104 protein-coding genes, 1 other RNA gene and 3 pseudogenes (2 of these 108 only partly in view) are annotated in these 113,070 nt (G+C 62.0%); 72 read left to right on the forward strand and 36 right to left on the reverse strand.

Annotated features, from left to right (window positions below; genetic code table 11):
- Positions 1-130, reverse strand: partial view of an ABC-F family ATP-binding cassette domain-containing protein gene (locus tag C1M53_RS22100; RefSeq protein WP_129416311.1) — the beginning only. Its footprint begins 1,460 nt before the window's first position; 130 of the gene's 1,590 nt are visible here — the first part of the coding sequence; the start codon lies at positions 128-130; its stop codon lies off the left edge, out of view.
- A 229-nt stretch (positions 131-359) separates the two neighbouring features.
- On the opposite strand from C1M53_RS22100, the gene C1M53_RS22105 reads away from it, so the two are divergent.
- A complete protein-coding gene (locus C1M53_RS22105) occupies positions 360-1,289 on the forward strand; it encodes a LysR family transcriptional regulator (protein WP_245488243.1) in 930 nt (309 codons plus the stop codon).
- Between the two features lie 16 nt (positions 1,290-1,305).
- Here the strand turns inward: C1M53_RS22105 and C1M53_RS22110 are convergent, their stop codons facing one another.
- The 5 genes from C1M53_RS22110 to C1M53_RS22130 all read right to left on the reverse strand — a co-directional run bounded on the left by C1M53_RS22110 (position 1,306) and on the right by C1M53_RS22130 (position 6,974).
- The gene (locus C1M53_RS22110; protein ID WP_129414190.1) at positions 1,306-2,295 is read right to left on the reverse strand and encodes an MBL fold metallo-hydrolase; all 990 of its coding nucleotides are present in this window, start codon (positions 2,293-2,295) and stop codon (positions 1,306-1,308) included.
- A 116-nt stretch (positions 2,296-2,411) separates the two neighbouring features.
- The gene (locus C1M53_RS22115; protein ID WP_129414191.1) at positions 2,412-3,371 is read right to left on the reverse strand and encodes a spore coat protein U domain-containing protein; all 960 of its coding nucleotides are present in this window, start codon (positions 3,369-3,371) and stop codon (positions 2,412-2,414) included.
- On the reverse strand, positions 3,362-5,710 hold the full coding sequence (locus tag C1M53_RS22120) for a fimbria/pilus outer membrane usher protein (RefSeq protein ID WP_245488244.1): 2,349 nt from the start codon (positions 5,708-5,710) through the stop codon (positions 3,362-3,364). The genes C1M53_RS22115 and C1M53_RS22120 overlap by 10 nt, the downstream gene beginning before the upstream one ends.
- Positions 5,671-6,456, reverse strand: coding sequence for a molecular chaperone (locus C1M53_RS22125; protein ID WP_348630004.1), 786 nt, complete (start codon positions 6,454-6,456; stop codon positions 5,671-5,673). Before C1M53_RS22125 ends, C1M53_RS22120 begins: the two co-directional genes overlap by 40 nt.
- 20 nt (positions 6,457-6,476) lie before the next feature.
- A complete protein-coding gene (locus tag C1M53_RS22130; protein ID WP_129414193.1) occupies positions 6,477-6,974 on the reverse strand; it encodes a spore coat U domain-containing protein in 498 nt (165 codons plus the stop codon).
- A gap of 229 nt (positions 6,975-7,203) precedes the next feature.
- On the opposite strand from C1M53_RS22130, the gene ettA reads away from it, so the two are divergent.
- The 4 genes from ettA (at position 7,204) to C1M53_RS22150 (ending at position 11,733) form a co-directional block, all read left to right on the forward strand.
- On the forward strand, positions 7,204-8,853 hold the full coding sequence (gene ettA / locus C1M53_RS22135) for an energy-dependent translational throttle protein EttA (RefSeq protein ID WP_129414194.1): 1,650 nt from the start codon (positions 7,204-7,206) through the stop codon (positions 8,851-8,853).
- A 67-nt stretch (positions 8,854-8,920) separates the two neighbouring features.
- The gene (gene tam, locus C1M53_RS22140) at positions 8,921-9,685 is read left to right on the forward strand and encodes a trans-aconitate 2-methyltransferase (protein WP_129414195.1); all 765 of its coding nucleotides are present in this window, start codon (positions 8,921-8,923) and stop codon (positions 9,683-9,685) included.
- A gap of 214 nt (positions 9,686-9,899) precedes the next feature.
- Positions 9,900-11,021 (forward strand): beta-ketoacyl-ACP synthase III, encoded by a 1,122-nt coding sequence (locus tag C1M53_RS22145; RefSeq protein ID WP_129416312.1) that lies wholly within the window; start codon positions 9,900-9,902, stop codon positions 11,019-11,021.
- Positions 11,022-11,133: 112 nt separating this feature from the next.
- On the forward strand, positions 11,134-11,733 hold the full coding sequence (locus C1M53_RS22150; protein ID WP_129414196.1) for an MOSC domain-containing protein: 600 nt from the start codon (positions 11,134-11,136) through the stop codon (positions 11,731-11,733).
- Positions 11,734-11,823: 90 nt separating this feature from the next.
- Here C1M53_RS22150 and C1M53_RS22155 read toward each other — a convergent pair whose 3' ends face one another.
- Positions 11,824-12,837, reverse strand: a complete 1,014-nt coding sequence (locus C1M53_RS22155; RefSeq protein WP_129414197.1) for a hypothetical protein — start codon at positions 12,835-12,837, stop codon at positions 11,824-11,826.
- Positions 12,838-12,920: 83 nt separating this feature from the next.
- Between C1M53_RS22155 and C1M53_RS22160 the strand changes: the two genes are divergently transcribed.
- Positions 12,921-13,547, forward strand: coding sequence for a TetR/AcrR family transcriptional regulator (locus C1M53_RS22160; protein WP_129414198.1), 627 nt, complete (start codon positions 12,921-12,923; stop codon positions 13,545-13,547).
- Here C1M53_RS22160 and C1M53_RS22165 read toward each other — a convergent pair.
- Positions 13,535-14,485 carry an aminotransferase class IV gene (locus C1M53_RS22165; RefSeq protein WP_129414199.1) on the reverse strand — a complete coding sequence of 317 codons (951 nt, stop codon included), beginning with the start codon at positions 14,483-14,485 and terminating at the stop codon, positions 13,535-13,537. The two genes, C1M53_RS22160 and C1M53_RS22165, sit on opposite strands and share 13 nt — an antisense overlap.
- 9 nt (positions 14,486-14,494) lie before the next feature.
- The gene (locus tag C1M53_RS22170) at positions 14,495-14,728 is read right to left on the reverse strand and encodes a hypothetical protein (protein WP_129414200.1); all 234 of its coding nucleotides are present in this window, start codon (positions 14,726-14,728) and stop codon (positions 14,495-14,497) included.
- Between C1M53_RS22170 and C1M53_RS22175 the strand changes: the two genes are divergently transcribed.
- The 3 genes from C1M53_RS22175 (at position 14,727) to C1M53_RS22185 (ending at position 18,705) form a co-directional block, all read left to right on the forward strand.
- On the forward strand, positions 14,727-15,236 hold the full coding sequence (locus tag C1M53_RS22175) for a peptide deformylase (RefSeq protein ID WP_129414201.1): 510 nt from the start codon (positions 14,727-14,729) through the stop codon (positions 15,234-15,236). The two genes, C1M53_RS22170 and C1M53_RS22175, sit on opposite strands and share 2 nt — an antisense overlap.
- A gap of 132 nt (positions 15,237-15,368) precedes the next feature.
- Positions 15,369-16,142, forward strand: coding sequence for a siderophore-interacting protein (locus tag C1M53_RS22180; RefSeq protein ID WP_129414202.1), 774 nt, complete (start codon positions 15,369-15,371; stop codon positions 16,140-16,142).
- Positions 16,143-16,317: 175 nt separating this feature from the next.
- Complete coding sequence (locus C1M53_RS22185) at positions 16,318-18,705, forward strand: hypothetical protein (RefSeq protein ID WP_207213032.1); 2,388 nt, start codon at positions 16,318-16,320, stop codon at positions 18,703-18,705.
- Positions 18,706-18,761: 56 nt separating this feature from the next.
- On the opposite strand, the gene C1M53_RS22190 is transcribed toward C1M53_RS22185, so the two are convergent.
- Together C1M53_RS22190 and C1M53_RS22195 are read right to left on the reverse strand one after the other, a co-directional pair.
- Positions 18,762-19,241, reverse strand: coding sequence for an Lrp/AsnC family transcriptional regulator (locus tag C1M53_RS22190; protein ID WP_245488245.1), 480 nt, complete (start codon positions 19,239-19,241; stop codon positions 18,762-18,764).
- Between the two features lie 25 nt (positions 19,242-19,266).
- Entirely contained in the window at positions 19,267-20,091 is an 825-nt protein-coding gene (locus C1M53_RS22195; RefSeq protein WP_207213033.1) for a helix-turn-helix transcriptional regulator, read from the reverse strand.
- A gap of 273 nt (positions 20,092-20,364) precedes the next feature.
- On the opposite strand from C1M53_RS22195, the gene C1M53_RS22200 reads away from it, so the two are divergent.
- Together C1M53_RS22200 and C1M53_RS22205 are read left to right on the forward strand one after the other, a co-directional pair.
- On the forward strand, positions 20,365-21,870 hold the full coding sequence (locus tag C1M53_RS22200) for an amino acid permease (protein WP_129414204.1): 1,506 nt from the start codon (positions 20,365-20,367) through the stop codon (positions 21,868-21,870).
- A gap of 44 nt (positions 21,871-21,914) precedes the next feature.
- Positions 21,915-22,682 (forward strand): SDR family oxidoreductase, encoded by a 768-nt coding sequence (locus C1M53_RS22205; RefSeq protein WP_129414205.1) that lies wholly within the window; start codon positions 21,915-21,917, stop codon positions 22,680-22,682.
- A gap of 100 nt (positions 22,683-22,782) precedes the next feature.
- Here C1M53_RS22205 and C1M53_RS22210 read toward each other — a convergent pair whose 3' ends face one another.
- A complete protein-coding gene (locus C1M53_RS22210; RefSeq protein ID WP_129414206.1) occupies positions 22,783-23,097 on the reverse strand; it encodes a DUF2293 domain-containing protein in 315 nt (104 codons plus the stop codon).
- A pseudogene (tsaA, locus tag C1M53_RS22215) lies at positions 23,094-23,599 on the reverse strand (tRNA (N6-threonylcarbamoyladenosine(37)-N6)-methyltransferase TrmO). The gene C1M53_RS22210 and the pseudogene tsaA overlap by 4 nt, the downstream one beginning before the upstream one ends.
- Positions 23,600-23,718: 119 nt before the next feature.
- Between tsaA and C1M53_RS22220 the strand changes: the two are divergent.
- Both C1M53_RS22220 and metF read left to right on the forward strand, forming a co-directional pair.
- Positions 23,719-24,726, forward strand: coding sequence for a metalloregulator ArsR/SmtB family transcription factor (locus C1M53_RS22220; protein ID WP_129414207.1), 1,008 nt, complete (start codon positions 23,719-23,721; stop codon positions 24,724-24,726).
- Positions 24,726-25,667 carry a methylenetetrahydrofolate reductase [NAD(P)H] gene (gene metF, locus C1M53_RS22225; RefSeq protein ID WP_129414208.1) on the forward strand — a complete coding sequence of 314 codons (942 nt, stop codon included), beginning with the start codon at positions 24,726-24,728 and terminating at the stop codon, positions 25,665-25,667. The genes C1M53_RS22220 and metF overlap by 1 nt, the downstream gene beginning before the upstream one ends.
- A 12-nt stretch (positions 25,668-25,679) precedes the next feature.
- Here the strand turns inward: metF and C1M53_RS22230 are convergent, their stop codons facing one another.
- A complete protein-coding gene (locus C1M53_RS22230) occupies positions 25,680-26,288 on the reverse strand; it encodes a YdeI/OmpD-associated family protein (RefSeq protein WP_129414209.1) in 609 nt (202 codons plus the stop codon).
- Between the two features lie 529 nt (positions 26,289-26,817).
- Complete coding sequence (locus C1M53_RS22235; protein ID WP_129414210.1) at positions 26,818-27,738, reverse strand: DMT family transporter; 921 nt, start codon at positions 27,736-27,738, stop codon at positions 26,818-26,820.
- 199 nt (positions 27,739-27,937) lie between these two features.
- Here C1M53_RS22235 and C1M53_RS22240 point away from each other — a divergent pair, with 199 nt between their 5' ends.
- On the forward strand, positions 27,938-29,158 hold the full coding sequence (locus C1M53_RS22240) for an alanine racemase (protein WP_129414211.1): 1,221 nt from the start codon (positions 27,938-27,940) through the stop codon (positions 29,156-29,158).
- Positions 29,159-29,169: 11 nt separating this feature from the next.
- Complete coding sequence (locus C1M53_RS22245) at positions 29,170-29,517, forward strand: MliC family protein (protein WP_245488246.1); 348 nt, start codon at positions 29,170-29,172, stop codon at positions 29,515-29,517.
- A gap of 100 nt (positions 29,518-29,617) precedes the next feature.
- Here C1M53_RS22245 and C1M53_RS22250 read toward each other — a convergent pair whose 3' ends face one another.
- Together C1M53_RS22250 and C1M53_RS22255 are read right to left on the reverse strand one after the other, a co-directional pair.
- Positions 29,618-30,868 carry a lytic murein transglycosylase gene (locus tag C1M53_RS22250; protein ID WP_129414212.1) on the reverse strand — a complete coding sequence of 417 codons (1,251 nt, stop codon included), beginning with the start codon at positions 30,866-30,868 and terminating at the stop codon, positions 29,618-29,620.
- Between the two features lie 83 nt (positions 30,869-30,951).
- Positions 30,952-31,749 (reverse strand): GH25 family lysozyme, encoded by a 798-nt coding sequence (locus C1M53_RS22255; protein WP_129414213.1) that lies wholly within the window; start codon positions 31,747-31,749, stop codon positions 30,952-30,954.
- 311 nt (positions 31,750-32,060) lie between these two features.
- Here C1M53_RS22255 and C1M53_RS22260 point away from each other — a divergent pair, with 311 nt between their 5' ends.
- Positions 32,061-33,443, forward strand: a complete 1,383-nt coding sequence (locus C1M53_RS22260) for a serine hydrolase (protein WP_129414214.1) — start codon at positions 32,061-32,063, stop codon at positions 33,441-33,443.
- 62 nt (positions 33,444-33,505) lie between these two features.
- On the opposite strand, the gene C1M53_RS22265 is transcribed toward C1M53_RS22260, so the two are convergent.
- The 3 genes from C1M53_RS22265 to C1M53_RS22275 form a co-directional block, all read right to left on the reverse strand.
- Positions 33,506-34,165 carry a class I SAM-dependent methyltransferase gene (locus tag C1M53_RS22265; RefSeq protein ID WP_129414215.1) on the reverse strand — a complete coding sequence of 220 codons (660 nt, stop codon included), beginning with the start codon at positions 34,163-34,165 and terminating at the stop codon, positions 33,506-33,508.
- Complete coding sequence (locus C1M53_RS22270; RefSeq protein ID WP_129414216.1) at positions 34,165-35,409, reverse strand: DUF3419 family protein; 1,245 nt, start codon at positions 35,407-35,409, stop codon at positions 34,165-34,167. The genes C1M53_RS22265 and C1M53_RS22270 overlap by 1 nt, the downstream gene beginning before the upstream one ends.
- Positions 35,410-35,494: 85 nt before the next feature.
- Positions 35,495-39,148, reverse strand: coding sequence for a hydantoinase B/oxoprolinase family protein (locus C1M53_RS22275; RefSeq protein ID WP_129414217.1), 3,654 nt, complete (start codon positions 39,146-39,148; stop codon positions 35,495-35,497).
- 180 nt (positions 39,149-39,328) lie between these two features.
- On the opposite strand from C1M53_RS22275, the gene C1M53_RS22280 reads away from it, so the two are divergent.
- On the forward strand, positions 39,329-39,550 hold the full coding sequence (locus C1M53_RS22280; protein WP_129414218.1) for a hypothetical protein: 222 nt from the start codon (positions 39,329-39,331) through the stop codon (positions 39,548-39,550).
- A gap of 163 nt (positions 39,551-39,713) precedes the next feature.
- Here the strand turns inward: C1M53_RS22280 and C1M53_RS22285 are convergent, their stop codons facing one another.
- From C1M53_RS22285 to C1M53_RS22295, 3 genes are all read right to left on the reverse strand, one after another.
- Positions 39,714-40,934: an MFS transporter gene (locus C1M53_RS22285; protein ID WP_129416315.1), complete on the reverse strand. Its 1,221-nt coding sequence runs from the start codon at positions 40,932-40,934 to the stop codon at positions 39,714-39,716.
- A 186-nt stretch (positions 40,935-41,120) separates the two neighbouring features.
- Positions 41,121-41,567 carry an SRPBCC domain-containing protein gene (locus C1M53_RS22290; protein ID WP_129414219.1) on the reverse strand — a complete coding sequence of 149 codons (447 nt, stop codon included), beginning with the start codon at positions 41,565-41,567 and terminating at the stop codon, positions 41,121-41,123.
- Between the two features lie 140 nt (positions 41,568-41,707).
- Positions 41,708-42,463: a hypothetical protein gene (locus tag C1M53_RS22295; protein WP_129414220.1), complete on the reverse strand. Its 756-nt coding sequence runs from the start codon at positions 42,461-42,463 to the stop codon at positions 41,708-41,710.
- 98 nt (positions 42,464-42,561) lie between these two features.
- Between C1M53_RS22295 and C1M53_RS22300 the strand changes: the two genes are divergently transcribed.
- From C1M53_RS22300 to rnpB, 6 genes are all read left to right on the forward strand, one after another.
- Positions 42,562-43,782 (forward strand): helix-turn-helix domain-containing protein, encoded by a 1,221-nt coding sequence (locus C1M53_RS22300; protein WP_129414221.1) that lies wholly within the window; start codon positions 42,562-42,564, stop codon positions 43,780-43,782.
- Between the two features lie 60 nt (positions 43,783-43,842).
- On the forward strand, positions 43,843-44,493 hold the full coding sequence (locus C1M53_RS22305; protein ID WP_129414222.1) for a PQQ-binding-like beta-propeller repeat protein: 651 nt from the start codon (positions 43,843-43,845) through the stop codon (positions 44,491-44,493).
- Positions 44,494-44,620: 127 nt separating this feature from the next.
- Complete coding sequence (locus tag C1M53_RS22310; RefSeq protein WP_129414223.1) at positions 44,621-45,340, forward strand: DnaJ family molecular chaperone; 720 nt, start codon at positions 44,621-44,623, stop codon at positions 45,338-45,340.
- Positions 45,337-46,101, forward strand: coding sequence for an N-acetylmuramoyl-L-alanine amidase (locus tag C1M53_RS22315; protein ID WP_129414224.1), 765 nt, complete (start codon positions 45,337-45,339; stop codon positions 46,099-46,101). Before C1M53_RS22310 ends, C1M53_RS22315 begins: the two co-directional genes overlap by 4 nt.
- A 184-nt stretch (positions 46,102-46,285) precedes the next feature.
- Positions 46,286-47,095, forward strand: coding sequence for a transglycosylase SLT domain-containing protein (locus tag C1M53_RS22320; protein ID WP_129414225.1), 810 nt, complete (start codon positions 46,286-46,288; stop codon positions 47,093-47,095).
- Positions 47,096-47,228: 133 nt separating this feature from the next.
- Positions 47,229-47,625: RNase P RNA component class A (rnpB, locus tag C1M53_RS22325), an RNA gene on the forward strand.
- Positions 47,626-47,752: 127 nt separating this feature from the next.
- Here rnpB and C1M53_RS22330 read toward each other — a convergent pair.
- Positions 47,753-48,868 carry a cystathionine gamma-lyase gene (locus C1M53_RS22330; protein WP_129414226.1) on the reverse strand — a complete coding sequence of 372 codons (1,116 nt, stop codon included), beginning with the start codon at positions 48,866-48,868 and terminating at the stop codon, positions 47,753-47,755.
- 411 nt (positions 48,869-49,279) lie between these two features.
- On the opposite strand from C1M53_RS22330, the gene mraZ reads away from it, so the two are divergent.
- From mraZ to C1M53_RS22400, 14 genes and pseudogenes are all read left to right on the forward strand, one after another.
- A complete protein-coding gene (gene mraZ / locus C1M53_RS22335) occupies positions 49,280-49,738 on the forward strand; it encodes a division/cell wall cluster transcriptional repressor MraZ (protein ID WP_129414227.1) in 459 nt (152 codons plus the stop codon).
- Positions 49,735-50,751 carry a 16S rRNA (cytosine(1402)-N(4))-methyltransferase RsmH gene (gene rsmH / locus C1M53_RS22340; protein WP_129414228.1) on the forward strand — a complete coding sequence of 339 codons (1,017 nt, stop codon included), beginning with the start codon at positions 49,735-49,737 and terminating at the stop codon, positions 50,749-50,751. Before mraZ ends, rsmH begins: the two co-directional genes overlap by 4 nt.
- 4 nt (positions 50,752-50,755) lie before the next feature.
- Positions 50,756-51,061, forward strand: a pseudogene (locus C1M53_RS22345) (hypothetical protein); the annotation flags it as partial.
- Between the two features lie 233 nt (positions 51,062-51,294).
- Entirely contained in the window at positions 51,295-53,007 is a 1,713-nt protein-coding gene (locus tag C1M53_RS22350) for a penicillin-binding protein 2 (RefSeq protein WP_129414229.1), read from the forward strand.
- Positions 53,008-53,063: 56 nt separating this feature from the next.
- The gene (locus tag C1M53_RS22355) at positions 53,064-54,512 is read left to right on the forward strand and encodes a UDP-N-acetylmuramoyl-L-alanyl-D-glutamate--2,6-diaminopimelate ligase (RefSeq protein ID WP_129414230.1); all 1,449 of its coding nucleotides are present in this window, start codon (positions 53,064-53,066) and stop codon (positions 54,510-54,512) included.
- Positions 54,509-55,939 carry a UDP-N-acetylmuramoylalanyl-D-glutamyl-2,6-diaminopimelate--D-alanyl-D-alanine ligase gene (locus tag C1M53_RS22360; protein ID WP_129414231.1) on the forward strand — a complete coding sequence of 477 codons (1,431 nt, stop codon included), beginning with the start codon at positions 54,509-54,511 and terminating at the stop codon, positions 55,937-55,939. The genes C1M53_RS22355 and C1M53_RS22360 overlap by 4 nt, the downstream gene beginning before the upstream one ends.
- A 22-nt stretch (positions 55,940-55,961) precedes the next feature.
- A pseudogene (gene mraY / locus C1M53_RS22365) lies at positions 55,962-57,043 on the forward strand (phospho-N-acetylmuramoyl-pentapeptide-transferase).
- Positions 57,044-57,050: 7 nt separating this feature from the next.
- Positions 57,051-58,451, forward strand: a complete 1,401-nt coding sequence (murD, locus tag C1M53_RS22370; RefSeq protein ID WP_129414233.1) for a UDP-N-acetylmuramoyl-L-alanine--D-glutamate ligase — start codon at positions 57,051-57,053, stop codon at positions 58,449-58,451.
- On the forward strand, positions 58,451-59,608 hold the full coding sequence (ftsW, locus tag C1M53_RS22375) for a putative lipid II flippase FtsW (protein WP_129414234.1): 1,158 nt from the start codon (positions 58,451-58,453) through the stop codon (positions 59,606-59,608). Before murD ends, ftsW begins: the two co-directional genes overlap by 1 nt.
- Positions 59,609-59,621: 13 nt before the next feature.
- Positions 59,622-60,749, forward strand: a complete 1,128-nt coding sequence (murG, locus tag C1M53_RS22380; RefSeq protein ID WP_129414235.1) for an undecaprenyldiphospho-muramoylpentapeptide beta-N-acetylglucosaminyltransferase — start codon at positions 59,622-59,624, stop codon at positions 60,747-60,749.
- Positions 60,746-62,152 (forward strand): UDP-N-acetylmuramate--L-alanine ligase, encoded by a 1,407-nt coding sequence (gene murC / locus C1M53_RS22385; RefSeq protein WP_129414236.1) that lies wholly within the window; start codon positions 60,746-60,748, stop codon positions 62,150-62,152. The genes murG and murC overlap by 4 nt, the downstream gene beginning before the upstream one ends.
- Positions 62,149-63,114 carry a UDP-N-acetylmuramate dehydrogenase gene (murB, locus tag C1M53_RS22390; protein ID WP_129414237.1) on the forward strand — a complete coding sequence of 322 codons (966 nt, stop codon included), beginning with the start codon at positions 62,149-62,151 and terminating at the stop codon, positions 63,112-63,114. Before murC ends, murB begins: the two co-directional genes overlap by 4 nt.
- Positions 63,115-63,403: 289 nt before the next feature.
- Complete coding sequence (locus C1M53_RS22395) at positions 63,404-64,246, forward strand: transporter substrate-binding domain-containing protein (protein ID WP_129414238.1); 843 nt, start codon at positions 63,404-63,406, stop codon at positions 64,244-64,246.
- A gap of 18 nt (positions 64,247-64,264) precedes the next feature.
- Entirely contained in the window at positions 64,265-65,080 is an 816-nt protein-coding gene (locus tag C1M53_RS22400; RefSeq protein ID WP_129414239.1) for an amino acid ABC transporter permease, read from the forward strand.
- 13 nt (positions 65,081-65,093) lie between these two features.
- Here the strand turns inward: C1M53_RS22400 and C1M53_RS22405 are convergent, their stop codons facing one another.
- Positions 65,094-66,530 (reverse strand): MFS transporter, encoded by a 1,437-nt coding sequence (locus C1M53_RS22405; protein ID WP_129414240.1) that lies wholly within the window; start codon positions 66,528-66,530, stop codon positions 65,094-65,096.
- 105 nt (positions 66,531-66,635) lie between these two features.
- On the opposite strand from C1M53_RS22405, the gene C1M53_RS22410 reads away from it, so the two are divergent.
- The 12 genes from C1M53_RS22410 (at position 66,636) to C1M53_RS22465 (ending at position 80,711) form a co-directional block, all read left to right on the forward strand.
- The gene (locus tag C1M53_RS22410; RefSeq protein ID WP_129414241.1) at positions 66,636-67,241 is read left to right on the forward strand and encodes a TetR/AcrR family transcriptional regulator; all 606 of its coding nucleotides are present in this window, start codon (positions 66,636-66,638) and stop codon (positions 67,239-67,241) included.
- 305 nt (positions 67,242-67,546) lie between these two features.
- Complete coding sequence (locus tag C1M53_RS22415; RefSeq protein ID WP_129414242.1) at positions 67,547-68,473, forward strand: D-alanine--D-alanine ligase; 927 nt, start codon at positions 67,547-67,549, stop codon at positions 68,471-68,473.
- Positions 68,461-69,402 carry a cell division protein FtsQ/DivIB gene (locus C1M53_RS22420; RefSeq protein ID WP_129414243.1) on the forward strand — a complete coding sequence of 314 codons (942 nt, stop codon included), beginning with the start codon at positions 68,461-68,463 and terminating at the stop codon, positions 69,400-69,402. Before C1M53_RS22415 ends, C1M53_RS22420 begins: the two co-directional genes overlap by 13 nt.
- Positions 69,399-70,706 carry a cell division protein FtsA gene (gene ftsA / locus C1M53_RS22425; RefSeq protein ID WP_129414244.1) on the forward strand — a complete coding sequence of 436 codons (1,308 nt, stop codon included), beginning with the start codon at positions 69,399-69,401 and terminating at the stop codon, positions 70,704-70,706. The genes C1M53_RS22420 and ftsA overlap by 4 nt, the downstream gene beginning before the upstream one ends.
- 72 nt (positions 70,707-70,778) lie before the next feature.
- A complete protein-coding gene (gene ftsZ, locus C1M53_RS22430; protein WP_129414245.1) occupies positions 70,779-72,464 on the forward strand; it encodes a cell division protein FtsZ in 1,686 nt (561 codons plus the stop codon).
- Between the two features lie 269 nt (positions 72,465-72,733).
- Complete coding sequence (gene lpxC, locus C1M53_RS22435) at positions 72,734-73,678, forward strand: UDP-3-O-acyl-N-acetylglucosamine deacetylase (RefSeq protein WP_129414246.1); 945 nt, start codon at positions 72,734-72,736, stop codon at positions 73,676-73,678.
- A gap of 199 nt (positions 73,679-73,877) precedes the next feature.
- A complete protein-coding gene (locus C1M53_RS22440; protein ID WP_129414247.1) occupies positions 73,878-74,750 on the forward strand; it encodes an outer membrane protein assembly factor BamD in 873 nt (290 codons plus the stop codon).
- Between the two features lie 60 nt (positions 74,751-74,810).
- Positions 74,811-76,481 (forward strand): DNA repair protein RecN, encoded by a 1,671-nt coding sequence (recN, locus tag C1M53_RS22445; protein ID WP_129414248.1) that lies wholly within the window; start codon positions 74,811-74,813, stop codon positions 76,479-76,481.
- Between the two features lie 98 nt (positions 76,482-76,579).
- Complete coding sequence (ligA, locus tag C1M53_RS22450; protein ID WP_129414249.1) at positions 76,580-78,793, forward strand: NAD-dependent DNA ligase LigA; 2,214 nt, start codon at positions 76,580-76,582, stop codon at positions 78,791-78,793.
- On the forward strand, positions 78,793-79,494 hold the full coding sequence (locus tag C1M53_RS22455) for a TIGR02453 family protein (RefSeq protein ID WP_129414250.1): 702 nt from the start codon (positions 78,793-78,795) through the stop codon (positions 79,492-79,494). The genes ligA and C1M53_RS22455 overlap by 1 nt, the downstream gene beginning before the upstream one ends.
- 171 nt (positions 79,495-79,665) lie before the next feature.
- Entirely contained in the window at positions 79,666-80,418 is a 753-nt protein-coding gene (locus C1M53_RS22460) for an AzlC family ABC transporter permease (RefSeq protein ID WP_129414251.1), read from the forward strand.
- Positions 80,415-80,711, forward strand: a complete 297-nt coding sequence (locus C1M53_RS22465) for an AzlD family protein (RefSeq protein ID WP_129414252.1) — start codon at positions 80,415-80,417, stop codon at positions 80,709-80,711. Before C1M53_RS22460 ends, C1M53_RS22465 begins: the two co-directional genes overlap by 4 nt.
- A 25-nt stretch (positions 80,712-80,736) precedes the next feature.
- Here C1M53_RS22465 and C1M53_RS22470 read toward each other — a convergent pair whose 3' ends face one another.
- The 3 genes from C1M53_RS22470 to C1M53_RS22480 all read right to left on the reverse strand — a co-directional run bounded on the left by C1M53_RS22470 (position 80,737) and on the right by C1M53_RS22480 (position 84,338).
- Entirely contained in the window at positions 80,737-82,563 is a 1,827-nt protein-coding gene (locus tag C1M53_RS22470) for an aminopeptidase P family protein (RefSeq protein WP_129414253.1), read from the reverse strand.
- Positions 82,564-82,848: 285 nt separating this feature from the next.
- Positions 82,849-83,721 (reverse strand): 50S ribosomal protein L11 methyltransferase, encoded by an 873-nt coding sequence (locus C1M53_RS22475; protein ID WP_129414254.1) that lies wholly within the window; start codon positions 83,719-83,721, stop codon positions 82,849-82,851.
- Between the two features lie 38 nt (positions 83,722-83,759).
- Positions 83,760-84,338, reverse strand: coding sequence for an SCO family protein (locus tag C1M53_RS22480; RefSeq protein ID WP_129414255.1), 579 nt, complete (start codon positions 84,336-84,338; stop codon positions 83,760-83,762).
- Here C1M53_RS22480 and C1M53_RS22485 point away from each other — a divergent pair.
- The 4 genes from C1M53_RS22485 (at position 84,325) to C1M53_RS22500 (ending at position 86,307) form a co-directional block, all read left to right on the forward strand.
- Positions 84,325-84,516 carry a hypothetical protein gene (locus tag C1M53_RS22485; RefSeq protein WP_129414256.1) on the forward strand — a complete coding sequence of 64 codons (192 nt, stop codon included), beginning with the start codon at positions 84,325-84,327 and terminating at the stop codon, positions 84,514-84,516. The two genes, C1M53_RS22480 and C1M53_RS22485, sit on opposite strands and share 14 nt — an antisense overlap.
- 56 nt (positions 84,517-84,572) lie before the next feature.
- Positions 84,573-85,052 carry a CreA family protein gene (locus tag C1M53_RS22490; protein WP_245488639.1) on the forward strand — a complete coding sequence of 160 codons (480 nt, stop codon included), beginning with the start codon at positions 84,573-84,575 and terminating at the stop codon, positions 85,050-85,052.
- Positions 85,053-85,093: 41 nt separating this feature from the next.
- Positions 85,094-85,732: a DapH/DapD/GlmU-related protein gene (locus C1M53_RS22495; protein ID WP_129414258.1), complete on the forward strand. Its 639-nt coding sequence runs from the start codon at positions 85,094-85,096 to the stop codon at positions 85,730-85,732.
- Between the two features lie 266 nt (positions 85,733-85,998).
- Positions 85,999-86,307 carry a hypothetical protein gene (locus C1M53_RS22500; RefSeq protein WP_129414259.1) on the forward strand — a complete coding sequence of 103 codons (309 nt, stop codon included), beginning with the start codon at positions 85,999-86,001 and terminating at the stop codon, positions 86,305-86,307.
- A gap of 93 nt (positions 86,308-86,400) precedes the next feature.
- On the opposite strand, the gene C1M53_RS22505 is transcribed toward C1M53_RS22500, so the two are convergent.
- A complete protein-coding gene (locus C1M53_RS22505; protein WP_129414260.1) occupies positions 86,401-87,582 on the reverse strand; it encodes a hypothetical protein in 1,182 nt (393 codons plus the stop codon).
- A 383-nt stretch (positions 87,583-87,965) separates the two neighbouring features.
- Here C1M53_RS22505 and C1M53_RS22510 point away from each other — a divergent pair, with 383 nt between their 5' ends.
- Positions 87,966-88,247: a hypothetical protein gene (locus tag C1M53_RS22510; RefSeq protein ID WP_129414261.1), complete on the forward strand. Its 282-nt coding sequence runs from the start codon at positions 87,966-87,968 to the stop codon at positions 88,245-88,247.
- A 67-nt stretch (positions 88,248-88,314) separates the two neighbouring features.
- Here C1M53_RS22510 and C1M53_RS32210 read toward each other — a convergent pair whose 3' ends face one another.
- A complete protein-coding gene (locus C1M53_RS32210) occupies positions 88,315-88,656 on the reverse strand; it encodes a DUF2778 domain-containing protein (protein WP_245488247.1) in 342 nt (113 codons plus the stop codon).
- Entirely contained in the window at positions 88,632-89,651 is a 1,020-nt protein-coding gene (locus C1M53_RS22515; protein WP_245488248.1) for a hypothetical protein, read from the reverse strand. The genes C1M53_RS32210 and C1M53_RS22515 overlap by 25 nt, the downstream gene beginning before the upstream one ends.
- Positions 89,652-90,025: 374 nt before the next feature.
- Here C1M53_RS22515 and C1M53_RS22520 point away from each other — a divergent pair, with 374 nt between their 5' ends.
- From C1M53_RS22520 to C1M53_RS22530, 3 genes are read left to right on the forward strand one after another with little or no spacing between them, the layout of a single operon-like run.
- The gene (locus tag C1M53_RS22520; RefSeq protein ID WP_129414262.1) at positions 90,026-90,664 is read left to right on the forward strand and encodes a TetR/AcrR family transcriptional regulator; all 639 of its coding nucleotides are present in this window, start codon (positions 90,026-90,028) and stop codon (positions 90,662-90,664) included.
- Complete coding sequence (locus C1M53_RS22525) at positions 90,661-91,191, forward strand: DUF6151 family protein (RefSeq protein WP_129414263.1); 531 nt, start codon at positions 90,661-90,663, stop codon at positions 91,189-91,191. The genes C1M53_RS22520 and C1M53_RS22525 overlap by 4 nt, the downstream gene beginning before the upstream one ends.
- Positions 91,184-91,498 carry a hypothetical protein gene (locus tag C1M53_RS22530; protein ID WP_129414264.1) on the forward strand — a complete coding sequence of 105 codons (315 nt, stop codon included), beginning with the start codon at positions 91,184-91,186 and terminating at the stop codon, positions 91,496-91,498. The genes C1M53_RS22525 and C1M53_RS22530 overlap by 8 nt, the downstream gene beginning before the upstream one ends.
- Positions 91,499-91,534: 36 nt before the next feature.
- Here C1M53_RS22530 and C1M53_RS22535 read toward each other — a convergent pair whose 3' ends face one another.
- A complete protein-coding gene (locus C1M53_RS22535) occupies positions 91,535-94,240 on the reverse strand; it encodes a UvrD-helicase domain-containing protein (protein WP_129414265.1) in 2,706 nt (901 codons plus the stop codon).
- Between the two features lie 266 nt (positions 94,241-94,506).
- Here C1M53_RS22535 and C1M53_RS22540 point away from each other — a divergent pair, with 266 nt between their 5' ends.
- Positions 94,507-95,070 carry a glyoxalase superfamily protein gene (locus tag C1M53_RS22540; protein ID WP_129414266.1) on the forward strand — a complete coding sequence of 188 codons (564 nt, stop codon included), beginning with the start codon at positions 94,507-94,509 and terminating at the stop codon, positions 95,068-95,070.
- Between the two features lie 166 nt (positions 95,071-95,236).
- Complete coding sequence (locus C1M53_RS22545) at positions 95,237-95,518, forward strand: hypothetical protein (RefSeq protein ID WP_054308215.1); 282 nt, start codon at positions 95,237-95,239, stop codon at positions 95,516-95,518.
- A gap of 80 nt (positions 95,519-95,598) precedes the next feature.
- Here C1M53_RS22545 and C1M53_RS22550 read toward each other — a convergent pair whose 3' ends face one another.
- Both C1M53_RS22550 and C1M53_RS22555 read right to left on the reverse strand, forming a co-directional pair.
- Complete coding sequence (locus C1M53_RS22550; protein WP_129414267.1) at positions 95,599-95,796, reverse strand: hypothetical protein; 198 nt, start codon at positions 95,794-95,796, stop codon at positions 95,599-95,601.
- Between the two features lie 243 nt (positions 95,797-96,039).
- Positions 96,040-96,525, reverse strand: coding sequence for a thioesterase family protein (locus C1M53_RS22555; RefSeq protein ID WP_129414268.1), 486 nt, complete (start codon positions 96,523-96,525; stop codon positions 96,040-96,042).
- Positions 96,526-96,734: 209 nt separating this feature from the next.
- Here C1M53_RS22555 and C1M53_RS22560 point away from each other — a divergent pair, with 209 nt between their 5' ends.
- The 3 genes from C1M53_RS22560 to C1M53_RS22570 all read left to right on the forward strand — a co-directional run bounded on the left by C1M53_RS22560 (position 96,735) and on the right by C1M53_RS22570 (position 100,090).
- Complete coding sequence (locus C1M53_RS22560) at positions 96,735-98,144, forward strand: FAD-linked oxidase C-terminal domain-containing protein (RefSeq protein WP_129414269.1); 1,410 nt, start codon at positions 96,735-96,737, stop codon at positions 98,142-98,144.
- 152 nt (positions 98,145-98,296) lie between these two features.
- Positions 98,297-99,001: a GntR family transcriptional regulator gene (locus C1M53_RS22565; RefSeq protein ID WP_129414270.1), complete on the forward strand. Its 705-nt coding sequence runs from the start codon at positions 98,297-98,299 to the stop codon at positions 98,999-99,001.
- A 126-nt stretch (positions 99,002-99,127) separates the two neighbouring features.
- A complete protein-coding gene (locus C1M53_RS22570) occupies positions 99,128-100,090 on the forward strand; it encodes a dihydrodipicolinate synthase family protein (RefSeq protein ID WP_129414271.1) in 963 nt (320 codons plus the stop codon).
- 91 nt (positions 100,091-100,181) lie between these two features.
- Here the strand turns inward: C1M53_RS22570 and C1M53_RS22575 are convergent, their stop codons facing one another.
- Positions 100,182-101,219 carry an Ldh family oxidoreductase gene (locus C1M53_RS22575; protein ID WP_129414272.1) on the reverse strand — a complete coding sequence of 346 codons (1,038 nt, stop codon included), beginning with the start codon at positions 101,217-101,219 and terminating at the stop codon, positions 100,182-100,184.
- Between the two features lie 120 nt (positions 101,220-101,339).
- On the opposite strand from C1M53_RS22575, the gene C1M53_RS22580 reads away from it, so the two are divergent.
- From C1M53_RS22580 to C1M53_RS22625, 10 genes are all read left to right on the forward strand, one after another.
- On the forward strand, positions 101,340-102,857 hold the full coding sequence (locus C1M53_RS22580; RefSeq protein WP_129414273.1) for an aldehyde dehydrogenase (NADP(+)): 1,518 nt from the start codon (positions 101,340-101,342) through the stop codon (positions 102,855-102,857).
- Between the two features lie 149 nt (positions 102,858-103,006).
- Complete coding sequence (locus tag C1M53_RS22585; RefSeq protein ID WP_129414274.1) at positions 103,007-103,813, forward strand: transporter substrate-binding domain-containing protein; 807 nt, start codon at positions 103,007-103,009, stop codon at positions 103,811-103,813.
- 68 nt (positions 103,814-103,881) lie between these two features.
- Positions 103,882-104,547: an amino acid ABC transporter permease gene (locus C1M53_RS22590; RefSeq protein ID WP_129414275.1), complete on the forward strand. Its 666-nt coding sequence runs from the start codon at positions 103,882-103,884 to the stop codon at positions 104,545-104,547.
- 12 nt (positions 104,548-104,559) lie between these two features.
- Positions 104,560-105,213, forward strand: coding sequence for an amino acid ABC transporter permease (locus C1M53_RS22595; protein WP_129414276.1), 654 nt, complete (start codon positions 104,560-104,562; stop codon positions 105,211-105,213).
- The gene (locus C1M53_RS22600; protein ID WP_129414277.1) at positions 105,206-105,928 is read left to right on the forward strand and encodes an amino acid ABC transporter ATP-binding protein; all 723 of its coding nucleotides are present in this window, start codon (positions 105,206-105,208) and stop codon (positions 105,926-105,928) included. Before C1M53_RS22595 ends, C1M53_RS22600 begins: the two co-directional genes overlap by 8 nt.
- A 7-nt stretch (positions 105,929-105,935) precedes the next feature.
- Positions 105,936-107,180: an FAD-binding oxidoreductase gene (locus C1M53_RS22605; RefSeq protein WP_129414278.1), complete on the forward strand. Its 1,245-nt coding sequence runs from the start codon at positions 105,936-105,938 to the stop codon at positions 107,178-107,180.
- A gap of 13 nt (positions 107,181-107,193) precedes the next feature.
- Entirely contained in the window at positions 107,194-108,195 is a 1,002-nt protein-coding gene (locus C1M53_RS22610) for a 4-hydroxyproline epimerase (RefSeq protein ID WP_129414279.1), read from the forward strand.
- A complete protein-coding gene (locus C1M53_RS22615) occupies positions 108,192-109,883 on the forward strand; it encodes an aconitase X (protein WP_129414280.1) in 1,692 nt (563 codons plus the stop codon). The genes C1M53_RS22610 and C1M53_RS22615 overlap by 4 nt, the downstream gene beginning before the upstream one ends.
- Positions 109,884-109,893: 10 nt before the next feature.
- Positions 109,894-110,925 carry a proline racemase family protein gene (locus C1M53_RS22620; protein WP_129414281.1) on the forward strand — a complete coding sequence of 344 codons (1,032 nt, stop codon included), beginning with the start codon at positions 109,894-109,896 and terminating at the stop codon, positions 110,923-110,925.
- 62 nt (positions 110,926-110,987) lie between these two features.
- Positions 110,988-112,130: a Xaa-Pro peptidase family protein gene (locus C1M53_RS22625; RefSeq protein WP_129414282.1), complete on the forward strand. Its 1,143-nt coding sequence runs from the start codon at positions 110,988-110,990 to the stop codon at positions 112,128-112,130.
- A gap of 133 nt (positions 112,131-112,263) precedes the next feature.
- Here C1M53_RS22625 and dgoD read toward each other — a convergent pair whose 3' ends face one another.
- Positions 112,264-113,070: the 3' portion of a galactonate dehydratase gene (gene dgoD, locus C1M53_RS22630; protein WP_129414283.1), read on the reverse strand. The gene runs 342 nt beyond the window's last position; only the last 807 of its 1,149 coding nucleotides appear in the window; its start codon lies beyond the right edge, outside the window; it ends in the stop codon at positions 112,264-112,266.

A 113,070-nucleotide genomic window follows, 5' to 3' on the forward strand; every position in this document is an offset into this window, starting at 1 on the left:
TCTTGCCGGTGCCGTTGCGCCCGACAAGTCCCGCGCGCTCAGGCCCGAAACTCAGGTTGATATCCGAAAAAAGAGAGGTGCCGTCGGGCGTGGACCAGCCGAGGCCGGCAAGCGTAATGGAAGCAGACATGGGACACTCGTTGCGTAACCGAATTGGTGAAGGCAGCGAGGGGCTGTCACATGTCAGCGAAACTCCAATGGTGTCCTCCCAATCTAGGGGAGGTCTTCGAAAGAACAAGGCCTTCAGGCATCCTTTCGAAGATTTGGCGGTATCCAGACTTAAATCGGTGCTCGCCGGTGCTTATGTGACCGACACCGCTGATCGCGAGTCCATCCGGTCATTTGAAAGGCGCACCTGCTTGCACGAACGTCTGCTCGAAATCGACGGCAGCCTGCTTCTGACGCTCGACGCGTTGCTGCGCGATCGCAATGTCACCCACGCTGCTGCGCGGCTCGGCATCACCCAGCCGGCGCTTTCCGCGCGGCTGATGCGGCTCCGGCGCGTGTTTGGCGATCCACTGCTGACGCCAGCAGCCTCCGGTCGCGGCATGACGCCGACACCTCATGCGGCAGCGCTGCAGCCGGAACTGACCAAACTGATTGAACGGCTGCGCGACTTCACGAACGCCGCGCAGGTGTTCGACCCAGCGACAAGCGAGCGCGTTTTTCGCATCGCGGCGACAGACAATCCCGCGGCGATCCTTGCCCCGGACCTCATACCGCACCTCCACGCGGTGGCGCCGAACATTCGTGTCGCGCTCGTCCTGCCGGACAAGCCGCGCATCGCGGCATCGTTGGAGGAAGGGGAGGTCGATCTCTATCTTGGCCTCGCCGAATGCGTCGCCAACGGCCTGATCGGCCGTGCCCTGTTCGACGAAGAGTTCGTAACGGCACAGCGTCGTGGTCATCCCAGGGGCAAGCGGCCGTTCGATCTCGACGAGTTCTGCTCACTCGACCATCTCCTGATTTCCGCGGATGGTGGCAACTTCACCGGCATGGTTGACGAGGCCCTTGCCGGTTTGGGGCGCGAGCGCCGGGTGACCGTCTCGGTGCAGAGCTACGCGCTGGCCACGCTGGTCCTGATGAACAGCGATTGCATCTGCACCTTGCCACGCCGCTTCCTGCAGCGTTTCACGTCGTCGCTCGATCTTTTCGAGCCGCCGCTGGAACTGACCAGGTTCCAGCTGTCGGCATTCTGGCACCAGCGTGTGAGTGGAGATCCTGCCCACGGCTGGTTGCGCGAACAGGTCTTCCTGACCGCGAAGGCGCAAGGCCGATCGATGAACTGAGCGACGCGGACCTGGCTTACTGTCGGGCTGCTCCCGCCCGGTTTCGATATTCCACCGGATGCCAGCTGTAGGAGCCATTTCCCTCGGCACGGATATGACCAACCCCCGGGAACTGCAGATGCGGCGCGGCTATGAGCTGGCGCGTCTTGGCGAAGTCGGGAAACACCTTTTCGCGCACGGCCGCTGCCTGATCCGGTTTCACATCGTAGACGATGGTGATCGTCGGTTTGGGAAACTGCACCGATTCCACATGGACGATGTCGCCGACGAAGACGATCGACTGTCCTTTGTCCGATACGGTGAAGAAGGCCGTGCCCGGTGTGTGTCCCGGGTGGAGGTTCGCCACGATGCCGGGCAGGACGGTTTCGTTGTCGGCGAAGGTTTTGACCTTGCCGGCCTTTGCAAGAACGCCGACCGTCTTTTCAGCCTCGTCGAAATAACGCCGGTCGTAACCCGTTCGTTGGGCGTTGGCTGGGTCGAGGAAGAAGTCGATGTCGGGTGCGCCGACATGTACCGTCGCATTGGCAAAAGCCGGTTTGCCGTTCTCGACTAGACCACCGGTGTGATCTGTATGGACATGGGTGATCAGGATATCGGTGATGTCTTGCGGCTTCACGCCGATGCGGGCGAGACTGTCGCGCAGCTTGCCGCCGAAACCCGGCCCGAACAGCGAGCCGGAACCGGTGTCGACGAGAATGCGCCGGTCGCCGGCACGAAGCAGATAGACGTTGATGGATGCTTCGACCGGATTGGCGAGGAAGGAACGGTCGAGGAGGCCATCGACCTCGGACTGCGATGTCCCGGTCAGGAGCTTGTACAGGTCCTGCGGGACAGTCCCGTCTGACAGGGCGGTGATCTCGATGTCGCCAAGCGGGAAGGAATAGGAGTCGGCGGCCTGCGTATAGGAGGCTGTCGCTTGCGCGCCCTCGCTTTGCGCGAAGGTCGGCATTGCCGTGCCGACAAGCAGGCCAAGTGCCACGGCAGCAAGAAGGGAACGACGGTTCATGAAGAGGTCCTTTGTTGCGAATAGACCTCAGCTATGTGCTGCCATGACGGGCTTGAAATCGGAACCTTGGATCGGACCGATAGATCACGTCTATACCTTGCCGGTCGTGCTCCCCATCAATAGGTCACCGTTACCACAACGGTGTCGGTATAGGTGCCTGGTGCCGGTGTAGTCTGCGCCGGCACGCGCCCATAGACGGGAATGCCCTGTGCGGCACCCGTCCCTGTGCCGGCGACGGTATTGGTTCCGATGGTGCTTCCCCAGGGAAGGCTGCGTGCCGTGTCCCTGTAAAGTCCGTAGGTTATGCCCTGGTTGCCCAGAGCCATGCGTCGGCTCGTCGGACCGGTGCCGGTCTGGCCGTTGCCCAAACCGACGGAATAGGTCGTTCCGGGCGTGCAGTTGACCGACACCTGTCCGGTTGCATCGACATTGCCGCTCAACACGCCGGTTGTGCCGAAGTCGACGGGCTGTGTCGAGATCAGGCAGTTCGCCGCCACTGTTGCGGTGGTGTTGAAGGATGGCCGGGCAACGACAACGCCGGTGGTGACGGTGCAGTCGTTGCTGGCTGCCGAATATCGGTAACGAAATTCCACGTGGCTGCCGGAAAAGGCGGACAGATAGCTGCCCGGCGGAACGGTGCCTTGACCGCCGGGCACGGCGCCGTAGAGCACGGTACTTCCCGAACCCGAACCCAGAAGGCTGAGCGTCATGGCAAGAACAGGAGGGCGGGATGGATAGGGCCACAGATATGAACCCCATACGGTGCTTCGGCTCGCATCCGAATAGATCTGGAAATTCATGATATTCGTGCCATTCAGCATCTGCCTGCTGGATGCCGTCGTCCCGCCGGAGCCTTCGCCCAGATTGGGGCAGATCAAGATGCGCGACAGTGCCGTGCCGGTGCAGCTCACGGTCATGTTGGCGGTGGTATTCGTCTGTACGCTGGATAGCGTGTCCACTTGGCCAAAATTCATTGCAGAGATGCCGAAAGTGCAGCTTTGCGCCCAAGCCGCCGAAGGAAGCGAGATGCCAAAGAGGAGGCCGGCGAGAGGCCTAAAAAGCAGTCTCACTGGCATACCACCTTCCTGATCACCACCTGCTTGCCCGGATTTTCGCGATACGGGAACGTTGCCTGGCAGGAATTGCCATTGCCAAGATCAATGGTGACGCTGTTGTTCGTCTTGAGCGCCCGGACATAGGCTTCGCCGTCATAACCGATGACGAAGGTGTCGGGGTTGTCCGAAAGTGTGCCTGTGGAACTGACCGGCAATGGTGTTCCGCCGGCGTCGACGAAAGAAACCAGTGCGGCGGCGGGCCTGTCCGAAACACCGAAATCGACGACCACGCCGCTGCGATCGGCCGGAACCACGATTTCCTTCGTTGCAGGAATGTCGGCGTCGACGGGAAGATTGCCGGGATTGATCGAAACTGTGTTGTCTTCATAGGAGCGCAGATCAGGAACGATGATCTTGCCCCGTCTGCCTGTCTTGCCCGCTGGCCTGTTCTGGTATTGGACTTCGACGTCGGGCGCACCGACGTCGACGACGGCAAAGGCATCGTCGATCCGGTTCGTGGCAAAGACACCACCACCTGCCACGGCAATTGCACCCTCCAACTGCGCGGTGGCGCGGACATCCTTGTCGAACTGCTCGACGGCGGCTTCGGCTCGTCCCACAGAAGAGCGGTAGCTGACGGCGGCCGACCGATGCGGCGTTTTTCCTTCCGACGTTCTCAGTCGCCAGCCGACACTTCCATCTTCGAACTGTTCCGACTTGGTGAGATCGGCAAAGCCACGTGTACCATCCGGGCCGTTTTCAACCCCGGTGGAGGCTGTGATGTTGTCGTCGAAGGGGATGGAGAGGCCTGCGAATATGCCAAAGCTGTCTTCGTTTTCGATGTCCTTGAAGGCGGAGGCATAGATGGTGCTGCGCTCGAAAATCTGCTGGCTGTAGGAGACGCCGACGATCCGGTTACGCTCACCCTCGGCATCTTCGAAATTGGTGAAGGAAAGCGTCAGGCTCGACAGATCGAGCGGCATCGGGATGCTCAGCGTCGCCTGGTCGATCGCACGTGGCACTCCGGCGCTGAAGAGCGGCAGACCATCCCGCCCAAGGGCGGGTTCTGCGGTAACAGCAGCGATGTCCTGGTAATTCCCGAAGACGCGCTGAATGCGTCCGTAGAACGTCCATCCTTCATAGCCGAGCTCCACCGCTGCATTCACCAGCGAGCCCGAACGCCCGTCATGATAGCTGCCGGCAACCGCCATTGACGCCGCGCCGTAGCCCGCAAGGGGAAAGGCAATGCCCGCGCCGCCATTGGCAAGCTCGGCGCCGCCCTCGGCATGGCCTTCCAGCGTCAGCCAGTCGGTGAGCCCATAGCGGGCGCTGATCGAGCCCATGAGCCTTTGATCGTAATTGTTCGATTCGATACCGAAATTGCGCCGGGGAAAGCCAATCTCTGCGGAGAAGTCGAGCAAGCCGCGGCGCAGCAGCATGTTCGAGGAGTAGTAAGGCAGCGAGGTCGCGGTTTCCCGGCCGAGGCTGTCTCTGATCACGACCCGCGCCTGGCCCTGTCCGGTGAAGGCGGGGATGTTGACGACCTCGAAGGGACCGGCGGCAACCTCGCCGGCATAACTTCTTGTGTTCTGCGTGTAGATTTCCAGCGTGGAGGGCACCGCGGCCGTGCCGGAAAAGGAAGGCAGCGGCAATGTCACCAGATCCGGGCGCAGCGCAAAGTTGCGCTCGATCTGCATGCCGCCAAGATAGACCGGCCGTGTCCAGGCGAGGCCGCCGGAAATGATGTCCCCGGCCCGGTAGGTCACCATCCTGTTCGAGTCGGAGTAGGCCCATGTCGTCTTGAGCCTGCGAAACCTGTTGAAATCGTTGTCCGAATAGCCCGCGAGAAATGATTGGCTCAGTGTCCCATAGGGGCTGAACAAGCGTGCGTCGAAACTGCCCGAGATGCCCTGGAAGAGATCCGCTTCCTTGTCGAACAGCGTGTTCGAGCTGGCAAAGAGCGAATAGTTCAACACGCCGCCGAAGCTGGAGCGCGGCTCGAGGCGGTCGCGCTTGTCCTGTGTGTCGGCGTCGATCACCTTCGCCTGCCGTGCGTCATCGGTGGTCGCGATGAAAATGCGCTGAGCGGCCTCATCGACACGGAAGGAGACCGACGGCAGCCGGTCGATGACGATCAGGCCGTCGTCCGCCTTTGCAGTGTCGACCGGCTTCAACCCCACCTCGGACAATTCCTGCGGGGTCACGCCAAGTTGGCCGTCCGGCAACTGCTTGAAATTGCCGATCAGATTGGTCGACGCGTCATTGATGAAGACCTCCAGATAGAGGTCCCGTGCTGTTGTCGTTGCAGGCTGTGGATTCGTTATGTCGATTGCCTGTGGTTCCGACGATGCGGAGGACACAACGAAAACCGAAGCCAACACACAAACTGACAGCCTAGCGGCTGCCCGCAACACTTGCCGTTATGGGACCGGCGCCGCTCTGTGCGGAGAGCTTGATCGCCCCTGCGCCCAGCCGCCCCCACCGGCCATTGCATGACGGAATCCCCAAGAACGTAGCCGACGAGACCCTTGCGGCTGGCGATCGTCTTTCCGCCTTGCGTCAAGGTCATATCGGCCAGACGGAGCCTGCTGCCGCCCTTGTTCTCACCGATCAGCATCAAGCCTCGACCCGAACGGGCGAGCTTCCAGGTCACCTGTGGACCGCCGGCGTCGGCGTTTCGAAAGAACACCGGGATCATGTGGCGAACGACCAGATTGACGGTGCCCGCCTTCTTTCGGGAAGGATCGGGCAGCTCATCGACCACCACACGGTAGCTTTCCTCGCGCCCGACAGGCGACTTGCCGACGCGCACGACGCGGATCGTGTAGTCCTCGTTGGGTTTGAGCTTCATCGACGGCGGGCTGGCTACAACTTCGGTTGTGGGCTCAAGCTGCTCGGAGCCGCCTTGCTGGGTCCATCGAAAAACCCGCACCTGTACGTTGAGCGGTCCACGCGCCTCGTTGCGCAGATTGAGCGTGGCTGCGCTGTCCGGCCCGATAAGTTCGACCGTTGTCGGGGCGACCCGAAGCGAAGCCGCTTGCGCCGAGGCAATGCCTGACAAAACAAACGCAATTACCCCGCCAAGTCCCTTCAGCAAAGGATGCATATGCTTCACTCCTTTGCCGATCAGTACGTTACGGTGATAGCAACGACATCGGAATAGACGCCCGGAGCGGGCGTGTTCTGGGCCGGCACGCGGCCATAGGCTGTGATGCTCTGGGCCGCACCGTTACCCGTGCCGGCGACGGTGTCGGTTCCAGCCGTGTTGCCCCAGAGCTGCGTGCGGGCAGCGTCTCGATAGATCGTGTAGTTGATGGTTGCTGATGCAGGTCCGGTCATCTTGCGCACGGCCACGGTCGCGCCTGCGCCATTGCCGGCATTGAGACCTACCGTATAGGGCGTCGTGTTGGTGCACTGGACCGAGAGAGTTGTCGTCTGATCCAGGTTGGCGTCGATGACACCCTTGCTGCCGAAGTCCAGGTCCGCGGCGCTGACGACCTTGCATTCACCCTGAATGTTGATTCGAACATTAAGGTTGCCGGTTGCGGTGGCGGCGAAAGTACTGGTGGGTATTATCGACGCCGCCGCGCAAACAGCAGCAATTGAGCAGTTCAGCAACCTCATAAGATGCTCCCTGTTTCGGTTTCCGCTGCGAACGGAAACTCTGGCGAAGCACCCCTGCCTGTACGTTGTATGCCATCGCATCGAGCGATGATCAATAGAAGTCCGCGATGCATTTGACGGAAGGCGATTTCGTGCCCTTGACGATTGCCGTTTCGGTCGCCATCGCCTAAATAGCGCGCAACCTCCGTTCAATTCGGCTTTCAATCCGTTCGATCCAAGGAAAGCGCGCGTGGCACGCCAGTTCATTTATCACATGTCCGGCCTTTCGAAGGCCTACGGCACCAAGAAGGTGCTGGAGAATGTCCATCTCTCCTTCTATCCGGATGCCAAGATCGGCATTCTCGGCCCCAACGGCGCCGGTAAGTCGACGATCCTCAAGATCATGGCCGGGCTCGACAAGGAGTTCACCGGCGAAGCCTGGCTGGCCGAGGGCGCGACCGTCGGCTACCTGGCGCAGGAGCCGCAGCTCGACCCGAACAAGACGGTGTTCGAGAATATCATGGAGGGCGTTGCCAAGAAGACGGCCATCATCGAGCGCTACAACGAGCTGATGATGAACTACTCCGACGAGACGGCCGATGAATCGGCCAAGCTCCAGGATGACATGGACCGCCTCAACCTGTGGGACCTGGAACAGCAGGTCGAGATGGCGATGGAAGCGCTGGCCTGCGCGCCCAAGGACGCCGATGTGACCAAGCTTTCGGGTGGCGAACGCCGTCGCGTCGCGCTGTGCAAGCTGCTGCTTTCCGAGCCGGATCTGCTGCTGCTCGACGAACCGACCAACCATCTCGATGCCGAGACCACGGCATGGCTTGAAAAGCATCTGCGCGCCTACAAGGGCGCCGTGCTGCTCATCACCCACGACCGCTACTTCCTCGACAACGTCACCGGCTGGATTCTCGAGCTGGATCGTGGCCGCAGCATTCCTTACGAGGGCAACTACACCGCCTATCTGGAAGCCAAGGCCAAGCGCCTCAAGCAGGAAGGCCGCGAGGACGATGCCCGCCAGCGCGCGATCGGCCGCGAGCGCGAGTGGATCCAGTCTTCGCCCAAGGCCCGCCAGACAAAGTCCAAGGCGCGTATCCAGGCATTCGAAAATCTGCTCGAACAGGCCAACAACCGCCGCCCGACCGACACGCAGATCGTCATTCCGCATGGCGAACGGCTTGGCAATGTCGTGATCGAGGTTGCCGATCTCGACAAGGGCTTCGGCGAACAACTGCTGATCGAGAACCTGACCTTCAAGCTGCCGCCCGGCGGCATCGTCGGCATCATCGGCCCGAACGGCGCCGGCAAGACGACGCTGTTCAAGATGATCACCGGCCAGGAAAAGCCAGATGCTGGCACCATCCGCATCGGCGAGACGGTCAAGCTTGGTTATGTCGACCAGAGCCGCGATGCGCTCGACCCGAACAAGACCGTCTGGGAAGAGATTTCCGGCGGCGCCGAAGTGGTCAAGCTCGGCAAGTTCGAAGCCAACACCCGCGCCTACTGCTCGTCGTTCAACTTCCGTGGCGGCGACCAGCAGCAGAAGGTCGGCAACCTGTCGGGTGGTCAGCGCAACCGCGTGCACCTGGCCAAGATGCTGCGCACCGGCGGCAACGTGCTGCTGCTCGACGAACCGACCAACGATCTCGACACCGAAACGCTGGCGGCACTCGAAGACGCGCTGGAAAGCTATGCCGGCTGCGCGGTGATCATCAGCCACGATCGTATGTTCCTCGACCGCCTTGCGACGCATATCCTGGCCTTCGAAGGCGACAGCCATGTCGAATGGTTCGAGGGCAACTTCGAGGACTACGAGAAGGACAAGATCCGCCGTCTCGGTCCGGAAGCGGTGAACCCGCACCGGATGACCTACAAGAGACTGACGCGATAAGAATACCGACGCCCCGCCCAAAGCGGGGCGTTTTTCATTCCGAGCATTTTCGACTGGAGTTCGTACGATGAAGGATTGGTCCGCTTCGCTCTATCTCAAATTCGAGGACGAGCGCACGCGCCCCGCGCGCGATCTGCTTGCGCAAGTGCCGCTTGCCGATGCCCGTCGCATCGTCGACATCGGTTGCGGACCGGGCAATTCCACGGAGCTCCTGGCCGATCGCTGGCCGGAAGCACAAGTCTCCGGCTTCGACACGTCGCCCGACATGATCGAGAAGGCGAGGGCGCGGTTGCCAAAACTTTCCTTCGAGCTTGCCGATGCGGCGAGCTGGACGCCGGTTGAGCCGGTCGACGTCATCTTCGCCAATGCCGTGTTCCAGTGGCTGCCGGATCATCCGGCGGTGCTGCAGCGGTTGCTCGGCCTGCTGGCCCCTGGCGGCGCGCTCGCCGTCCAGATGCCCGACAACATGGATGAGCCGTCACATCGGCTGATGCGTGAAACCGCAGCGTCAATGCCTTTCGCTGAAAAACTCGCCAAGGCGGCACGTGCCCCATTGCCTCCGGTGTCGTTCTACTACGACAGGCTCAAGCCACATGCGGCCAGGCTGGACATCTGGCACACAGTCTACAATCATCCGCTGGCGAATGCGGCCGCGATCGTGGAGTGGGTGAAGTCGACCGGGCTCAAGCCGTTTCTCGACCCGCTGGATGACGCGGAAAAGCATCAGTTTCTCGACCACTATACGGCGAGGATCGCGCAGGCTTATCCACCGACCGTGGACGGCAAGGTGCTGCTGCGCTTTCCGAGGCTGTTCATCGTCGCCACGCGCTGATCCTGCGGTTGGCAGGTCGACATCTTCGTCGGCGTCGCCGTTATTTTGCCGCCTCTGGAGCAGACGCGGCGTCAACAGCCCTGCGTGAAGCGGGATCAGGAAAGGCTCGCTTCGCGCTGGAAGGTAGCGTAAACCGCATAGAAACGCCGACCGCATCACCTCCCAGGATGCCGGCGACAGCGCGGCTCCCAACCGCCAGGAAAACGAGTTGAACATGCATCGCGTCATCATCAGCGGCATCGGTGTCGAAATCCCGGAAGCGTCAATCAGCAACGACGAACTGGTCGAAAGCTTCAATGCCTGGGTCGATATGGAAAACGCCAGGCGGATGGCAACGGGCGCGGAGCCGTTGCAGAAATCCGACGCCGATTTCATCGTGCATGCCTCAGGCATCAAGAAGCGCCACGTCGTCGAGCGTACCGGTATTCTCGATCCGACGCGGATGGCGCCGCGGCTGCCGGTACGCCCGGACGAAGCGTTGTCGCTGCAGGCCGAGTTCGGCATTGCGTCGGCACGCAAGGCTCTAGCTCATGCGGGCAGGGAACCTGGTGAGATCGATCTGGTGATGGTCTCGTCCTCGCATCTGCAGCGGCCCTATCCGGCGATCGCCATCGAAATGCAGGAAGCGCTCGGCACCAGAGGCGCGGGCTTCGACATGGGGCTTGGCTGTTCTTCCGCAGCGGCGGCATTGCATGTGGCGGTCAATCTCGTGCGCTCGGGTGCGCAAAAGAAAGTGCTGGTGACGACGCCGGAGATCATCACCGGCCATCTCAATTTCCGTGACCGCCAGACGCATTTCATCTTCGGTGACGCTTCCGTTTCAATGGTGGTGGAAGCTATCGGCGAAGAGGAGACGAAGCCGGGCCGTTTCGAAGTGCTCGATACCAGGCTGTGGACACAGATGTCGTCCAACATCCGCACCAATCTCGGCTATCTGACCCGCACCACGCAGGACGATCCCTATATGATCGATCTCGAGGGGAACATGATCAAGCAGGTCGGCAACAAGGTCTTCAAGGAAGTCACCGTCGCCGGCCACAAGTTCATCGTCGAGTTCCTGGCCGAGCATGGATTGACGCCCGATGGCATCCGGCGGTTCTGGCTGCACCAGGCCAATGCGCGCATGAACGCGATGATCCTGAAACTCGCTTTCGGCCACGAAGTGGGGCATGATCGCGCGCCGATGGTGCTCGAGCGGCTGGGCAATACTGCGGGTGCCGGTGCCATCATCGCACTCAGCGAAAATCATGCCGATATGAAACCGGGCGATTTCGGATTGTTGTGCGCGTTCGGTGCCGGCTATTCGATTGGTGGTGCACTGTTGAAGATGCAGTAGGCGCATACTGCATCAGAAACCTTCATCGGTTCATCAGCGCTTTCGACTGGACCGTGCGAGGGCATTGCGACAGGTTGCGCCTCCAGATGTGCAGACTGCGGACAGGTAGACCATGCTCGATACACAGCCCGAGATCGTGCCGGGGAAAAAGCTCAGCGCCAAAGTCGCCGGCCTCTACGCAGCGCCATCCGAAGATTTCCAGACACGCGCGGTGGAGCGACTGCAGCTTGGCTTCGACGGTATACCGGGAGACTTCCATGGTGGCCAGACGCGGCGGTCAGGTGGGCGTGAGCCATGGTATCCGCGCGGCACGGAAATTCGCAACGAGCGGCAGGTGTCGATCGTCGCCTTCGATGAACTGGCCGTGGTCGCCGAGCGCATGGGACTTGCCGAGATAAAGCCTGAATGGATCGGCGCCAATCTCGTGATCGACGGCCTGCCGAACCTGTCGATGCTGCCTTCTGCCACGCTGCTGTTCTTCACAGGTGGGGTTACATTGAAGATCGATGCGCAGAACGGTCCATGTCGTCTTTCCGGCCGTTCAATCGCTGAAAATGCCCGCATGCAAGACCAGGATGCCGGTTCACTGCTGTTTCCCAAAGTGGCGAAGCGCCTGCGCGGCCTGGTTGCCTGGGTGGAAAAGCCCGGTGTGATCGAAGCTGGAGAAGCAATTTCGGTGCGTGTTCCCGAGCAATGGATCTATCAGGCCTGAGCGGAGAAACTTCAGGAAAAACGTGCGGCGTTTTTCTCGAGGAATTGCTTGAAGACAAAGAGTTAGAGCGTTCCGCCAAACCGAAACGCTCTATTGGGCGGCACGCAACTGTCGGTAGGCCAGCGCAGCGAGCACGAGTACACCGAGCAGCATGGTGGTGTTGACCGCGTATTTCACGGTGAGCGCTGCATCGCCGGCAGGCTGAACGGCAAAGGACGTCAGCGCGTAGGCAAGGAGGGCCGCAGCGGCCGCGCCAAGCACGTGGATGCCTTTCCACGCAGCGCGCCCCGACCATGTCGAAATCAGCATGGCACAGCCGGCGAAAGCGAGCAGCGAGACCGACACGCCTGTCCAATCAGGTGACGAAAAGATGTGCAGGGCGAGTACGGCCAGAACAAAGACGGCAACCAGCCACGGTGCCGGCACGTAGCCGGCGCGTTTTCCGGTGTAGACCGGGGCGAGAAGGGCGGAGATGCCCAGAAGCAGGGCGCAGGCAACCGTCGCCACGAATTGCGCCTTCGTCGCCATGAAACCGGTGACCCTGAGATGGTCGTCGAAAACGAAGGCGGCGGCAGCCAGATAGAACGATATCATCAAAAGGATGCCGATGCGCCCGAGCCATGGCCGATCGGCAATGCGTGGCGCGCAGCATTCCACCACTGCGATCGGAGCGGCGAAACTCCAGACGACGTGAGTACTGACGAAGTCGAGGGTCAGGTTGGCACTGATCCCGAGTGGACTTATCCAGGTCGGCAGCCTTTCAGTGTCCCAATAAGCGATGTTGAGATCGGTGCCGTAATGAGGGTTGAACAGGCTCTGGTCGATCAATCCGGCCTGGATGAGGCCAAAGGCGGCGGCGAGCAGGAGCATGGTCGGCCATCCGCGCCCGGTGCGCCGCGTGATCTCACGGATGAGCAGCGCGATCGAACCGTAGAGAGGGGCGAGGATCACCAGGCCCCACAACATTTCAAGCGGGTGATATGTGCTTTCGGCATAACCGACCAGATATTCAGCCGAGATCGGCGAGAGCAGGAACAGGCCGATCACCGGCAGCAGGCGCCGACCAAGCTCTGGCTTCGACAACACTGTCACCGCGGAAGACATCCGAAAACTCTTGGCTAATAATGGAGTATATGCTCTATTAATGGGCGAAATGCAGAAAGCAGTCAAGCGCCAGAGATCGCCCGATGCGGACCGTCGATCCTGAGAAACATGCCCGCAAGCGTGCCGACATCCTCGTTGCCGCCGCCGAGGAATTCGCTGCCAATGGTGTCGACGGTACTTCGACCGCTGCGATCTGCCGGCGCGCCGGTATCGGTTCCGGCACGTTGTTCCACTATTTCCCGACGAAGCTCGAGATCGTGCATGGCCTGTTCGGCGACGCTTTCGAGCGTATGGCGGCGGTCTATCTGCGAGCCGAGGCCGAAGACGATCCGCAGGCAGGGTTCCACCGTATCCTGCAGCATCTGTTCGATGATCTCGCCAACCCGTTGGCGCCGGGGCTGATGGCGGTGGCGCTGCTGCAAATCGGCCGCGACGAGGCGTTTGCGCGGATGTTCAGCGAGGACGAAGAACGCGCAAGGCGTTCGCTCACCATCCTGCTGGAACGGATGGCCGATCGCGGCATGCAACTCGCATTCCCACCAGAACGTGCAGCCGCCTGGATCCAGCACCTGTTCGATGCCAGCTTCCTGGCCTCCGGCAGCGCCGGGTTCGACGCCGCCCGCCAGACGACGGAGCTGCGGATGTTGATCGATTGGCTGGTTGGCGTGGAGATTTTGGAGACCGCAACAACCCCGGCTCAGCCGGGGTAGGTCACAGGTGTCGACCATGCCGGGTCTTCATGTCTGTCCCAATAAAGTTGTTCCAGCCGTCTGGTGATCGGCCCAACCTTTCCGTCGGCGATCGGACTGCCGTCGACCACCGTCACAGGCATGATGCCGCCAGCGGTGGAAGTGATGAAGACCTCATCGGCCCTCTTGAGCGTGTCCACACCGACGTCGACCGCCTTGCAGTCGAGTCCGAGTTCGCTTGAAAGCTCGAAAACCGTGCGCCGGGTTATGCCGGCCAGAACGCCGACTGCCGGCGTCACCAGCGTGCCTTGCTCGACCGCGAAGACGTTGAACCCCGGGCCTTCGGCGACATTGCCGTTGAAGTCGAGCAGCAGCGCTGTTTCGGCGTTGCGGTCGTAGGCATCGTAGAGGCCGCGCACGAGGTCGAGCCAATGGTAGTTCTTGATTGCCGGGTCGACCGATGCGGGTGGGATGCGGATACGGTCGCTGATCGCGACATGCAGCCCGCGTTCACGCTGCTCGGCATTGGCCACCGAGCCGAAAGGCACGGCGAAAGCCATGAAGCGGTTGATGGCGTCGCGCGGGTCGCGGCTGAAACTCGGAGAAGCGCCGCGCGTGCAAAGCATCTCGACATAGGCGGCGCGGTGGCCGGAGAGTGCCACGCAGTTGTGCAGGATTTCCGCCACTTGTTCCCGCGTGAACGGGATCGACATGCGCAGCCGCTCCAGGCCGCTGAAGAAACGTTGGATATGCAGGTCCAGCCGGAAGAAGCGGCCGTTCCAGACATGAACGGTGTCATAGGTGGCGTCCGAATGCAGGAAGCCCCAGTCGAGCACCGAGATCCTGGCCTGCGATATCGGCAGGTATTGTCCATCGAGGAAGGCGACGCCTGCTGGATAGCTGTGCGGGTCGATATGCCGGCTTTCGAGGGCGGGCAGGGCGCTGACGATATGATCCATGGTCTCTCCTCATCCTTTGACGCAGAATGCCCGCGCACGATGCGCCATATCCCTCAAAATGGCTGTCCGCATGCGCGCGAGGCGGTCAAAATAGCGGGTCTGCTGAAACGGAACGATCGGCGCAACGGCTGTTTCAAGCCCGTCCTTGCCAGGCAACACACGTTTCACCGCTTGGCCGCCTTTGACGCGTTCGGTTTTCGCGAGTGACTTATGTTTGGCGTCGTCGAAGAGGAGGCAGACCATGGCGGTGAGGGAAGTCGTTCTGATCGGGGATGCACGGCTGTGGCAGGTTGCGCAGGCAGTCGATCCGGCCAAACAGGATTGGCGACAAGACGCCATCGACCTCGCCGATACGCTGGCTGACCTCAAGGTCCGCAGAGGTTTTGGCCGCGGGTTGGCCGGACCGCAGATCGGTTCGCCCTGGCGGCTGATCGCCTTCGATTGCCGCCTGGGGACCTTTGTTGCCGTCAATCCGCGCATCACCTGGCGTTCGGATGAGACCTTTTCGGTGCTGGATGACTGTTTCAGCATCCCTGGACGGAAAGTACCGGTCACGCGTAGCAAAGCCGTTGCGTTCGAATGCGTGGACATCGATGGTCATGCTCATGTCTTCGAGCGTCTCGAACCCGATCTTGCCGAACTGGTGCAACATGAGGTGGATCATCTCGACGGGATCCTGATGACGGACCGCGCGGGTCAGCAGCACGGTAGTACCGCAACCGGAGTTGACAGTCGGATGGGTGCGACCTAGTTGATGGGGATCAGCCAGTTGCACTGGCCGTAAGCGTTAACGTCACTCAACGCGCAAGATCGAACGGCTCTCTGCCGCGATCTGCGCGGCTGTGTCCAGCAGATCGAGGCAAGGAGCCTTGAGAGGACACAGATGAATATCCAGACCACTCCAAACAGCCTCGCGGGTGCGCCCCACATCGAGCGCGTCCGCTTCGAAGTCAGGCGTCGCTCGCTTCAAGTCGAGCGCAGCATCCGCCTGACACCCGGCATGCTGCGCATCGTCTTTTCGGGCGACGACCTTCACGACTTTGCAAGCCTCGCACCCGACGACCACATCAAGATCTTCGTGCCGACGCCTGCTGGCGAAATCGTGCCACGGTCCTATACGCCGCGGCGCTTCGATGTCGAGGCGCGCACGCTGGCGATCGATTTCGCACTCCATGATGCCGGACCGGCAACGAACTGGGCGATCGACGCCCGGCCGGGCGACCGGCTGGAGGTTGGTGGTCCGAAAGGTTCGACGATCGTTTCGCCGGATATCCGGCATTGGCTACTGATCGGGGACGAGACGGCGCTTCCGGCCATCGCCCGCCGCATCGAGGAAGCCCGCGAAGGCAGCCGCATGACCAGTATCGTCGCCGTGACCGGACCGCAGGAGCATCTGGTGTTCGATACGCGTGCCGATCTGCTCACGCTTTGGGCACATCGTTCGATTTCGGACAGCAGCGATCCGACCACGCTGCTGGCGATCCTGAAGACGATCAGCCTGTTGCCGGGAACCTTCGTCTGGATCGCGGCCGAGGCGCTGGTGACGCGTGCTGTCCGCAGCTATCTCGTCGAGGAGCGGGGCCATCCGCTGAGCTGGATGAAAGCATCCGGCTATTGGGTCATAGGCCGTGCGGATGCCCATGAAAAGTTCGAGTGATCGCAGGCAATTCCAGGCACAGTGTTTGGTGTTTTCCGTCCGGAATTGCGTTCAGGATCCGGAAATGGAGCGGATCGCCGTTTCCATGAGACGGTGAATCGCTCTAGCTGTGGAGCGAACCTGACCGGCTCCGGAGCCGCGATCATGCATATGAACAGCATGGGAAAAGCCGATCATGAAGAACGACAGATCCTCACGTGAGTTGAGCGAGATCTTGGGTGATCTCGCTCGTGAGGAGGACAGGCTGGGGGAAGCATTGCAGCTCGCGGAAGATCACCTTCTCGCCGAGCCTGGTGATACGGACATACTGGAATGGCGCATTCGCCTGCTTGAGCAGATGGGACGCAGCGACGAGGCGCTCGTTGCATTCGATCGCTACAAGACCGCAATCCTTGCACGGCAGCCTGGAAGCCCGCATCGCTGGCAGGAACTTGGTTTCGCACTGTATCGGCAAGCCGAGGTCTGCCGTGCCCTCGGCCGCAGGGAAGAGGCGCGTCGGCTGATTCTGGAAGCGGTTACCAGGATCGGCAGCTTCGCCGACCACACGGCCTGGATGACTGCAGCGCGATGGTTCTGGGACGATGGCGAATTCGATGGCGCCGGGCGGCTGTGGTACGATGTCATGTTCAAGAGCAACGCCGATGTCGGGCTGGCCGCCGAAATTCTCGAAACCACTACCGCTCTAGGCGACGAGCACAAGCATGATTGGGTCTGGCTCGCGCGCATGCGGGCAACGCTGACCGTTCCGGCGCGAAGACGTGAGCGCATCGAGACCATGTTCCAGCGTGTCGCGCACCAGCCCCTGGCCTGGCGCATCAGGGCCAGGGCACGCGCCATGGCGGATGACCTGGACGGAGCTTCCACCGATCTCGACCGCTACCTTGAATCCGGTGGCGACCCCAGGGCACAGCTCTGGCGGGCAGAGCTCAACCACCAGATGGGGCGAGCCCATGGTCTGGAGCAGATCGTTTGGAACCGGACACCCGAGGCGGGCGCGCGCGATTATTATGCGGCAGGCTGCGACGTCGCGGAATTCATCGAGGAGCTGCAGCAAGAGGGGGAATATGTCGGTGCCGACGATTTCGCACGTGCCCGTCGGGTGGAGGCCGAGGTCTACAAGCTTGGAGCGGAGCGCTTCGAACATTATTTCAGGACGGGAGACGGCAACAGCGAGGATGCCGATCCGCATGTCTACGCAATGCTGTGCAACAATCTCGGCTCGTCCTGGGGTATCAATCAGGAACGCTACCTGGAAGGCATAGCCTGGCACGACAAGGGTTGGGCGGTTTCGCCGTTCTGGGAGCAATACAGCAACCGGCTGCGCAACCAGCTCCACGCCCGCCAATGGGCAGGCGTGATCGAATCCTATGAAGTCCTGCGTCGGGCTTTCGGCAGGAACTGGGGATATGAAAAGCGGTTGAATGGCGTCGGCTATGCGTATGATCAGCTCGGACGCCATGGCGATGTACTCACTCTTTATGATGAATTCGCCGACTGGTGCTGGGGGTTCGAGACGAACTGGCTCGAGTTCGACGAGGAAGAGAGCCAGATCGGGCTGATGCTGCGGGCGGCAAAGGCAGCAGCGCACGAGGGCCGCGACGATCTGTTGCGCGAAATCACGGGCAGGCTGCTGGCCTCCGATCGCCTGACCGCCAACATGGCGGGCTTTCTCGCCAAGGTCTGGGCGGATCGCGGTAATCCCGCCGAAGCAGAGCGCTGCAGGCAGGCGCTCATTCCGCAGGAGCCGCCGGCGGTGCCGGACGCACAGAGGCTTCCTGACCTCCAGACGCTGCAGAGAATTCATGATGGCGTGCTGTTGAATTCGGGTTACGGCGCTCTCACCCTGGCCGCGGAAGATGAGCAGGCCTGGCATTTCGTCGTCACGCGCTATCTTGCGCCGGCCGATGGCGGTCCCTTTTGTCCCGTCAACATCGAAGCGCAACGCGGAAAAGAACCGGGCACCCAGGCCTGGCAGGTCGGCCTGGTCGAGGAGCCGGCCGGATGGCTGGGACGCCTTGGAGGCCGCAAGGTCAATCGGCGTGTCCAGCTCACCTGTTCTCTCTCAGGCTCGCTCGACGCCGAGGCGCTCGAGAGTGCCGACGATGAGGAGATCGAGGCCTTCTGGCCGCAATTCCTGCAACACTACGAAAGGGCGGGCAAAATCTGGCAGCAAATGTTGGCCACAATCACCATCGAGCACATCAGAGCGCTTCTCGCCGAACTCGAGGCTGCCGGCTATGACTATGGCCAATCGCTGGATCTGGGTATCTGCCTGGCTCAACGTTCGTTGATCAATGGCCGCGAGGAGATCAGCCTTTGCTTCGATCGCTTGCGGGATGGCGATCCCGCTCGACCAGGCAAGGCCTGTGATTTCTATTATTACCGCTATCAGATCGCCGGAACCGAAGAGAAACCTATTCTCTGCTACATGTATCAGGACAAGAACCTCCAAGCGGCCGAGGATATCGAGCCCAGTGCTCCCGATCTCGCGCTGGCCTCGCTCGATCACTTCCAACGCATGATGCGCCGCCTGGAGCGTTGGCGCAGACAGCGGAAGGGTTGAGCGCTCGGGCTCCAGAGGGCCGTCGCCACCTCCGGGATGGTGCACCAGTTTAAAGCTTACAGCCGAACTCGCGGCTCGAACTTCACGCGGTCGAGCATGATCATGGAACGGAATTTGCGAATGTTGGGGTTGGCATAGAGCCGCTCCCTGGTGAAGGTCTCGAACGCGGCGACGTCTTCCACCATGACGACAACCACGAAATCGGCATCACCGGTGACCATGTAGCATTGCGTTACTTCAGGGGCACTGCGCATCTCGCGTTTGAAGGCGTCGATCAGGTCAAGCCGTTCGCTCTCCAGTTCGATGTTGACCACCGCGGTCAGCGACCGGCCTGCGGCCTGCGGGTTGATCAAGGCGATATCGGCTTCGATGATGCCGTCTTCCCTAAGCCGTCGCACCCTGCGCATGCAGGAGGCTGCGGAGGAGGCGACACGTTGGGCGAGTTCGGCAAAGGAAAGACGGTTGTCCTCCTGAAGTGCGTTCAGGATACGTCGATCGAGATCGTCCAGTGGCATACGAAGCGTGTCCTTGGCCATTGCTTCCTGGTTGTCAAAGGAGGTTTCAGCGTTCGCTCAGCAGATGTTTGATGAACAGGTTGAACAGCTCGGTCTGGCTGGAGATATCGAGCTTGGCGTAGATGTTCTTGCGGTGGATTTTCACAGTACCCTCGGCGATGCCGAGGATGCGTCCGATGGATATGGATGAATGGCCGCGCAGCACGAGGCTGACGATGGTCTGTTCACGCCGCGTCAGCCGCGACGGCGCAAAGGTGGCGAAAGCACGCTCGACATCGTCGGCATCGTGCGGCTGGCTCGGTTCCGCCACGGCTTCCGGCGCCAGATGTTCCCAATGTCGGCTGATCAGCATCGTCACCAGTGCCGCGGTCTGCTGCAAGCGCTCGAAATCGGCGGCCGAGAATGTGAGGCTGGAATTCGCCCGCAGCAGCGAATAGGCGAGGTAGAAGCCGGGCTGCAAGGGTACCAGGAAAACGATCTCCTCGCTGAGCGAGCCGGTCTCCATCGAGATGCAGGGATGGACGTCGGGAGAATTGTAATACTCGGCTTCGAAGAAGGCGTCCGGCGCCAGATCGGCCAGCCGATGCAGGCCGTTCGGAGCACGCCGCAGGCAAGCGGAATAGACAGCATCGAGGAGGTAGGTGCCGTCGAGATAGTTGCGCATGATCTGTTGCGAGGAGACCTCGCCCAGCCCGTCATGGAGCAAATGAGGGCGGTCTCGACCGGGATAGGCGAAGATGCAGGACAGATCGAAAGGCGCAACGGCGCGCAACGCTGCATCCAGCCGCTGGGTGAACCCCGGCTTGCCAAGATGCGCCACCAGTTCCGGTGTTGCCGCATGCCACGTGGCAAGCGCTATCTGATCGTTCATTGCCATCGAACCTCCCTGTCCGACGGATGGTCAGGCTGCATTTCCGGTGTCGCGATTCCGGAACCCGCTCATTGTCCTCTTCGAGTCGCCGGGCGACCTTACCGGGGATCGCGCGACTTCGAAATCACGACACCAGCCTATCCCCCAAGCCATATCCCTTTGGGGATATTTCGTCCGGTGCGCGGCGCTGAAACTATGCCGGATAACCAAGGGAGGGGAACAGCACCAATCGACGATGATTGGTGCCCACCCTCTTTGACGGAGGGGACAGGGATGAGCAAGAGTTCGAACGGCGGAACAGCCGGTGTCACATATCAGACCGTAGACCAGAGTTATTTCGAGCAGCGCCAGCTGCAACGGCATGCCGGCCTGTTCTCGTTGTGGATGATGGGCGTGGGCGCCGTCATCGCCGGTGAATACTCGGGCTGGAACATCGGCTTTTCGCAGGGCGGCTTCGGCGGCCTGCTCCTGGCGGCGCTGATCATCGGCTTCATGTATATCTGCCTGTGCTGCTCCATCGGCGAGATGAGCGCCGCGCTGCCGCATACCGGCGGGGCCTATTCCTTCTCGCGCACGGCGTTGGGCCCATGGGGCGGCTTCACCACGGGCCTTGCCGAGAACATCGAGTTCGTGCTGGCGCCAGCCGCCAACATGTTCTTCATGAGTTCCTACCTGGCGGCCATATTCGGCACGCCGGAAAGCGTGCTACCGCTGTGGTGGGTCGGCGGTTATGTCGTGATGCTGGCGATGTCGCTGCGCGGGCTCGAGCTTTCGATGCGCGTGGTCATCTATGTGACCGTCGCGGCGATCGCGGTGCTTTTGTTCTTCTTTGTCGTCGCCATCCCGCATCTGGATTTCACCCGCTATGCGCTGAACATCGCGGCCAGCCCGGGAGGGTCGACATTGCTGCCGGAAGGCAACGGCGAATGGCTGCCTTTCGGTTTCACCGGCGTGATGCTGTCACTGCCCTTCGCGGTCTACATGTTCCTGGCCGTCGAACAGCTGCCGCTCACTGCTGAAGAGGCAAAGAATCCGACGCGCGACATGCCGCGGGCGCTGATCCTGTCGATCCTGACGCTGGCAGCACTGGCGCTCGGTGTGCTGTTCTTCAGCGCCTCCATCCCGCAGGGCGCCCATGCCATGGGCTCGTCCGGTGAACCGCTGCTCGATGGCTTCCGCACCATCTTCGGTGATGGCTGGGCCAAGCTTCTGGCCTCGGTCGCGGTCCTCGGCCTTGCCGCCTCTTTCTTCGCCGGTTCCTTTGCCTCCGGCCGCAACATTTATTCGCTGTCGCGCGCCGGCTACCTGCCGACGGCGCTGTCGGTGACCAATGCCCGCACCAAGACGCCCAACATCGCGCTTGCTGCCGGCTCGGCTCTCGCGCTGTTCATGCTGCTGCTTGTCTGGTTCCTGGGCGGCCGGCACAATGTCGCTTTCATGGGCGGGTTCCTGGTCTCGATGATCGTCTTTGCCGGCATGGTATCCTACGTGATGCAGAGCATTGCTTTCCTGAAGCTGCGCAAGCTCTATGCCGCAATCGAACGGCCGTTCGTCAGCCCGTTCGGCCGGTTCGGCGCCTACGCCACGATCCTGATCTGCCTGATCACGCTGGGTTATCAGTTCTTCGATCCGCTCTATCGCTGGGCGGCCATCGCAGCTGCCGTGTGGTATGCGATCGGGCTCGCCTATTTCGCCTTCTATCGCCGGCACCGTCTGGTGCTGTCGCCTGAGGAGGAGTTTGCGGTCACGGGCGGCATGCGCGGCCATCCTGCCGAGTGAGAGCCGGTCGAGCCGGTGAGCAAGACAACAGCAAGGACAGACACATGACTGGCAGACTGCAGGGCAAGGTTGCGATCATCTCGGGCGGCGCAACCGGCATGGGCGGCGCGGCTTCGAGATTGTTTGCGGCGGAAGGTGCGAAGGTGGCGATCGTCGACCGCAACGCGGAAGCTTCGGCCGCGACCGTTGCCGAGATCGAGGCGGCAGGCGGCAAGGCCGCCTGGTTCGTCGCCGACGTATCCGACGAGGCCGAGGTCGAGGCCGCCGTGAAGGCGGCAGCCACGACCTTCGGGCCGGCGACGGTCCTGTTCAACCACGCCGGCACCATCGTCATCAAACCGTTCCTGGAAACCACTGTGACGGAGTGGGACTGGCTGCACGCCGTCAACGTGCGCTCGATGTTCCTGATGACGCGCGCCGTGCTGCCGGGGATGATTGCTGCCGGCGGCGGCTCGATCGTCTGTACCTCGTCGATCTCGGCGGTGGCGGCGACCCCGATGGAAGTGCTGTACGATACCACCAAAGGCGCCTGCCACATGTTCGCGCGGGCGATCGCCGTCGAGTTCCGGGACAGGAACATCCGCTGCAATGCGGTCTGCCCGGGCTTCATCCGCACGCCGCACGGCCTGCGCGAAGTGGCGGAGCTGCAGAGCCACGGCGTCGACGTCTCGGAGGCCGCGATCGCCGCGCAGCAGGGGCGCATCGGCGAACCGGAGGAGGTGGCCAAGGCCGCGCTGTTCCTGGCAAGTGACGAGTCGAGCTTCGTCAACGGCGCGCATCTGTTCGTCGACAACGCCTTTACGGCAATCTGATCAGAGCGATTCCAGGAAAGTGCGTAGCGATTTTCCGTCCGGAATTGCTTGAAAACAAAGAGTTAGAGTGTTTCCGCGTTTCCGTCGAAACGGAAACGCTCTAGTCCTCGCCGTCGTCGGGGTCGAGCAGGCGCGTGGCCCGCCAGCGCGTCAGCACCTCATTGGTCTGGTCGACGACGAAGAAACGTGCCGAGTCGCGGTCATATCCTTCCGACAGCAGCTTTTCGTAGTCGGTGTGCTGATGGCGGACATGGGCAATTGTGGCCAGCCACACCGCTATGCCCGGCGGCAGGGTTTTCATATGCACCGCGCCGGCATCGGCGCGGATGCGTTCCATGTCGGCATAGGGTGCCAGCGGCAGAAGTGCCGTGAGCGCCTTGGCGATGGCGCGGCGGCGGCCGGCCGGGGCGTTCATTTGTCGTTTCGATCCGGCATGAGCGCATCGGCCAAAACATCGACCGACGGGAAATAAGGTTTGATGTCGATGACCGGCGTGCCGTCGAGCGCGTCTATCGTGTCGAGTTCGATGCGGCCGGTTTCGATGTCGAATGAAATCAGCCGCGCCGAATGCAGGCCGATAGGATTCGGCCGGGCAGGGGACCGCAGCGCAAAACACCTTTGGCTTCAGTTGCATGGCGCGGTTTCTGCACAATCAGATTCCGCGGCGCATGGTGCATCCAGCTCAGGACATGGATATGGGTGACACGCTCCAGTCCGGCCAGGCCAGCGCGATAGGGTTCGTCGATCTGCAATGAGGCCGTTTGGCCGGTCTCGCGCGCGGCGCGCATGTTCCTGGGGCAGCCTTCACGCTCGGCCCAGGGGGACAAGATACGGCCGATGAACACGACGTGACCATCCGGTTGCTGTCCAGCCGGATCCTCCACCAGCATCTCCTCGCCGCCACGCATCTCGAACATCGACGTTTCTCCGCGCAAAAGGACTGCGCCATTTTCTGTTCGCCAGACGACATTCTCAATTGCGCTGCATTCGAATTTGACATAAACATATGTTTATATCTTTTCGAGGAATGCCGCTCATGCACGTCGCACTCGACACGATGGTAGATACATTGAAGGCTGCTGCCGAATCCAGCCGGCTGCGCATTCTTGCGCTGCTGGCGCGAGGCGACCTGACGGTGTCGGACCTGACCGAGATTCTCGGCCAGTCGCAACCGCGTGTTTCACGCCATCTCAAGCTGCTCCTGGAGGCCGGGCTGATCGGCCGCTACCAGGAGGGGTCGTGGGCGTTCTTCCGCCTGGCGGATCTCGACAATGCGCGTGACTTCGTGCTGCGGCTGATTTCCGGCATCCGCGCCGATGATCCGCAGATCGAGCGCGATCTCGAGCGGCTTGCGACGGTGAAGCGCAAGCGTCAGGACCGCGCCGCCGAATATTTCTCGACCAATGCGGCAAGCTGGGACGAGATCCGCTCGCTGCATGTGCCTGAGCGTGCCGTCGAAGCCGCGCTCCTCAAGCTGGTCGGCAAGCGGCCATTCCAGTCCATGCTCGACTTGGGCACCGGCACGGGCCGCCTGCTCGAGATCTTTGCGCCGCTCTATCGGCGCGGCGTCGGCATCGACATGTCGCGCGAAATGCTGGCGGTGGCTCGCGCCAATCTCGACCAGGCGGGTATCGCCCATGCCCAGGTGCGGCAAGGCGACATCTTCTCGCCGCCGGTCGAGCGCGATTCCTTTGACCTGATCACCATCCACCAGGTGCTGCACTATCTCGATGACCCGGCACCGGCGATCCGGGCTGCCGCGCGGCTGCTGCGCCCTTCCGGTCGGCTGATCATCGTCGATTTCGCCGCGCACACGCTGGAGTTCCTGCGTGACGAACATGCGCATCAGCGCCTCGGCTTTTCCGACAAGCAGATCGCCGACTGGTTTGCCGAGGTGGGACTTGATCTGGAGGAAAGCCAGGATTTCGAACCGCGCGGCGGCTCCGACGCCAAGCTTACCGTCAAGTTGTGGCTCGGCCGCGACCGCCGTTTGCTCATCGCCGATCCCAATCCTGAAACCCAATCCGCGCGGGAAGTTGCCTGATGAACCAGTTCCGTTTTTCCCGCCGTCCCGACATCGGCGACAAGATCAGGGTATCCTTCGAGTTCTTTCCGCCGAAGACCGACGAAATGGAGACCCGTCTCTGGGAGACGGTGAAGCGGCTGGAGCCGCTGAGACCGAATTTTGTTTCCGTCACCTACGGCGCCGGCGGTTCGACGCGCGAGCGCACGGCGCGCACCGTGCGACGCATCCTCAACGAGACCAGCATTCCCGCAGCGGCGCATTTGACGTGCGTAGGGGCGACGCGCGAGGAAGTGGACGCGGTAATCCGTGATTACTCCGCTACCGGTATCAAGCGCTTCGTGGCGTTGCGCGGTGATCCGGCCTCCGGTGTCGGCCAGGCCTACACGCCACATCCCGGTGGCTACCAGAACGGTGCTGAATTGGTGGCGGGGCTGAAAGCCATCGCCGACTTCGATATCTCCGTTGCCGCCTATCCGGAAAAGCACCCCGAGAGCCCGGATTTCGCCACCGATATCGAGATGCTGAAGCGCAAGGTGGACAATGGCGCGAAGCGTGCGATCACCCAGTTCTTCTTCGACAACGATCTCTACGAACGCTACGTCGAACGGGTGCGCCGCGCCGGCATCTACATTCCGATCGTGCCGGGGATCCAACCGGTGCACAATTTCCGCCAGGTGGCGAACTTTGCCTCGCGCGCCGGCGCGCACGTGCCGGCCTGGCTGGCCGAACGTTTCGAAGGGTTGGACAACGATCCGCAGACGCACATGCTTGTCGCATCGGCAGTGGCGGCGGAACAGGTGCTGGACCTTGTCGAGCGCGGTGTCGGCGATTTCCATTTCTACACGATGAATCGTGCCGACCTGGTCTTCGCCATCTGCCATATGATTGGTATCCGTGCCCATCAGACGGCACCGGAAGTACCGGAGAACCAGCCCAAGACGGGTTCGGCGGCGGCGTGAGCAGGCGGTCGGCTAGCTGTCCACGGGCATCACGCTGACGCTCGCATTGCTCTCGGCAAGCGCGATCGTCTGCTCGATGCGGCGGCGGCGTGTCTCGGGCTGCGTGGCCTTGTCGATCCAATTCAGGATAAGCGCCTTGGAAGGCGAGGGCAGTCGTTCGAAATTGCGATAGGCGATGCGGTTTTCGTCGAATTCCCGCTGCAGATCGGCCGGCAGGTCGATCTGTTTCGCGCTCATCGGCGGTTCCCAGGTGCCCGCGCTTCTGGCGCGCCGGATGGCAGCCAGGCCTGCGTCGCGCATGCGGCCATGGTCGATCAGTTTTTCGGCACGCTCCCGGTTGATGCGGTCCCACGCGCTGGTGGTCGAACGGGGCTGCAAGGTGAGGTAGAAGCTGTCACCGTCGCGCTTGGTAGCGCGCCCGTCGGCCCAGCCGTAGCAGAGCGCGTCTTCGATCGCCTCATGGAAATGGACACCGGGTGTTTCGCTGGTCTTGTGGTGGATGACCAGTCGCGCGCCGTTTACCGTGTCGCCATTTTTCTCCAGCCAATCCCGCCACTCCGTACGGCTGGCAGGAGAAAGCGTCTGCACGTCATTTCGGGCATTGGATTCGTCGATCCGCATCGCTCGTCATCCTGATCCCAGTCCCGTCGCGACTATAGAGCGGAGCTTCCGCGAAAGCAAAAGTCGAGAATGGAAAAAGGCCGGGTTTCCCCGGCCTTTTCAATGGTTTGAACTATATGGTGCTGCCTTCCCCCGCTGCTGCGGCCTTATGGAAGAACGCCCACAATAAGGGCGCCGATAAACGCAAACGCAGCACAAATCATCAGTGCATTGAGTGGCCTTGTAAGTCCCATGACATAGCCTCCTCGCTGGAAAACTATGAACCGAGTCTAGAAGCATTTCGGTCACACACAAGGAGAAAATGTGCTGCAATGCGACAAGGCTTTAGAAATTTCGACCTCGGTTTCGCCGCTATGCCTTGAATTCCTTGGCGAAATGCAGGCCTGCCTGCTGTGCATAAATTGTGGCTGAAAGGTGTCGGAAGGCCGGTTGAAAGAGACGATTTCGAGCCGGGGACGACGGGCCGCTGCACTGCGAAAACTCATCTGCCGAAACCCTGCGTCCCCGTCCCCTCAACTCTTCACAACGGTTACTCGCCGGCGGCGAAGAGACGTCCATCGATGGTGACCAGCCCGAGCCCGATCAGAAGCATGCCGAAGAGCTCGAATGTCTCGATATGCTCGCCGAGGAATGCAATCCCGAGCAATATGGCACTGACCGGTACGATCAGCGTCACCAGGGAGGCATTGGTGGCACCGGCAGAGGCGACCAGGTTGAAATAGAGGATGTAGGCGAAGGCGGTCGAGAGCAACGCCAGTCCGAACACCGCGACCCAGACAGGGATGCTGGCTGCGAACAGGCCGGTGCTGCCGGTGGTCAGAAGAATGACCGGGATCATGATGATGGTCGAGGCTGTCAACTGGCCGGTTGCGAGCACCGGAGGCGGGACACTCTTCAGCCTTCGGGCGACCATAAGTGCGAAGGCATAGGACAGCGAAGCACCGATCAGCGCGAATTTCGGCCACACCGGTCCGCCGAGACCGGCAAACACGCCTGGACCAACCATGACGGCGGTGCCGGCGATGCCGAGGCCGATGCCGGCGAGTTTGTTCCAGGAGAGTTTCTCGTCGGCGGTCATCGCATTGGCGACGATCAGTGTCCAGAAAGGGGTGGTCGCATTCAGCACCGATGCGATGCCGGCGCCGAGTTCGGTCTGGCCCGCGAAAATCAGCGAAAACGGGATGACATTGTTGGTGAGTGCCAGCAGGAAGAACAGGCCGATATGCGGCAACGCCAGTTTGAACGAGGGGCCCCGGATCAGCAGGTAGATGTGCAGCGCAGCCGCGGCGATCGCGACGCGAAACAGCACCAGGACGAGTGGATGCATTTCGGCCACCGCGATGCGGGCGAAGAAGAAGGAGCCGCCCCAGATCGCGCCGAGCAGCAGAAGCTGGCCCCAATCCTTGAGGCTCATCGGGCCGGTCTGGATGGTTTGGGTGGCGGTGCTCATAGTGTTGATGCCCCTCATGCGCTGCTACGCCATGAGACTAGCGGCTTGCCGGCAGACCGCCCACCCGAATCCTGCCGCAGCCGCAGAGGCTCCTGACACCTGCGCCAGTCGGTTCCCCGGCGAAACGAATGGACACGTTCCTGTTTTCTTTCCCGGCTAGTGAGGTTTAAGTGCGCATACCGAGAAAGGGATTCGCCTCATGCAGCGATTCGAAAATGCCCGCGAGGCAGCTCTCGCCCTCCGCCCTGACGATCCGGTTTATTGCTTCCGCCCGCAGGTGCTGAAAGCCGACGCCCGCCAGTTCATGGACATGTTTCCCGGCAAGACCGCTTATGCGGTGAAGACCAATGGGGAGCAGATCGTCCTGAAGACGCTGGCCGAGGCCGGCGTCACCGCCTTCGATGTGGCTTCTCCCGGCGAATTCGCTGCCGTGCGCGCCGTCTCGTCGGATGCGGAAATGCTTTACATGCATCCGATCAAGGCACAGTCGGATATCAAGCTGGCGCTGGAAAAATATGGCATCCGCGTCGTCGCCGTCGATCACGAGGACGAAATCACCAAGCTGACACGCGTGGTGCGTGCACTCGACATCGATCCCGGTGCCATCACCGTTTTCGTGCGCGTGCAGACCAAGGGTCATGCCGCCTATGAGCTGTCCAAGAAGTTCGGCGCGGGCCCAGCCAATGCGGTGGAACTGGCAGAGCGGCTGGCGCGTACCGGCTACAAGGTCGGACTGTGTTTCCATGTCGGCAGCCAGATCGAGGATCCCGACACCTACGAGCGAGCGCTCGCCTCGGCGGACTGGGTGCGAAACCGGCTTTCATTCGATCTTGCAGGCCTTGATGTCGGCGGAGGTTTTCCGGCCGAGTACGGTCACGATCCCAATCGCAAGCATGTCGAAATGCCGTCGCTTGGCCAGATCATGTCCAGGCTTTCCGGCGATCTCAAGGAATACGGCTTCGACCAGATGCCGCTGGTGGCGGAACCGGGACGCGTGATCGTGGCGCGTTGCCTCTCGCTGATCGTGCGCGTGCTCCTGCGCAAGGGCAGGCGGCTCTATATCAACGACGGCATCTGGGCTTCGCTGTCGGATTCCTGGACCGGCAAGATCACCTTGCCGGCGCGCTTCATCCCCGATCCGGCGATCCGTTCGCGCAATGGTTCGGAGAAGAACATCGTGCCGTTCAAGGTCTGCGGGGCGACCTGCGATTCCGTCGATATCCTGTCGCGTCCGTTCTGGCTGCCGGAAACTGTCGACACGGGCGACTGGATCGAAATCGGTCACATCGGGGCCTATTCGCTGTCGCTTCGAACCCGCTTCAACGGTTTCTACCCTGACACCTTCGTGGAGGTGACGACACCTTTCGATGAAGGCGACGCGCCGCAGGGTTTTGCCAGCCTTGAAACGATGGCGGATTGAGGAGAACGATCGTGAAAGATGCCGTATTTCTTGCAGGCGCGTTGCTGGCGATGACCGTGGCGGCCTCGGCCACCACCGTAACGCTCAAGCTGCCCGGGAAGGAGAAACCGCAGACGACCAGGGCGGCCTATGCCTGCCCGGCTCAGAAAGTGGCCGTTACCTATATCAACACAAGTGCCAACCAGTTCGCCGTGCTGGATCTTGGCAAGTCCACGATCGTGGCGGTGTCCGTCATCAGCGGATCAGGCGCGCGTTATGTCGGGCAGCAATATGAATGGTGGACCAAGGGCAACGAGGCCACCTTTACGGACCTGATGCAAAGTCCGCAAAAGCCGGTTACCTGCAGGCAGATCAAATAGAGCATGTTGTAGCCAAGTGGAATCACTTGGCGTTACAAGAACGCGACGAAAACAAAACTTGGCGCGTTTCCGCGTTTCCGTGAAAACGGAAACGCTCCAGTTACGACGAGAGCTTCTCAAGCAATTCCGGCGTCGGCCAGCCGTCGGCCGGGATGCCGAGCCGGATCTGTTCCTTGCGCACGGCGTCGCGGGTGTTGGTGCCGAGGATGCCGTCGACCTTGCCGACATCGTAACCCCTGGCTTCCAGCCTGGTCTGCAATTCCTTCATCTGTTCCAGGCTGAGGCCGGGTTCGGCATTGCGCGGATCGTAGGCCGGAGCGCCGGCAAAACGGGTGGCCATCACCGCAGCTGTGAGCGCATAGGTGAAGGACTGGTTCCATTCGATGTAGACGTCGAAATTGTCATAGGTCAGGAAGGCTGGGCCCTTGCGGCCCATCGGCAGGGCAAGGCCGGCCTTCAGGCCGTTGTCGGCGAGTGGCGAGCCATCCGGATTGGTGACACCCCACTGGTTCCACTGGCTGATTGGCATCTTGTTGGTGCGCGCGGTCTGCTCCCAGGGCAGGGTGTCGGGCACGCGGACTTCCTGAACCCAGGGTTGGTCGCGTTTCCAGCCCTTGATTTCGAGTTTCTTGGCGGTGGTCATGATGACATCGGGGGCGCTGTTGCGCAGGTCGACCTTGCCATCATTGTCGCCATCGACGCTGTCTTCGAGATAGTCGATCGGCAGCATCTGCGTCTGGCCGATCTCGCCGGCCCAGGCGCCCTTGACGTCCGCTGGCAGGTCGCCGCGGTCGATCAGCTTGAGCAGCGGTATGATCTGACGACGGAACACTGCGGGACGGCGGCAGTCGTTCGAGAGTGTCACCAATGCATTGAGGGTGTTGAAATCGCCCTGTACGGCGCCGAAGTCGGTTTCCAGTGCCCAGAAAGCGGTGACGATGGCCGGCTGAACACCGAATTCCTGCTGGGCGCGGGCGAACACCGAACCGTACTTCTGCAGCATGGTGTTGCCCTGCTTCAGCCGGTAGGCCGAGATCATACGCCCGGAGAACTGAGTAAAGGTCTGCGAGAACACGCCCTGGGCACGGTCTCGCGCCAGCACGCGCGTGTCGAAGCTTGCCTCTTCCAGCGCGCCCAGGCCGGTTTCGCCAACGCCTGCAGCCTTGGCCTCCTCGGCGACGCCCTGTTTCCAGGTTTCGAAGTCACCGCCGCACGGGGCAGCGGTCGGATCCAGCTTCTGGCCCGCTGTCGGGGCAGGCTGCTGGTCTGAGGGCGCGGATTGCTGCGCCATGGCGGTGGTCGCTGCCATTACCGGCAGCAGCGCCGCGATGAGGCTGGAGCGCAGTCGCATGGTCTTCCTTTCGGACTGATTTCGTGGCGCGGTACATGAGACCGGCGAAAGTCAGCCCCGAAAAGCAGGCTGTGGCCGCCCTGTCAACGGGTGTTCTGCCGCAGCCACTTGTTCCAGGCGGCCTCGGAGCCGTTGAAGACGTTGATGTCGGCGTCGCCTTTCATGCCGGGAATGACACCGGTTCCGGTGTATTGCCAGAAGGTGAAAGGGTGGCTGCCATATTTCTGGGTCGGGTGGCCGGCAACCGAGCGCAGCCAGTAGGGATAGCCGCGGAAGGTCGACAGATCGTTGTCATCGAAGAAATCGACGGACGTATAGATGATCGGCTTCTTGCCGTAGTGCTTCTCGACCATCTCCAGGAAAATGCGCATTTCCGAACGCACCGTCTCCGCCGGAGGCCTGAGCTTGCAGGTGGGGGACTGCGGGTTCCACTCCATGTCGAGCACCGGGGGCATGGAGGAGCGTTCATTCGGTACGTTTTCGATGAACCAGCGGGCCTGTTCCGCAGCCGGCCGGCAGAAATAGTAGAAGTGGTAGGCGGCGCGCGGCACGCCTGCCGCCTTGGTGCCGCGCCAGTGGTCGGCAAACATGTCATCGACGCGGTCGCCGCCCTCGGTCGCCTTGATGAAGGCGAAGGAAACGCCGCTGGCCCTGGCCTTCGGCCAATCCACCGAAGTCTGGTATTTGGATACGTCGGTCCCATGCACCGCATAATTCCAAGGTGCGCCGCTGTCCCATTCATGTGGTTTGGAATCGGCGAAACGCGGCGCGCGCAAGGCAACGGAAGGGCCATTGGAACCGGGTGACACCGGAGCAAGCGCGTCGACGGTCGAGCAGGCGGAAAGGGCGGTGAAGCAAAGCAGGATCGCGAGACGACGCATCCGAAATTCAGGTCCAGACCGGTGGCCGCCGGTCGCGGATGGGTCGTTCTGTCCGGTTGTTAGCCGGTTGCGGTGCCCCCACTTGCCGCCACGCCTCTCCACTCAATCACCCAACATGGTTGATAATCGGTTGATGCGGGCGAATACGCAAGTTCGTGATGACCCAGGCTGGCCGGATGGGCAACTGCGGAAAAGCGGGCTCACGGTTCTGTGAATGCAAGCCAAGGTGTTGGCATCCAAACATCTCCAGTTGCAGCGTGGCGGGCAATCGCGGCAGATTGGGTTTGTGAAATGCGGTTGGGAGGCTGTGCATGCGCGTCGTCGGCAAGATCCTGAAATGGCTGCTGGGGCTCATCGTTGTTGCCGTCGTCGGCGTGGCGATCTGGCTATGGACGGCACCGCCGGCGCTGATACGCATTGCCGCCAACTACACCGCCAAGATCGTGTGCTCTAACGTGTTCCTGGCCGACCGGGACGCCCAGCAGGTGCTGGCGGTGGATGTGCAGGCTCCGGGCCATCCGATCCTCAAGCTGATGATGCTCGATGTCGACAAGGATGCGGGCACGGTGAGTGCGGGTCTGCTCGGTGTCTTCGGCAAAGGCGCGGCGGTGCTGCGGCCGGGGCTCGGTTGCGCCAATGTGCCAGACGGCAACGTGACCGTGGCCAAGGCGATCTCGACCGACGTTTCGGTCTCGCCGGCGGTGCCGGATGTGCTGTGGCCGGAGGGCGGCCGTGTCGAACCCTCCCAGAATCCGGAGGTGAACAAGATCCTGGACGACACCTCGCTGACCGGTCCCGGCATGCGGGCCGTCGTGGTGGCGCAGAATGGCCGCATCGTGGGCGAGCGATACGGCGACGGTTTCTCGGAAAAGACGCCGCTTCTCGGCTGGTCGATGACCAAGTCGGTCAACGCCGCCATCGTGGGCACCCTGGTCAAGGAGGGCAAGCTCGCCATTACCGATCAGGGCCTGTTCCCGGACTGGAAGGCTGACAAGCGCGCTGCCATCACGCTCGCCGATATGATGGCGATGTCCAGCGGTCTCGAGTTCAACGAAGATTATGGCGACGTCACCGACGTTACCCGCATGCTTTATCAGGAACCGGACATGTCGGCTTTCGCCTCGGCCAAGCCGCTGACGGGCGAACCCGGCAAGGCCTATTCCTATTCCAGTGGTACGGCAGTGATGCTGTCGCGTCTGTGGCAAAACACCTTCACCGATCCCAAGCAGGCACTGGCCTGGCCGCAGCTCAAACTTTTTGCGCCGATCGGCATGACCAGCGCGATCATGGAGACCGACGAACACGGCACTTTCGTAGGCTCATCCTACCTCTACGCCACCGCACGCGACTGGGCGCGCTTCGGCCAGTTTCTCTTGCAGGACGGCATATGGAACGGCCAGGAAATCCTTCCCCCAGGCTTCGTGGCCTGGATGCGCGAACCTGCACCGGCATCCGATGGCGTCTATACGCGCGGGCAACTCTGGATCGAGGCCCCTGGCAATGAACACGCTCCCGGCGCCACCGCAAAAGCCGGGGTGCCGGCGGATGCCTATTGGCTGGAGGGCCATGATGGCCAGACGGTCGCTGTCATTCCTTCGCAGAAGCTGGTCATCGTGCGGTTGGGGCTGACACCGTTCAAACTCGGATATCGTCCGCAAAATCTGGCGGCTGCTTTGGCGAAGGCGCTGAAGTAGCGGGATCGGCGCAACTCCGGCAAAGTGTGTGGCATTTCCGCGTTTCCACGGGGCGGAATGCTCTAGCGGCGTACCACCGCCAGCCAGGCATAACCGCGATAAAGCCTTTCGAATGAAAGGCTTGCGCCGGCTTTGGTGGATTCCGATTCAAGCACTTCACGCAGGGAATCACGCGGGCTGACGTGGAATTTTTTGAGCCAGGCCCTGAGCAAAGAGCGGAACCAGCCGGGCATGCGTTCCTGCTGGCCGAAGTCGACGACATGCAGCGACCCGCCAGGTGCCAGGACGGCAAGGCCGGCAGCCACTGTCTTTTCCCAGCCGGGGATCATCGAAAGAGAATAGGAGACGAAGACGCGGTCGAAGCTGGCGACACCGAACAGCGCCTGTGCATCGAAGTCGGTTGCATCGGCGCGCGCGAGCAGGGTCCTGCCGGCGATGCCTTCACGAGCGATCGTGGCCTGCGCGCTGACCAGCATCTCGGCGGAGATGTCGAGGCCATAGAGGCGGGCATCGCGATAGCGCCGTGCCGTCAGTGCCAGGTTGCGACCGGTGCCACAGCCGAGCTCCAGCACACTGCCATTGGCCGGAACATCAAGGCCGGCGATCAGCCTGTCGCGGCCGAGCAGGTAATATTTGCGGGTCAGATCGTAGATGTGGCGTTGCCAGCGATAGACGCCATCCATGAGATCGGCATGGTTCGCCGGCAGGTCCTGGGTGCTCATCAGCCGCGCTTCACATAAAGGTGGAAACCGCCATAGATCGCCGAGCGGTCGCGCGCCGAGTAGTCTCGCGAGGCATCGTCCTCATAAACCCACTGGTCGAGCAGCGAAGCTGAAACGCGGCCCGGCAACAGGCTCGGCTCGGCCGCGGTGCGGAAGATGACACGGGCGCCCGGTGCGGCGCTGCGGGTGATTTCTGTCCACAACGCATTCAGTTGTTCGTCGGTCATCCAGTCCTGTGCGTCGAGCAGGATGAAACGATCGACCGTGCCGGCATCCTTGCCGGCGAGGAACTCGATCATGTTGGCGTGGTTGATGGTGACGCGATCGACGTTCGCCTTGAGGACGGGGTGGTTGTCCTTCTCCAGATAGGCGGGAAGGGCGGCTTCACCGGGATTGGGATAGCGCCGCGCAAAAGCCTGCCAGGCGAAATAGTTGTCCTTCAGCGGAAAATCGCAGGCGAGCTTCTCGAGACGCGCCTTCAGCACGCTGGCCATCGAGCCGTCACCGGAGGTGATCAGGGAATCGTATTGCGCCGGCGGGATGCCCAGCCCGAACAGCGAGGCCTTGCGCGACGTAGCCCAGCGCAGGAGCTTGCGGTCGAACACCGGCGCCAGTTTCTCGTCGAAGAAGCGGCGCTGTTCGGCGAGGTCCCTGGCAGCCATGATGCCGGTCGGGTTGACGCCGAAAAGTCGGCCGGTGCGGTGACCGGCGGCAATGAACAGGCCAAGCAGGCCGGTGCGGTAGAAGTTGCGATCGAACACCTCGATGCGACGGCGGCCGCGCCAGCTGCGCTTTTCCCAATAGTGCCGGCTGACCGGGTCAAGATTGGGGGCGATGAAGCGGTCATAGGCCGCCGAATTGTGTTCCATGCCGGCTGCACCGAAGAAACGAAACAGGTCGGTCTGGTTGGGCAGATGGCGCACCGCCGCAAGTTTCATGCGATTCAGCGCGATGTGGGCGGCGTTGAGGTCGACGGCGTCGATCCTGGCCGGCGAGCGCGTCAGATAGGCCAGGATGTTGCAGCCGCCGGATGCGATGGTGACGACACGATGGCCTTCGCCCAGCTGCATCGCTTCCATGTCGATGTCCGGGTCTTCCCATATCTGCGGGTAGACGAGGCCGGAAAAGAGGAGGGCAAACAGGCGCTCCGAGATGCCGGCCTTCGAAAGGGCGCGGTTCTGGTAGACCGCTTTTCCCACTTCCTTGCCGCGCCTGAAAACCAGTTCCGCAGAAACGTCCGACATGGCAAGGCGATTCCCCGTTTACGTTGGGCGAAGCGCGTAGCGCAGCGTCATGACAGTGCGGTGACAGCAGCGGTTGATGAACAGGCTAGGCTTCGCCGAAACCTCCCGGCGTCGGGGTGGTGACAACGACCGCTTCGCCGGCTTCCAGAACGGTCTGGTCACAGGCCTTCAGCACGTCGACCCGGCCATCGAGACGACGCACCTTGGTGCTGCCCATTTCGCCATCATTGCCGCCATCGAGGCCTTGCGGCGGGCGTGAGCGATGCGACGACAGGATCGCGCATTGCATCTTCTCCAGAAAGCGGATGGAACGGCGTGTGCCATCGCCGGCACTCCAGTGTCCCTTGCCGCCGGAGTTTTCACGGATGCGGAAGTCTTCGAGCAGCACAGGAAAGCGCAGCTCCAGGATTTCCGGATCGGTCAGGCGCGAATTGGTCATGTGGGTGTGCACGCCCGAAGTGCCGGCGAAACCGCGCCCGTCGTTCATGCGCCCCGCCGGCGAGCCCGAGCAGATCGTCTCGTAATACTGATAACGGTCGTTGCCGAAAGTCAGGTTGTTCATGGTGCCCTGGGCATTGGCCATCGCCCCCATGGCGCCGAACAGCGCATTGGTCACGTGCTGCGAGGTCTCGACATTGCCGGCGACGACGGCGGCCGGATAGGCCGGCTTCAGCATCGAGCCTTCGGGGATGACGATGTTGATCGGTCTTAGACATCCGGCGTTCATCGGGATGTTGTCTTCGACCATCACCCGGAACGCATAGAGCACGGCTGCCCGCGCCACAGGCTCGGGTGCATTGAAATTGTTCTTCATCACCGGCGACGTGCCGGTGAAATCGACGGTTGCCTCGCGCCTGGTCCGGTCGACACTGATCTTCACCTTGATCACCTGACCGGTGTCGGTCGGATATTCATAGGCCGAGGTGTCCGGAAGGCGTTCGAGCACACGGCGTACGCTTTCGGCGGCATTGTCCTGGACGTGGCCCATATAGGCCTTGACCACGGGCAAGCTGAAATGCGCCACCATCTTGCGCAACTCCGCCACGCCCTTCTCGTTGGCGGCAATCTGCGCCTTGAGGTCGGCGACGTTCTGCGCCGGGTTGCGGGCAGGGTAGCGATGGTCGGAAAGCAGGTTCACCAACTCCGCCTCGCGGAAACGGCCGCGCTCGACGAGACGGAAATTGTCGAACAGAACGCCTTCCTCATCGACGGTGGTGGCGAGCGGCGTCATCGAGCCAGGGGCCGTGCCGCCGACATCGGCGTGATGGCCGCGCGAGGCAACCCAGAACAGGATGCTTTCCTGCGCATCGTCGAACACCGGCGTGACCACGGTGATATCGGGCAGGTGGGTGCCGCCATTGTAAGGGGCATTCAACGCGAAGACATCGCCGGGGCGGACATCACCCGCGTTGAGCCGGATGATGGTTTCGACCGAACGGTCCATCGAACCGAGGTGCACCGGCATGTGCGGGGCGTTTGCGACCAGCGCGCCATTGCTGTCGAAGACCGCACAGGAAAAGTCGAGCCGCTCCTTGATGTTGACCGAATAGGCGGTGTTCTGCAGCGTCACGCCCATCTGCTCGGCGATCGACATGAACAGGTTGTTGAAGACCTCGAGCATGACGGGGTCGGCTTCGGTGCCCAGAGCTGCCTTGCGCTGTTTCCTGGCGGTCCGGCGCAACAGCACGTGGTTGCGCATTGTGATCTCGGCCTGCCAGCCGTTTTCGACGACGATGGTCTGGTTCGGCTCGATGATCAACGCCGGGCCGGAAACCCTGTCCGATGGGCGGAGTGCTTCACGGCGCCAGATGGCGGCGTCGTGCCATTCTCCTTCCGAGAAGATGCGGCGCTTTTGCCGCGTGTCGGTCATGTCGCGCGGTGGTCCAGAGGGGGCCAGTGCTTCCTGGTGGTGGCTATCACCAGCATTGCTGCCTTCCACAGCCACGGTCTCCACGACCAGTTGCTTGTCTTCGTAGATGAATCCGAATTGCGCCTTGTGGGCGACCTCGAATGCCGCCCTGGCGTTGGCGATCGAGTGGTCGGGGAAGCTGATCGGCAGCGTGGTATCGGTGCCGTCGTAGCGGATATGGAGAACAGGACGCATCGCCATGTCTTCGTCGGCGACACCTTGCATGGTCAACTCGTCGGCCACATCCCCGGCAAGACCTGCGATCAGTGCTTCGACCGCGGGCAGGGATTGATCGGCCAACGGCTCCAGCAGCGCCTGCTGGCGCGTCGCGAAGATCGATGCCAGTCCGATGCCGTAAGCCGAAAGCAGGCCAGAGAACGGGTGTATGAGCACGGCCTCCATGCCGAGGGCATCGGCGACAAGGCAGGCATGCTGGCCACCGGCGCCGCCGAAACAGTTCAGCAGATAGCCGGTCACGTCGTAGCCGCGCTGCACCGATATCTTCTTGATGGCGTTGGCCATGTTCTCGACCGCGATGGTGACGAAACCCTCTGCCACGGCTTCCGGGGAACGCCCATCGCCGGTTTCGGCCGCCAAAGCTTCGAATTTCGAGCGCACTGTCGCGACATCCAGCGGTTCGTCCTGATTGGGGCCGAAGATCGACGGGAAAAAATCCGGCTGCAGCTTGCCGAGCATGACGTTGGCGTCGGTCACCGCAAGCGGCCCGCCGCGCCGGTAGCAGGCGGGGCCCGGGTTGGCACCAGCCGAATCCGGGCCGACGCGGAAACGGCCGGCCTCGAATTGCAGGATGGAGCCGCCGCCGGCAGCAACGGTATGGATGCGCATCATCGGCGCGCGCACCCGCACACCGGCCACTTCCGTGTCAAAGGCGCGCTCATAGTCACCGTCGCTGTGCGCGACATCGGTGGAGGTGCCGCCCATGTCGAAGCCGATGACCTTGTCGAATCCCGCCAGCTTCGCCGTTTCGACCATGCCGACGACGCCGCCGGCGGGGCCGGACAGAAGCGCATCCTTGCCCTGGAATTTGTCCGCTGCCGTCAGGCCACCGGATGACATCATGAACATCAGCCTTGGGCCTTCGTGCGCATGCCCGCTCTGGCCGTCGGCAGCAACGGTGCCGAGCTCCGCCGCTACCCGTTGCACGTAACGCGAGAGGATCGGCGAGAGATAGGCATCGACGACCGTGGTGTCGCCGCGGCCAACCAGCTTGATCAGCGGCGAAACCTCGTGACTCACCGAGACCTGGGAAAATCCTGCATTTCGGCAAACCCTGGCCACGGCTCTTTCATGCTCGGGATACTTCCAGGCATGCATGAAGACGATGGCGACGGCATCGATGCCGTCGGCTCTGGCCTGTTCGATCGCAGGCTTGACGTCGGCGATGTCGAGCAGCCGTTCCGCGCAACCATCGGCGCGCACGCGCTCGGGCACCTCCACCACACGCTCATAGAGCTGCTCCGGGAGCAGAATTTCCTTTGCGAAGATGTCCGGCCTGGCCTGATAGGCGATGCGAAGCGCGTCACGGAAGCCCTTGGTGATCAGGAGCAGGACCCGATCACCCTTGCGCTCGAGAAGCGCATTGGTTGCAACCGTCGTGCCCATGCGGACCTCGCCGATCAATCCAGACGGGATCGGCTCGCCTGCCTTGGCGCCGAGCAGGGTACGGATGCCGTGGATGGCTGCATCCGGATAGGCCTCCGGGTTTTCGGACAGCAACTTCAGCGGTGTCAACGAGCCGTCCGGCGCCTTGCCGATGACGTCGGTGAAGGTACCGCCGCGGTCGATCCAGAAATCCCATTTCGCGCTCATCGACCATCCTTTCGGGTGCGTTCCTTCCCCTGTTAGTGCCGAAGGCCGAGGCCGGCAACGGCTCAACGAAGTCCGAACGCTGTTACAGGACGAAACGCAATGTGACGAAACCGAAGCGCGAGCCTCGCATTTCTACTGTGCCGCCCTTCACAGGGGGTGAAGTTGCGAAGGAGAAATACGATGAATAAGCTCGTCCTGGCCTCGGTTTCCGCGCTGCTTTTGCTCGGCGTTGCCGCCTGCAGTGAAAACAAGGGTGGTGGTACCGGAGGTACCGACAACACCACGACGCAAGCCACGCCACCTGCGGCCGAGCCGATGAAGCCGGCTACGCCTGAGGCACAGCCGCCGGCCGACAATACAATGAAGCCGGCGCAGCCGAATTCCACCGCGCCTGCACAGTAAGCGCGACGGTCGGCCAAACGGCTGGCATCGGAGGCTGGCAAAAGTCGGCCCCATGAATCGGAAAGGCCGGGACGTGTCCCGGCCTTTTTTACTACCGCATCACTTGACCCTTGTTTTGCGCAAATCCGGACGCAAAACCGCCGCGCATTTTGCTGGCGTTGCACTAAGCCGCTGCCGGTTGCTCGCGCCGGGCCGAAGTGAAGGGCGGGAAGGCGAGCGCGATGAGGAAGGCGGCGATGCCGATGATGGATGAGCCGATGAACAGCCAGTCATAGACGTCGAAGCGGTCGAATATCCAGCCGCCGGCGACAGGCCCCAGAGCCATGCCGAAACTGGACGCCATGGCAAGCGCGCCGAGCACCGAGCCCATCACCTGCTGGCCGAAATATTCGCGAGCCAGCAATGCGTAGAGCGGCATGACCCCGCCATAGGCTGCGCCGAAGATAATGGCCAGGACATAGAAAGTGCTGAGCTGAGCGGCTGAGAGATAGGCGGCAATCACCAGGGCCTGGATGAGCAGGCCGGTGACGAGAACCCGCTTTGGGCCGAAGCGATCCGCGGCCACGCCGAACAGCAACCTGCCGCCCAGTCCGGCGATGCCTTCGACACTGTAGATGCTGACGGCAGCCATGGAGGAGATGCCGCAGCTGATGGCGTAGCTCATGATATGGAAGATCGGGCCGGAATGCGCTGCGCAGCACAGGAAGTAGGTGCCGGCAAGCAGTGCGAACTGTGGCGAACGGAAAGCCCTCGACAACGGATTGTCCGCTGCTCCGACGGTGACAGTCGCGCCTTTCGGGGCCGGATCGTTTGCCGACGCCTGCCGGGCGTTCCTGACAAAGAAGGCAGCCGGAAAAAGGATAGCCGTTGCGAGCAACCCGATCGTCATCATCGCGGTGCGCCAGTCGTAGCTGGCAAGCAGCCAGGCTGCAAATGGCGACACGGTCGCAGGCGCGACACCGACGCCGGCGGAAACCAGGGAAACGGCAAGGCCGCGATGCTTGTCGAACCAGCCTGTGACAGCGGCCATCATCGGCGCGAAGAATGCGCCACCAGCAAGGCCGACGCCGATACCGTAAGTGAGCTGGAACAGCAGCAGGTTCGTCGCACGACTGGCCAGAACCAGCACCACTCCGAGCAAGATGGAGCCGATCAACACCACGGGGCGGGTGCCGATGCGATCCGTGAGCATACCCCAGCCGAAGCTCGAGATACCCATCATCAAGAAGTTGAACGTCATCGCACTGGAAATGCCCGCTCGCGTCCAGCCGGTGGCGGCCGAGATGTGCGGCATGAAGACAGCCAATGAGAACATCGCTCCGATGGTCACGCAGGTCATCAGCGCGCCAAGGGCGACGAGCACCCAGCGATAGGAATTTTGCATTTCGGTGGTGGACATGGGAATCCCCTGATTCTGGCGCGGGCGTGATTGCTTGCCCGGCGAAATCCATTCGAGGGGCGAGTGAGCCACTGAGGCGCGGTTTCCAGGTTGATGAGACCGAGAACCTTCGACGGCTGCCGGATTGGGTGGAAGCGGCAGGAATGTCACGCCAACCCGCCGCCAAATCGGTCATTCGACCGTGTCGGGCTGTCCGTGGCCGGTTTCGATCAGTTCCCGAAGACTATCGTGGATCAAGCCGCTCCAGGCGTCTCGGCAGATGTCGAAGCACTCGACCTCGGGGACCAGGCCAGCGTGGGTAAAGCGGATTTCCGTCTTGCCGCCTTTGCTGGCGATATCGAACACGATCTTCGTGTCTTTCCATTCTTCCTTGTCCTCAAGGAAGCTCATCCGTGAATCGACGACGTGCCAAACCACCTTGCGTTCGGGAACCAGCTCCGTCGTCCTGTGCCTGGAAAAATGCATATCCTTGTAGCGATAGGTCCATTCGCCATGGAGGGTATCCGTAGAGCCCTCGATCTCCTTGCCCCACCAGTCGCGCGGACGATTGATCGCGTCGAAAGCAGCTTTCGCGGACTGGTCTACCAGGATCGTGGTGGTGAAATCGCGCGTTGTCATTGCACACTCCTCTTTTCGATGCCGTCGATCTCCTGATCGGTGCGGCGGGTTATTGATGTTGGTGGAGAAGGTAGCGGCGGAGACCTGGGAGTGAGAGTGACAAGTGTGTCGGGATTCCGCTCGGTTCTGCCGCGGCCACCTCAGTGATTGCCGTGCCCCAGGCAAAGGATGTCGCGATAGGCACAGAGGTCGTCGAGCAGCACCTTCTGGTCGGCAAGGATCGTTGCCTTCTCGGCATCGCCAACGAGCTGGATGATGTAGCTGTGTTCGGCGGCACCCTGCCTGTCGACGAACGGGCTGAGCAGGCTGCTGGGATCCGCGAGGTCGGGTTTGGCGCCGAGGTCCTCGTTGGTGACGCCCGGCGCGTAGAACATCACATGCGGCATCGCCATGGTATGCACCTTCATGTCGGGCGGCCCGATGGTGCGCATGATGGGAGCCACCATGTAGGAAACGCCCGACTTTTCGGGAACCTTGAAGGTCTTGTCCCGATACCGTTTCCGGTACTCGGCGTTGAGGGTGTCGGCGTCCATGCCCTGGGCGCGCAATGCCGCCGCCTCCATGATGTGCTGCAGATAGGTGCTGGTGCCGGCGGCGTCGTAGCAAAGCGGAATGTAGATGTCGTCGCGGAAGTCGCTGAGGTCCCAGCTCGTGCGCTCGACCATGCAGGTGACACCGCTGCTGCCTTTCTTGGAGAGCTGATATCCCTTTGCCGGATCGAGCAGATAGACGGTTGCATCGCCGCGCAGAGCCGGCGGGGCGGCGCTGAGCGCCAGCCTGGTTTCCAGGTCTGCCGGCATGCGATCGAGCGTTGTTCCAGCAGGGCTGGCGGGAACAGTTGCTGCCAGACTTAGGACCGTCAATGCAGCCAGCACGCGGCGTTGTCTGATTTTCATGGCTTTGTCCCTTTCCGATGTGGTCAACTGGCTGACCGTCTTGGAGAGGTTAGGGGCGGATATCGAATGGCGAGAGTGACAAGTGTGACGGGATTTCGATGGACTCGCTGATCACGGCCGCAGGGCAGGCGCTTGCGCGGGGCGATCCCCTCGGTGCGTTGAAGCGGGTAGCCTTGCGTGATGATGCGGCCGCGCTGGCGCTGCGCGGTATCGCCATGGCGCAGCTTGGCGATCTTGTCCGAGCCAAGGCGCTTCTGAAGAGCGCGGCGCGCGCCTTCGGCCCAAAGGAAGCGGTCGCACGGGCGCGCTGCATCGTCGCCGAAGCTGAAATCGCGCTCGTTTCGCGGGATCTCGCCTGGCCCGGCAAGGCGCTCGATACAGCCCGGGTTATACTGGAAACACATGGCGACCACGCGAACGCCGCGCACGCGCGTACTCTAGAGATACGGCGCCTGCTGCTGATTGGCCGTCTCGATGAAGCAGAAAGCCTGATCGCCGACCTCGACCCCGCGCTGCTGCCGCCGCCGTTGCGCAGCGCGCTGCAGCTTGCGGCTGCTGGCATCGCGATCCGGCGCCTGCGCCTGAAGGAGGCACGCAAGGCGCTGATGCGAGCCTGGCAGGCGGCTCAACAGGCCGGCATCCCGGCGCTTGGGACAGAGGTGGAAAGTGCCGCACTGGTTATCGATACTCCGGCCGCGCGACTGATTTCGAAAGGCAAGGCTCGACCCTTGCTGCTCGAAGAGGTCGAGGAATTGTTCGCGACGGGAATGTTCGTGGTGGACGCCTGCCGCAACGTGGTGCGTGCCGCCAATACAGTGGTTTCGCTGGCAACACGCCCCGTGCTGTTTGCGCTGGCCCGGGCGCTGGCCGAGGCGTGGCCGGGCGACGTTTCGCGCGAGCGGCTTCTGTCCCGTGCCTTTGGAGCCAAAGATGCCGACGAGTCGCATCGTGCACGGCTGAGGGTGGAGATCGGGCGACTGCGCGCCGAGCTGAGAGGCCTGGCCGACATCAGCGCCACGGCCGACGGTTTCAAGCTGGTGCCACGTCGGCGTGGCGAGGTGATGGTGCTGGCGCCGCTGGTCGAGGAGGAACATGCCGCGGTGCTCGCTTTTCTGGCCGATGGCGAGGCGTGGTCCAGTTCGGCACTGGCTATTGCCCTGGATGCCAGCCCGCGCACGGTTCAACGGGCACTGGAACAGCTTTCTGCCGGTGGCAAGGTGCAATCCTTCGGGAAGGGGCGCGCACTGCGGTGGGTGACGCCGTCGGTGCCGGGCTTCCCGACAACCTTGTTACTCCCCGGGCCGCTGCCAGGCAGCTAGGATGCCGCCGATGACTGCAGCCGACGGCTGCTCGTCAACGTCAACTTGGGAAGGAAAACCATGAAACCCACCCCCGCCGAAATCCTCCGCGAATATGGTCCTTTTTCGGGGGACGTGCATGGCGTGACCTTCGATGGCGAGAATGTGTGGTTCGCCAGCGGTGACAAGCTGAATGTGCTTGATCCCAGAAGCGGCGAGCCTGTTCGCTCCATCGATATGATCGCCCATGCCGGCACCGCATTCGATGGCCAGAACATCTATCAGATCGCCGAAAGCCAGATCCACAAGATCGATCCGAAGACCGGCAAGGTGCTTGCCACGATCCCGGCGCCGGGCAACGGAGGCGATTCCGGAATGGCTTGGGCCGAAGGGTCGCTCTGGGTCGGTGAGTATCGCGCCCAGAAAATCCATCAGATCGACCCCGAGACGGGCAGGATAATTCGTTCCATCGATTCCAACCGTTTCGTCACCGGAGTCACCTGGGTGGACGGTGAACTGTGGCATGGGACCTGGCAGGGTGATGCAAGCGAATTGCGGCGGATCGATCCGCTGACCGGCGAAGTCCTGGAAGAGCTGACCATGCCGGACGGGACCGGTGTCTCCGGCCTCGAATCCGATGGCGCCGACATGTTCTTCTGCGGTGGCGGCAACAGCGGCAAGCTCAGAGCCGTGCGTCGGCCCAGGCGCGACATTGCGGCACAGCCGGCCTGAAGGCGCAACCTTTCGACTGTCGGCCCGTTCTTGTGGAACCAATCGGCGTTGTCGATTGGCTGCAGCACCAACGCATAGGCACGATCATGCCTTGATAGCGCCACGTGCTTGGTTCTAAGAGGGGCACATGTCGATTTGGGATCGTATCGGCGATTTCATCGCCCGCGTTTCAGCCTCCGCCTCGGCCGGCATCGCCGAGGTGGTCGAGGCGGTGCGCACGGTCTTTTCCGGTGATGCCGAATTGCGTCGCCGCGTCTCCTTCTCGGTCGCGATGATCGCGCTTTCGGCCAAGATGGCCAAGGCCGATGGCGTGGTTACCCAGGACGAGATCCGAGCGTTTCGCGAAATCTTCGAAGTGCCGCCGGAAGAGACGCACAATGTCGCGCGGCTCTATGATCTGGCCAAGCAGGATGTCGCCGGTTTCGAGTCCTACGCTGAAAAGCTCGCAAACCTCTGCGGGTCAGGTCATGCCAACTGCATGATGCTGGAAGACATTCTCGATGGTCTTTTCCATATCGCCACTGCCGATGGCGTCCTGCACGAGCGGGAAGGCCAATTCCTGCACCGGGTCTCCGAGATCTTCCGGATCGAGGAATCGCACTATAAGACGATCCTCGCCCGCCATGTGCATCTCGGGGCGGACGATCCTTATGTCGTGCTCGGTATCGAGCGCGGGCGGCCGTTCGACGAGGTGAAGAAGCGCTATCGCAAGCTGGTTGCCGAGAACCATCCGGACAAGGTGATCGCGCGCGGCTTGCCGCAGGAATTCATCAAGATCGCCACGACGCGTGTTGCCGCGATCAATGCGGCGTATGAAATGATCGAACGGGATCTCGCGCCGGCATGAGTGGCTTTTCGCCCGATCACGCTGGAGCCGAGGTCAGGGTATCGCCGAATTTCGGACCGCGTCGCGGCCCGTTCCAGCCCGACATGGTCGTATTGCACTACACCGGGATGGAAACCGGAGCGGGTGCTGAAGCATGGCTGTGCAATCCGGCCAGCGAAGTATCTGCACATTATCTGGTGCATGAGGACGGGCGGGTCGTGCAGATGGTACGCGAAAGCGACAGGGCCTGGCACGCCGGCAAGAGTTCGTGGCGCGGCCACACCGATCTCAACTCGGCCTCGGTCGGTATCGAGATCGTCAATCCAGGCCATACGCTGGGATACAGGGCATTTCCGAAGCGCCAGATCGAGGCGGTCATCGCGCTAACCGCCGATATTGTGGCCCGTCACGATATCGTGTCCGAACGGATTCTGGCTCATTCGGATGTGGCACCCGGTCGCAAGGTCGATCCTGGCGAAAAATTTCCGTGGAAGCTGCTGCACGCTGCGGGGGTCGGCCATCTCGTGCCGGCATCTCCGATCCGGCGAGGATCGATTTTGCAGGAAGGCGATACGGGGCACAATGTCGAAGAATTGCAGTCCCTGCTCGCGCTTTATGGTTATGGTATTGAAATCACCGGTGTTTTCGACCCCTTGACGCGGATCGTCGTCGAGGCCTTCCAGCGCCATTTCCGGCCGCGTCTGGTTGACGGAATTGCGGATGGCTCGACAATCAGGACGCTACGGCGCCTCGTTGTTTCCGTGACGGCAAGTCTCGGCTGAATATTTCGACCGGCTGTTTAATATTACATTCTGTAACATGAATTGAATTGTGCGGCCTTCATTGCCGCCAAATCCGGTTTCAAACGCAAATCCACACCGATGCAGGACAAATGCCAGTCTAGTCCGGCATTCATTACAGGATGCTGCGCGTAGTTCTTCGCGTGGCCAAGAAAAACAGGACCACATGCAGAAACCGTTCATTGTAGCGGCAGCTGTTGCTGCCGGCGTGATTTCTTTTGCCTTTGCTTCGCAGGACAGCATGGCCGCTAGTCTCAGAGCAGACCAGGGCACTCCGGTCGTAAAGCAGGTTGCGGCCACAACGCCGGCCAAGAAGGTGACCAAGGTCACGAAGACCGTGAAATCCAGCAAGAGGGCGAAGGTTACCAAGGCACCCAAGGTTGCCTCCACCGTCAAAGCCACAAAGACCGTGAGCGCGAGCTCGGCGGTCGAGCCTTGCCCGTATCTGTTTGGTTGCTCGAAAGATGCCAAGACCACCGCGAATGCAAAGGTTGGCAAGAGCGTCAAGACGGCCAAGGCGAAGACCAAGGTGATCTACGACACGTTCACGACCGCATCGATCACGCCGGGCGCCGTCAAGCCCAGCGTTGCAGGTGCGGGTTCTCGCTATTCCACCATCGTGTCGCGTTATGCTGCCGCCTATGGCGTGCCGGTGTCGCTGGCGCATGCGGTGATCAAGGTCGAGAGCAACTATCAGCCTGGTATGGTTGGCCGCGCCGGCGAGATCGGCCTGATGCAGATCAAGCCTGCCACGGCGCGCATGATGGGTTACAGCGGCTCGGCCAAGGGACTGCACAATCCCGAGACCAACATCAAATATGGCATGAAGTATCTCGGCATGGCCCGCGAGCTTGGTGGCGGCACCACTTGCGGCACCATCCTCAAGTACAATGCCGGCCATGGTGCCAAGCGTATGAACCCGACATCGTCTGCCTATTGCCGCAAGGTTGTCGCGCAAATCGGCGGCGCTGGTTGATCTGGGCATACGGCTCCAAAGGCTTCGCGGCCATGGAGCCAACGGCTCGGCGTTCGAGCTCGTTTCGAGGCAATTGCGGGTACCGAGAACAGGCGCTCTTGCCTTTTGGGTCGCGAACGCCTTTATACGCCTGCCAGCCGGCTGGGCGGCCGCACCAGCGAGAGTCGAAAGGCTGCGGGTGAGGAAAGTCCGGGCTCCATGGAGACACGGTGCCGGCTAACGGCCGGCGGGGGCGACCCCAGGGAAAGTGCCACAGAAAGCAAACCGCCGCGGTTTCCGCGGTAAGGGTGAAAGGGTGGGGTAAGAGCCCACCGCGCGACCGGTAACGGAAGCGGCAAGGCAAACCCCACCGGGAGCAAAACCGAATAGGGGCGGTACGAGGGGAAACCCTCAGGGCTGTTTCCGGCCCACTGCCCGGGTAGGTTGCGTGAGGCGCATGGCAACATGCGCCCAAGATGAATGGCCGCCACGTTCCCGCTTCGCAAGGAGCGGGGGCCATACAGAACCCGGCTTACAGGCCGGCTGGCATTTTTCTTCCAGAATTCAGCGACTTCGCGCCATCGGCGTGGAGTCTGATTCAAGTTGCTGCTGCTTTGCTTCAGAGATCGCGGCGTACCCGCTTTTGCGTTGCGTGCATTTGCGGCCTGGAGTCGCTGGTCAGGAATGGAGCCGGTCCAGCGAAGCCTTGATCGCAGCCCACAATTCCTCTGCTGGCTCACAGCCGACGGCCAGCCGCACGAAGCCCGGCGGCACCGCGTCGCCACGTTTGGTGCGGCGTTCAGCCGAGGTGTGCACGCCACCGAAGGATGTTGCCGCCGCCATCAATTCGCAGCCGTTGATGAAAGCCTCAGCGTCATCTTCGGAATCCAGCACGAAGCTGATCAGAAAACCGAAGCGCTCCATCTGTGTGCTGGCGAGATTGTGCGAAGGGTCGCCCTGAAGGCCAGGGAAGCGAAGTGACCTGACCACAGGATGTGCCTTGATGCGTGGCGCAAGAAGTTCCGCGGTGTTGCACATGCGATCGAAGCGGACCTCCAGCGTCTCGAGGCCACGATGCAGGAGCCATGCGTCGAACGGGCTTGGAATGCTGCCGGAAGTCGTGCGCCATTCCCTTATCGCCGCCATGATATCCGTGTTGCGGCTTGCGACATGACCGGCGAGCACGTCGGAATGGCCGTTCGGCGCCTTGGTATCGGCGGCAACGACGATGTCTGCGCCAAGGTCGAGCGGGCGCTGCCCAAAGGGCGTCATCGTGGTGTTGTCGACGACAAGCTGCCCGCCGGCCCTGTGGATCGCTTCAGAAGCGGCTGTGATGTCGCAGATGTCCAGGGTTGGATTGGACGGGCTTTCCACGAAGACCAGCCGGTAGCCATCGAAACCGCCGTCGAGGAATGACGCGGTTGGCCTGGTGTGGAACTGCACCCCGAACGCGCCAAGGAAACGGTCGGCCAGGATGCGCGTCGTATGATAGCCGTCGGAAGGCAGCAGGATGCGATCTCCCGTCTTCAGCAGCGCGAAAAACACTGCAGAGATCGCGGCCATTCCCGAGGGAAAGGCGAGCACCGGCGCATTTTCCAGGCGCGACAGCATTTCTTCCGTCCCGTCCCAGGTCGGGTTGGAGAAACGGCCATACTGATGGAAACCGCTCGAATCCCCTGGCGCATGGAAGATCGAAGCCATCGTCAGCGGCAGGGGAATGGCGTCACCCCTGGAGAGACCTTCGCGCCTCAGATGAAGGAGCCCAGCGGCGCGGGAGGAGGCAGTGTCGGACATGGCGATCTCGGAAGGGCTTTGGAATGGCCTGAAGGCTGGATTGAGCATGCTCTCGGGAGCAATTCCGAGGCTAGGCCCAGCGGCAGGTCGGAGCAAGTGCCAAGCCGGCTTTAAACACTTCGTTAGGCTTAATGGAGGATAAACACGGCAGTGCCCGTATTGTCGCCTTCAAAGGGGTTTGTGAAGCCCGTTCCCGTTGACGCCCATGATACCCCATGATATCCCATCTCGCTAATCAAGCCTTCGTTTCGTGTCAGGGTGAAGCGTGCGCCGAGCGGCCAGTCGCGGCGGCTGTGCGTTCGTCGATTTTCGCCCGGTTCGAGGCTCGAGGTTTGACGAAGGGATCGTGCCGCGGCGGCATGGCTATGAGGAAGTCGGAGGGTGCGGCGGCGCAAGCGGCTGCGATGCGTCATGGACCGTTTTCTGTCAAATGCGGTGAACAGGATCGACGCCAAGGGGCGCGTCTCCGTGCCGGCGCATTTCCGGACGGTTCTGCAGAAGCGCGGCTATTCGGAACTCTATGCGCTGCGCTGCCTGGATCAGGCCGCGATGGACGTCGGTGGGCTCGATCTGCTCGATCGTTACGAGCAACGCATCGCGCAGGAGGATCCGTTCCTGCAGACAGCGGACGATATGTCCTTCTTCTGTCATGGCGATGGCACGTTTCTGAAGCTGGACCAGGATGGGCGCGTCACGTTGACCGATTTCATTCGCGAACATACCGGAATAACAACCGAAGTGGCCTTCGTGGGGAGGGGCAGTTTTTTCCAGATCTGGGAGCCGGCACGGCTGGCCGCGTATGGCGCGGCGGCACGAGCCAGGCTCTTGCATCTTCGGCAGGGGACGAAGCCAGGGGAGCGACCGGAATGACGGTGGGCCACGGCGATGATTTCCACGCCGATGGCGGACCGGCCCGCCACATTCCGGTCCTCCTCGCCGAGGTTCTGGAAGCACTTGCGCCACAGCCGGGCAACGTCATCATCGACGGCACGTTTGGCGCCGGCGGCTACAGCAGAGCGATCCTCGACAATGGTGCATCCGTCATCGGTGTCGACCGTGACCCGGATGCCATTACTGCGGGCAGGGCGCTGGAACAGGAAGCCGGCGGACGGCTGAGGCTGGTGCATGCGCCATTCTCGACGCTGGACGAGCATGCCGAAGCGGTTGATGGCGTCGTGCTCGACATCGGCGTTTCGTCCATGCAGCTCGACCAGGCAGAGCGCGGTTTTTCCTTCCGCTTCGACGGCCCGCTCGACATGCGCATGGCGCAGGCTGGCGTGAGTGCTGCCGATGTCGTCAACACCTTCAAATCGGGCGACCTTGCCCGTATCTTCGGCTTTCTCGGCGAAGAGCGGCATTCAGGTCGCATTGCACGCATGATCGAAGCGCGACGGGCCAAGAAGCCGTTCGAGCGTACGCTCGACCTTGCCGATGCCATCGAAACCCACATCGGCCGCAAGCCGGGCGACAAGATCCACCCGGCGACGCGGGTCTTCCAGGCGTTGCGCATTTTCGTCAATGACGAGCTCGGCGAACTGGCGAAGGCGTTGCTGGCAGCCGAGCGCGCGCTGAAGCCGGGCGGCCGGCTGGTGGTGGTGACTTTCCATTCGCTCGAGGATCGCATCGTCAAGCGTTTCATCGCCGATCGTTCAGAGCAGGCAGCCGGATCGCGCCATATGCCGGAGACGCAGCTTCGTACAGCCACCTTCCGCAAGCAGGGCGGTGGCGTGACGGCAGGCGATGCGGAACTTGCCGTGAACCCGCGCGCGCGTTCAGCCAGGCTGCGGGCCGCGATCCGGACCGACGCCCCGGCTCGCGCCGGCGATCTTGCCCAGTTCGGTCTTCCAAAGCTTCCCGGCGTCTCCCTGCCGGGCGAGAGGTGAGCACGTGTTCCGTACCAGTGACATCATCCTGATCGCCGTGATGGTCTCGGCTGCCGCCATGACCTACAAGATCAAGCGCGACGCCGAAGTGCAGCAGACGGCGGTCTACAAGATTCAGGCGCAGATACGCACCGAAGAAGACCAGATAGACCTGCTCAAGGCCGACTGGAGCCTGCTGACGCAGCCATCGCGGCTGCAGCGGCTTTCCGATCTCTACAAGGACCAGCTTGGCTTGCAGACGGCCGATGCGCGCCAGATCGTGCAACTGGATGAATTGCCCGAGAAGCCGCCGCTGACCATCGAGGACATCATGGCCGACAACGGCACGCCCGGGGTCGACAAGGAGAAGACGGCCTCGATCTCCAAGGACAAGGCCGCAACGACCGACAAGTCGAAGGCTGCAGGCAAGGCGAAGGCGGGCGACAAGAAGCCGCTGGTGGCAACGGCCAAGCCGAAGCCGGTTGCCAAGGACAAGCTGGCCAGCAATGCCAGGGTGGCCGCCGCGGACAAGATCGCGGAACAGATCGAGGATGGGGCTGACGAATGATCGGCGTTCTCAACAAGCTGCTGAAACGCGCGCGGCGCGGCGAGGACGGTTCGATCGTCGTGGACAGTGCCCGCAAGGCAACAGGCGGCAAGACCCGTACGCGCGTGGTCATGACGATGGCGGTGTTCCTCGGGATTTATGTCGCCATCACCGGCAGGCTGGTGTGGTTCGGCTTCCAGGGGCCGACCGATTCCGGCCCGCCGCCCAGCCGCGTCACCGCCTCGCGGCCAGACATCGTCGACCGCAACGGCGAGGTACTGGCGACCGACATCAAGACATCCTCGCTGTTTGCCGAGCCGCGTCACATCGTCGACGCCGACGAAGCGATCGAGAAGCTGGCGACCGTGCTGCCCGAGATCGACTACGAGCAGACGTACAAGAAGCTGAAGAGCGGTGCCGGGTTCGTCTGGCTGCAGCGCCAGCTGACACCGAAGCAGCAGTCGGAGATCATGCAGCTCGGTGTTCCGGGTATCGGTTTCCGCACCGAAAAGCGCCGTTTCTATCCGGCGGGTGAAACCGCATCCTACATTGTCGGCCTGACCAATATCGACAATCAGGGCATCTCCGGAATGGAGAAGTATATCGACGACCAGGGCCTGGCTGATCTGCAGCTGTCCGGCCTGGCCGTCGCCAAGGATCTGAAGCCGGTCAAGCTGTCCATCGACCTTCGTGTGCAGCACATCGTGCGCAACGTGGTTGCGGAGGCCATGGAGAAATATCACGCGATTGCCGCTGGCGGCGTCGTGCTGAACATCAAGACGGGTGAGGTGGTCGCCATGGCCTCGGTGCCGGACTTCGACCCGAACAACCCCTACAATGCCCAGGACAAGGACCGTCTCAACCGCATGTCGGCCGGTCTCTACGAAATGGGTTCGACCTTCAAGAGCTTCACGACCGCCATGGCGCTGGATTCCGGCAAGGTGACGATGGAATCGAAGTTCGATGCTTCGCGGCCCATCACCATCGGCCGCCAGACCATTCGCGACTTTCACGGCAAGGGTCGCGTGCTGAGCGTGCCGGAAGTGTTCATCTACTCCTCCAACATCGGCTCGGCAAAGGAGGCTGACGTCGTCGGCATCGAAGGTCATCGCGAGTTCCTGCATCGTCTCGGCGTGCTGGAGAAGATGAAGACCGAGCTGCCGGAAGTGGCGAAGCCGACCGAGCCAAAGGTCTGGAAGAAGGTGCATTCGATCACCGCTGCCTTCGGACATGGCGTCTCGACGACTCCGCTGCAGACCGCAGTGGGCTGCGCGGCCCTGATGAATGGCGGTTTCCTCATCGAGCCGACCTTCCTGACCCGCAGCGCCGATCAGGCGATGGAGGTCGCCAAGCGTGTCGTCAGCGAGAAGACCGTGGAAGGTATGCGCTATCTCTATACGCTGAACGCCGAAAAGGGTTCCGGCAAGAACGCCCGCGTGCCTGGTTACCGCGTCGGCGGCAAGACCGGCACGGCCGAAAAGGTGGTCAACGGCCGCTATTCCAAGGATGTCCGCTTCAATGCCTTTGTAGCAGCGTTTCCGATGGACGATCCACAATACATCGTCCTGACCATCATCGACGAACCGAAGCCGGAAATGCCCGGCCGTGGCGCCACCGCCGGCTCCAACGCCGCGCCGATGGTGGCCAACATCATCCGCCGTGCGGCGCCGATGCTTGGCGTGAAGCCAGATTTCGGCCAAGAAAATGCTGCAACGCTGGTGTCCTACTGAGTGATTCTTTTTTGGCGCGCCGGCCAAAGCGCGCCGTTTTGTTAGACTGGGGATCGATGAAGCTTAGAGATTTAGCCGGTATCCTGCCTGTCGAGGCTTCCTCCGACATCGCGGTGACCGGCATCGCCTCGGATTCCCGGCAGGTGCAGCCGGGCGATCTGTTCTTTGCCCTTGTCGGTACAAAAGCGGACGGTTCGGCCTATGCGGCTGAGGCGGCAAAACGTGGCGCAAGCGCGGTCGTCGCCGCAAGAGGCGCCGATGTCGCCGGCTTCGGCGTTCCCGTATTTTTCGCTGACGATCCCCGGCACGCACTTGCGCTTGCTGCAGCGCGATTCTTTGGCCGCCAGCCGGAGACGATGGTCGCCGTCACCGGCACCAGCGGCAAGACTTCGGTTGCGGCCTTCACGCGCCAGATATGGGAGCATGCCGGCATTGCCGCGGCATCGATCGGTACCACCGGCGTGGTTGCGCCCGGCCGCAACGAGTATGGCTCGCTGACGACGCCGGATCCGGTGGCGCTGCACAAGCTGCTCCGGGAGCTTGCCGAGTCCGGCGTCACGCACGCCTCGATGGAAGCCTCCAGCCACGGCCTGGACCAGCGCCGCCTGGACGGCGTCAAACTGTCGGCCGGCGCCTTCACCAATCTCGGTCGCGACCACATGGATTATCATCCCACGGTCGAGGAGTATCACAAGGCCAAGCTGCGCCTGTTCGATACACTTCTGGCCAAGGGTTCCCCGGCAGTGATCTTCGCAGACGATCCGTGGTCGGAGCCGACGATCGTTGCTGCCAAGGCCGCAGGGCTTTCAGTGCTGACCGTTGGCCGCCACGGCAAATTCCTCGAACTCAAGCGTGTCGAGCATGAGCGTCACCGCCAGCGCGCGGAAATCATGGCCGATGGCACCATTTACGAGATCGACCTGCCGTTGGCCGGCGACTTCCAGATTTACAACGCCCTGGTTTCCGCAGGCCTGGCGATTGCAACTGGAACGCCTGCCGCCAAGGCCTTGCCTGCGCTGGAGAAACTGAAGGGCGCGCCGGGGCGGCTCGATCTCGTCGGTACCACCGCGGCTGGCGCCCCGGTCTATGTCGACTATGCCCACAAGCCGGATGCGCTGGAAAACGTGCTGGCTTCCGTGCGGCCGTTCACGACCGGTCGTGTGCTGGTGGTGTTCGGCTGCGGTGGTGATCGCGATCGTGGCAAGCGCCCGATCATGGGCGAGATCGCCACGCGGCTGGCGGACATCGTCATTGTCACCGACGACAACCCGCGCTCGGAGGTGCCGGAGGAGATCCGTGCTGCCATTCTGGCCGCGGCACCCGGCGCCATCGAGGTCGGTGACCGCCGACAAGCGATCCATGAAGCCGTTGGCATGCTCCATGCCGGCGACACGCTCATCGTCGCCGGCAAGGGCCACGAAGAGGGGCAGACGGTAGGCTCGCAGACCCTTCCGTTTTCCGATCATGAAGAAGTGCGTGTGGCGCTCCGGGAGCGCGCGGCATGAGCCATCTCTGGACCGCCGAAGCCCTTGTCGCAGCCGTTGACGGTCGTCCGATCGGCAGCATGCCCGAGGGCATCAGCGGGATCTCCATCGACAGCCGCAGCTTGCAGCCGGGCGAGGCCTTCTTCGCCATCAAGGGCGACACGATGGATGGGCACGACTTTGCCACGGCTGCCATCAAGGCCGGGGCCGGCGTGCTGGTGGTTGCAGAAGGCAAGTTGCCGGCGCTCGGTCGGCTGACCGCGCCCATGATCGTCGTGCCCGACGTGCTGGCCGCATTGGAAAAACTGGGGATCGCCTCGCGCGCCCGTTCACGGGCGCGGATCATTGCCGTGACCGGTTCGGTCGGCAAGACCTCGACCAAGGAAGCGCTGCGCCATGTGCTTTCCACCGTCGGCAAAGTGCATGCCTCGGCTGCCTCGTTCAACAACCATTGGGGCGTGCCGCTGACGCTGGCGCGCATGCCGCAGGACACGGACTATGGCGTGTTCGAAATCGGCATGAACCATCCGGACGAAATCCGTCCTCTGGTGAAGATGGTACGCCCGCATGTGGCGATCATCACCGTGATCGCGGCCGCCCATCTCGGCTTCTTCCGCAATCTTGATGAAATCGCCCGAGCCAAGGCAGAGATTTTCGAAGGACTGGAGCCTGAAGGCGCCGCGCTGCTCAACCGTGACGATCCGCGTTCGACATTGCTCGCCAAGCTGGCGAGGCAGGTGGGTGTTGCCCACGTCTTTGGCTTTGGCGAAGCACAGCGGTCGACCTATCGCATGATCGACTGTGTGGTCGAGGCCGACCATTCGATCATCACCGTCAAGATTGCCGGGAAAGAGCTGGTAGCGCGTGTCGGGGCCCCGGGCCGCCACATTGCGCAGAATGCGCTTGCAGTGCTGGGCGCTGCTCATCTGGTTGGCGCCGAGGTGACGCGTGTGGCCGAAGCGCTCGGCGATCTTTCGGCCGCGCCCGGACGTGGCGCACGCCACGTACTGTCGCTGTCGGATGGCCCGTTCACATTGATCGATGAAAGCTACAACGCCAATCCGACTTCGATGCAGGTGGCGCTGACCTTGCTCAGGGATACACCGGTCGCCGAGGGGGGCCGTCGTGTCGCCGTGCTGGGCGACATGCTCGAACTCGGAACCCAGTCGCAGAAGCTGCATGCGGGTCTCGCAGAACTGGTCGTGGACTCGGGAGCGGACATGGTGCTGCTGGCCGGACCGGAGATGCAGGCGCTGGCTGACGCGCTTCCCGACGGCACCAATGTCACCTACCAGCCGACGACCGAGGCTTTGAAGCCCTTGCTGCTCGGCGCCCTGCGGCCGGGCGACGTGGTGATGGTCAAGTCATCCAAGGGTATCGGCTTCGCCAAGCTGGTCGATACGCTGATCAAGACATTTCCGGCGCATACCGCCGAAACGAGAATTTGAAGGGTCCGGGGGACGAAAACGCATGTTCTGGCTTCTCGTCGACTTTGCCGACCACGTGACGGTCTTCAATGTCTTCCGCTACATCACATTCCGCACCGGCGGCGCGTTGATCAAGCGGCACTGATCGTGTTCATCTTCGGACCGACGATCATCAACTCGCTGCGAGTGCGCCAGGGCAAGGGCCAGCCGATCCGCGCCGACGGACCGCAGACGCATTTCAAGAAAGCAGGTACGCCGACCATGGGCGGCCTGATGATCCTTACCGGCATCATCGGTTCATCGCTGCTGTGGGCAAACCTCACCAGCATCTATGTCTGGGTGGTGCTGTTCGTGACGCTGGGCTTTGGCGCCATCGGCTTCTATGACGACTATCTGAAGGTGACCAAGCAGTCGCATCTCGGTTTTTCGGGCAAGGCACGCCTGGCGCTCGAATTCATCATCGCCGGCATCGCTGCCTGGATCATCATGCGCAGCGGCCAGCCGCCGTTCTCTTCCTCGCTGACCTTTCCGTTCTTCAAGGAACTGATCATCAATCTCGGTTTCTTCTTCATCCCCTTCGCCGCCTTTGTCGTGGTGGGCGCGGGCAACGCAGTCAATCTGACCGACGGCCTGGACGGGCTTGCGATCGTGCCGATCATGATTGCGGCAGCTTCCTTCGGTGTCATCGCCTACCTGTCCGGCAATGCGGTCTTTGCCGAATATCTGCAGATCCATTTCGTGCCGGGCACAGGTGAACTGGCGGTGATTCTTGGTGCCGTCATCGGCGCGGGTCTCGGCTTCCTCTGGTTCAATGCGCCACCCGCGGCGATCTTCATGGGCGACACAGGCTCCCTTGCGCTGGGCGGCCTGATCGGCACGGTGGCGGTGGCGGTCAAGCATGAGATCGTCATGGCCATCATCGGCGGGTTGTTCGTGCTGGAAATCCTGTCCGTCATCATCCAGGTCGGCTACTTCAAGATGACCGGCAAGCGTGTGTTCCTGATGGCGCCGATCCATCACCATTTCGAAAAGCTCGGCTGGACCGAAAGCCAGGTCGTCATCCGGTTCTGGATCATCGCCGTCATACTGGCGCTGATCGGGCTCTCCACCCTCAAACTGCGATAGGAACTGCATGATCCCGGCAACTTCCTTCGCGGGCAAACGGGTTTCACTGTTCGGTCTCGGCGGTTCGGGCATTGCGACCGCGCGCGCGCTGATCGAGGGCGGAGCGGACGTTCTGGCCTGGGACGACAATCCCGAAAGCGTTGCCAAGGCCGTCGAGCAGGGGATCGTGACGGCTGACCTGCGCAGTGCCGACTGGGCAGGCGTTTCCTCCTTCGTGCTTTCACCCGGTGTGCCTTTGACCCATCCGAAGCCGCATTGGTCGGTTGAGCTGGCGCGTGCGGCCGGTGTCGAAGTGATCGGCGATATCGAGCTGTTCGCACGCGAGCGCAACAGACTGCAGGCCGATGCGCCCTTCATTGCCATCACCGGCACCAACGGCAAGTCGACAACGACGGCGTTGACCGCGCACATCCTGCAGTCGGCCGGTCGAGACACGCAGATGGGCGGCAATATCGGCCGGGCCGTGATGACGCTCGATCCGCCGGCATCGGGTCGCCACTACGTGGTCGAATGTTCATCCTATCAGATCGACCTGGCGCCATCGATCAATCCGACCGCCGGCGTGCTCCTCAACCTGACACCGGATCATCTCGACCGGCACGGCACCATGCAGCACTATGCGTCGATCAAGGAACGGCTGGTGGCCGGTAGCGACACCGCCATCATTGGTGTCGATGACAGCTTCTGCGCGCAGATCGCCGATCGGCTGGAACGCGCTGGCAAGGATGTGATCCGCATTTCCAAGCGACTGCCTCTGACCGATGGCTATTTCGCCGACGGCACCAACCTGATGGAGGCCGTGCACGGTCGTTACAGCCGCATCGGATTCCTGGAGGGCATTGGCTCGCTGCGCGGGCAGCACAATGCGCAAAACGCACTGGCTGCCGTGACGGCCTGCCTGAAGGTCGGGCTGGACCTTGGCGAGATCCAGTCGGGGCTGGAGAGCTTTCCCGGCCTGGCGCATCGCATGGAGCAGGTTGGTCGCAAGGACCATGTGCTGTTCATCAACGATTCCAAGGCGACCAATGCCGATGCGGCCGCACCGGCGCTTTCCGCCTTTTCCCGCATCTACTGGATCGCCGGCGGCCTGCCCAAGGAAGGCGGCATCGAACCGTTGCGTGGCTTTTTTCCGCGCATCGCCAAGGCCTATCTGATCGGCGAAGCGGCGCCTGCCTTCTCGGCTACGCTCGGCGAGGCGGTGCCCTACGAGATCGCCGGCACATTGGCTGCGGCGGTCGAGCGCGCGGCCGCTGAAGCGGCCAGGGATGAGAGTGGCGAGGCTGTTGTGCTTTTGTCGCCGGCCTGCGCCAGCTTCGACCAGTTCAAGAATTTCGAAGTGCGCGGCGAAGCCTTCAGGCAAGCTGTCGCTGCTATTGAAGGCGTGAAACCCATCGGAGGGACACGATAATGGCTGCCAGTCGTCTCGACAAAAGCCCCGTTGCAACCTGGTGGTGGACCATCGATCGATGGTTCCTGGCGGCGTTCCTGCTGCTGATGGGGCTAGGCATCGTCCTTTCCTTTGCAGCCAGTCCCGCCGTTGCCCAGCGTATCGGCCTCGGTCCGTTCTACTTCGCCACGCGCCAGATCATCTTCACTGTGCCGGCCCTGTGCGTGATGCTGGGCGTTTCCTTCCTGGAGCCGCGACAGATCCGGCGTCTGTCCATCGTCATGCTCTGCATCATGCTGGTGCTGATGGTGGCGGTGCTCTATGTCGGCGTCGAGGTGAAGGGTGCGCGGCGCTGGATCTCGCTTGCCGGCGTTTCCATCCAGCCCTCCGAATTCCTCAAGCCGGCATTCGTGATCCTCTGTGCCTGGCTCTTTGCCGAACACAAGCGTCATCCGGATATTCCAGGCAACGTGCTGGCCATGATCATGCTGGGCCTCGTCGTCGCCTTGCTGCTGGCGCAACCCGACTTCGGCCAGACCATGCTCGTCACCGGCACCTGGGGCATCATGTTCTTCATGGCCGGCCTGTCGTGGCTGTGGATCGTCGTGCTCGGTGCGCTCGGCATCACCGGCGTGTTTGCCGCCTATACGATACTGCCGCACGTCGCCGGCCGTATCGACCGCTTCCTGACCGGCGAAGGCGACACCTATCAGGTCGACATGGGCAAGGAGGCGCTGATCAATGGCGGCTGGCTCGGCGTCGGGCCGGGCGAGGGCACTGTCAAGCGCGCCATCCCGGACAGTCACGCCGACTTCGTCTTTTCGGTGGCTGGTGAGGAATACGGGCTGATCATGTGTTTCTTCATCATGACCATCTTCGCTTTCATCGTCCTGCGCGGTCTCAATACCGCGCTGAAGGAGCATGATGATTTCACCCGCTACGCGATTGGTGGCCTTGTCACCATTTTCGGCCTGCAATCGACCATCAACATGGCGGTGAACCTGCAACTGATGCCGGCAAAGGGCATGACGCTGCCTTTCATCTCCTATGGCGGTTCATCTCAGATCGCGATCGCGATCTCGATGGGCATGGTGCTGGCGCTAACCCGCAAGAAGCCGGAGAAGCGCAAGACACTTGGCGGCCTGCAAGGCTACCAGCGTTTCATGCCGGCGGAATGATCGACGGACCGCAATGGCTAAAGGCACTATTCTACTGGCGGCCGGTGGCACCGGCGGACATCTGTTTCCCGCTGAGGCGCTGGCGCACGAGCTGATCGCGCGGGGCTGGGACGTCCATTTGGCGACCGACGACCGCGCCTCGCGTTACGCCAACCATTTCCCTGCGAAAGAGGTGCACACCATTCGCTCGGCGACTTTCGGATCGAAGAATCCGATCGCGCTGATCGGGGCCATGTGGCGCATCTGGCAAGGCGTGCGGCAGGCTTCCGGTGTCATCCATCGCATCAAGCCAGCGGTCGTCATGGGGTTCGGTGGCTATCCGACGCTGCCGCCGCTCTATGCTGCGACGCGGCGCAAGGTGGCGACCATCATCCACGAGCAGAATGCCGTCATGGGTCGCGCAAACCGTGCTCTTGCCCCTCGCGTTGATGCCATAGCCGGCGGTTTTCTGCCCGAGGACACCAGCGCCGCAGGCGCCAAAACCGTTACCACGGGCAACCCGGTACGGCCGGCTGTGCTGGAAGCAGCAAGGGCACCTTATGTCGCTTCGGCGGGCAGTGATCCATTCCGGCTGCTGGTGTTCGGCGGCAGTCAGGGTGCGCAGTTCTTCTCCGATGCCGTTCCCGATGCGGTCGCCCTGCTGTCCGATGCCCAGCGTGCGCGGCTCATCATCACGCAGCAGGCGCGCGCCGACGACGTCGGTCGAGTCAAGGATGCCTATGCCAGGCTCGGCATCGACGCGCAGGTCTCGCCTTTCTTCACCGATATGGCGCAGCGCATGGCTGCCGCTCATCTTGTCATTTCGCGTTCCGGTGCCTCGACTGTTTCCGAGATCGCCGTCATCGGGCGGCCGGCACTGCTGGTTCCTTATCCACATGCCCTTGACCACGATCAGGCCGCGAATGCGGCGGCGCTTGCGGCGGCTGGTGGTGGCGAGGTTCATCCGCAGTCAACGCTCAATCCCGAAACGGTCGCGGGTCTCATAAGCGCTGCAATGGAAGAGCCTGAACGTCTGGAAACAATGGCCGCGGCGGCGAAGTCGGTAGGCCGTCCGAACGCGGCGCGGTTGCTCGCCGACCTCGCAGAGGCTATTGCGTCGCGCAAGACGATAGAAGAATTCAGGAAGGAAACCCGCGCATGAAGATGCCGCAGACGATCGGCCTTGTGCATTTCATTGGCATCGGCGGCATCGGCATGAGCGGTATCGCCGAGGTTCTGCACAATCTCGGTTACCGGGTTCAGGGTTCCGACCAGGCTGAAAGCGCCAATGTCCAGCGCCTGCGCGACAAAGGCATCGAGTGTTTCGTTGGCCACAAGGCCGAGAACCTTGGCGAAGCCGAGGTGGTGGTGGTTTCGACCGCCATCAAGAAGGCCAATCCTGAACTGAAGGCCGCACGCGAAAAGAACCTGCCGGTCGTTCGCCGTGCCGAAATGCTGGCGGAGCTGATGCGTTTTCGCCAGGCGGTCGCCATCGGCGGCACGCACGGTAAGACGACGACGACCTCGATGGTCGCGACGCTTCTGGAGGCCGGCGGACTCGATCCGACCGTCATCAATGGCGGCATCATCAATGCCTACGGCACCAATGCCCGCATGGGTGACGGCGAGTGGATGGTGGTGGAGGCCGATGAAAGCGACGGTACCTTCCTGAAGTTGCCTGCCGATATCGCGGTCGTGACCAACATCGATCCCGAACATCTCGACCACTACGGCTCCTTCGATAAAGTGCGCGAGGCGTTTCGCCAGTTTGTCGAGAACGTGCCGTTCTATGGCTTCGGCGTGATGTGCACCGACCATCCCGAGGTGCAGGCGCTGGTCGGGCGCATCGAGGATCGTCGCGTCATCACCTATGGCGAGAACACCCAGGCTGACGTGCGTTTCTCCAATCATCGCATGGACGGCGCTGCGTCGGTCTTCGATGTGACCATCCGCAATCGCAAGGCTGGGGGCGAGACGGAGATTGCCGGCCTGCGGCTGCCGATGCCCGGTCGTCACAATGTCTCCAACGCAACGGCGGCAATCGCGGTTGCCAACGAGCTCGGCATCTCTGCGGAAGCGATCAAGAAGGGGCTGTCGGCATTCGGCGGCGTCAAGCGCCGTTTCACTCATACCGGTTCATGGAATGGTGTCGAAGTGTTCGATGACTATGGCCACCATCCGGTCGAGATCAAGGCAGTGCTCAGGGCAGCGCGCGACGCGACCAAGGGCCGCGTGATCGCAATCGCCCAGCCGCATCGTTTCACCCGCCTGCATGATCTGTTCGATGAATTCGCCTCCTGCTTCAACGATGCCGATACGGTGATGGTGGCGCCGGTCTATGCGGCCGGCGAGGACCCGATCGACGGGGCGTCTTCGGATGCACTCGTGTCTCGCATCCGCTCCGGCGGCCATCGAGACGCGCGTTACATCGAAGGGCCGGGCGATGTTGCGCCGGTCGTGCGCAAACTGGCAAAGCCAGGTGATTTTGTTGTCTTCCTGGGCGCCGGCAACATCACGCAATGGGCTTACGCGCTGCCGAAGGAACTCGCCGGAGCAGGGTCATGACACGCGGCACGGCGCTGCTGGAGAAACTCGGCGGCAGGCTGGCGGATCTGCGCGGCCGCATCACGCCCGATGCGGAGATGGACAAGATCACCTGGTTCCGCGCGGGTGGTCTGGCGGACGCGCTTTTTCAACCCGCCGACGAGGATGACCTCGCTGCTTTCCTGAAAGCCGTGCCGGAAGAGGTTCCGCTCACCATCGTCGGCGTCGGCTCGAATCTTCTGGTGCGCGACGGTGGTATCCAGGGCTTCGTGGTGCGGCTCTCGGCGAAGGGGTTTGGTGCGGCCGACGTGATCTCGCCGACGCAGATCCGCGCTGGCGCCGCCATCCCTGACAAGCGGGTCGCCGCCGTAGCGCTCGAGGCCGGCATAGGCGGTTTTCATTTCTACCATGGCATTCCCGGCGCCATCGGCGGTGCACTGCGCATGAATGCAGGCGCCAACGGCGTTGAAACGCGCGAGCGCGTCGTGGAGGTGCGGGCGCTTGACCGCCAAGGCAATGCGCACGTGCTGTCCAATGCCGACATGGGCTATGCCTACCGGCATTCTTCGGCACCGGCCGGCCTGATCTTCACCTCGGCGCTGTTCGAGGGGTATGCCGAAGACAAGGTGGCGATCAAGGAAGCGATGGATGCCGTGCAACATCATCGCGAGACGGTGCAGCCAATTCGTGAGAAGACCGGCGGTTCGACCTTCAAGAATCCGGAAGGCACCTCGGCCTGGAAGGAAATCGACAAGGCCGGTTGCCGTGGGCTGATGGTGGGCGGTGCGCAGATGTCGCCCATGCATTGCAACTTCATGATCAACACCGGTACCGCGACCGGCTATGATCTCGAAAACCTCGGTGAGACCGTGCGCGAGCGCGTGCTGGAGCATTCGGGCATCCGTCTGCACTGGGAAATCAAGCGCATCGGCAATTTCCGGCCAGGTCGCGAAGTGCAGGAATTCCAGGGACAGTTGCTGTAGGCCTCGGCAATCTTCAGATGTCGATGCCTGAACACCGGATCGCGCTTGCAGTCCGACAGGAAGCATTTTACGTCTATACATAAGCCAGGCTGGACCAGCCAAGCCGGGGAACAATCAAACGGGCTGGACCAGTGTCGTCGAAGCATGATTGTGCTTTGACTTGGCGTCGTATGGGGGCAATTCCAGCAAAAGTGCGCAGCGGTTTGTGTCTGGAATTGCGTGAAACAAAAGTTGGAGCGTTTCCACGTTGCCGTGAAACGCTCTAGTGTCGGCCGTAGGGAGGCATCCAATGAAACTGAAAAACGCAACGAAACTGGTCGTGGGTGGGCTATTGGCCAGCATGATCTCGACGGCGCATGCCGGCGAGACTCTCGACCGCATCATGAAGAACAAGGTTCTGGTCGAAGTCACTGATCAGGCCTATCCACCGTTCTCCTACATTGATGACAAGGGCGAGGTGGTCGGTTTCGACGTCGACATTGCGCGCGAAGTCGCCAAGCGCCTTGGCGTTGAGTTCAAGGTCGAGACACCGTCGTGGGAAATCATCACGGCGGGCAACTGGAAAGGCCGTTGGGACGTCTGCATCTGCTCGATGTCGCCGACCGCCGAGCGCGCCAAGGTCCTGACTTTCGTCAATGAATATTACGGCGCGCCTGCGGTGGTTGCCGTCAATTCCGACAATACCACCATCAAGAGCGTCAAGGATCTCGGCGGCAAGAATGTCGGCACGCAGGGCGGTACGCCTTACGAGAAGTACCTGCAGAAGGAACTTGTGATCGAGGTCCCAGGCAAGGAGCCGGTCAAGCCGGAATTCCCCTTTGGTGATGTGACGGTCAAGCCCTATGACACCGAAGACTTTGCCTTCCAGGATCTCGGGCTCGGTGACGGCAAGCGTCTCGATGCGGCGGTGGCCGGCTACCTGACGGTCGCAGAGCGCGTCAAGAAGTCGGGAGGCAAGCTGAAGATCGTCGACGACACGCTCTTCACCGAGCCTCTCTGGGTCGCCGTCGACAAGGGTGACCCCGAATGGGAAGCCAAGATCAAGGAAATCTTCAAGGCGATGTATGACGACGGCACGCTGAAGACGATTTCCGAGAAGTGGGTCGGCCGCGACATTTCGGCCAAGCAATAACGTCAGGGGCGGTCGGGCGTGGCGTCAGAACAAACAACCGGCCAGACACGTGCCGGCGCAGTGGACAAGGCGTTTCGGATTCGTGTCGGCATCGTCTGGCTTGTGCTGCTGGCGCTGTTCGTTGCCTTCTTCCTGTCTTTCGGGCTCGACCTGCCCTTTATCGTCGACAAGTTCCCGGCGCTGGCTGGCTTCACGCTGAGCCGCGCCGGGTTCATACAGGGTGCGGTTCTCACCCTGTATGTCTGCTTTTTCTCCATCATAGCGTCGGTCATTCTGGGGCTACTGGCGGCGCTGGGGCGCCTGTCGAAGAGTTCCATCGCCTACGGGATTTCGACCTTCTACACCTCATTCTTCCGTGGCACGCCGCTGCTGGTGCAGATCTTCCTGATCTATCTCGGCATTCCGCAGATCGGACCGGTGCCGGCAGCAATCCCTTCCGGCATCATCGCGCTTTCCCTGAATTACGGCGCCTATCTCAGCGAGATCTTTCGCGCCGGGCTTCTGTCGGTGCCGGCGGGTCAGCGCGAGGCGGGCCTGGCGCTGGGTCTGCACCCCTGGCAGTTGATGGTGAAAGTGGTGATGCCGCAGGCGATCCGTGTCGCCATCCCGCCGACCGGTTCGCAGTTCATCGCGATGCTGAAGGATTCCTCGCTGATCTCTGTGATGGGTGTCACCGAGATCATGTTCGTGGCGCAGTCCTATGGTCGTGCCAGCTATCGCTATATCGAGATGCTGACGACCGCCGCTGCGATCTACTGGTTCCTGTCGATCATGTTCGAACTGGTGCAGGCGCGGCTGGAAAGCCATTTCGGCAAGGGCTACCGCGCCCGCTGAAGCGTTTCCGTTTTCAGGTATTCTTGGGCGTCCTTCGTTGTGAAACCAGCGCAACCAGAATGCTGAGGGCGATACCAGCGGTGGCGATCCAGAAGGCTGCCCGCATTCCCTCGCTGAGGGCCAGGCCCAGCGCCTCACCATTGAGGCCACCGATATGTCGGTTTGCGATAGCGATCAGGACAGCGAGCCCAATGGCATTGCCGACATTCAGCGTGGTTGACGCCATGCCGGAAGCAATGCCCTGTTCATCGTGATGCACGCCCGAGGCGGCGGAGATCCACATAGCGGTCCAGACGATGCCCTGGCCGATGCCTGAGACGATCAGGCCGGGCGCCAGCGCCAGATAAGAACTCTCCGGCGTTGTCGCCGGCACCATCAGCGCGGTGCCGATGGCACCGATCACCATGCCGCCGATCAGGCTGGAACGGTTGGAGAAGCGCGTCGAGAGGCGTGCGCCGACCTGCGTGCCGGTGGCGATTGCGACAGACGGTACGAGGAAGGCGACGCCCGTCTCCAGCGCGGAATAGCCCTGTACGTTCTGAAACAGCACGGTGAGGAAGTAAGGCAAGGTACCGAAGGTCGCCATGTAGAGGAAGGTGATCGTCATGCCGGCAACCAGGCTGCGGTTGCGGAACAGCCGCAACGGCATCAGAGGATCGCGGCTTTTCGCTTCGATGATGGCGAAGGCGAGGAGCAACAGCACCGCGAGCCCAGCACTCCATAGGATGGAAGGCGACAGCCAGCCATAATCCGGACCCTGCACGAGGGCAAAGACCAGCAAGGTCGCTCCAGCTGTAACGGCGAGGGCGCCTGCAAGGTCGAAACTGCGGCGTTCGTGTTGCCTGGGATCGCGCGGGATGACGAAAAAGGCTGCGACGATGGCAGCACCGGCAAGCAGTACGTTGACATAGAAGACCGACGGCCAGCCGAAGGCGGCCGTGAGGAAACCGCCGGCCAGCGAGCCGATTGTCAGGCCGCTGGCGCCCGCGCCACCCCAGACCGCGAGCGCACGGTTGCGCTCCGGGCCTTCCTCGAACAGCCGGTTGACCAGGGAGAGCGTCGCTGGAAACAGAAATGCACCGCCGATGCCCTGTACGGCGCGAGCTCCGATGATGATTTCTGGCGCCCAGGCGAGAGCGCCGATCAGTGAGGACAGTGCGTAGAGCCACAAGGCGAAAATGAACATGCGCCGCTGGCCGATCAAATCGGCTGCGCGTCCGCCAAACAACAGGAAGCCGCCGGTGAAGACGGTGTACACGCTGACCACCCACTGCAGTGTCTGGTTGGAAAAGCCGAGGCCGGCGCCGATCTCCGGCAGGGCAACGAAGACGATGTTGAGATCGAGCGCGATAATCAGCTGCGCAAAGGCAAGCAAGGCAAGGGTGGCACCGCGCCGCGCTCCGCTTCGAGCAGTGGGGTCGTGTATCAGGGCTTCGTTTGACGCACTCATTGGGACAAGCTCCTATGCCGATTCTTTGTCGATCGACAAATAACGAAAGCTTGCATTGAGATGTCAAGCGAATTATTTGTTGATCGATCAAGAATGGAGAAGCCGATGGCGCGCCCCAGGGAGTTCGATCGCGATGAGGCGCTTGTGAAGGCGCGCGATGCATTCTGGGTGCGTGGCTACGAAGGCACGTCGATGGCCGATCTCGTTTCGGAACTCGGCATTGCTTCTGCGCGCATCTATGCCGCCTTTGGCTCGAAGGAGGATTTGTTCCGCGAGGCGATCGGTCTTTATGAAGCCAGGGAGGGTGGCTTCGTGGACAGGGTTCTTGCCGAAGAACCGACGGCGTACCGGGCGATCGAACGCATCCTGCGCGAAGCCGTGGAAACCTACACGCGGCCCGGCAAGCCCTGGGGCTGCATGGTGGTGACGGCGGCGACAAACTGTGCCGCTGAAAACAGCCGCCTGCAGGACTGGCTTGCGGACCGGCGTCGCCGGCAAACAGCAGCCATTGTCGGGCGCCTGGAGCGGGCACGGCACGATGGCGAGTTGGTCGAAGACACCGACATGGAACGTCTCGGCGACTACCTGACGGCAGTCATGCACGGCCTTTCCGTGCAGGCGCGCGATGGTGTTTCCGCCGAGCGGCTGGCAGCGCTGTGCGACTTGTCGTTGCAAACGGTCGCCGGTTTCCTGAGGCCTGGCGCGAGCTGATTTCCGCCGGTTGCGGGAGGATGGTTTCCGCTGTTGTGCCTGTTGCGCGAAAGCCTGTGCCGGCGTTGCAGAAAAGACTCAAAAGCCGGCTTTCGAAGCGCTTTTTTTCAGAAAGTGAATCCGCTGGAATCATAGGGGCTTGTCAGTGAATCAACTCTCTGATTCTTTGGGGCAACAGCGTTTCCTGATTTGAGTCGTTCGACGCGTGGGGCCGCGTTTCATCTGGGGAAGTCATTCTCCGGACGTGGGTGATTCATGTCTGGAAAATGGAAGTGTGGACCCGCCGCTAGAGGGATGACGGGGTGATGAAGAAGAAACATGTGGCCGTCCTGCTGGGAGGTTTTTCGTCCGAGCGGCCCGTGTCCTTGTCTTCCGGAAAGGCCTGTGCCGATACGCTTGAGGCGGAGGGGTATCAGGTCACTCGTGTCGATGTCGGGCGTGATGTTTCCTCTGTTCTGGCTGAGCTGAAGCCGGATGTCGTTTTCAACGCCTTGCATGGTCCTTATGGCGAGGACGGTACCATCCAGGGCGTGCTCGAATTCCTTGGGATTCCCTATACGCATTCCGGCGTGCTGGCCTCGGCGCTCGCCATGAACAAAGAGCAGGCCAAGAAGGTGGCCAAGACGGTTGGGATTCCGGTTGCTGAGTCTCGGGTCATCGACCGTTTCACCATCAAGAACGAGCACCCGATGCGGCCGCCCTATGTGGTGAAGCCTGTCAACGAGGGGTCGAGCTTCGGCGTCGTCATCGTCAAGGAGGATCAGTCACATCCGCCGCAGCTGATCTCGTCGCCGGAGTGGAATTATGGCGAGGAGGTCATGGTCGAGCGTTACATCCATGGACGCGAATTGACCTGTGCTGTGATGGGCGATGTGGCGCTCGGTGTCTGCGAAATCATCCCGACCGGCCATTCCTTCTACGATTATGATTCAAAATACGTTCCGGGTGGATCAAAACACGAGGTCCCTGCTAAAATTTCACTAAATATTTACCAAAAAATACAGACACTGGCCCTCAAGGCTCACCAAGCGATCGGTTGCCGGGGCGTCTCCCGGTCGGACTTCCGTTACGACGACCGTCATTCCGAAAACGGCGAGGTTGTCTGGCTCGAAATCAACACGCAGCCGGGTATGACGCCGACGTCTTTGGTGCCGGAGATCGCTGCCCAGGCAGGGCATTCGTTCGGCGAGCTGTTGAGTTGGATGGTGGAGGACGCGTCGTGTCGGCGTTGAACTGGGGGCAGAGCGGAAGAAAGGGTGCGATGCCGCGCGCCCGCTTCGGTGCGTCCTCGTGGCTCGATCGTTTCGTGCTGCCCAGGATGCTGCGCAAGCCCGTGCGTACGCTCGGCCGGCTCACGCGCGGCGACTTCGATGCGCCGCCCTTCGCGGCGACGGTGATCAATACTGTCTTTCTTGCTTCCTCGCTGACCTATGGTGCCTATCTCGGTGGTCATCTCGATGGCTTCGTGCAGGACGTGACCGCCCGCACCGGCTTTGCGGTCGACCAGATCAAGGTGGTCGGCAATCGCGAGACATCGGAAATCGACATCCTTGATAAGCTTGATCTGAACGGCTGGACCTCGCTGGTTGGTTTCAGCGCCGAAGGTGCTCGCGAGCGCATCGCGCTGCTGCCCTGGATCCAGTCGGTGGCAGTGCGCAAGATTTATCCGCATCTTCTCGAGGTGCGCATAGACGAGCGGCAGGCTTTCGCCATCTGGCAGCGGGGCCCGGAGCTCTCGGTGATCGAGAAGGATGGTCGAATCATCGCGCCTTACACCGGCGGCGATCAATCGAAGTTGCCACTGCTGGTCGGGCAGGGCGCGCCTGAGCATGCTCCGGCGCTGATGGCCAAGGTGGCCGGCTTCCCTGAACTTGCCTCAAGGGTTCGTGGCTACATCCGTGTCGGTGATCGCCGCTGGGACATCAAGCTGGACAACGGGGTTGTCATCAAGCTGCCGGAGTTCGACGTCGATCAGGCAATGGCCGAGCTGGTGCGCCTCGATCACGAAAAGGGGTTGCTGTCGCGCGACATCGCTTCGATCGACATGCGCCTCTCCGATCGTTTGACGGTGCAGTTGACGCAAGAGGCTGCGACGGCGCGTGAGGCGGCGCTGAAGGAGCAGGCCAAGATGGCAAAGCGCAAGGCGGGGCAGCAGATATGAGTTGGCTCGGCAGCAACAATGACGGAGCCTCGCGACGGTCCGGCGTGCTGACGGTTCTCGACGTCGGCTCGAGCAAGGTCTGCTGCGTGGTGGCGAAGCTGAAGCCTTGCGAGGAAGGCCATCTGCTGCGTGGCCGGTCGCATCGCATCCAGGTCATCGGTATCGGCCACCAGAAGTCGCACGGCGTGAAGTCGGGCGTCGTCATCGATCTCGACCGCGCTGAACACGCCATCCGCCTGGCGGTGGACGCGGCGGAGCGCATGGCCGGTCTCACTGTGGACTCGCTGATCGTCAATATGACGGCGGGCCGCCTGAAGAGCGAAACCTTCAATGCCACCATCAATCTCGGCGGTCACGAAGTCGACGAAAACGACATCAAGCGGGTGCTGGGGGCCGGCGCCAAGCAGGCGCTGAAGTCCGAGCGCGAAGTCCTGCACGCCTTGCCTGTGGGCTTTTCGCTGGATGGCGAGCGTGGCGTGCGCGATCCCCGCGGCATGGTCGGCGACACGCTTGGCGTCGACATGCACGTCATGACCGGCGACTCGGCGCCGCTGCGCAATCTGGAACTCGCGATCAACCGCTCGCATCTGTCGGTCGAGCGTCTGATCGCCACGCCCTATGCCGCGGGCCTGGCTGCGCTTGTCGATGACGAACTGGAAATGGGCGCTGCCTGCATCGACATGGGCGGTGGCACCACCACGATCTCTGTCTTTTCGGAAGGTAAGTTCGTCTACGGCGATTCGATCCCTGTTGGCGGCAATCATGTCACGCTCGATCTGGCCAAGGGCCTGTCGACCTCGCTGGACGCAGCGGAACGGTTGAAGGTGATGCATGGCTCTGCCTTGCCGGGCAGCTCGGACGATCGCGATCTCGTCACCATCCAGCCGATCGGTGAGGAGGGCGAGGCGCCACTGCAAATTCCGCGTTCGGTGATGACACGAATCATCCGGGCCCGTATCGAAGAAACCCTGGAGCTGTTGCGCGAGCGGCTGAGCAAGTCCGGCTACGGCAATGTGGTGGGCAAGCGGGTCGTTCTGACCGGGGGCGCCAGCCAGCTTGCCGGCATGCCGGAAGCAGCTCGTCGCGTGCTGGGACGCAACGTGCGCGTCGGACGCCCGCTCGGGGTTGCGGGTTTGCCGGAAGCGGCGAAAGGACCGGCTTTCTCGACCGCGGTCGGGCTTATGATCTATCCGCAGGTTGCTTCCTTCGAGAGCCATCCTGCCTTTGGAGCCTCCCGTTTCAAGATGACTGGAACAGGGGGAAGACTCCACCGCATGAGTCAGTGGTTGAGAGACAGTTTTTAGTTGAGTTGACGGGGACAGCCCCATAAGCGGCCGCGACGGCGAAGCGGCGGTAAAGGCAAAAGGACGAGGACTATGACGATCAATCTGAAAAAGCCGGACATCACCGAGCTCAAGCCACGCATCACCGTCTTCGGTGTCGGCGGTGGCGGCGGCAATGCGGTCAACAACATGATCACGGCGGGCCTGCGTGGCGTGGAGTTCGTCGTGGCCAATACCGATGCGCAAGCGCTCACCATGTCGAAGTCGGAGCGCCTGATCCAGCTCGGCGCGCATGTCACCGAGGGCCTCGGCGCGGGTTCGCAGCCTGAAGTCGGTCGCGCCGCTGCGGAAGAATGCATCGACGAGATCACGGACTATCTGTCCAACACCCATATGTGCTTCGTCACGGCGGGCATGGGTGGCGGCACCGGCACGGGCGCAGCTCCGGTCGTTGCACGTGCTGCTCGCGAGAAGGGCATCCTGACGGTTGGTGTGGTCACCAAACCGTTCCATTTCGAGGGCCAGCGTCGCATGAAGACTGCCGATCTGGGCATCGAGGAACTGCAGAAATGCGTCGATACCCTGATCGTCATCCCGAACCAGAACCTGTTCCGGCTCGCCAATGACAAGACCACCTTCGCCGACGCCTTCGCCATGGCTGATCAGGTGCTCTATTCGGGTGTTGCCTGCATCACGGACCTGATGGTCAAGGAAGGCCTGATCAACCTCGACTTCGCCGACGTCCGTTCGGTGATGCGGGAGATGGGCAAAGCCATGATGGGCACGGGCGAGGCCAGTGGTGAAGGCCGCGCAATGGCAGCAGCCGAAGCTGCGATCGCCAACCCGCTGCTCGATGAGACCTCGATGAAGGGTGCCAAGGGCCTGCTGATTTCGATCACCGGTGGCCGCGACCTCACCCTGTTCGAAGTGGACGAAGCCGCCACCCGCATCCGCGAGGAAGTCGATCAGGACGCCAACATCATCCTGGGTGCGACTTTCGACGAGGATCTCGAAGGCGTCATTCGCGTCTCGGTCGTCGCGACCGGTATCGACAAGTCGGCCGAGCAGATCGCCGCTGCTCCGATTTCGATCCGTGCCGCACAGCCGAAGGCGCCGGCGCGCCCGGCGGCCATTCCGGCCGCCGAGGTGCGCACTGCTCCGATGCCGCAGGCGGCACTTCATGAAACGCGTGCTGCTGACCCGGTCGCGGAAGCCATCCAGCAGGCGGAGGCCAATGCGGCTGCGTTTGCTCAGCAGCCCCGCGTTGCGCAGGCTGCCCCGCAGGATGATTTCCGTCCGCAGAGCAAGCTGTTCCAGGCACCTCCGGCTCAGCCGCAGCCTCACCCGGTGATGCAGCAGGTTGCGCCACAGCCGGCTCCGCAGCCCGTGCGTGAAATGGCTCCGCAGCAGCCGGTTGCAGCCCAGCCTCGCATGCCGCGCGTCGAAGATTTTCCGCCGGTCGTGCGGGCTGAAGTTGAAGCAAAGCAGCATCCGGTCGACCATGAAGAGCGCGGCCCGATGGGTCTTTTGAAGCGCCTCACCAACGGTCTGACCCGCCGCGAGGAAGAGCCGGCCCGCCTGCAGCCGGCACAGCCACGCGAGCCGAAGCTGCGCCAGGCTGCTCCGGAAGTGCGTCGCCTCGCGCCACAGGATGCCCAACTCTACGCTCCACGCCGGGGCCAGGCCGACGACCATGGCCGCTTCGCGCCGCAGCAGCGGGCGACTCATGAAGACGATCAGCTGGAGATTCCGGCCTTCCTGCGCAGGCAGGCCAACTGATCTTCTGACGGATTGTAACAGTTGTTAACAGGCAGGCGGACGACCGCCTGCCTGTTTGCTTTAATAGTCGTGGAAAAACAAACACTTGTATGTTGCTTTTATGCTCCCTTAGCCGTTACATCGGGTAAGAAAGCGTGATTTGGAGTATGCCTGAGGGGCCACTATCTTCCGCGGGCAACAATGGCAGTGGGTGTTTTGGGGATGTGCCCCGCTGGCTGGAAGATCAAAGGCAGCGACCGAGAAGCCGATTGGCCGCGCCGTAAGGGCACATGGGGATCAGCTTGCAGGACTACCAGACAACGCTGAAATCGCGCGCGACATTGACCGGTATTGGCGTTCACAGCGGCAATACCGTTACCATCCATTTCCTGCCTGCCGATGCCGACACGGGCATTGTTTTTCACCTGATTGATGGTGAGCAGCCGGTGCGGGAGTTTCGTGCGCTGGTTTCCGAAGTCGGTGCGACCGACCTCTGCACCATGCTCGGCGATCCGGTCGGCCAGCACATCGCCACTGTCGAGCATTTGATGGCCGCCGTGCTCGGACTTGGCATCGACAACATGGTCATCGAGATCGACGGGCGTGAGGTGCCGATCCTGGACGGCAGCTCGATCGAGTTTGTCGAAGCTATCGATCAGGCGGGTATCGAGATTCTCTCGGTGAAGCGTCGCTTCATCCGCATTCTCAAGACGGTCCGTATCGAGAGCGGTGCTTCCTGGGCCGAGTTCCGTCCCTATTCGGGTACCCGCTTCGAGGTCGAAATCGATTTCGAGAGCCCGGCGATCGGTCGGCAGAGCTTTGCCACAGACCTCACCGCAGACGCTTTCCGCAACGAGATCGCGCGCGCACGCACCTTTGGCTTCATGAAGGACGTCGAGCGCCTGTGGGCAGCGGGTTACGCTCTCGGCTCCTCGCTCGACAATTCACTGGTGATCGGCGACGACCATCGCGTCATCAATGTCGGCGGGTTGCGCTATCCCAACGAGTTCGCGCGACACAAGACACTGGATGCCATGGGTGATCTGGCGCTGGCTGGCGCACGCTTCATCGGCTGCTTCCGGTCCTATCGCGGCGGCCATCGGCTCAATGCGGCAGCGCTTCGTCGTCTGCTGTCGGACCGCACTGCCTTCGAAGTGGTGGAAACGACCCGCCGCGGCCGTTCAGGTGAGATGAGTGCCATCAGCGCACCAGTCTACGCACCCTGGACGATCTGAATTTCGCCGGCTTTATGATCGAATGGGTGCCTGTTGCACAGGCGCACCACTTTGGTCGGGAAATCCTGATCCTCAATTCATGGCGGATTGCGCCACAAAATTGCACGATTGCGGGGTGATAGCGTTGCCGCGCGCGCTGTTTTTGGTTTATGGCTGCTCGCCGACGTGGGCAATGGCGCCGAGAGGGCGAATTTCGATCATGTTTTTCAGACAGGCCGACCAGTTGAAAACGCCGTTATCGGCGGCTTTTCTCGCACTTTCGGTGCTCGCCGCTCCTCTGGCTCTTTCGGGTTGCATGTCCTCGGAAAAGGATATCGACCTGTCGACCTATGTCGAACAGACCGAACCGGCCGACGTGCTCTACAATCAGGGCCTCGCCAACATGAATGCCGGCCGCCTCGATGAAGCGGCCAAGAAATTTGCCGCCGTCGATCGCCAGCATCCCTATTCGGAGTGGGCTCGCAAATCGATGGTGATGGGGGCTTTCACCAACTATCGCCAGGGCAAGTATGACGACGCGATCAGCGCCGCCAAGCGTTATCTGACGCTTTATCCGTCCACCGACGAGGCCGCCTACGCGCAGTACATCATCGGTCTCAGCTACTACAAGCAGATCGAGGACGTGACCCGCGACCAGAAGGAAGCCAAGCTCACCATCCAGACCATGCAGGAACTGGTGACGCGCTGGCCGGATTCCGAGTATGTCGAGGATGCCAAGACCAAGATCCGCTACGCCAACGATCAGCTGGCGGGCAAGGAAATGCAGGTCGGCCGCTACTATCTCGAGCGCAAGGAATACCTGGCGTCGATCAAGCGCTTCCGCAACGTGGTCGAGAACTATTCCAACACCCGTCATATCGAGGAGGCGCTGGCGCGTCTGACCGAGGCTTATTATGCGCTGGGCCTTGTCGACGAGGCGCAGACCGCAGCAGCCGTTCTCGGTCAGAACTATCCGGACAGCCAGTGGTACAAAGACTCCTACAAGCTCCTGCAAAGCGGTGGCTTGCAGCCGCGCGAGAATGCCGGCTCGTGGATCTCCAAGGCCGGCAAGCTGATCACCGGCGGCGCCTGACAGGGCAAACCGCGCGCCTCATGGGGCGCGCGCAGCCGTCCTTGATGCTATAGAGCGCCGATGCTCTCCAGGCTATCGATTCGCGATATCGTCTTGATCGAACGGCTCGACATTGATTTCGCGCCGGGCCTTTCCGTTTTGACCGGTGAAACCGGCGCCGGCAAATCCATCCTGCTGGACGCGCTGTCTCTGGCGTTGGGTGCACGTGGCGATGCCTCGCTGGTACGTCATGGCGCGGCACAGGGCCAGGTGACGGCTGTTTTCGACGTTCCACGCAATCACCCGGCACGCGAAATCCTGGCCGAGAATGCCATTGACGACGATGGCGATATCATTCTGCGTCGTCTGCAGACGGCGGACGGCCGTACACGCGTCTTCGTCAATGATCAGCCGTCGTCCGTTACACTGATGCGCGATATCGGCCGCGCGCTGGTGGAGATTCATGGCCAGCACGATGATCGCGCACTGGTCGATCCGGGCGCGCACCGCGACCTGCTCGACGCTTTCGGTGGTCATCTCGGTGTCGTGCATCGCACCGGCGAGTCCTGGCGGTACTGGCGGCAGGCCGAGCAGGATCTGGCGCGTCATCGTGCCAAGGTTGAAGCCGCGGCGCGGGAAGCCGATTACCTTCGTGCTTCGGTGGCGGAACTTGCCAAGCTCGATCCGCAACCCGGTGAAGAAACGGAATTGGCTGAGCTCCGTTCGGTCATGATGCGGGCTGAAAAGATCGCTGCTGAAATCCACGATGCCCAGGACGTCTTGTCCGGCCCCGCATCGCCATTGCCGCAACTCGCAAGTCTGCTCCGGCGTTTGCAACGGAAGGCCGGTGAAGCGCCAGGCTTGCTCGAAGACGTGGTGAAGTCGCTGGACGAAGCGATGATCTCGCTCGATGCCGCGCAATCCGGGGTCGAGGCTGCACTGCGTGCGACCGAGTATGATCCCCAGCGGCTGGAAAAGGCCGAGGAACGGTTGTTCGCGCTGCGAGCGGCCGCACGCAAGCACAATGTCGTCGTCGACAATCTCGCCCAGTTGCGCGACACGATGTCCGCTGATCTTGCTGATCTGGATGCCGGCGAGGAGAAGCTTGCCGCACTGGAGAAACAGGCAGCCGTAGCGCGCGAGGCTTATGACCAGTCGGCCTCGGAATTGTCAGGGCTGCGTCAAGCCGTGGCCTCCGGGCTCGCCAAGGCGGTGATGACCGAACTCCCTGCATTGAAGCTGGAGCGGGCCGAATTCATTGTCGAGATATCCAGCGAACCGGCCAATCGACTGGAGGAGGGCATCGACCAGATCGAGTTCTGGGTGCGCACCAATCCCGGCACCAGGCCGGGCCCGATGATGAAGGTCGCTTCAGGCGGTGAACTTTCGCGTTTCCTGCTCGCACTCAAGGTGGCGTTGGCCGATCGCGGTTCCGCACCGACCCTGGTTTTCGATGAAATCGACACTGGCGTGGGTGGCGCTGTGGCTGATGCGATCGGCCAGAGGCTGGCAAGGCTTTCCACGCGCGTGCAGGTGCTGTCGGTCACCCATGCGCCTCAGGTAGCTGCGCGAGCGGCGACGCATTTCCTGATTTCGAAGTCCGGTACAGATCGTGTCGCCACCGGCATCGCCGAGATGGATCGTACCGCACGCCAGGAAGAGATCGCCCGCATGCTGGCGGGTGCCAGCATCACCGACGAAGCGAGAGCGGCGGCAGAGAGGCTGCTGCGCGAGAATAAAGTCGCGTCGTGAACTGTCGGGAGTGACGGCCACAAGCGGCGGAAACGGTTTACTTTTCGAGGGAATTTGCCGATGACGTTGGCTGCCCGCAGTTGGGAAGTGGTCGCGCCATGTCTGAACAGAACAAGCCCATCGAAGCTTTGAGTGCCGAAGAAGCGGCGGCGGAACTCGAGCGCTTGGCCGCCGAGATCAGAGAGCATGACCGCCGTTATCATGGCGAAGATGCGCCAATCATCACGGACGCGGAGTATGACGCCTTGCGGCGACGCAACGCTGCGATCGAGGAGGCGTTCCCGGATCTGGTACGGTCCGACAGCCCGACCGGCTCTGTCGGATCGGCACCGGCCGAAGGCTTCGCCAAGGTTCGCCATGCCGTACCGATGCTTAGTCTCGCCAAGGCCTATACCGATCAGGATGTGGTGGATTTCCTGGAACGGGCGAAGCGTTTCTTCGAGCGCGACAAGGATTTCGACATCGCGTTCACGGCAGAGCCCAAGATTGATGGGCTCTCCGCGTCGCTTCGTTACGAAAATGGTGTTTTCGTCCAGGGTGCCACGCGTGGTGACGGCGCGGTTGGTGAGGACATTACCGCCAATCTGAAGACCATCGCCGACATCCCACACAGGCTGAAAGGCTCGGGCTGGCCAGAAGTGATCGAAATCCGTGGCGAGGTCTATATGACCTACGCCGAATTCCAGGCTTTGAAGGAACGCTCCGCTGCCGCGGGTGGCCAGGACTACGTCAATCCGCGCAACACGGCGGCCGGCTCATTGCGGCAGAAGGATCCGTCCGTTACCGCCAGCCGCAACCTCAAATTCTTTGCCTATGCCTGGGGCTACACTTCCGAAGACCCTGCGCCGACGCAATATGAGGCGGTGCAGAAATTCGCCGGCTGGGGATTTAAAGTCAGTCCGCTGATGGTCCGCGCCAGATCGGTGGACGATCTGATCGCTCAGTACAGGCTTATCGAGGAGCAGCGGTCTTCGCTCGGTTACGATATCGACGGCGTCGTCTACAAGGTCGACCAGCTCGAGTTGCAGCGCCGCTGGGGTTTCGTCACAGGCGAGCCGCGCTGGGCGGTTGCGCATAAATTCCCTGCCGAGCAGGCGACGACGATCGTGCGCAAGATCGACATCCAGGTCGGCCGCACCGGAACGCTGGCGCCGGTTGCCCGGCTGGATCCAGTGACCGTGGGCGGTGTCACCGTCGTCAATGTGACGCTGCACAACGAAGACTACATCAAGGGCTTCGACAGCAACGGCGAACCGATCCGCGAGGGCAACGATATTCGTATCGGCGACACGGTGGTGATCCAGCGGGCAGGGGATGTCATCCCGCAGATCGTCAGCGTGGTGGTCGACAAACGCCCCGCTGCGGCCGTGCCTTATGAGTTCCCGCATGCGTGCCCGGTCTGTGGCTCGGCAGCGACGCGGGAGATCAACGAGAAGACCGGTAAGGAGGATTCGCGCCGGCGTTGCACGGGTGAACTGATCTGTCCGGCGCAGGCGGTTGAGAGACTGCGCCATTTTGTTTCGCGCGGTGCAATGGATATCGAAGGACTGGGTGCCGAAAACATCGATCTGTTTTTCAACGCCGGCCTCCTGGAAACCGCTGCGGACATTTTCAGACTGAAAGACCGGCGCGCGGAGGTACAGCAGGCTCTCTTCGAGAGGCGCGAGGCACAGGCGCAGGCGCGCGAGGCCGCCAAGGGCGCGACCCGCAAGAAGGTGCTCACCGCCGAGGAGCGCACCTATGAAGGGCTCGAAAAGCTTTTCGACGCCATCGATGCGCGCCGTGAACCGGAACTCGATCGTTTCATCTTTGCACTTGGCATCCGCCACATCGGCGAAACGACGGCCGCTGCACTTTCGAAGACATTCTCGACGGCGGAAGAGTTCATCCGCGTGGGCAAGGAAGCGTCTCAGGCGGATGATCCGAAGACCGTCTTCCCGTCCATCAACGGGATTGGCGATACGGTCATCGGTGCGCTGTGCGACTTCTTCGGCAATGAGCGTAACGATGATGTGCTGGACGCATTGCTGCAGCAGGTTCACCCCAAACCCTATATCGTCAGCGTGTCGGCCGACAGCCAGGTCGCCGGGAAGACCGTGGTGTTCACCGGATCCCTGGAGAAGATGTCACGTTCGGAAGCCAAGGCGATGGCCGAACGGCTGGGTGCTAAGGTCGCCGGATCGGTCTCGGCCAAAACCGACCTCGTGGTTGCCGGACCTGGCGCGGGCTCGAAACTCAAGCTGGCGAGCGAGCTGGGCATCGAGGTCATCGACGAGGACACCTGGTTCGAGAGGGTTGGGCGAAGCGTGTGATGGCCGGTACGTTCTCTGGTTTTGGCCAGAAGGCCATTCCGTTCCTGAAGGCGCTCGATTTCCACCAGAACAGGGAGTGGTTTCAGGAAAACCGTGACCTGTTTGAAAGCGAGTTGCGCGAGCCGCTTGGCAATCTGGTCGAGACGCTTTCCGAGCGCTTCGGCGCTGTGGGGCTTGGCTTGCGCGGCGACCGCAAGAAGTCGCTGTTCCGCATCAACCGCGACGTGCGTTTCTCCAAGGACAAGCGTCCCTACACCACGCATGTATCCGCGATCCTGTCACCCGACGGCACCAAGATGGAGCAGGGCGTTTTCTTCTTTCATCTGGGTCTCGACGCCTGTTTTGCCGCGGTTGCCTGGTGGCAGCCTGAGACCGCAATGCTGCAGGCAATGCGACGTGCCATCGAGACGAGGCCGGAACAGTTCCGCAAGCTGGTGGCCGTGCTGAAAAAGGGCAAGCTGGAACTCGGCACGCAAGGCGCCATGAAACGCATGCCGCGTGGTTTCGAACATGTCGCCGATGCCGATCTTGCAGCAGCGATCCGCAACCGGCATTTCGTGGTGCGACAGGATGTCGAACCGACATCCATCCATACGCCGGAGCTGGCCGATATCCTGCTCGATTTCGTCATCCGCGCCCGGCCTTTGCTCGACTGGGGCAGGGCGATACAGGGCACGGCCGTCCTGCCCCCGCAGAACTGAAGCGCGCCGGAAAGCATCATTTTCGCTGATCGTTTGGCTCAAGCGAATTGGTGTGACATCCGGCAGTTGGCTACCTACATGTCACCCCTCCAGCGCGATACGCAGATTCAAGATGTTGGAGCGTTCCTTGCGCGTCCAAACGGATGCGCGGCGCACTAGAGGGAGTGGCCGATGTCATCGGAAGCAATCGCCGAGAGGTCCAGAGCAGGCGAGTTCTGGGACGGTGTGCGGCTCAGCACGCCGGTCGTGGTGGCTTCCGCGCCATTCGCCATGCTGTTCGGGGCGCTTGCCGTCGACAACGGATTTTCAGTTTTTGAGGCGACGCTGATGAGTGCCGCCGTCTATGGCGGTGCCAGTCAGATGGTTGGTATTGAGCTGTTCGGCCAGCATGTCGCGCCCTGGCTGATCGTGCTTTCCATCTTTGCCGTGAATTTCCGCCACGTGCTGTATTCGGCCGGCATCGGCAGACGTATCGCGCACTGGCCGATTGTACAGCAGGTACTCGGCTATTTCATTCTTACCGATCCGCAATATGCCATTTCCGAGCGCAAGGCGGAATCCGGTCAGGCGGTGAGTTTCATCTGGTATCTCGGGCTCGGACTGCCGGTCTATGTGTTCTGGGTCGCGGAAACGGCGCTCGGCGCCTATTTCGGCCGGCTGATCAGCAACACCCATTCGCTCGGCATCGATTTCCTGCTGCCGATCTATTTCTTCGGCCTGGTCATGGGGTTCCGCAAACGCCCGCTGTGGTTACCCGTGGTGGCAGTGAGTGCCGTCGCTTCGATCATCGCCTACAAGACGGTCGGCTCGCCCTGGCATGTGTCGATCGGCGCGGTTGCCGGCGTCCTGCTCGCCGTCATCCTGCCGCCGCATCACAGCGGCGTCGGCACCAAACCCGGCGCAGAAGGGGAGGAGCAGCCATGAGCGCGACATTCTGGATCATCATCGCGGCTGCCATCGCCACCTATCTCACCCGCGTTGGCGGCCATCTCGTCATCTCGCGCTTTGAGCGCGTGCATCCGCGTGTCGAGGCGGGATTGAATGCTGTTCCGGCGGCGGTGCTAACGACGCTGGTCGCGCCTGCGGTATTGAGCGCCGGACCTGCCGAGTGGGCTGCGCTCATCGTGGCAGGCGCAGTTTCGCTGCGCGGCGGTCTGTTGTCGATGTTCCTTGCCGGAGCCGCCGTGCTGATCCTGGCGCGGCAGTTCATGGCCTAGAGCCTGCTTGCAGAACAGGCGCGCCTCAAAGAGGCGCCGTCGCCTTTTCCAGCCAGGCCAGAGTTTCGCCGTCGACCATCGGGCCGATCTCGGCGAGGACGCGGGCGTGATAAGCATCCATCCATTCGAGTTCGGCCTTGGTCAAAAGATCGGTACGGATCAGCCGACGGTCGATGGGAGCGAGGGTGAGCGTCTCGAAACCATGCATGGCGATGTCGCCACCCTCGATCTCTTCCGCCGGGGTGACGATGATCAGGTTTTCGATGCGGATGCCGTAGTGACCTTCCTTGTAATAGCCGGGCTCATTGGACAGCATCATGCCGGCTAGTAGTTTTTCCGTGCCGGTGCGTGCAATGCGTTGCGGTCCTTCGTGTACGGCGAGGTAGGAGCCGACGCCGTGGCCGGTGCCATGCGCGAAGTCACATCCGTGACGCCATAGGGCCATGCGTGCCACCGCATCGATTTCCGAACCGCGCGTGCCTGCGGGGAAGCGCAACATCGAAATGCCGATCATGCCCTTCAGCACCAGGGTGAAACGCTCACGCATTTCTTCCGTCGGTTTGCCAACCGGGACGGTGCGGGTGATATCCGTGGTGCCGTCCTGATATTGCGCGCCGGAATCGAGCAGGAACAGTTCGTCCTGGGCAAGCTTGCGATTGGTTTCCGTCGACACGCGGTAGTGCATGATGGCGCCGTTGGGGCCGGCACCGGAGATGGTGGCGAACGAAACGTCGCGGAGCGGCATCTGCGTTTCCTCGCCGGTCTGGCGGCGCGCCTGCTCGAGTTGTTTGACGACGGTGATCTCGTCGAGCGTGCCGGGCTCCTGCCGGTCGAGCCAGCACAACAGCTTGGCCACGGCAGCGCCATCACGGCGATGCGCGGCACGGCTGCCGGCGATTTCGGCCTGGTTCTTGACGGCGCGCGGGATACGAGCGGGATCCGCGGCCGAAACGACAGTCCCGCCATTGTCTTCCACCAGCGTTCGCAGCCTGTCAGCGGCCAGCACCGGGTCGAGCGCAATTTTGGCGCCGTTCTTCGCCAGATCCACGATCGCGCCTTCGAACTCTGCTGGTTCGTGCGGGTCGCAGAGCTGGGTGAGATAGGCCGCAACGGTGCGCGAGAATTTGCGGCTGTCCATGAACAGCTGATGCTTGCCGTCGGCCGCAAGGATGGCGAAGCCGAGCGCCAGCGGCGTGTGCGGTACGTCGCCGCCGCGAATGTTGAAGGCCCAGGCAATCGAAGAGGGGTCGGTCAGCACGGCATGCGTGGCGCCTTCCTTCGCGATCGCGGAAGCGAGCCGTGCCAGCTTGTCCTTGGCAAGCTCGCCGGCAAAAGCCTGCGGGTGCAGTTCCACCGGAGCGATCGGCGCATCGGGCTGATCATCCCAGATGATATCGATCGGGTTTTCGGCTGCCGGTATCAGTTCCGCGCCCGATTTTGCCGCCGCGGCTTTCAGTGCCTTTACCTCGCCGACCGTGTGCAGCCATGGATCGAAACCAAGGCGCGCACCCTTGCCGAGATTTTCCGGGATCCAGGAGGCGGGCGGGTTGTCGATCAGGCTTTCGATCGCGAAGATGTCGAGATCGACCTCGGCGCGCACCTGCAGCGTGTAGCGGCCGTCGACAAAGATGAAGGCGCGATCGCGCAGCACGATAGCCACTCCGGCCGAGCCGCTGAAGCCGGTCAGCCAGCGCAGCCGTGCCGCGCGGTCCGGAACGTATTCGCCCTGGTGCTCGTCGGCACGGGGCACCAGGAAACCATCGAGGCCATTCTCGCTCAGCCAGCCACGCAGCCTGGCGACATGCGGTTTGCCCACGGTGGGATCGCCGGCAGGGTCGAAAGTCTGGAACATCGATGCAAACCCGTCATTGTTCGATTGCGTGGCGGACCGTAGCCGCGTGGTCGGCGCCTGACAATCGGCGCTCTGGAGCAATTCCAGGAAAAGTGTGGAACGGTTTTCCGCCCGGAATTGCGAAAAAACAAGGAGTCAGAGCGTTTCCGCGTTTCCGTAAAAACGGAAACGCTCTGAGAGCAATTCCAGGAAAAGTGTGAAACGGTTTTCCGCCCGGAATTGTGTCAAAACAACGAGTTAGAGCGTTTCCAGGTTTCCATGAATGGAAACCTGCCTTGGTCCAGCTCAGCGCTTCATATGGATCGTCACCCAGCCTTCGCGGTGGGTGGTGCGCACGTGCCGGAACTGTTGGCCGGTATAGGCTGCCACGACGGCATCGCGCTGACGATCCAGGATGCCGGAAAGCACGATGGAGCCGCCGGGCGTCAGGTATTTCGCCATCTCCGGCGCAAGTTTCATCAGCGGTCTGGCGAGGATGTTTGCGACGATGAGATCAAAGGGCGCCCGGGCGGTGAAGATCGGATGATGGAAGCCGGGCGCAGTCACTGTCTCGACGAGGCTGGACACATGGTTCAGTCGCGCATTGGCGGCAGCGACGTCAACAGCGACAGGGTCGATGTCGGTGGCGAGCACCGGGATGTGGGCGAGGCGAGCGAGGGCGATGGCCAATACCGCGCTGCCGGTGCCGAGATCCAGCGCGTTGCGCGGCTTCTCGCGGATGGCGACGCGCTCCAGCATGGCCAGGCAGCCGGCGGTGGTGCCGTGATGACCGGTGCCGAAAGCCAGCCCGGCTTCAATCTCGATAGCGATATCGCCGGCATGGCGTTTCTGGCGATCATGGGCGCCATGCACCAGGAAGCGGCCGGCGCGAACCGGCTTGAGGCCTTCGAGCGAACGTGCCACCCAGTCCACGTCGGGCAACACTTCGCGCTCGACCGTTCGTGCCAGCCCCAGGGCGGTCAGTTCGGCCTTCAGCCGCGCCTCGACCGGCTCGATGTCGCCGTCGGCATAAAGTGAGACCTCATGCAGGTCGCGTTCTTCGTCGAGTTCCAGCACTGCGAGTGGCAGGCCATCGTCCTCGAAAACGGTTTCGAGGACGCCGAAAATGCGATCGGCCTCGGCTTTGGAAGCGATCAGATAGAGGCGGGTCTGGCCCATGGCACCTGTCTTGCGGCGTATGCCGCTTTAGAAGCTGATTAGCCGTCTTTGGCCAGCCGCTTCAATTTGGCAAGTGCGGTATCGGGATTTTCCTCATAGGCGATGGTTCCAAACCAGTCGCCCTTTCGGTTCAGCATCAGCACCGATGCAGTGTGATCCATATTGTAATCGCCGCCACCTGTGTCGACCCGTTTAAAATAGATGCCGAAAGACTTGGCCATAGCGCGCACCTTGTCGGGCTCGCCGGTGATGCCGGTGATGCGGTCGGAGAAGTTGCTGACATAGCTCTTCATGATATCGGGCGTGTCGCGCTCAGGGTCGACGGTGACGAAATAGACCTTGATGTCCTTGCCCTCGTTGCCCAACTTATCCAGCCAGCCGGCCATCTGGGCGAGTGTGGTCGGGCAAACTTCCGGACAATGGGTAAAACCAAAGAACAGGACCGTCGGCTGACCGCGGAAAGCGGCTTCGGTGACGGGTTTGCCGGCCTGGTCAGTAAGCGCGAAGGGCGCGCCGTAGGGCTGGCCGCTGAAGCGGGCGTGATACCACTCGAAACTCATCCAGCCGATCATGGCCACCATGAGCACGAGAATGCCGACGAGGATGAAGCGCATCATGGGAATCTTTCAGGACAGAGATATTTTTATGTCGCAGCCAGATTTTTCGGAGGAAGCCGCGCAATTAAATCAGGTTCGAGCGGGACCTTATCGTCTTGCCGGAATGAGCGCAAAGCGCGTCATTGCCGCAACCCCTGTGCATCAAGGCTTGCAAGACGGCTTTCCCAGCCCCAACTGAACCGGACAATCGGCCAGCCCAAGGAGGGTTTCTTGTTCTCTCAAACCACGCGAAAACTGCTCGGCGGGGCGCTCGTAGCCTGTTTTGTCGGTGTGACCGGGGTGGCCCTGGCACAGCAGGTCGGCAAAGTCGGCGTCGACTGGCTCGGCAATGATATCGTCGTTGAGGCAATCAAGGACCCCAAGGTGGAAGGGGTTACCTGCCACGTCTCCTATTTCGATCGCGGCGTCATCGACCGGCTGCAGAAGGGCAACTGGTTCGAAGATCCGTCGGATTCGGCGATCTCGTGCCAGCAGACAGGGCCGATCAGCATCGGAGACATCGACTTCAGCAAGGGCGGCGAAGAGGTGTTCAAGCAGGGCATCAGCCTGATCTGGAAGAAACAGGTGGTCAACCGGATCTACGACAAGGCCAACGATACGCTGGTCTATCTTTCGCATTCGCGCCAGGTGCAGGATGGATCGGCCAAGATGGCGATCTCGACCGTGCCGCTGTACAGCCAGAACGTCACCTGGAAGAACGGCAAGCCGCAATAGAACGGCTTGCGGGGCGTGCTGGCGGCGCGTAAAGCCGCGTCATGGACCGTACCGAAGACCTCGTGCCCAAGGATCCGGAACCGCGCATTCATCCGACCGCGGAACTGAAATCGTGCCGGCTTGGCCGCTATACGGCCATCGGCGAGCGCGTCGTCCTGCGCGAGGTGACAGTCGGCGACTTCTCCTATTTCGAACGCCACGCCGAAGCGATCTACGCGACCATCGGCAAATTCTGCTCGATTGCCGCCAACACGCGCATCAATGCACTTGAGCATCCGATGGAGCGCCTGACTACCCATAAAGTCAGCTACCGGCCGAATGAGTATTTCCGCTGGCTCGGTGTCGACGGCGATTTCCGTGAGCGTCGGCGCTCGAAACCGGTCAGCGTCGGCCATGACGTGTGGATCGGCCACGGTGCGGTGATCCTGCCCGGGGTGACAGTCGGCAACGGCGCGGTGATCGGTGCCAACGCCGTGGTGACCAGGGATGTTCCCGCCTACACGATTGTCGCCGGTATCCCGGCCAAACCGTTGCGCCGACGGTTTTCGAAAGACATTGCAGCGCGCATTGAAGCGCTGACCTGGTGGGACTGGCCGCCGGAGAAGCTCGCCAAGGCTATTCCGGACATGCAGGCGCTGGAAATCGAGAACTTTCTCGATCACTGGGAACGCCAAGCCTAACAGCTTCCGACGACGCACATCGCTCCGCTTTAACCATGGTGGCTTGCCGAGAGTTTCCGTGCAGGTCTACGGCAGTTTCGTCTTAACCAATCATGGTAACCAAATTATTTAACGTAAAACATTAAAGTTAAAAAATGGAAAACGCCATGTATTCTTAAATTATGACTTGCTCATACTTGTGCGTTTTTGGGTGGTGTGTACTATCCAATCCCAGAGGTACTGATGAATAGGCGGAAGTAAACACTGTTGTAAATAGGAGAGAAGTCATGAAGAAATTCGCACTTGTACTCACTGTCGCAGTTGTTTCATTCTCGACTGTCAGCTCTTATGCCGGCGGTTTCGGTTCCCGGGGCAACAACAACAACTCGGGCGGTGGACTCATCAACATTTCTCCCGGTATTGCCCTCGGCGATATTGGCATCCTGAACGGTTCGCCGATCCTGAGCGGCAACAACACCCAGGTGGGTGGCATCCTCAATGGCGTGGGCGTTGGCCTGCTCGGCGTTGGAACCGGTGTCAGCAAGGTCACCAACAGCATTCTGGGCGGCGGCAACAAGTACAAGCTCGGTCGCTAACAAAAAGGGGCGGTTTGCCTGAACCAGGCAACCGAAGGGGCGGGAGGGTTTTGCAACCCCTTCCGCTTTTCCTTTTTTACTTGCCGGACATGATCAGATCTTGGCGCGCAGGCCGATAAACGTGTCGACGGTGTTCTCGTCGATGTCGATTACCGTTTTGTGGATACGGTTGACATCCACCCTCAGCACCACCGATGCCTTGGCGCTGGCGTCGTAAGTGGCTTCGGCATAAAAGACGCGCTTGCGCTCGACATTTTCCCAAAGCAGGTTGCGTTTGAACTCGCAGGCGACACCGGACGCCAATTTCAGGTTTTCCCGTAGTTTGTAGGAAATCTCGAATTCACCACGATTGACCCATGAAGCCAGTGGATCGTCACTGTCCGCGATTTCGTAGCGTCCGTACCACGTTCCGCGCAGTTCGAACCCTTTGGGAAGTGGTTTGACAACCGATAGCTGCCAGGCTGGACGGATGCGCGAATAGGTATCATCGGCGCCGTCAAGCAGTTCCGCACCCAGCGCCAATGCAGCAGTTGCTCCGCCGACGCCCGTGTAGGTAATCTCGCCGCGCAGTCCGAACTGATTGAACGAAACGCCGACAAGTGGGTCACCAAGTCGCTCGACGGCACTGCGCAGCGCCGAACCCTGGACGCCAAAGGTGAACTGGCCAACGGTTCGGATGAGCTTGAGGGCGATCTGGACGTTGCGCTTGTCGGGGTCCAGTCGGGCGGGCAGGAAGATGTCGTCTTCGAAACGGGTGAGGCCGACCTTCTCCAGGCTTGTCATGGCATCGACGATGAGGGCCATCTGGTTGCCCAGGTCCAGCCCGACCTGGACCTGTCCACTGGCGACCTGCTTCAGCGTGCGTGTCCCGATGGTGAACGGACCGATGTCGATGTGGTCACCATCCCTGGTGGCGTTGTAGGCGAGTGTGCCGCGCAGTTCGAGCCCGCCGGCAAAGCGGCGAAACGCCTGAACCTGAACGCCGCCGGCGGTGTCGTCCTCGATGGCGACCGAGTCATGCCGGGTCGCCCGGCCTTCGGCGTTGAGCGAAATGTAGGCGTCGTTGTCACCCCATTTGCGGAACAGGGTGCTACGCAGCAGCGAGTACCAGTCGGCGATCGGCCGGTCGCTTTCCATCGCATTGGTGGTGTAGTGGCGCTCGATGCTGGTGGTGACGGTCGGCTCGATTGTTTCGCCGGCCCGTGCCGTCGCGCTCGCAAGGCCGAATATGGCGCCGGCGGTTAGAAAGACAAATCCGCCGCGCTTCCTGGCCATTATTTATCCCGGAATCCGGTCGGTTGCTTCGGCGCTGGAATGTCGAGCGACATACGGCAGGTCCCCAGGGGAGGCGGCCCTAAACCCCTTCCGTCTGCGCATGCGAGGCGGAAGGGGCTTGAGGTACCGCTCAAGGCGGAGTTGCAAGCTGGTTGCCTGCAAGATCAGGATCGCAGAAAATGGATAAGGATATATTACCTTTTCCGTATGTACTGTAGTAGAAATAGAGCTGATCTTGCTCGATCACCCATCGCAGCCGCATCAACTTGCGGACGCAGGTGTATTTGTTTTCTTTCCCAAGAAGAGAAGGTTTTATGCCGGTGGTTGGCGTATCCGGTCCAAACCCGCTAGAAGAGGGTGGATCGAGAATACAGGTTCTTTCCGTGACCGACTGGCTGGAGATACTGAAGCAGGAAACGGCGACCGGCGAGCGTATGGGCCGCGAGGTGCCCGATATGCTTGCGCATCCCGACATCAGCGCCGAGCAGGTGCTGGCGCTGTTTTCGGCGCTCGACAAGCAGGCTGATTTTGCCGAGAAGCTCAAGCAGGCGCTGGAGAAATTCGGCCACGATTTCCCGGTGATCACCGCTGCCGAACGACTGGAAGAGCGCTATGCCGATCTTGCGGCGACCGTTGCCGACAAGTTGAAAGAGATGCGGAAGTAGGATCCGCAGTCTCTACGAACACTGGAACCGCTGCACGGCAGCGGTCCTCGATTCAGAATGGCCGATCTCAGACGCCGCGGCCGTTATCGGCCACGGTTGTCGCCTTGGGCCGCGAGCTGCCACCGCCGCCAACCACGACCAGACGCTTGATCTTGCCTTGCTTGAACGCCGCGAGGAAGCGTTTGTAGTCCTTGAAGGCGACGCAACCATGTGATTCCGCACGGCCACCGCGCAGCAGGTAGGAGTGCGCCAGCAAGCCGGTGCGGCCATGCTTGACCTTGCCGTCCACGGGGGTGAGGCGGATCGCTTCGACACCATGGAACAGAGATTCGCGCATCGACAGTTTGTAGGTATCGGGTGGAGTCGGGCCGCGCATCTTCTGGTTCACATAGCGCACGTTGTCAGCCATCGAGCCGATGCCGGAATGGGCTTCCAGCCGGGTTCCGTCGGGCATGGTAACGGTGGCCGACGCGATATCGTAAACGGCGGTGCCGCTGCCCGCCCTGGCGCTCGAGTCGCCTGGCGAGGAGAACAGATTGCGGAAAGCCTGACCAAGACCGCCGCTTCGGCAGGATTGTCTGGTCGGGCATAGGCGAGCACAGGCTGGGCCGGCTGGCTGATACGTTTCGTCGGTTTGCGCACAGGCTCGTCGGCACTTTCGGGCTCAGCCTCGGCGCGCCGGCGGGTCTCGGGCTTGGTGCTCTCTTCCGCGCGCGGACGATAGGCCGGCAGCGGTGCGTTCTCTGGCACGGCTGCGAAATCGGGACCTTCGATCAGTTCGCCGGTGTCGGCGAGCGCCACCTGTTCCTCATCGTCGGCATCATCTTCCTGGTTGGGCAGGACGAGGCTTGCCACCAGAACCTCGCGCACCGCGGAATCCGGGGTGGGGGTGGCGTCGGCGAAGCCGAATTCCATCTGTGACGGAGTGGCGAGGGCGAGCGCGACGCGCGCAGCACGCTCCGGCTCTCCAATGCCTGGACCGAAGCGATCGGCATCCGGCGTGCCGAGGGCGCGCGCGAAACGCTCATCCAATGGCGATTGCTTCTGGACAGCCTCGGTGGCTGCCAGCCTTTCAGCCTTGTCGGCTGCCTCTTCCGCTGCCGCCTTTTGACGGCGCTTGGCCCATTCATGTGCAACCAAGGCCTGCTTGAGCTTGGAGGCCGCTTCCATCGAGCGTGCGTCGGCGCTGGCCACGCTGACGCGCGTCGGCAGGAAATGCGCATTGGCGCGGATCGAGGTTGCTGCGGAGTAGGCGCCAGCGACGGTGGCCAGCGACCACATCGCCAGCACGGCACCCGCTGTGGGGATGGCCACCCAGCCTGCGATCCTTGCGGAGCGGGCCAGCACTGTCCTGAATCCAGAGGCGGGGCCATTGCCCCGGAATTTTTCACGCACGAACGCCATGCCGACCGAACTTCCTTCAATCGGCGCAACACGCAGAAACCGCCTTACCCATTCGCTCGCCGGAATACCGGTCGCGCGTGGCGGTCCTTTGCCGATTATCTCAAAGGATGGACAAAGATGGTTAACCAATCCCTGTGTCGCCCCTCGTTGGATTGGAGCCCGCCGCGAAAAACCCTCCTAAAAAGGCAAGAAAGCGGCAAAATCGCTCGCTGGCAAGAATTTTCGGCCCCGGGCATGGAAAAAATGACGCAAGGGAAGGGCGGGGCATGTGTTTACTTTTGGTCTAGCGGGTGGTTCGGGCCGCTCCCGGCACAAGAAAAACCATCACGAAATTCAAACTTGCATACATACCATACGTACGGTATGTATTGGGAATGCCAAGGCCGACCAAGACCAATCCCGACCGTGGTGATGCCAGAAACAGGCTGCTCGACGCTGCGCGCGATGTCATTCGGGCCAGGGGCTTCACAGCAACCTCGGTCGAAGACCTGTGCCAGGCGGCGGAGGTGACCAAGGGCGCGTATTTCCATCACTTCAAAAGCAAGGATGCGCTGGGCATTGCCGCGGCTGATGACTGGTCGGCTGGGACAACGGCCTTTTTTGCCGCTGCTCCCTATCATGCGCCGGACGATCCGCTCGAGCGGGTGCTTGCCTATGTCGCGTTCCGCAAGTCGATCATCGAGGGCGAGATCGCGCAGTTCAGCTGCCTTGTCGGCACGATGGTGCAGGAGGTCTATGCGACATCCCCAGCCATTCGCGAGGCTTGTGGGCGCAGCATCCTCGGCCATGCCGCCACGCTGGAAGCCGACATCGAGGCGGCCCGGACAAAACACCGCGTCTCCGGGAGCTGGACGGCCGAGAGCCTGGCACGACACACGCAGACGGTGATCCAGGGGGCCTTCGTCATGGCCAAGGCCGGTAACGATCCGGCGTTGGCGCGGGAAAGCCTCGACCATCTCGATCAATACATCAGACTGCTTTTCGGCCGTCCGGAGGAGGGACAAACATCATGAGTACGATGATTGGCTGCACATGCGGCAAGGTTCAGCTGGAAGTCGGCTCAACGCCGATGATGAGCGTGGAATGCTGTTGCGACAGCTGCCGCGAGGCAGGGGCACGGCTGAAAAAGCTCCCCGGTGCCAAACAGGTCGTGGACAGGAATGGCGCGACCCCTTTCGTCTTTCACCGCAAGGATCATGTCCGGATCTTGCGTGGGGCGGATCATTTGAAGGAGTTTCGTCTTACGCCGCAGGCCGGAACCCGCCGGGTCGTGGCTTCCTGCTGCAACACGCCGGTCTTCCTCGAGTTCAAGGGCGGGCATTGGCTCAGCCTATACGCGGGATTGTGGCCCGAAGGTACGTTGCCGCCGCTCGAGCTGCGGACGATGACGGCGGACCTGCCGGACGCTTCGGTCCTGCCGAACGATGTCCCGAACCTGAAACAGCAATCGCTGGCATTCTATTGGCGCCTGTTCCGCGCGTGGGCGGCGATGGGCTTTCGCAGCCCGAGGATAGCGGTCAACGGAGAAATCAATGCCTGATTCCGCCGACAGGATAGAGATCGAAAACGTCGTCTCGCCGCATCACAGGCAGAAGGTGGACCGCACCAAATACATGGCGATGCGCAAGGCGCTGCTCGCCGTTCTGCCCAACGATCCGCCCGGTTTGACGGTGGCGGAAGCCAAGGATGCGCTGCTGCCGGACCTGCCTGACGATCTGTGGCCTGGTGGGGCGAAGGCGGGTTGGTGGTTAAAGGCCGTCCAGCTCGATCTGGAGGCGAAAGGCGTCATAGGCCGCGCTGCGATGAAGCCTGTGCGGCTGTTTCGGCGAGTGGAATTCAACGGATAGAATTGACGGACCGATCAAGGCGCGAGCCGGTTCGGGTCAAACCACTGTCACGAACCCGTCCAGCACTTTCTTTTGCCCGGCGCGGTCGAAATCGATGGTCAGCTTGTTGCCGTCGATCGCCGCGATGTTGCCGTTGCCGAACTTCTGGTGGAAGACGCGGTCGCCAACCTTGAAGGCTGACGGCGCGTCGGCCACTGACTTTGCCACCAGTTCGCCTTCGATGGTGCGGCCTTTCACCGAGGTACGGCCGGCACCATAGCCGGAATCGACTTCGCCATAACCGATGCGTTCGACCTGATGGCCGCTGCGCGTGCCCCAGTTGCGGTCGGTCGCTTCGGTGCGGTTCTGTTGCGCGCGCTGCCAGCCTGGGGTGGCGTAGCTGTTGGAGAAGGAGCCGCCCTGATCGCCGCGCGCCGCTCGGCCGCCCGAAGGCGAGCCGATGCTGTCGAAGCGGGAGGCGCCGTACGGGTTCTGGCGACCGGCCGAAAAGCCGCCTCGGCCTGAAGCGAAGGCACCGCCGCCATAAGGATTGCCATAGCCGCCGTAACTAGAGCCACTGCCTTCCTGCACCTCGACATGCGCTTCCGGCAATTCATCAAGGAACCGCGAGGGAATCGTCGATTGCCACAGCCCATGGATGCGGCGGTTGGAGACGAACCAGATGTGCAGGTTCTTCTTGGCGCGGGTGACGCCGACATAGGCCAGCCGCCGCTCTTCCTCCAGCCCCGAACGGCCGCCTTCGTCCAGCGCACGCTGATGGGGGAACAGACCTTCCTCCCAGCCAGGCAGGAAAACGGTCTCGAATTCCAGGCCCTTGGCTGAATGCAGCGTCATGATGGAAACGGCGTCGAGACCCTCGTTCTGCTCGGCGTCCATCACCAGCGCGACATGTTCGAGGAAGGCGCGCAGCGATTCATATTCCTCCATGGAGCGGATCAGCTCCTTGAGGTTCTCCAGCCGCCCCGGCGCTTCGGCTGAGCGGTCGTTCTTCCACATGTCGGTGTAGCCGCTCTCCTCGAGGATCATCTCGGCGAGTTCGGTGTGCGGCGTGGAATCGATCAGGCTTCGCCAGCGTGTGAAGTTGGCGGCAACTTCCCGCAATGCCGCGCGCGGCTTGGGCTTCAGCTCGTCACTTTCGGCCAGTCTGGCCGATGCTTCCAGCATCGGCACGCCAAGCGCACGGGCGGTGTCGTGGATCTGGCGGATGGTGGCGTCGCCCAGCCCGCGTTTCGGCACATTGACGATGCGCTCGAAAGCGAGATCGTCACCGTCATTGGCAACGACGCGCAGGAAAGCCATGGCGTCGCGGATTTCCTGGCGCTCGTAGAAGCGCGGACCGCCGATAACCCGGTAATTGAGCCCGATCTCGATGAAACGGTCCTCGAAGGAGCGCATCTGGAAGGAGGCGCGCACGAGGATCGCCATGTCGTTCAGCTTGTGACGGCCGCGCTGATAGGCCTCGATGGCTTCGCCGACGGCACGCGCTTCCTCGTCCGAATCCCAGGCGGCGTGCACGTTGACCCTGGGGTCTTCCGGGTCCGGGCGATCGGTGAACAGCGTCTTGCCGAGGCGACCCTCGTTGTGGGCGATGAGATGGGCAGCCGCGCCGAGGATATGGGCGGTGGAGCGGTAGTTGCGTTCCAGGCGGATGACGGTGGCGCCCGGAAAGTCCTTCTCGAAGCGCAGGATGTTGTCCACCTCCGCACCGCGCCAGCCATAGATCGACTGGTCGTCGTCGCCGACGCAGCAGATGTTGACCTTGTTTTCGCTCGCGCGCTGTTCCGCGCCTGAAGGCGCGGGCGCTCCGCGGGGGCCTCGCAACGGCTCGGTCGCCCAGTCGGGCTCGCGACCTTCGGTCGTGGAGCCTGCGCTGGATTGTTTTGGTCGCTGGGCCAGGAGCCGCAGCCACATATATTGCGCGGTGTTGGTGTCCTGGTATTCGTCGACGAGTATGTATTTGAACTTGCGATGGTATTCGGCCAGCACGTCGTGATGCTTGCGGAAAATGCGGATGGGGTGGAGCAGCAGGTCGCCGAAATCGCAGGCGTTCAGCGTGGTAAGCCGTTCTTGGTAGGCACGGTAGAGTTCGCGGCCGCGGCCATTGGCGAAGGCGCGGGCATCCCCTTCCGGAATCTCGTCGGGGGCAAGGCCCTTGTTCTTCCAGGTATCGACCATCTGCGCGAAGGTCCGCGGCGCCCAACGCTTGTCGTCCAGCCCCTCGGCCTGGATCAACTGCTTGATCAGGCGGGTGACGTCGTCGGTGTCGAGGATGGTGAAATCGGAGCGCAGGCCGGCCAGTTCGGCATGGCGGCGCAACAGCTTGACGCCGATGGAGTGGAAGGTGCCCAGCCATGGCATGCCCTCGACCGCCTCGCCGACAAGCACGCCGATGCGGTGCTTCATCTCGCGCGCCGCCTTGTTGGTGAAGGTGACGGCGAGGATCTGGCTGGGGAAGGCGCGGCCAGTGGCCAGGATATGGGCGATGCGGGTGGTGAGCACGCGCGTCTTACCGGTGCCCGCGCCCGCCAGCACCAGCACCGGGCCTTCGGTGGTTTCCACCGCCTGCCGCTGTTCGGGATTGAGACCCTTCAGATATTCAGGTGGATTGTTGTGGCCCTGACGCGCCGCCATGGCGCGAGCCACGATGCCGGACGGGGCTGCCTGTGAGGACGATGCACGCGCGGCGTCGAAACGCGGAGCGTCGTCCTCGTCGAAGAAGGGCATGTCGTGATCGCCGGCCATTTCCTCTCCGAATGTAGTGATTCGGGCGAGAAAGGCCAGCAATGTTCACACACTGTTCCCGGATTCGACGACTTTGAGCACTGTTGACGGCCCGATGCGACATCGATAGCGTCCGGCAACGGCTCGACGCAGCCGGCAGCCCGCGCCCTGAAAAGGTATGGCGAATGCGTCGTCATCATCCAGTCTGGTCCTTGTCCCAGGGACGAAGGCACCGGCAATGCGGGCCCCGGTGAAGCTTTTCGTCCCGACGAGAAGGATCGCAGAGCATGCGTACATTCCTCGATGCCAAGGCGATGGCAAAAGCCATGCGCGAGGCGCTTGCCACCAAGAACATCCAAATTCTCCATTCCGAGGCGCTGGAGATTGTCGCGCGCCAGTTCGGGCTGGAAACCTGGAACATCCTGTCCGCACGGATCGAGCGCGGCGAGGGCACGACACCCGCTGAGAAAGCTCCCAGCGGCATCGTGTTCGAGCAGGCCGTGCCGATCGTGCGCATTTTCGACGTCGCCAAGGCGCACGAATTCTATCTCGGGTTCCTGGGCTTTAGCGTCGATTGGGAGCATCGCTACGGCGACAACTTCCCACTCTACACCCAGGTGTCGCGTGCAGGCCTCAGGCTGCATCTGTCCGAGCATTCGGGCGATGCCAGTCCGGGCGGCAACATGGTCGTCTATATGAGTGGTGCCGCGGCCTTCCAGCGTGAACTGGCGGCGAAGGATTATCGCTACATGAAGCCGGGGCTGGAGAAGGAGGACGGTCGGCTGGAGGTCGAGGTGATCGACCCGTTCGGCAACCGAATCCGCTTCATGGAGATCGTCGGGGAGGATTGATCGGGCCTCAGGTTCCGCGTTGGTCGCCGGCTTCACGAATAATTTCGGCAAGCGTTTCCTGAAATCCACAGTAGCGCCTTGTTATCGTCGCGACGGACGAGTTTAGTCTTTGCTCCTTTGGCGCGGTCGGTTAAGTCTGTCCGCGCCAACCATTCAAGGCGAGGCCATGCAAGAACCGTTCGATTCCAAACCCCCGACCACGGTGGACGACAATTTCGACAAGGCAGCCATTGCCGTGATCGTGGTTTTCGGTGCGCTCATCATCGGTGGCTTGATGGCGGCCAATCTGGTCTACGGCCACCGTAACGGCTTCCTCTATGCATTGGGTGCAGCGGGCACCGCCTGGATCGCCGGCCACATGATCCTTTTCGATCTGCCGCGCGCCTATGCTGCGATGGTGGCGGCTTCGTTCCTGCTCGCGCTTCTGTCGACGCTGGCGCTCGCCTGAGCGGTCGCGCACGCCGAGCCGCGCGATAAATTCGGGACATGCTGGTTCTCGCTACGGCCCGACGGAGCCGGTTGGGTAACTTAGACGGGGCCGCGTTTGGAACGCGCCTGCTTGATGACCGCACGCCAGCGCAGCATGTCGAACGGGATAGGCTCGTTCGAGTTGGCGATCTGGAAGATTTCGTTGTTCAGGTTCTTCAACGAACGCCAGAAATCGTAGTCACTGATGCGCGGGTCGGCCGCCAGCTTTTCCGAGAGAGCCTCGATATCGATTTTCATGCGCGTATCCGGCCAGACTGCAGCTGGCCTTCTCCTAGGCTTCCCAAAGCAATTCCAGGAAAAGTGCGAAGCGGTTTTCTGTTTGGAATTGCGTAAAAACAAGGAGTTAGAGCGTTTCCGTGTTCCCATGAAGAACGCTCTAGTCACCCCTGAGATGATGTTTTCGGGCGTGCCGTCGATTCGCTCAACGGCATCAAGCGGGTTCTCCCCGTTCAGTAATGATTAAGGTTAACGGCGTGGTTTTCAGCCGGCCTTGCGGCGGATGCCGATCGAACGGCCGGCACGTTCCGGCATGGCCAGGCCGGCATGGGCTTCGCGCATCGCCTCGACCCTGGCCATCACATCCGCCGGGAAGGGGGCAACCTTCGGCCCGGCCATGTCGACATGCAGGGAAAGCGATTCCGATGTCGCCGCCAGCCAACCGTCGACATGGCGGATTTCCTGGTAAACACGCAGCCGCTTCTCATCGTGATCGAGAAGCTGGAAGGTGGCAGTGACCTTGTGGTCGAGATGCAGCTCCTGCACATAGCAGACGTGAACTTCGGCGGTGTAGATGGTGAGCTTGCGGTCGCGGGCATAATTCGGTCCCATGCCCATCAGTTCGAAAGCGTCGTCCGAGCAACGGTCGAACAGCACGTTGTAATAGGCCATGTTGAGGTGACCATTGTAGTCGATCCAGTCCTTCTCGATGTCCATGACACGGGAGATGAAAGGGGCGGGGATGGACATCGTGATGTTTCCTCTGGCGCTACCGAACAATGCACTGACGACATGCTACTGGATCGAATGTTAATTCGATCCGCTAGACACGGCGTGCAAGCAGGTCTTTGTTTCACGCATGTCGTCATCGCAAAACCGCTGCACACTTTTGTGCGACATGCTTTAAGCAGCTGTAATTCGAGAACAAGGGCCGCGATGGTCCAATCGCGGAGGAAAGCATGGCTCTGAGCGACCTCGTACCGGTCGAACGCAATGAGGACGGCATCGCTGCCGTGCTCGGCATCCTGAAACAGCAGCTCGGCGAGCGGTTTCAGACCGGGCAGGCGATTCGCGAGCAGCATGCTCACACCACCACCTACATCCCGACGCAGGCGCCGGATGGCGTTGCCTTCTGCGAGACGATCGAAGAGGTGCAGTCGGTTGTGCGCACCTGCGTGGAGCATCGCGTGCCGGTCATCGCCTTTGGTGTCGGCACCTCTCTGGAGGGTCACGTCAACGCGCCGGGTGGTGGCATTTCGGTCGATCTCTCGCGCATGAACCGGATCCTGGCAGTCAATATCGAGGATCTCGATTGCCGGGTGGAACCCGGCGTGACGCGCGAGCAGCTCAACCAGCATCTGCGCGATACCGGCCTGTTCTTTCCGATCGACCCCGGTGCCAACGCCACGCTCGGCGGCATGGCGGCGACGCGCGCATCAGGCACCAATGCCGTGCGCTACGGCACGATGCGCGAGAACGTGTTGTCGCTGGTCGCTGTCATGGCGGACGGCGAAATCGTCAAGACAGGCGGACGCGCCAGAAAAAGCTCGGCGGGATATGATCTCACCCGCCTCATGGTGGGCTCGGAAGGCACGCTCGGGATCATCACGGAACTGACGCTGAAACTGCAGGGCATCCCGCAGGCGATTTCGGGAGGCGTGTGTCCGTTCCCGACGCTGGAAGCTGCCTCGCAAGCGGTGATCCAGACCATCCAGATGGGTATTCCCGTCGCCCGCATCGAACTGGTCAATGCCTTGCAGATGCGGGCGATGAAGACCTATTCCAGGCTGGACTATCCCGAGAGCCCATGCCTGTTCGTGGAGTTTCATGGTAGTGATGCGGGGGTGGCCGAGCAGGCCGAGACCTTCGGCATGATCGCGGAAGAAAATGGCGGCGGACCCTTCCTGTGGACGGCGGTCGCCGAAGAGCGCAGCAAACTCTGGAAAGCCCGCCATGACGCCTATTGGGCGTCACTGACGCTGAGGCCCGGCGCCAAGGGGCTGTCGACGGATGTCTGCGTGCCGATCTCGCGGCTGGCCGAGTGCGTGGCCGCAACCGAGGTCGATATTGCCGAAATGGGCCTGATCGCGCCGATCGTCGGCCATGCCGGCGACGGCAACTTCCACGTGCTGGCACTTATGGATCCCGAGGACGCCGGAGAGGTGGCACTGGTCGAGCGGTTCGTAGCCCGCCTCAACATGCGCGCGATTGCCATGGAGGGTACCTGCACCGGCGAGCATGGCGTCGGCCAGGGCAAGGTCGGGTTCCTCAAGGCCGAGCATGGCCATGGTCTCGACGTGATGCGGCAGATCAAGCGCGCGCTCGATCCCGACAACATCATGAACCCCGGCAAGATACTGCCGGCCTAGATAGCTCTTTGCAGGACGGTTGGAGCGGGTTGACCGTTTCCGTTGTGCGCTGACATGACCGCGGGCGCCCGCCAGGATGTGATCTAACCGCATCCAGCCTTGATCCGTGCGCCTGTGGAACGTATGCATTTTGTCGACATGAGGGTTTTAAGATGACCGCTGCCGACAAGACTTCCCACCCAGAACGCAAGCGTGGCTCCGGTGTGAAGGTCGTCTACGACCTTCTGCGTGACGAAATCCTTGACCTTGTGTTGCCGCCGGGCAGCCCGATCGATGAGGTGCAGCTGGCCGAGCGGTTCAAGATGTCGCGTACGCCCATTCGCGAGGCCTTGGTGCGACTGGCCGGCGAAGGACTGATCGACACATTGCCCAACCGGTCGACCATGGTGTCGAACATCGATTTCCTGAACATGCATACGTATTTCGATGCATTGGTGCTGATGTATCGCATCACCACACGCCTTGCCGCGGAACATCATCGTCCGGAGGACTTGAGGGTGATCCGAGCACATCAGGCGGAGTTCGCGAAGGCCGTCGAGGAACAGGATGCGCTGGCGATGATCGCCACCAATGCCGACCTGCATTCGGCGATCGCGGAAGCCGGTCGCAACCCGTACTTCACCAGTCTCTTCGGCCGGCTGCTCAATGAGGGGCGGCGGTTGCTGCGTCTTTATTACCAGTCCTATGACGATCAGTTGCCACAGCGTTTTGTCGACGAGCATGAGGACATGATCGCGGTCATCGCTGCGCGCGATGTCGAGGCGGCTGACCGGCTGGCGAAGGTGCATGCCGAGCAGATCGTCGACCAGATCCAGAAGCTTTTCACGCGCGGCGGGCACCTGAACGTCGCCTTGTGACACCGTTGTCGATTTCTTGTCGACAAATAAAATCCAAAGAGTATAATCGCTGTCGAGGGCAGGGATTGCGCACGGCTGCGCCATGGCTTCTTCTGCTGAAGTGACAGGCCAACAGGAGCTTTTGAGATGAAGGCGAGGATTTTCTCCGGCGTAATTCCGGCTTTGATGACACCGTGCAAAGCGGACCGCAGCCCCGATTTCGATGCCCTGGTCGCCAAGGGCAAGCAGCTGATCGCCGACGGCATGTCGGCTGTCGTCTATTGCGGTTCGATGGGCGACTGGCCGCTCTTGACCGACGCGCAGCGCATGGAAGGCGTCGAGCGCCTGGTCAGGGCGGGCGTGCCGCTGATCGTCGGAACCGGCGCCATCAACAGCGCCTCGGCCGTTGCCCATGCCGCGCACGCCCAGAAGGTCGGCGCACAGGGCCTGATGGTGATCCCGCGCGTCTTGTCGCGTGGGTCGTCGCTGACGGCCCAGAAGGCTCATTTCAAGGCGATCCTGTCAGCAGCACCTGACCTGCCCGCGGTGATCTACAACAGCCCCTATTATGGTTTCGCTACCCGTGCCGACCTGTTCTTCGCGCTGCGGGCCGAGCACTCCAACCTCGTCGGCTTCAAGGAGTTCGGCGGCCATGCCGACCTGCGTTACGCAGCCGAGAACATCACCAGCCGCGATGATGGCGTGTCGCTGATGATCGGTGTCGATACCGCAGTCTTCCATGGCTTCGTCAACTGTGGCGCGACCGGCGCCATCACTGGCATCGGCAATGTGCTGCCGAAGGAAGTGATCCATCTCTGCAATCTGTCCCAGGCTGCAGCGGCGGGCGACGTCGATGCGCGTCAGCGCGCGCAGGAACTGGAGCAGGCACTTGGCGTCCTCTCCTCCTTCGACGAAGGCCCGGACCTTGTTCTCTATTTCAAGCACATGATGGTGCTGAAGGGCGACAAGGAATACACGCTGCACTTCAACGAGACCGATGCGCTGAGCGACAGCCAGCGTGGTTATTGCGAGGCGCAGTTCAAGCTGTTCAACAGCTGGTATGCGGCGTGGAGCACGCTGCCTGGCGCCGTGCAGGCACACAAGGCCTGACATTTCCAACGTGTTTCAGGAAAAAGCCCTCCGAGTTGGAGGGCTTTTTTGTTTGACGGCACACGAAGCCTTACGGGACCGGGCAGATCTTTCAGGCTACGGCCTCAAGTCCCAGTGCGAGCAACCTGTCGAGTTGTTCCATTTCGGCCTCGGTGAGCGTGATGCCGTCCATTTCCGACCTGGCGCGGGCCGCGTAGCGGCGTTGCGAAGGCAGACGGGCTCCCTGGCCGGCAATCGCATCGAACAATGCTTCGGCGCGTTCCAGGGGATTGCCATCGCGGCCTTTCGCAAACACCTCGGGAGAAAAGGCGATAACGAGTTCACCATGCGGAGGGGCGAGGGTGGTGCTGCCAAGATAGTCGAGCACCTGAGGGCTGATCAGGTCGCCGATCATGACACCGGCAAGCAGTTCGATCATGGTGCTGATGGCGGAGCCTTTGTGGCCGCCGAAGGGTAGCATCGCACCGGCAAGCGCCGCGTCGGGATCAGTGGTGGGTTGGCCTTCGGCATCGATCGCCCAGCCTTCGGGCAAACGCTTGCCGGCACGGCGGTGCAGCTCGATTTCACCACGGGCGGCGACGGAGGTAGCGAAGTCGAACACATAGGGCGATCTGCCGGCGCGCGGCCAGCCGAAAGCCATCGGGTTGGTGCCGAGCAGCGGCTTGTTGCCACCAGCCGGCGCGACGGTCGAATAGCTCGGGCACATGGCAAGTCCGGCAAGGCCGTGTCCGGTCAAAGCCTCCACTTCCGGCCAGAGCGCGGAGAAATGTGTGCAATCGTTGATGACGAGCGCCGCCAGACCCAGAGCCCGGGTGCGTTCCACCAGGACCGGCAAGCCAAGTTCGAAAGCGGGATTGGCGAAGCCGCGCCGGGCGTTCACCCGCACGATCGCGGAGTGGTCCTGCTGTACCAGTTCCGGCACGGCATCCGGTACCACTTTCTCCGCCCTGATGGTGCGCAGCGCGCCCTCGATCCGGTAGATGCCATGCGACTTGCAGGCGTCCCGCTCCGCCGCGACGATGACGCGGGCAAGCGCTCCCGCCTGGATGTCGTTCAACCCCGCCTTTTTGAAGATCGCCTCGACGCGCTCATGAAGCGTGACGGTCGGCATGGTGGTGGTTGCAGGCATGGTCTTCCTCTCGATAGGGGCAGCGATTGGGTTGATATCTTGCATACATAGAGTATACAAATAAGCGACAATCGCAATTCGCGCGACCCAATCCCTGCAAATCCAGCACAGGAGCCTCACATGGCCTTCACTCCAAAGGGAAAACACCTCGTTGCTGGCGCATGGCTCGACGGTGCGGGCACCTTTGAAAGTGCTCCGGCGCATGGCCCTGCGCACGCCTTTGCCGTCGGGACGGTGGATCTGGTCAACCGCGCCTGTGAAGCGGCAGAGGATGCCTTCTGGAGCTACGCCAATTCGTCGCGCGCAGCGCGGGCTGCCTTTCTGCGCGCCATTGCGGACGAGATCGAGGCACGCGCCGAGGCGATTACTGAAATCGGCAGCCAGGAGACCGGCTTGCCTGAAGCGCGGCTTCAAGGGGAGCGTGGCCGCACGACGGGGCAGCTTCGGCTGTTCGCCGACCATATCGAAAAGGGTGACTATCTCGATCGTCGCATCGATCCGGCCATGCCGGAACGCCAGCCTGCACCCCGACCGGAGATCAGGTTGATCCAGCGTCCGGTCGGGCCGGTCGCCGTCTTCGGCGCCTCCAACTTCCCGCTGGCCTTTTCAACAGCAGGCGGTGACACGGCAGCTGCCCTGGCGGCAGGCTGCCCGGTCGTGGTGAAGGGCCATTCGGCGCATCCCGGCACTGGGGAGATCATCGCCCTGGCCATCGAAGCAGCGATCGCCAAGACCGGGGTGCATCCTGGGGTCTTTTCGTTGATACAGGGCGGCAACCGTCAGGTCGGCGAGGCGCTTGTGCAGCATCCGCTGATCAAGGCCGTGGGCTTCACCGGCTCGCTTGCCGGGGGGCGGGCGCTCTTCAACCTTTGCGCGGCCCGTCCGGAGCCGATCCCGTTTTTCGGCGAACTCGGCTCGGTCAACCCGATGCTGTTGCTGCCGGAGGCGCTGAAGGCGCGCGCCGAGGCGCTGGGGCAGGGCTGGGCCGGCTCGCTGACGCTGGGAGCCGGGCAGTTCTGCACCAATCCCGGCATTGCCGTCGTGGTCGATGGCGCCGATGCCGATCGTTTCATCGGGGCCACGACCGAGGCGCTTGGCAAGGTTGGTGCGCAGACCATGCTGACGGACGGCATCGCAAAGGCCTATCGCGACGGGCAGGCGCGCTTTGCCCAGCGCAATTCGGTCAAACCTTTGCTCGTGACGGAGCCTTCGGGCCGCGCCGCCACTCCCAATCTGTTTGAGACGACCGGGGCGCAGTTCCTGTCCGATCATGCGCTGGGCGAAGAGGTTTTCGGCCCGCTCGGCCTGGTGGTGAAGGTCGGGTCGCTGGACGAGATGCAGACAATCGCCCGCGGGTTCGAAGGGCAGCTGACCACGACCATCCACATGGATGAAGGAGACACCGAGGCCGCGCGCCGCCTGATGCCTGTCCTCGAACGCAAGGCGGGGCGCGTTCTGGTCAACGGCTTTCCGACCGGCGTCGAGGTGGTCGATGCCCAGGTGCATGGCGGACCTTACCCGGCCTCGACCAATTTCGGTGCGACCAGCGTCGGCACCTTGTCTATCCGCCGCTTCCTGCGTCCGGTTGCCTATCAGAATGTCCCGGAAGCTCTGTTGCCCGAGAGTTTCGCCGGTTGAGGAGCTGGAAGGGTGTTCGCGGGCAGGTAGAATTATTAAAATCGTATAATCACTGCATACAATTTGTATTTTGTGATTGATTTGTCCGCGACGACGCGAAATAGTGCGCGCGGTCAACCGACCGGCAACACTCAGGGAGAGAGTAGAACATGAAGATCTCGGTCCTCGCCTTCGGGCTCATGGCCGCAACCGCGCTGGGCGGTCAGGCATACGCCGACAAGCTCGACGACATCATCGCTTCCGGCACTTTGCGCTGCGCCGTTGTGCTCGACTTCCCGCCCATGGGAGCGCGCGATGCGAGCAACAATCCGATCGGCTTCGACGTCGACTACTGCAACGATCTCGCCAAGGCGCTCGGTGTGACGGCCGAGATCGTGGAGACGCCTTTCCCGGAGCGCATTCCGGCTCTGATGTCCGGCCGCGTCGACGTCGGCGTCGCTTCGACCTCCGACACGCTCGAGCGCGCCAAGACCGTGGGCATGACCATTCCTTATTTCGCCTTCGAAATGGCCGTCACCGCCAATGACAAGTCAGGGATCAAATCGTTCGAAGACATGAAGGGCAAGACGGTCGGTGCCACTGCCGGTACGTTCGAAGCGATCGCGCTCGAGAAGTCGGTCAAGGAATGGGGCGCCGGCGAATTCCGCCCCTACCAGACCCAGGCCGATGTTTTCCTGGCACTGAGCCAGGGCCAGATCGACGCAACGGTCTCCACTTCCACGGTTGCGCAGGCCAACGTGAAGACGGGCAAGTTCCCGGGCATTTCGGTGGTCGGCAAGGCGCCTTATGACATCGACTATGTCGCGCTTTTCACCAATCGCGAGGAATACGGCCTGATCAACTACCTGAACCTGTTCATCAACCAGCAGGTCCGTACCGGCCGTTATGCTGAGCTGTACAAGAAGTGGGTTGGCGGCGATCTGCCGTCGCTGTCGGTGAACGGCGTCTACCGCTGATCTGACCGTTTCAAAGGCGGCGCGAGGCAACTCTCGCGCCGCCGATCCCTTCGAAAGGCGAAGCGGCGATGTTCAGCTACACCTTCCACTGGAACCAGGCGTTCAGGGCATTGCCGCAAATGCTCGACGGTGCGCTGGTCACCCTGGAAATTGCGCTTCTGTCGATGGCGATCGGGCTTGCGCTGGCCATCGCGCTCACCGTCTTCCGGCTCGCGGACAACCGTATCCTTTCCGGGATCGCCACCGCCTGGGTGGAAGTGGCGCGCAACACGCCGGCACTGTTCCAGATCTACATGGCGCATTTCGGCCTCGGCAATTTCGGTATCCACCTCAGTCCTTTCACGGCGCTTCTCGCCGGCATCGCTTTCAACAATGCCGGTTACCTGGCCGAGAATTTCCGCGGTGCGCTCAAGGCCATTCCCGATACGCAGGCACGCGCTGGCCGCTCGCTGGGGATGAGCCCGCTGCAGGCTTTCCGCTACATCGTGCTGCCACAGATGCTGCGCGTTGCCTTTCTGCCAGCCACCAACCAGATGGTCTGGGCGATCCTGATGACGTCGCTCGGCGTGACCGTCGGCATGAGCTCCGATCTCGCTGGTGTGACGCAGGAACTCAACGCCCGTTCGTTCCGCACCTTCGAATTCTTCGCGCTTGCAGCGGTGATCTACTACCTCATCGCCAAGGCGGTCACGCTGGCTGCTCGCCTGCTTGCCGCGCGCTTGTTCCGGTATTGAGGCGGGGTCGGAATGTTCAGCACAGCTCTCACCTGGAGTGATCTCGCTTTCCTGGCCCAGGGCGCCGGCATGACGCTTGCTGTGACGGCGGTTTCGGTCGCCGCCGGCACTGTGCTCGGCATCCTGTTTGGCGTCATCCGTTTCCAGTTCGGACCTTACTGGTCGGCGCCGCTCACCTTTGCGCTGGATATTTTCCGGTCGGTACCGCTGCTCATCCAGCTGGTGCTGGGCAACGCCTTGCAGTCGATCGCGAAACTGGGCTGGCCGCCCTTCACCACGTCTTGCGTGGTGCTGTCACTCTATACCGCAGCCTACTGCACCGAGATCGTTCGCGGCGGGATCGACGCAGTGCCGGTCAACACGCGGCGCGCGGCGCGCTCGCTCGGCATGACCTGGTGGCAGGACATGCGCTACATCGTGGCGCCGCTCGCCACGCGTGTATCGTTGCCGTCGTGGATCGGCCTGACGCTCGGCGTCATGAAGGATTCCGCGCTCGTGCTCTGGCTCGGTCTCATCGAACTGCTGCGCGCCTCGCAGATCCTTGTCACCCGCCTGCAGGAGCCGCTGTTCATCCTGCTCCTGTGCGGCGCCATCTATTTCGTCATCAGCCTGCCCATTGCGCGGTTCGGCAGGTATCTCGAAGAACGCTGGTCACCCAATGATTGAGATCGAAAACGTCCATAAATCCTTCGGCACGCTGGAGGTTCTGAAAGGCATCGACCTGACTGTCCGCAAAGGTGAGGTCGTCACCGTCATCGGCGGCTCCGGTTCAGGCAAGTCGACGCTGCTCACCTGCATCAACGGGCTCGAGACGATTGCGTCGGGCAGGGTGGTCATCGATGGCACCGATGTCCACGCCAAGAGCACCGACCTCAACAAGCTCCGGCAAAAAGTGGGCATCGTCTTCCAGCAATGGAATGCGTTCCCGCACCTGACAGTGCTGGAAAACGTCATGCTGGCGCCGCGGAAGGTGCTTGGCCTGTCGAAGGAAAAGGCAGAGGAAATCGCGGTGAAGCAGTTGACCCATGTCGGTCTCGCCGAGAAGCTTTCGGTCTACCCGAACCGTATGTCGGGCGGCCAGCAGCAGCGTATGGCGATTGCACGTGCGCTCGCCATGTCTCCCACATATATGCTGTTCGACGAAGTGACTTCCGCACTCGATCCCATGCTGGTGGGCGAGGTACTGGATACGCTCAGGATGCTCGCTTCCGAAGGCATGACGATGATTTGCGTGACCCATGAGATGAAGTTCGCCCGCGAAGTCTCCGATCGCGTCGCCTTCTTCCATCAAGGCATCATGGCTGAAATCGCGCCGCCGGAGCAGCTCTTCGACGCGCCGCAGCATGCCGAAACAAAGAAGTTCCTTGCGGCAACGCATTGAGAGCAAAATGGAAAAGCAGGTCGACGTCATCGTCATCGGGGCAGGGGTCGTCGGGCTCTCGGCGGCGATCGCCGCTCAGGGGCGCGGGCTGAATGTCACGGTGCTGGACCGCGAGGGACCGGCCGCCGGTGCGTCCGCAGGCAATGCAGGCGCATTCGCCTTCACGGACATCCTGCCACTTGCCTCACCTGGCATCCTGAAGAAAGCACCGAAATGGCTGCTTGATCCGCTCGGGCCGTTGTCGGTGCCGCCGGCCTACGCCGTGCAGATCGCGCCCTGGATGTTTCGCTTCTGGCGCGCCTGTTCGCCCAGGCGTGTGGCTCACTCCACCACGGCCCAGACCGCGCTGATGGACCTGTCCAAGGCCGAGCTTGAGCCTTTCCTGAAGCAGACAGGCACGCTGCCCATGCTGCGCAAGGAAGGCAATCTCCAGGTCTATGAGGGCGAGGCGGAGTTCAAGGCTTCGCTGCCAGGCTGGGCTGCGCGGGAACAACATGGCATCGAGTTCCTCCACCTTAGCAAGGTCGAGATCGAGGAGGTCCAGCCTGGCCTGGCGCCACGCTTCACCCACGGCACTTTCACACCCGGCTGGTATTCCATCGCCGATCCCCGGCTGTATACGCTTGCGCTTGCCGAGCACTTCCGCAACGCGGGCGGCACCATCGAGCGCGTCGAAGTCGCCGCACTGCGTCCGGCTGAGGACGCCGTCGAGGTCGTTGCCGCGGATGGCGGCATGCGCCGAGCCCGCAAGGTCGTGCTTTCTGCTGGCGCGTTTTCGCACCGCATCGCCGCCACCGTCGGCGAGATCATCCCGCTCGAAACCGAACGCGGCTACAACACCACTCTGCCGCAGGACGCCTTCGACCTGCGCACGCAGGTGACTTTCGGCGGTCACGGTTTCGTCGTCACCCGCCTGTCCACAGGCATTCGTGTCGGCGGAGCGGTGGAGCTCGGCGGTCTGAAACTGCCGCCGAATTTCCGCCGCTCCGAAGCCATGCTGAAGAAGGCACAGGCGTTTCTGCCCGGCCTCAAGCCGCGTGGTGGGGTGCAATGGATGGGCTTTCGGCCATCCTTGCCGGACAGCTTGCCAGCGATCGGCACCGCCAGGGCAACGCCGCATATCATTCACGCCTTCGGTCACGGCCATCTCGGCTTGACGCAGTCGGCGGGGACGGCGCGTATCGTTGCTGATCTCTTGACCGGGCAACGGCCCGCCATCGACACTACATCCTTCTCGCCGCAACGCTTTTGACCAAGGTCCAGCCATGGCAACCCATACCTTCTCCTGTATCGACGGACACACCTGCGGAAATCCGGTTCGCCTCGTTTCGGGCGGCGGGCCGCGCCTTGAAGGCGCGAACATGCTGGAAAAGCGTGCGCACTTCCTGCGCGAGTTCGACTGGATCCGCACCGGGCTGATGTTCGAGCCGCGCGGGCACGACATGATGTCGGGCTCGATCCTTTATCCGCCGACGCGGCCCGACTGCGACGTTGCGGTGCTGTTCATTGAAACGTCCGGCTGCCTGCCGATGTGTGGCCACGGCACGATCGGCACCATCACTATGGGCATCGAGAACGGCCTGATCACGCCGCGCGAACCGGGCAAGCTTTCCATCGATGCGCCTGCCGGAAAGGTCGACATCACCTATCGCCAGGAAGGCCGTTTCGTGGAGGAGGTCCGCCTCACCAACGTTCCTGGCTTCCTCTACGCCGAGGGTCTGACGGCTGAGGTCGAAGGGTTGGGCGAAATCGTTGTCGACGTCGCCTATGGCGGCAATTTCTACGCCATCGTCGAACCGCAGAAGAATTTCCGCGACATGGCCGACCACACCGCCGGCGAGCTTGTCGGCTGGTCGCCAAAGCTGCGCGCCGCACTCAATGCGAAATACGAATTCGTCCATCCGCTGCATCCGGAGATCAAGGGCCTCAGCCACATCCAGTGGACCGGCAAGCCCACCCAGGATGGCGCACATGCGCGCAACGCCGTGTTCTATGGCGAGAAGGCGATCGACCGTTCGCCCTGCGGCACCGGCACTTCCGCCCGCATGGCGCAGCTTGCCGCCAAGGGCAAGCTGAAGGTCGGCGACGAGTTCGTGCATGAATCGATCATCGGTTCGCTGTTCAACGGCCGGGTCGAAGCGGCCACGAAGGTCGCGGATCGTGATGCGATCATTCCTTCGATCGCAGGCTGGGCACGCATGACCGGCATCAACACCATTTTCATCGACGACCGGGATCCTTTCGCGCACGGGTTCGTCGTCAAGTGAACGAGCGCGCTCTCGCCCGGTCGGTCCTTGGCGGTGCAGCGCAAGGGGCCGTCATCGCGACACAGGAAGCCCTGAGTTTTTGGGGTGGCGTCGACCCAACTACGGCGTGTGTGATCGACGTTCACCATCCGCTGCACGGAGTTTGCCTGACCGGCGCTATCCTGATGATGCCGTCGAGCCGGGGTTCCTGCACCGGATCTGGCGTGTTGCTGGATCTCGTGCTGAACGGGCGCGCGCCGGCAGCGCTCATCTTTTCGGAAGCCGAGGATGTGCTGACCCTCGGGGCGCTGATCGCTTCGGAACTGTTCGGCAAGTCGCTGCCGGTGCTGCGACTGGCGCCGCAGGCCTTTGCCGCGCTGGCGAGCGCCAAGGCCGCGCGGATAAGCGATACAGCCATCGACGCTGACGGTTTGAGCCTGTCGGTGAGCCCGCCGGCCAACGGCGCGCTCGAGCTTGCCGATGCGGATCGCGCCATGCTCGGGGGGCAGGGTGGCATTGCCGTCCAACAGGCAATGCGCATCATCTGCGCCATGGCTGTCCAGCAAGGCGCGCGCAGCCTGGTGGACGTGACGCAGGCGCATATCGACGGCTGTATCTATGCCAGTCCCGCCAACCTGACCTTCGCCGAGAAGATGGCGGAGCTTGGTGCGCGGGTTCGGGTTCCAACGACGATGAATGCCATCTCGGTGGATCGCGCCAACTGGCAGACCCAGGGCGTCGCCCACGATTTCGGCGATCCCGCAGCACGGCTTGCCGATGCTTATGTGCGCATGGGCTGCAGGCCGACATTCACCTGTTCGCCTTATCTGCTCGACAGCGCGCCGAAGAGTGGCGAGGCCGTCGCGTGGGCGGAGTCCAATGCGGTGATCTTCGCCAATTCCGTGCTCGGTGCCCGCACCGCAAAGCATCCCGATTTCCTCGATCTGTGCATCGCCCTGACCGGTCGTGCCCCGCTTTCCGGCGTCTATCTCGACGAACACCGCAAGGCGCGACGTATCATCGACGTGGAGGTCCCAAGTGGCGTCGATGATGCGTTCTGGCCGCTGGTCGGCTATCTCGCCGGCCACGCCGCACCGGACCGCATTCCGCTGCTGCGCGGGCTTGGCACGGCCAGACCCTCGCGCGACGATCTCAAGGCGCTCTGTGCGGCATTCGGCACGACCTCAGCGGCGCCAATGCTGCATGTCGAAGGGGTGACACCCGAAGCTGACGGCGCCAGCGCAGCCGACGCCGACCATGCCGTCATCACACGTGCCGACCTCGCCGCAGCGTGGAAAAATCTCAATGCGGGACCGGAAGAGGTCGAACTCGTCGCCATCGGCAGTCCACATGCATCGCTTGAGGAATGCCGCGCGTTGGCGGCCGTGCTCGATGGGCGCACACGCCATCCGGATGCGGCGGTCATCGTTACCGCCGGCAACGCGGTCATCGCCGATGCCCGCACCGATGGCACGCTGGCGCGGCTTGAACAAAGCGGCGTGCAGGTGGTGCCGGACCTTTGCTGGTGTTCGATTTCAGAGCCCGTGTTCCCGACGCGCACGCGCGCCGTGATGACCAATTCCGGCAAATACGCCCATTACGGACCTGGCCTGTCCGGCCGTGCCGTACGTCTCGGCAGCCTTGCCGATTGCGTGACCGCGGCACTTACCGGGCGCGTGCCTGAGCGCCTGCCCGCCTGGCTTTCCTGAGGAGTTTCTGATGCGTAGCACGAAAACCATCCACGTGATTTCGGCGCATGCCGAAGGCGAGGTGGGCGATGTCATCGTCGGCGGGGTCACACCGCCGCCCGGCGACACCATCTGGGAGCAGAGCCGCTGGATCGCCCGCGATAACATCTTGCGCAATTTTGTGCTGAACGAGCCGCGCGGCGGCGTGTTCCGGCACGTCAATCTGCTGGTGCCGCCGAAACATCCCGAGGCGGATGCGGCTTTCATCATCATGGAACCGGAAGACACGCCGCCCATGTCGGGCTCCAACTCGATCTGCGTTTCGACCGTGCTTTTGGACAGCGGCATCCTGCCGATGCGGGAGCCGGTGACCGAGATCACGCTGGAGGCGCCAGGTGGCCTAGTGCGTGTGCGGGCGGAGTGCCGAAATGGCAAGGCCGAGCGCATCTTCGTGCGCAACCTGCCGAGTTTTGCCGACCGCCTGGATGCCAAGCTCGAGGTTGAGGGGCTCGGCACGCTCACCGTCGACACTGCCTATGGTGGCGACTCGTTCGTCATCGTCGATGCGGCGGCGATGGGCTTTGCCCTCAAGCCGGACGAAACGCTCGATATCGCGCGGCTCGGCGTGCGCATCACCAACGCGGCCAACGCCGCTCTCGGTTTTAACCATCCGGAAAATCCGGCCTGGAAACACTTCTCGTTCTGCCTGTTCGCGGGTGCCGTCGAGCGCACGGCTGAAGGTTTGCGCGCCGGTGCCGCGGTGGCGATCCAGCCCGGCAAGGTTGACCGCTCTCCGACCGGGACTGCCTTGTCGGCGCGTATGGCCGTGCTGCATGCGCGCGGACAGATGGGGCTGGAAGATCGTTTGACTGCCGTTTCGGTCATCGGTTCGACCTTTACGGGCCGCATCGTCGGTACCACGACCGTGGGTGGGCGTCCGGCGGTGTTGCCGGAAATCTCGGGCCGCGCCTGGATCACCGGCACGCATCAGCACATGCTCGATCCCGACGATCCATGGCCTGAAGGCTACAGGCTCGCTGACACCTGGCCGAAGAAGGGCTAGCGGGTACCATGTGCCCCGTCCGCGACGCGGCCATGATTACCTCACACCAGGAGCCAGCCGACATGTCTCTCGCCGTCCGCCCTGCCTCGATCTCCGACACCGAACGGCTTGAGCGCCTGCGGAAGTTGCGGGAGCAAATGGATATCAACCGCGTATCGGCTGTCCTGCTCGGAGCCAGCGAAAGCCTTCGCTATTTCACCGGTCTTGTCTGGCACCAGAGCGAGCGATTGCTTGGTGCGCTGGTGACGCCGACCGCGCTCATCTACATCGTTCCAGCCTTCGAGCGCAGCCGGGTCGAAACACTGCCGCATCTGGCTGGAGACATCGCGACCTGGGACGAAGAGGAAAGCCCGGCTGCACTGGTTGCTTCGCTTGCCGGGATCAAGGGGCACATCGTGCTCGACGATGCCTTGCCGCTCTTCATCTATCATGCCCTGGCCAGAAGCCTGGGCGTCGAACGCCTTGTCGATGGAGCGCATTTGATACGCCAACTGCGGCTTTACAAATCGGCGTCGGAAATCGAGCTGATAAAATATGCCATGGGATTGACGCTTGAGGTGCACAAGCGGGCTCATGCAATCATGAAGCCGGGAATCCGTGCCTCCGAGGTCGCCCGCTATATCGATGAACAGCACAAGACACTGGGCGCCACCGGCGGTTCCACGTTCTGCATTGTTTCATTCGGCCCAGCCACTTCGCTTCCCCATGGCGCCGATGGTGACCAGATCCTCGAGAAGGGCCAGGCGATCCTCGTCGATACGGGGGCGCGTATCGACGGCTACCATTCCGACCTGACCCGCAGCTATGTGATCGACGAACCCGAGCCCCTTTATTCGCGTATGTGGCAAGCCGAACGCGAGGCACAGCAGGCGGTATTCGAGGCCGCTCAGCTTGGCACGCCCTGCTACCGTCTCGACGACGCGGCGCGGGCAGTGCTGTCGCGCCACGGCCTCGGCCCGGATTACCGGCTGCCTGGTCTTCCTCATAGGGCCGGGCACGGTCTGGGGCTTGAGATCCACGAGGAGCCCTACATCGTTCGTGGCAACGAAACACCGCTTCGTTCAGGCATGTGTTTTTCCAACGAGCCCATGATCGTTGTGCCCGAGCGCTTTGGAATCCGGCTGGAGGACCATATCCACATGACCGAGGACGGGCCTCGATGGTTTACGAGGCCTGCGAAAAGTCCGACCGAGCCGTTCGGGTGAGAGACCCTTAGAGGCTGCCAATGCAGCGAATTACGTGAGCCGGTACAGCCTGTGAAGCGCGCCAGGAGGTAACTTGGTTCAAGAGCTCACGGTCTTCGGGAAACGAAATCTCACCCTGCCTTCTTGCGGTGCATCACCATTCGGCGAACGAGCCGTCCTGGTGGCGCCATATCGGGTTGTGCCAGTCGTGTCCTTCTTTCGCCCGTTCGATGACGTAGGCTTCATCGACATTGACGCCGAGACCAGGTCCGTCGGGAATTGCAACGAAGCCGTCTTCATAGCGGAAGACATCCTTGTTCACGGCATAGTCGAGCAGGTCATTGGAGGCGTTGTAGTGAATGCCCAGGCTCTGCTCCTGGATAAAGGCGTTGTAGCTGACAGCGTCGAGTTGCAGACAAGCCGCCAGAGCGATCGGGCCCAGCGGGCAGTGAGGCGCCACAGCCACATCGTAGGCCTCCGCCATGGCGGCGATCTTGCGGCACTCCGTGATGCCGCCGGCATGCGAGAGATCAGGCTGGATTATGTCGACAACGCCTTCCTCGAAGACCGACTTGAAGTCCCAGCGGCTGTAGAGACGCTCGCCGAGCGCGATCGGCGTGGAGCCGAGTGCGGCGATCTCCCTCAGCGCTTCACGATGTTCCGACAGCACAGGTTCCTCGATGAACATGAGCCGGTAAGGCTCGAGCTCTTTCACCAGGACCCGGGCCATCGGTCGATGGACCCTGCCATGGAAATCGACGGCAATTCCGATGTTTGGCCCGACCGCCTCGCGAACCCTGGCGACACGTTCTACCGCAGCGTCGATCTTGTCATGGCTGTCGACAATCTGCAGCTCTTCGGTGCCGTTCATCTTCAAGGCCATGAAACCGTTGGCGACGACGTCTCTTGCCCCCTGAGCCACCTCGTCGGGGCGGTCGCCACCGATCCATGAATACACCTT

Source organism: Mesorhizobium sp. Pch-S (assembly GCF_004136315.1).
Classification (GTDB): Bacteria; Pseudomonadota; Alphaproteobacteria; order Rhizobiales; family Rhizobiaceae; genus Mesorhizobium.

Bases quoted from the DNA above. Each gene is read 5' to 3' on its own strand.
- C1M53_RS22550 (WP_129414267.1), bottom strand. From the start codon at position 95,796: ATGAAAATCGATATCGAGGCTCTCTCGGAAAAGCTGGCGGCCGACCCG.
- C1M53_RS22610 (WP_129414279.1), top strand. From the start codon at position 107,194: ATGGCAACCCATACCTTCTCCTGTATCGACGGACACACCTGCGGAAAT.
- C1M53_RS22405 (WP_129414240.1), bottom strand. From the start codon at position 66,530: ATGAGTGCGTCAAACGAAGCCCTGATACACGACCCCACTGCTCGAAGC.
- C1M53_RS22410 (WP_129414241.1), top strand. From the start codon at position 66,636: ATGGCGCGCCCCAGGGAGTTCGATCGCGATGAGGCGCTTGTGAAGGCG.
- C1M53_RS22605 (WP_129414278.1), top strand. From the start codon at position 105,936: ATGGAAAAGCAGGTCGACGTCATCGTCATCGGGGCAGGGGTCGTCGGG.
- ligA (WP_129414249.1), top strand. From the start codon at position 76,580: ATGTCTGAACAGAACAAGCCCATCGAAGCTTTGAGTGCCGAAGAAGCG.
- C1M53_RS22185 (WP_207213032.1), top strand. From the start codon at position 16,318: ATGAAGAACGACAGATCCTCACGTGAGTTGAGCGAGATCTTGGGTGAT.
- C1M53_RS22160 (WP_129414198.1), top strand. From the start codon at position 12,921: ATGCGGACCGTCGATCCTGAGAAACATGCCCGCAAGCGTGCCGACATC.
- C1M53_RS22275 (WP_129414217.1), bottom strand. From the start codon at position 39,148: ATGAGCGCGAAATGGGATTTCTGGATCGACCGCGGCGGTACCTTCACC.
- C1M53_RS22540 (WP_129414266.1), top strand. From the start codon at position 94,507: ATGCGTACATTCCTCGATGCCAAGGCGATGGCAAAAGCCATGCGCGAG.
- C1M53_RS22195 (WP_207213033.1), bottom strand. From the start codon at position 20,091: ATGAACGATCAGATAGCGCTTGCCACGTGGCATGCGGCAACACCGGAA.
- C1M53_RS22595 (WP_129414276.1), top strand. From the start codon at position 104,560: ATGTTCAGCACAGCTCTCACCTGGAGTGATCTCGCTTTCCTGGCCCAG.
- C1M53_RS22350 (WP_129414229.1), top strand. From the start codon at position 51,295: ATGATCGGCGTTCTCAACAAGCTGCTGAAACGCGCGCGGCGCGGCGAG.
- C1M53_RS22620 (WP_129414281.1), top strand. From the start codon at position 109,894: ATGCGTAGCACGAAAACCATCCACGTGATTTCGGCGCATGCCGAAGGC.
- C1M53_RS22165 (WP_129414199.1), bottom strand. From the start codon at position 14,485: ATGGATCATATCGTCAGCGCCCTGCCCGCCCTCGAAAGCCGGCATATC.
- mraZ (WP_129414227.1), top strand. From the start codon at position 49,280: ATGGACCGTTTTCTGTCAAATGCGGTGAACAGGATCGACGCCAAGGGG.
- C1M53_RS22300 (WP_129414221.1), top strand. From the start codon at position 42,562: ATGGACTCGCTGATCACGGCCGCAGGGCAGGCGCTTGCGCGGGGCGAT.
- C1M53_RS22265 (WP_129414215.1), bottom strand. From the start codon at position 34,165: ATGAGCACCCAGGACCTGCCGGCGAACCATGCCGATCTCATGGATGGC.
- C1M53_RS22330 (WP_129414226.1), bottom strand. From the start codon at position 48,868: ATGTCCGACACTGCCTCCTCCCGCGCCGCTGGGCTCCTTCATCTGAGG.
- C1M53_RS22360 (WP_129414231.1), top strand. From the start codon at position 54,509: ATGAGCCATCTCTGGACCGCCGAAGCCCTTGTCGCAGCCGTTGACGGT.
- C1M53_RS22470 (WP_129414253.1), bottom strand. From the start codon at position 82,563: ATGTTCCAGACTTTCGACCCTGCCGGCGATCCCACCGTGGGCAAACCG.
- C1M53_RS22305 (WP_129414222.1), top strand. From the start codon at position 43,843: ATGAAACCCACCCCCGCCGAAATCCTCCGCGAATATGGTCCTTTTTCG.
- C1M53_RS22455 (WP_129414250.1), top strand. From the start codon at position 78,793: ATGGCCGGTACGTTCTCTGGTTTTGGCCAGAAGGCCATTCCGTTCCTG.
- C1M53_RS22515 (WP_245488248.1), bottom strand. From the start codon at position 89,651: ATGGCGTTCGTGCGTGAAAAATTCCGGGGCAATGGCCCCGCCTCTGGA.
- metF (WP_129414208.1), top strand. From the start codon at position 24,726: ATGAACCAGTTCCGTTTTTCCCGCCGTCCCGACATCGGCGACAAGATC.
- C1M53_RS22485 (WP_129414256.1), top strand. From the start codon at position 84,325: ATGAAGCGCATCATGGGAATCTTTCAGGACAGAGATATTTTTATGTCG.
- C1M53_RS22150 (WP_129414196.1), top strand. From the start codon at position 11,134: ATGCTCGATACACAGCCCGAGATCGTGCCGGGGAAAAAGCTCAGCGCC.
- C1M53_RS22575 (WP_129414272.1), bottom strand. From the start codon at position 101,219: ATGCCTGCAACCACCACCATGCCGACCGTCACGCTTCATGAGCGCGTC.
- C1M53_RS22560 (WP_129414269.1), top strand. From the start codon at position 96,735: ATGGCTCTGAGCGACCTCGTACCGGTCGAACGCAATGAGGACGGCATC.
- C1M53_RS22130 (WP_129414193.1), bottom strand. From the start codon at position 6,974: ATGAGGTTGCTGAACTGCTCAATTGCTGCTGTTTGCGCGGCGGCGTCG.
- ftsA (WP_129414244.1), top strand. From the start codon at position 69,399: ATGAGTTGGCTCGGCAGCAACAATGACGGAGCCTCGCGACGGTCCGGC.
- C1M53_RS22460 (WP_129414251.1), top strand. From the start codon at position 79,666: ATGTCATCGGAAGCAATCGCCGAGAGGTCCAGAGCAGGCGAGTTCTGG.
- C1M53_RS22415 (WP_129414242.1), top strand. From the start codon at position 67,547: ATGAAGAAGAAACATGTGGCCGTCCTGCTGGGAGGTTTTTCGTCCGAG.
- C1M53_RS22210 (WP_129414206.1), bottom strand. From the start codon at position 23,097: ATGAACGCCCCGGCCGGCCGCCGCCGCGCCATCGCCAAGGCGCTCACG.
- C1M53_RS22255 (WP_129414213.1), bottom strand. From the start codon at position 31,749: ATGCGTCGTCTCGCGATCCTGCTTTGCTTCACCGCCCTTTCCGCCTGC.
- C1M53_RS22125 (WP_348630004.1), bottom strand. From the start codon at position 6,456: ATGCATCCTTTGCTGAAGGGACTTGGCGGGGTAATTGCGTTTGTTTTG.
- C1M53_RS22395 (WP_129414238.1), top strand. From the start codon at position 63,404: ATGAAACTGAAAAACGCAACGAAACTGGTCGTGGGTGGGCTATTGGCC.
- C1M53_RS22585 (WP_129414274.1), top strand. From the start codon at position 103,007: ATGAAGATCTCGGTCCTCGCCTTCGGGCTCATGGCCGCAACCGCGCTG.
- C1M53_RS22145 (WP_129416312.1), top strand. From the start codon at position 9,900: ATGCATCGCGTCATCATCAGCGGCATCGGTGTCGAAATCCCGGAAGCG.
- C1M53_RS22480 (WP_129414255.1), bottom strand. From the start codon at position 84,338: ATGATGCGCTTCATCCTCGTCGGCATTCTCGTGCTCATGGTGGCCATG.
- C1M53_RS22505 (WP_129414260.1), bottom strand. From the start codon at position 87,582: ATGGCCAGGAAGCGCGGCGGATTTGTCTTTCTAACCGCCGGCGCCATA.
- C1M53_RS22465 (WP_129414252.1), top strand. From the start codon at position 80,415: ATGAGCGCGACATTCTGGATCATCATCGCGGCTGCCATCGCCACCTAT.
- C1M53_RS22260 (WP_129414214.1), top strand. From the start codon at position 32,061: ATGCGCGTCGTCGGCAAGATCCTGAAATGGCTGCTGGGGCTCATCGTT.
- C1M53_RS22250 (WP_129414212.1), bottom strand. From the start codon at position 30,868: ATGCGACTGCGCTCCAGCCTCATCGCGGCGCTGCTGCCGGTAATGGCA.
- C1M53_RS22285 (WP_129416315.1), bottom strand. From the start codon at position 40,934: ATGCAAAATTCCTATCGCTGGGTGCTCGTCGCCCTTGGCGCGCTGATG.
- C1M53_RS22155 (WP_129414197.1), bottom strand. From the start codon at position 12,837: ATGTCTTCCGCGGTGACAGTGTTGTCGAAGCCAGAGCTTGGTCGGCGC.
- C1M53_RS22175 (WP_129414201.1), top strand. From the start codon at position 14,727: ATGGCGGTGAGGGAAGTCGTTCTGATCGGGGATGCACGGCTGTGGCAG.
- C1M53_RS22205 (WP_129414205.1), top strand. From the start codon at position 21,915: ATGACTGGCAGACTGCAGGGCAAGGTTGCGATCATCTCGGGCGGCGCA.
- rsmH (WP_129414228.1), top strand. From the start codon at position 49,735: ATGACGGTGGGCCACGGCGATGATTTCCACGCCGATGGCGGACCGGCC.
- C1M53_RS22565 (WP_129414270.1), top strand. From the start codon at position 98,297: ATGACCGCTGCCGACAAGACTTCCCACCCAGAACGCAAGCGTGGCTCC.
- C1M53_RS22290 (WP_129414219.1), bottom strand. From the start codon at position 41,567: ATGACAACGCGCGATTTCACCACCACGATCCTGGTAGACCAGTCCGCG.
- C1M53_RS22590 (WP_129414275.1), top strand. From the start codon at position 103,882: ATGTTCAGCTACACCTTCCACTGGAACCAGGCGTTCAGGGCATTGCCG.
- ftsZ (WP_129414245.1), top strand. From the start codon at position 70,779: ATGACGATCAATCTGAAAAAGCCGGACATCACCGAGCTCAAGCCACGC.
- C1M53_RS22500 (WP_129414259.1), top strand. From the start codon at position 85,999: ATGAAGAAATTCGCACTTGTACTCACTGTCGCAGTTGTTTCATTCTCG.
- C1M53_RS22280 (WP_129414218.1), top strand. From the start codon at position 39,329: ATGAATAAGCTCGTCCTGGCCTCGGTTTCCGCGCTGCTTTTGCTCGGC.
- murB (WP_129414237.1), top strand. From the start codon at position 62,149: ATGACACGCGGCACGGCGCTGCTGGAGAAACTCGGCGGCAGGCTGGCG.
- C1M53_RS22520 (WP_129414262.1), top strand. From the start codon at position 90,026: ATGCCAAGGCCGACCAAGACCAATCCCGACCGTGGTGATGCCAGAAAC.
- ftsW (WP_129414234.1), top strand. From the start codon at position 58,451: ATGGCTGCCAGTCGTCTCGACAAAAGCCCCGTTGCAACCTGGTGGTGG.
- C1M53_RS22320 (WP_129414225.1), top strand. From the start codon at position 46,286: ATGCAGAAACCGTTCATTGTAGCGGCAGCTGTTGCTGCCGGCGTGATT.
- C1M53_RS22295 (WP_129414220.1), bottom strand. From the start codon at position 42,463: ATGAAAATCAGACAACGCCGCGTGCTGGCTGCATTGACGGTCCTAAGT.
- C1M53_RS22190 (WP_245488245.1), bottom strand. From the start codon at position 19,241: ATGGCCAAGGACACGCTTCGTATGCCACTGGACGATCTCGATCGACGT.
- C1M53_RS22570 (WP_129414271.1), top strand. From the start codon at position 99,128: ATGAAGGCGAGGATTTTCTCCGGCGTAATTCCGGCTTTGATGACACCG.
- C1M53_RS22230 (WP_129414209.1), bottom strand. From the start codon at position 26,288: ATGCGGATCGACGAATCCAATGCCCGAAATGACGTGCAGACGCTTTCT.
- C1M53_RS22495 (WP_129414258.1), top strand. From the start codon at position 85,094: ATGGACCGTACCGAAGACCTCGTGCCCAAGGATCCGGAACCGCGCATT.
- C1M53_RS22180 (WP_129414202.1), top strand. From the start codon at position 15,369: ATGAATATCCAGACCACTCCAAACAGCCTCGCGGGTGCGCCCCACATC.
- C1M53_RS22600 (WP_129414277.1), top strand. From the start codon at position 105,206: ATGATTGAGATCGAAAACGTCCATAAATCCTTCGGCACGCTGGAGGTT.
- tam (WP_129414195.1), top strand. From the start codon at position 8,921: ATGAAGGATTGGTCCGCTTCGCTCTATCTCAAATTCGAGGACGAGCGC.
- C1M53_RS22200 (WP_129414204.1), top strand. From the start codon at position 20,365: ATGAGCAAGAGTTCGAACGGCGGAACAGCCGGTGTCACATATCAGACC.
- C1M53_RS22235 (WP_129414210.1), bottom strand. From the start codon at position 27,738: ATGAGCACCGCCACCCAAACCATCCAGACCGGCCCGATGAGCCTCAAG.
- C1M53_RS22475 (WP_129414254.1), bottom strand. From the start codon at position 83,721: ATGGGCCAGACCCGCCTCTATCTGATCGCTTCCAAAGCCGAGGCCGAT.
- C1M53_RS22270 (WP_129414216.1), bottom strand. From the start codon at position 35,409: ATGTCGGACGTTTCTGCGGAACTGGTTTTCAGGCGCGGCAAGGAAGTG.
- lpxC (WP_129414246.1), top strand. From the start codon at position 72,734: ATGGGGATCAGCTTGCAGGACTACCAGACAACGCTGAAATCGCGCGCG.
- C1M53_RS22240 (WP_129414211.1), top strand. From the start codon at position 27,938: ATGCAGCGATTCGAAAATGCCCGCGAGGCAGCTCTCGCCCTCCGCCCT.
- C1M53_RS22315 (WP_129414224.1), top strand. From the start codon at position 45,337: ATGAGTGGCTTTTCGCCCGATCACGCTGGAGCCGAGGTCAGGGTATCG.
- C1M53_RS32210 (WP_245488247.1), bottom strand. From the start codon at position 88,656: ATGGCTGACAACGTGCGCTATGTGAACCAGAAGATGCGCGGCCCGACT.
- C1M53_RS22580 (WP_129414273.1), top strand. From the start codon at position 101,340: ATGGCCTTCACTCCAAAGGGAAAACACCTCGTTGCTGGCGCATGGCTC.
- C1M53_RS22440 (WP_129414247.1), top strand. From the start codon at position 73,878: ATGTTTTTCAGACAGGCCGACCAGTTGAAAACGCCGTTATCGGCGGCT.
- C1M53_RS22310 (WP_129414223.1), top strand. From the start codon at position 44,621: ATGTCGATTTGGGATCGTATCGGCGATTTCATCGCCCGCGTTTCAGCC.
- C1M53_RS22110 (WP_129414190.1), bottom strand. From the start codon at position 2,295: ATGAACCGTCGTTCCCTTCTTGCTGCCGTGGCACTTGGCCTGCTTGTC.
- C1M53_RS22530 (WP_129414264.1), top strand. From the start codon at position 91,184: ATGCCTGATTCCGCCGACAGGATAGAGATCGAAAACGTCGTCTCGCCG.
- C1M53_RS22355 (WP_129414230.1), top strand. From the start codon at position 53,064: ATGAAGCTTAGAGATTTAGCCGGTATCCTGCCTGTCGAGGCTTCCTCC.
- C1M53_RS22170 (WP_129414200.1), bottom strand. From the start codon at position 14,728: ATGGTCTGCCTCCTCTTCGACGACGCCAAACATAAGTCACTCGCGAAA.
- murD (WP_129414233.1), top strand. From the start codon at position 57,051: ATGATCCCGGCAACTTCCTTCGCGGGCAAACGGGTTTCACTGTTCGGT.
- C1M53_RS22525 (WP_129414263.1), top strand. From the start codon at position 90,661: ATGAGTACGATGATTGGCTGCACATGCGGCAAGGTTCAGCTGGAAGTC.
- murC (WP_129414236.1), top strand. From the start codon at position 60,746: ATGAAGATGCCGCAGACGATCGGCCTTGTGCATTTCATTGGCATCGGC.
- C1M53_RS22535 (WP_129414265.1), bottom strand. From the start codon at position 94,240: ATGGCCGGCGATCACGACATGCCCTTCTTCGACGAGGACGACGCTCCG.
- recN (WP_129414248.1), top strand. From the start codon at position 74,811: ATGCTCTCCAGGCTATCGATTCGCGATATCGTCTTGATCGAACGGCTC.
- murG (WP_129414235.1), top strand. From the start codon at position 59,622: ATGGCTAAAGGCACTATTCTACTGGCGGCCGGTGGCACCGGCGGACAT.
- C1M53_RS22555 (WP_129414268.1), bottom strand. From the start codon at position 96,525: ATGTCCATCCCCGCCCCTTTCATCTCCCGTGTCATGGACATCGAGAAG.
- C1M53_RS22220 (WP_129414207.1), top strand. From the start codon at position 23,719: ATGCACGTCGCACTCGACACGATGGTAGATACATTGAAGGCTGCTGCC.
- C1M53_RS22545 (WP_054308215.1), top strand. From the start codon at position 95,237: ATGCAAGAACCGTTCGATTCCAAACCCCCGACCACGGTGGACGACAAT.
- C1M53_RS22625 (WP_129414282.1), top strand. From the start codon at position 110,988: ATGTCTCTCGCCGTCCGCCCTGCCTCGATCTCCGACACCGAACGGCTT.
- C1M53_RS22115 (WP_129414191.1), bottom strand. From the start codon at position 3,371: ATGCCAGTGAGACTGCTTTTTAGGCCTCTCGCCGGCCTCCTCTTTGGC.